The sequence below is a fragment of the Curtobacterium sp. C1 genome (assembly GCF_021049325.1).
GTDB classification, from domain to species: domain Bacteria; phylum Actinomycetota; class Actinomycetes; order Actinomycetales; family Microbacteriaceae; genus Curtobacterium; species Curtobacterium citreum.
Genome location: NZ_CP088076.1, coordinates 2,208,127 through 2,323,469, shown reverse-complemented (window position 1 = coordinate 2,323,469; position 115,343 = coordinate 2,208,127). Strand labels below are relative to the sequence as shown.

Annotated in this window: 102 protein-coding genes, 1 tRNA gene and 2 pseudogenes (2 of these 105 only partly in view); 66 read left to right on the top strand and 39 right to left on the bottom strand. The window is 72.3% G+C overall.

The window, feature by feature from the left end:
* The 13 genes from LQK89_RS11105 to LQK89_RS11045 all read left to right on the top strand — a co-directional run.
* A protein-coding gene (locus tag LQK89_RS11105) for a TadA family conjugal transfer-associated ATPase (protein ID WP_175325895.1) crosses the window boundary here: on the top strand, positions 1 to 961 show its 3' portion. It extends 53 nt beyond the left edge of the window; the window shows 961 of its 1,014 coding nt (coding positions 54–1,014); its start codon lies beyond the left edge, outside the window; the stop codon is at positions 959 to 961.
* On the top strand, positions 958 to 1,899 hold the full coding sequence (locus LQK89_RS11100; RefSeq protein WP_231049132.1) for a type II secretion system F family protein: 942 nt from the start codon (positions 958 to 960) through the stop codon (positions 1,897 to 1,899). Before LQK89_RS11105 ends, LQK89_RS11100 begins: the two co-directional genes overlap by 4 nt.
* Before the next feature lie 99 nt (positions 1,900 to 1,998).
* Positions 1,999 to 2,205: a DUF4244 domain-containing protein gene (locus tag LQK89_RS11095; RefSeq protein WP_058741674.1), complete on the top strand. Its 207-nt coding sequence runs from the start codon at positions 1,999 to 2,001 to the stop codon at positions 2,203 to 2,205.
* Between the two features lie 10 nt (positions 2,206 to 2,215).
* The gene (locus LQK89_RS11090; RefSeq protein ID WP_144804296.1) at positions 2,216 to 2,521 is read left to right on the top strand and encodes a hypothetical protein; all 306 of its coding nucleotides are present in this window, start codon (positions 2,216 to 2,218) and stop codon (positions 2,519 to 2,521) included.
* Complete coding sequence (gene topA / locus LQK89_RS11085) at positions 2,518 to 5,781, top strand: type I DNA topoisomerase (RefSeq protein ID WP_231049131.1); 3,264 nt, start codon at positions 2,518 to 2,520, stop codon at positions 5,779 to 5,781. The genes LQK89_RS11090 and topA overlap by 4 nt, the downstream gene beginning before the upstream one ends.
* Positions 5,778 to 6,452: a dTMP kinase gene (gene tmk / locus LQK89_RS11080; RefSeq protein ID WP_231049130.1), complete on the top strand. Its 675-nt coding sequence runs from the start codon at positions 5,778 to 5,780 to the stop codon at positions 6,450 to 6,452. The genes topA and tmk overlap by 4 nt, the downstream gene beginning before the upstream one ends.
* Before the next feature lie 25 nt (positions 6,453 to 6,477).
* Positions 6,478 to 7,620 carry a DNA polymerase III subunit delta' gene (locus LQK89_RS11075; protein ID WP_175325890.1) on the top strand — a complete coding sequence of 381 codons (1,143 nt, stop codon included), beginning with the start codon at positions 6,478 to 6,480 and terminating at the stop codon, positions 7,618 to 7,620.
* Positions 7,621 to 7,763: 143 nt separating this feature from the next.
* The gene (locus LQK89_RS11070; protein ID WP_058742714.1) at positions 7,764 to 8,405 is read left to right on the top strand and encodes a TetR family transcriptional regulator; all 642 of its coding nucleotides are present in this window, start codon (positions 7,764 to 7,766) and stop codon (positions 8,403 to 8,405) included.
* 44 nt (positions 8,406 to 8,449) lie between these two features.
* Positions 8,450 to 8,525 (top strand) — tRNA-Thr (locus LQK89_RS11065).
* A 213-nt stretch (positions 8,526 to 8,738) separates the two neighbouring features.
* Positions 8,739 to 9,809, top strand: a complete 1,071-nt coding sequence (locus tag LQK89_RS11060; RefSeq protein WP_231049129.1) for a Gfo/Idh/MocA family protein — start codon at positions 8,739 to 8,741, stop codon at positions 9,807 to 9,809.
* Positions 9,810 to 9,820: 11 nt separating this feature from the next.
* Positions 9,821 to 11,308 carry a D-alanyl-D-alanine carboxypeptidase/D-alanyl-D-alanine endopeptidase gene (gene dacB, locus LQK89_RS11055; RefSeq protein ID WP_231049128.1) on the top strand — a complete coding sequence of 496 codons (1,488 nt, stop codon included), beginning with the start codon at positions 9,821 to 9,823 and terminating at the stop codon, positions 11,306 to 11,308.
* Positions 11,309 to 11,408: 100 nt separating this feature from the next.
* The gene (locus LQK89_RS11050) at positions 11,409 to 12,029 is read left to right on the top strand and encodes an isochorismatase family protein (RefSeq protein ID WP_231049127.1); all 621 of its coding nucleotides are present in this window, start codon (positions 11,409 to 11,411) and stop codon (positions 12,027 to 12,029) included.
* Between the two features lie 68 nt (positions 12,030 to 12,097).
* On the top strand, positions 12,098 to 13,567 hold the full coding sequence (locus LQK89_RS11045) for an NAD-dependent succinate-semialdehyde dehydrogenase (protein WP_231050788.1): 1,470 nt from the start codon (positions 12,098 to 12,100) through the stop codon (positions 13,565 to 13,567).
* A gap of 4 nt (positions 13,568 to 13,571) precedes the next feature.
* On the opposite strand, the gene LQK89_RS11040 is transcribed toward LQK89_RS11045, so the two are convergent.
* The 7 genes and pseudogenes from LQK89_RS11040 to LQK89_RS11010 all read right to left on the bottom strand — a co-directional run bounded on the left by LQK89_RS11040 (position 13,572) and on the right by LQK89_RS11010 (position 21,503).
* Positions 13,572 to 15,416, bottom strand: a complete 1,845-nt coding sequence (locus tag LQK89_RS11040) for an ABC transporter ATP-binding protein (RefSeq protein ID WP_058742712.1) — start codon at positions 15,414 to 15,416, stop codon at positions 13,572 to 13,574.
* 143 nt (positions 15,417 to 15,559) lie between these two features.
* Positions 15,560 to 16,957 carry an MFS transporter gene (locus LQK89_RS11035; RefSeq protein WP_175325885.1) on the bottom strand — a complete coding sequence of 466 codons (1,398 nt, stop codon included), beginning with the start codon at positions 16,955 to 16,957 and terminating at the stop codon, positions 15,560 to 15,562.
* Positions 16,958 to 17,209: 252 nt separating this feature from the next.
* A pseudogene (gene ribA, locus LQK89_RS11030) lies at positions 17,210 to 17,833 on the bottom strand (GTP cyclohydrolase II); the annotation flags it as partial.
* A 29-nt stretch (positions 17,834 to 17,862) separates the two neighbouring features.
* Positions 17,863 to 18,930, bottom strand: a complete 1,068-nt coding sequence (ribD, locus tag LQK89_RS11025; RefSeq protein ID WP_141863351.1) for a bifunctional diaminohydroxyphosphoribosylaminopyrimidine deaminase/5-amino-6-(5-phosphoribosylamino)uracil reductase RibD — start codon at positions 18,928 to 18,930, stop codon at positions 17,863 to 17,865.
* Between the two features lie 100 nt (positions 18,931 to 19,030).
* Positions 19,031 to 19,612 carry a GNAT family N-acetyltransferase gene (locus LQK89_RS11020; protein ID WP_231049126.1) on the bottom strand — a complete coding sequence of 194 codons (582 nt, stop codon included), beginning with the start codon at positions 19,610 to 19,612 and terminating at the stop codon, positions 19,031 to 19,033.
* Positions 19,613 to 19,614: 2 nt separating this feature from the next.
* Complete coding sequence (gene trpS / locus LQK89_RS11015; protein WP_058742715.1) at positions 19,615 to 20,625, bottom strand: tryptophan--tRNA ligase; 1,011 nt, start codon at positions 20,623 to 20,625, stop codon at positions 19,615 to 19,617.
* Positions 20,626 to 20,660: 35 nt separating this feature from the next.
* Positions 20,661 to 21,503: an exodeoxyribonuclease III gene (locus LQK89_RS11010; protein ID WP_231049125.1), complete on the bottom strand. Its 843-nt coding sequence runs from the start codon at positions 21,501 to 21,503 to the stop codon at positions 20,661 to 20,663.
* 81 nt (positions 21,504 to 21,584) lie between these two features.
* Between LQK89_RS11010 and LQK89_RS11005 the strand changes: the two genes are divergently transcribed.
* Positions 21,585 to 22,682: a tetratricopeptide repeat protein gene (locus LQK89_RS11005; RefSeq protein ID WP_231049124.1), complete on the top strand. Its 1,098-nt coding sequence runs from the start codon at positions 21,585 to 21,587 to the stop codon at positions 22,680 to 22,682.
* A gap of 179 nt (positions 22,683 to 22,861) precedes the next feature.
* On the opposite strand, the gene LQK89_RS11000 is transcribed toward LQK89_RS11005, so the two are convergent.
* Both LQK89_RS11000 and LQK89_RS10995 read right to left on the bottom strand, forming a co-directional pair.
* Entirely contained in the window at positions 22,862 to 23,134 is a 273-nt protein-coding gene (locus tag LQK89_RS11000; protein WP_058742743.1) for an HPr family phosphocarrier protein, read from the bottom strand.
* A 75-nt stretch (positions 23,135 to 23,209) separates the two neighbouring features.
* Positions 23,210 to 23,980 carry a DeoR/GlpR family DNA-binding transcription regulator gene (locus LQK89_RS10995; protein ID WP_231049123.1) on the bottom strand — a complete coding sequence of 257 codons (771 nt, stop codon included), beginning with the start codon at positions 23,978 to 23,980 and terminating at the stop codon, positions 23,210 to 23,212.
* 249 nt (positions 23,981 to 24,229) lie between these two features.
* Between LQK89_RS10995 and ptsP the strand changes: the two genes are divergently transcribed.
* The 9 genes from ptsP (at position 24,230) to LQK89_RS10950 (ending at position 32,872) form a co-directional block, all read left to right on the top strand.
* Positions 24,230 to 25,885, top strand: coding sequence for a phosphoenolpyruvate--protein phosphotransferase (gene ptsP, locus LQK89_RS10990; RefSeq protein WP_231049122.1), 1,656 nt, complete (start codon positions 24,230 to 24,232; stop codon positions 25,883 to 25,885).
* A gap of 74 nt (positions 25,886 to 25,959) precedes the next feature.
* Positions 25,960 to 27,513, top strand: coding sequence for a PTS mannitol transporter subunit IICB (locus LQK89_RS10985; protein WP_175325883.1), 1,554 nt, complete (start codon positions 25,960 to 25,962; stop codon positions 27,511 to 27,513).
* Positions 27,514 to 27,587: 74 nt separating this feature from the next.
* Complete coding sequence (locus tag LQK89_RS10980; RefSeq protein ID WP_022907882.1) at positions 27,588 to 28,025, top strand: PTS sugar transporter subunit IIA; 438 nt, start codon at positions 27,588 to 27,590, stop codon at positions 28,023 to 28,025.
* Positions 28,022 to 29,185, top strand: a complete 1,164-nt coding sequence (locus LQK89_RS10975; RefSeq protein ID WP_231049121.1) for a mannitol-1-phosphate 5-dehydrogenase — start codon at positions 28,022 to 28,024, stop codon at positions 29,183 to 29,185. Before LQK89_RS10980 ends, LQK89_RS10975 begins: the two co-directional genes overlap by 4 nt.
* Before the next feature lie 287 nt (positions 29,186 to 29,472).
* Positions 29,473 to 30,405, top strand: a complete 933-nt coding sequence (locus LQK89_RS10970) for an NADP-dependent oxidoreductase (protein WP_231049120.1) — start codon at positions 29,473 to 29,475, stop codon at positions 30,403 to 30,405.
* Between the two features lie 94 nt (positions 30,406 to 30,499).
* Positions 30,500 to 31,171, top strand: coding sequence for a DUF805 domain-containing protein (locus LQK89_RS10965; protein ID WP_231049119.1), 672 nt, complete (start codon positions 30,500 to 30,502; stop codon positions 31,169 to 31,171).
* A 63-nt stretch (positions 31,172 to 31,234) separates the two neighbouring features.
* Positions 31,235 to 31,765: a DUF805 domain-containing protein gene (locus LQK89_RS10960; RefSeq protein ID WP_231049118.1), complete on the top strand. Its 531-nt coding sequence runs from the start codon at positions 31,235 to 31,237 to the stop codon at positions 31,763 to 31,765.
* Complete coding sequence (locus tag LQK89_RS10955) at positions 31,762 to 32,499, top strand: DUF805 domain-containing protein (protein WP_175325878.1); 738 nt, start codon at positions 31,762 to 31,764, stop codon at positions 32,497 to 32,499. Before LQK89_RS10960 ends, LQK89_RS10955 begins: the two co-directional genes overlap by 4 nt.
* Before the next feature lie 94 nt (positions 32,500 to 32,593).
* Complete coding sequence (locus LQK89_RS10950; protein WP_058742736.1) at positions 32,594 to 32,872, top strand: DUF4190 domain-containing protein; 279 nt, start codon at positions 32,594 to 32,596, stop codon at positions 32,870 to 32,872.
* Between the two features lie 140 nt (positions 32,873 to 33,012).
* Here the strand turns inward: LQK89_RS10950 and LQK89_RS10945 are convergent, their stop codons facing one another.
* From LQK89_RS10945 to LQK89_RS10920, 6 genes are all read right to left on the bottom strand, one after another.
* Entirely contained in the window at positions 33,013 to 33,657 is a 645-nt protein-coding gene (locus LQK89_RS10945; protein WP_231049117.1) for a TNT domain-containing protein, read from the bottom strand.
* A 70-nt stretch (positions 33,658 to 33,727) separates the two neighbouring features.
* Entirely contained in the window at positions 33,728 to 34,501 is a 774-nt protein-coding gene (locus tag LQK89_RS10940; protein ID WP_058742734.1) for a succinate dehydrogenase iron-sulfur subunit, read from the bottom strand.
* The gene (sdhA, locus tag LQK89_RS10935) at positions 34,501 to 36,309 is read right to left on the bottom strand and encodes a succinate dehydrogenase flavoprotein subunit (protein WP_058742733.1); all 1,809 of its coding nucleotides are present in this window, start codon (positions 36,307 to 36,309) and stop codon (positions 34,501 to 34,503) included. The genes LQK89_RS10940 and sdhA overlap by 1 nt, the downstream gene beginning before the upstream one ends.
* Positions 36,310 to 36,350: 41 nt before the next feature.
* Positions 36,351 to 36,797, bottom strand: a complete 447-nt coding sequence (gene sdhD, locus LQK89_RS10930; RefSeq protein ID WP_058742732.1) for a succinate dehydrogenase, hydrophobic membrane anchor protein — start codon at positions 36,795 to 36,797, stop codon at positions 36,351 to 36,353.
* A 21-nt stretch (positions 36,798 to 36,818) separates the two neighbouring features.
* Entirely contained in the window at positions 36,819 to 37,268 is a 450-nt protein-coding gene (gene sdhC / locus LQK89_RS10925) for a succinate dehydrogenase, cytochrome b556 subunit (RefSeq protein WP_083520082.1), read from the bottom strand.
* Between the two features lie 77 nt (positions 37,269 to 37,345).
* Entirely contained in the window at positions 37,346 to 38,584 is a 1,239-nt protein-coding gene (locus LQK89_RS10920; protein ID WP_231049116.1) for a glycosyltransferase family 4 protein, read from the bottom strand.
* A 180-nt stretch (positions 38,585 to 38,764) separates the two neighbouring features.
* Here LQK89_RS10920 and LQK89_RS10915 point away from each other — a divergent pair, with 180 nt between their 5' ends.
* From LQK89_RS10915 to LQK89_RS10825, 19 genes are all read left to right on the top strand, one after another.
* Positions 38,765 to 39,880: a mannose-1-phosphate guanylyltransferase gene (locus LQK89_RS10915; protein ID WP_058742730.1), complete on the top strand. Its 1,116-nt coding sequence runs from the start codon at positions 38,765 to 38,767 to the stop codon at positions 39,878 to 39,880.
* A gap of 67 nt (positions 39,881 to 39,947) precedes the next feature.
* Positions 39,948 to 41,894 carry an alpha/beta hydrolase gene (locus tag LQK89_RS10910; RefSeq protein ID WP_231049115.1) on the top strand — a complete coding sequence of 649 codons (1,947 nt, stop codon included), beginning with the start codon at positions 39,948 to 39,950 and terminating at the stop codon, positions 41,892 to 41,894.
* 181 nt (positions 41,895 to 42,075) lie between these two features.
* A complete protein-coding gene (locus LQK89_RS10905) occupies positions 42,076 to 42,447 on the top strand; it encodes a hypothetical protein (protein WP_231049114.1) in 372 nt (123 codons plus the stop codon).
* A 208-nt stretch (positions 42,448 to 42,655) separates the two neighbouring features.
* The gene (locus LQK89_RS10900) at positions 42,656 to 42,985 is read left to right on the top strand and encodes a hypothetical protein (RefSeq protein ID WP_231049113.1); all 330 of its coding nucleotides are present in this window, start codon (positions 42,656 to 42,658) and stop codon (positions 42,983 to 42,985) included.
* A gap of 28 nt (positions 42,986 to 43,013) precedes the next feature.
* Positions 43,014 to 43,553, top strand: a complete 540-nt coding sequence (locus LQK89_RS10895) for a hypothetical protein (protein WP_175325872.1) — start codon at positions 43,014 to 43,016, stop codon at positions 43,551 to 43,553.
* 96 nt (positions 43,554 to 43,649) lie between these two features.
* Complete coding sequence (locus tag LQK89_RS10890) at positions 43,650 to 44,186, top strand: hypothetical protein (protein WP_231049112.1); 537 nt, start codon at positions 43,650 to 43,652, stop codon at positions 44,184 to 44,186.
* Entirely contained in the window at positions 44,176 to 44,700 is a 525-nt protein-coding gene (locus LQK89_RS10885; RefSeq protein WP_231049111.1) for a hypothetical protein, read from the top strand. Before LQK89_RS10890 ends, LQK89_RS10885 begins: the two co-directional genes overlap by 11 nt.
* A gap of 265 nt (positions 44,701 to 44,965) precedes the next feature.
* Positions 44,966 to 46,039 carry a BMP family lipoprotein gene (locus LQK89_RS10880; RefSeq protein ID WP_058742724.1) on the top strand — a complete coding sequence of 358 codons (1,074 nt, stop codon included), beginning with the start codon at positions 44,966 to 44,968 and terminating at the stop codon, positions 46,037 to 46,039.
* 82 nt (positions 46,040 to 46,121) lie between these two features.
* On the top strand, positions 46,122 to 47,642 hold the full coding sequence (locus LQK89_RS10875; protein WP_144804266.1) for an ABC transporter ATP-binding protein: 1,521 nt from the start codon (positions 46,122 to 46,124) through the stop codon (positions 47,640 to 47,642).
* 49 nt (positions 47,643 to 47,691) lie between these two features.
* Positions 47,692 to 49,071 (top strand): ABC transporter permease, encoded by a 1,380-nt coding sequence (locus tag LQK89_RS10870; protein WP_208738912.1) that lies wholly within the window; start codon positions 47,692 to 47,694, stop codon positions 49,069 to 49,071.
* Positions 49,068 to 50,354, top strand: coding sequence for an ABC transporter permease (locus LQK89_RS10865; protein ID WP_180224982.1), 1,287 nt, complete (start codon positions 49,068 to 49,070; stop codon positions 50,352 to 50,354). Before LQK89_RS10870 ends, LQK89_RS10865 begins: the two co-directional genes overlap by 4 nt.
* A gap of 19 nt (positions 50,355 to 50,373) precedes the next feature.
* On the top strand, positions 50,374 to 50,886 hold the full coding sequence (locus tag LQK89_RS10860; RefSeq protein ID WP_269145894.1) for a cytidine deaminase: 513 nt from the start codon (positions 50,374 to 50,376) through the stop codon (positions 50,884 to 50,886).
* 1 nt (position 50,887) lies between these two features.
* Entirely contained in the window at positions 50,888 to 52,177 is a 1,290-nt protein-coding gene (locus LQK89_RS10855) for a thymidine phosphorylase (protein ID WP_231049110.1), read from the top strand.
* A gap of 38 nt (positions 52,178 to 52,215) precedes the next feature.
* Complete coding sequence (locus tag LQK89_RS10850; RefSeq protein ID WP_174777992.1) at positions 52,216 to 53,328, top strand: adenosine deaminase; 1,113 nt, start codon at positions 52,216 to 52,218, stop codon at positions 53,326 to 53,328.
* A 3-nt stretch (positions 53,329 to 53,331) separates the two neighbouring features.
* Positions 53,332 to 53,778 carry a PTS sugar transporter subunit IIA gene (locus tag LQK89_RS10845; RefSeq protein ID WP_231049109.1) on the top strand — a complete coding sequence of 149 codons (447 nt, stop codon included), beginning with the start codon at positions 53,332 to 53,334 and terminating at the stop codon, positions 53,776 to 53,778.
* The gene (locus tag LQK89_RS10840; protein WP_058742375.1) at positions 53,775 to 54,053 is read left to right on the top strand and encodes a PTS sugar transporter subunit IIB; all 279 of its coding nucleotides are present in this window, start codon (positions 53,775 to 53,777) and stop codon (positions 54,051 to 54,053) included. The genes LQK89_RS10845 and LQK89_RS10840 overlap by 4 nt, the downstream gene beginning before the upstream one ends.
* A 32-nt stretch (positions 54,054 to 54,085) precedes the next feature.
* Positions 54,086 to 54,913: a purine-nucleoside phosphorylase gene (locus LQK89_RS10835; protein ID WP_058742374.1), complete on the top strand. Its 828-nt coding sequence runs from the start codon at positions 54,086 to 54,088 to the stop codon at positions 54,911 to 54,913.
* The gene (locus LQK89_RS10830; protein ID WP_231049108.1) at positions 54,910 to 56,541 is read left to right on the top strand and encodes a phospho-sugar mutase; all 1,632 of its coding nucleotides are present in this window, start codon (positions 54,910 to 54,912) and stop codon (positions 56,539 to 56,541) included. The genes LQK89_RS10835 and LQK89_RS10830 overlap by 4 nt, the downstream gene beginning before the upstream one ends.
* 262 nt (positions 56,542 to 56,803) lie before the next feature.
* Positions 56,804 to 57,757 carry a hypothetical protein gene (locus LQK89_RS10825; RefSeq protein ID WP_231049107.1) on the top strand — a complete coding sequence of 318 codons (954 nt, stop codon included), beginning with the start codon at positions 56,804 to 56,806 and terminating at the stop codon, positions 57,755 to 57,757.
* A 101-nt stretch (positions 57,758 to 57,858) separates the two neighbouring features.
* Here the strand turns inward: LQK89_RS10825 and LQK89_RS10820 are convergent, their stop codons facing one another.
* Positions 57,859 to 59,637, bottom strand: coding sequence for an acetyl/propionyl/methylcrotonyl-CoA carboxylase subunit alpha (locus tag LQK89_RS10820; protein WP_231049106.1), 1,779 nt, complete (start codon positions 59,635 to 59,637; stop codon positions 57,859 to 57,861).
* A 79-nt stretch (positions 59,638 to 59,716) separates the two neighbouring features.
* Positions 59,717 to 60,514: a Maf family protein gene (locus tag LQK89_RS10815; protein ID WP_231049105.1), complete on the bottom strand. Its 798-nt coding sequence runs from the start codon at positions 60,512 to 60,514 to the stop codon at positions 59,717 to 59,719.
* 14 nt (positions 60,515 to 60,528) lie between these two features.
* On the opposite strand from LQK89_RS10815, the pseudogene LQK89_RS10810 reads away from it, so the two are divergent.
* From LQK89_RS10810 to LQK89_RS10795, 4 genes and pseudogenes are all read left to right on the top strand, one after another.
* Positions 60,529 to 61,787: pseudogene (locus tag LQK89_RS10810) on the top strand (class I SAM-dependent RNA methyltransferase).
* A gap of 128 nt (positions 61,788 to 61,915) precedes the next feature.
* Positions 61,916 to 62,632, top strand: coding sequence for a response regulator transcription factor (locus LQK89_RS10805; RefSeq protein WP_058742367.1), 717 nt, complete (start codon positions 61,916 to 61,918; stop codon positions 62,630 to 62,632).
* Positions 62,633 to 62,635: 3 nt separating this feature from the next.
* The gene (locus tag LQK89_RS10800) at positions 62,636 to 63,880 is read left to right on the top strand and encodes a sensor histidine kinase (RefSeq protein ID WP_231049104.1); all 1,245 of its coding nucleotides are present in this window, start codon (positions 62,636 to 62,638) and stop codon (positions 63,878 to 63,880) included.
* A complete protein-coding gene (locus LQK89_RS10795) occupies positions 63,877 to 64,950 on the top strand; it encodes a hypothetical protein (protein ID WP_231049103.1) in 1,074 nt (357 codons plus the stop codon). The genes LQK89_RS10800 and LQK89_RS10795 overlap by 4 nt, the downstream gene beginning before the upstream one ends.
* 455 nt (positions 64,951 to 65,405) lie before the next feature.
* Here the strand turns inward: LQK89_RS10795 and LQK89_RS10790 are convergent, their stop codons facing one another.
* Both LQK89_RS10790 and LQK89_RS10785 read right to left on the bottom strand, forming a co-directional pair.
* A complete protein-coding gene (locus tag LQK89_RS10790) occupies positions 65,406 to 65,663 on the bottom strand; it encodes an acyl-CoA carboxylase subunit epsilon (protein ID WP_174777999.1) in 258 nt (85 codons plus the stop codon).
* Positions 65,660 to 67,255 (bottom strand): acyl-CoA carboxylase subunit beta, encoded by a 1,596-nt coding sequence (locus LQK89_RS10785; RefSeq protein ID WP_058742365.1) that lies wholly within the window; start codon positions 67,253 to 67,255, stop codon positions 65,660 to 65,662. Before LQK89_RS10785 ends, LQK89_RS10790 begins: the two co-directional genes overlap by 4 nt.
* A 74-nt stretch (positions 67,256 to 67,329) precedes the next feature.
* On the opposite strand from LQK89_RS10785, the gene LQK89_RS10780 reads away from it, so the two are divergent.
* The 3 genes from LQK89_RS10780 to LQK89_RS10770 are packed head-to-tail and all read left to right on the top strand — an operon-like array spanning position 67,330 to position 70,067.
* Positions 67,330 to 68,184: a biotin--[acetyl-CoA-carboxylase] ligase gene (locus LQK89_RS10780; protein ID WP_231049102.1), complete on the top strand. Its 855-nt coding sequence runs from the start codon at positions 67,330 to 67,332 to the stop codon at positions 68,182 to 68,184.
* 4 nt (positions 68,185 to 68,188) lie between these two features.
* Positions 68,189 to 68,707 carry a PH domain-containing protein gene (locus LQK89_RS10775; protein WP_058742363.1) on the top strand — a complete coding sequence of 173 codons (519 nt, stop codon included), beginning with the start codon at positions 68,189 to 68,191 and terminating at the stop codon, positions 68,705 to 68,707.
* A 52-nt stretch (positions 68,708 to 68,759) separates the two neighbouring features.
* Positions 68,760 to 70,067, top strand: coding sequence for a UDP-glucose dehydrogenase family protein (locus LQK89_RS10770; protein WP_231049101.1), 1,308 nt, complete (start codon positions 68,760 to 68,762; stop codon positions 70,065 to 70,067).
* Positions 70,068 to 70,115: 48 nt separating this feature from the next.
* Here LQK89_RS10770 and LQK89_RS10765 read toward each other — a convergent pair whose 3' ends face one another.
* The 3 genes from LQK89_RS10765 to LQK89_RS10755 are packed head-to-tail and all read right to left on the bottom strand — an operon-like array spanning position 70,116 to position 72,999.
* Positions 70,116 to 70,805 carry a hypothetical protein gene (locus LQK89_RS10765; protein WP_231049100.1) on the bottom strand — a complete coding sequence of 230 codons (690 nt, stop codon included), beginning with the start codon at positions 70,803 to 70,805 and terminating at the stop codon, positions 70,116 to 70,118.
* A 37-nt stretch (positions 70,806 to 70,842) separates the two neighbouring features.
* Complete coding sequence (locus tag LQK89_RS10760) at positions 70,843 to 72,471, bottom strand: glycosyltransferase family 39 protein (RefSeq protein WP_231049099.1); 1,629 nt, start codon at positions 72,469 to 72,471, stop codon at positions 70,843 to 70,845.
* Between the two features lie 36 nt (positions 72,472 to 72,507).
* Positions 72,508 to 72,999, bottom strand: coding sequence for a GtrA family protein (locus tag LQK89_RS10755; protein WP_231049098.1), 492 nt, complete (start codon positions 72,997 to 72,999; stop codon positions 72,508 to 72,510).
* A 140-nt stretch (positions 73,000 to 73,139) separates the two neighbouring features.
* Here LQK89_RS10755 and LQK89_RS10750 point away from each other — a divergent pair, with 140 nt between their 5' ends.
* Together LQK89_RS10750 and purE are read left to right on the top strand one after the other, a co-directional pair.
* On the top strand, positions 73,140 to 74,276 hold the full coding sequence (locus tag LQK89_RS10750; RefSeq protein ID WP_231049097.1) for a 5-(carboxyamino)imidazole ribonucleotide synthase: 1,137 nt from the start codon (positions 73,140 to 73,142) through the stop codon (positions 74,274 to 74,276).
* Positions 74,277 to 74,393: 117 nt separating this feature from the next.
* Positions 74,394 to 74,861: a 5-(carboxyamino)imidazole ribonucleotide mutase gene (gene purE / locus LQK89_RS10745; protein ID WP_231050786.1), complete on the top strand. Its 468-nt coding sequence runs from the start codon at positions 74,394 to 74,396 to the stop codon at positions 74,859 to 74,861.
* Positions 74,862 to 74,902: 41 nt separating this feature from the next.
* Here purE and LQK89_RS10740 read toward each other — a convergent pair whose 3' ends face one another.
* The gene (locus LQK89_RS10740; protein WP_231049096.1) at positions 74,903 to 76,045 is read right to left on the bottom strand and encodes a glycosyltransferase family 4 protein; all 1,143 of its coding nucleotides are present in this window, start codon (positions 76,043 to 76,045) and stop codon (positions 74,903 to 74,905) included.
* 133 nt (positions 76,046 to 76,178) lie between these two features.
* Here LQK89_RS10740 and LQK89_RS10735 point away from each other — a divergent pair, with 133 nt between their 5' ends.
* Positions 76,179 to 77,312 carry a glycosyltransferase family 4 protein gene (locus LQK89_RS10735; RefSeq protein WP_231049095.1) on the top strand — a complete coding sequence of 378 codons (1,134 nt, stop codon included), beginning with the start codon at positions 76,179 to 76,181 and terminating at the stop codon, positions 77,310 to 77,312.
* Positions 77,313 to 77,408: 96 nt separating this feature from the next.
* Here LQK89_RS10735 and LQK89_RS10730 read toward each other — a convergent pair whose 3' ends face one another.
* From LQK89_RS10730 to LQK89_RS10710, 5 genes are all read right to left on the bottom strand, one after another.
* On the bottom strand, positions 77,409 to 78,356 hold the full coding sequence (locus LQK89_RS10730) for a lysylphosphatidylglycerol synthase domain-containing protein (protein ID WP_231049094.1): 948 nt from the start codon (positions 78,354 to 78,356) through the stop codon (positions 77,409 to 77,411).
* An 11-nt stretch (positions 78,357 to 78,367) separates the two neighbouring features.
* On the bottom strand, positions 78,368 to 79,849 hold the full coding sequence (locus LQK89_RS10725; RefSeq protein ID WP_231049093.1) for a hypothetical protein: 1,482 nt from the start codon (positions 79,847 to 79,849) through the stop codon (positions 78,368 to 78,370).
* Positions 79,846 to 80,697: a dTDP-4-dehydrorhamnose reductase gene (gene rfbD, locus LQK89_RS10720; protein ID WP_231049092.1), complete on the bottom strand. Its 852-nt coding sequence runs from the start codon at positions 80,695 to 80,697 to the stop codon at positions 79,846 to 79,848. The genes LQK89_RS10725 and rfbD overlap by 4 nt, the downstream gene beginning before the upstream one ends.
* Before the next feature lie 14 nt (positions 80,698 to 80,711).
* The gene (gene rfbB, locus LQK89_RS10715) at positions 80,712 to 81,698 is read right to left on the bottom strand and encodes a dTDP-glucose 4,6-dehydratase (RefSeq protein WP_231049091.1); all 987 of its coding nucleotides are present in this window, start codon (positions 81,696 to 81,698) and stop codon (positions 80,712 to 80,714) included.
* Between the two features lie 82 nt (positions 81,699 to 81,780).
* A complete protein-coding gene (locus tag LQK89_RS10710; RefSeq protein ID WP_231049090.1) occupies positions 81,781 to 82,722 on the bottom strand; it encodes a glycosyltransferase family 2 protein in 942 nt (313 codons plus the stop codon).
* A 169-nt stretch (positions 82,723 to 82,891) separates the two neighbouring features.
* Between LQK89_RS10710 and LQK89_RS10705 the strand changes: the two genes are divergently transcribed.
* From LQK89_RS10705 to LQK89_RS10685, 5 genes are read left to right on the top strand one after another with little or no spacing between them, the layout of a single operon-like run.
* Positions 82,892 to 84,034, top strand: a complete 1,143-nt coding sequence (locus LQK89_RS10705; protein ID WP_231049089.1) for a hypothetical protein — start codon at positions 82,892 to 82,894, stop codon at positions 84,032 to 84,034.
* On the top strand, positions 84,015 to 85,670 hold the full coding sequence (locus tag LQK89_RS10700; RefSeq protein ID WP_231049088.1) for a DUF2142 domain-containing protein: 1,656 nt from the start codon (positions 84,015 to 84,017) through the stop codon (positions 85,668 to 85,670). The genes LQK89_RS10705 and LQK89_RS10700 overlap by 20 nt, the downstream gene beginning before the upstream one ends.
* Positions 85,671 to 85,679: 9 nt before the next feature.
* On the top strand, positions 85,680 to 86,288 hold the full coding sequence (locus LQK89_RS10695; RefSeq protein WP_174778018.1) for a dTDP-4-dehydrorhamnose 3,5-epimerase family protein: 609 nt from the start codon (positions 85,680 to 85,682) through the stop codon (positions 86,286 to 86,288).
* Between the two features lie 10 nt (positions 86,289 to 86,298).
* The gene (rfbA, locus tag LQK89_RS10690) at positions 86,299 to 87,162 is read left to right on the top strand and encodes a glucose-1-phosphate thymidylyltransferase RfbA (protein ID WP_058741225.1); all 864 of its coding nucleotides are present in this window, start codon (positions 86,299 to 86,301) and stop codon (positions 87,160 to 87,162) included.
* Positions 87,162 to 89,156: a CgeB family protein gene (locus tag LQK89_RS10685; protein ID WP_231049087.1), complete on the top strand. Its 1,995-nt coding sequence runs from the start codon at positions 87,162 to 87,164 to the stop codon at positions 89,154 to 89,156. The genes rfbA and LQK89_RS10685 overlap by 1 nt, the downstream gene beginning before the upstream one ends.
* A gap of 37 nt (positions 89,157 to 89,193) precedes the next feature.
* On the opposite strand, the gene LQK89_RS10680 is transcribed toward LQK89_RS10685, so the two are convergent.
* The 6 genes from LQK89_RS10680 to LQK89_RS10655 form a co-directional block, all read right to left on the bottom strand.
* On the bottom strand, positions 89,194 to 90,339 hold the full coding sequence (locus LQK89_RS10680) for a glycosyltransferase family 2 protein (protein WP_231049086.1): 1,146 nt from the start codon (positions 90,337 to 90,339) through the stop codon (positions 89,194 to 89,196).
* 53 nt (positions 90,340 to 90,392) lie between these two features.
* The gene (locus tag LQK89_RS10675) at positions 90,393 to 91,268 is read right to left on the bottom strand and encodes a glycosyltransferase family 2 protein (RefSeq protein WP_231049085.1); all 876 of its coding nucleotides are present in this window, start codon (positions 91,266 to 91,268) and stop codon (positions 90,393 to 90,395) included.
* Positions 91,265 to 92,392: a glycosyltransferase family 4 protein gene (locus tag LQK89_RS10670; protein WP_231049084.1), complete on the bottom strand. Its 1,128-nt coding sequence runs from the start codon at positions 92,390 to 92,392 to the stop codon at positions 91,265 to 91,267. Before LQK89_RS10670 ends, LQK89_RS10675 begins: the two co-directional genes overlap by 4 nt.
* 17 nt (positions 92,393 to 92,409) lie before the next feature.
* Complete coding sequence (locus tag LQK89_RS10665) at positions 92,410 to 93,651, bottom strand: ABC transporter ATP-binding protein (protein WP_231049083.1); 1,242 nt, start codon at positions 93,649 to 93,651, stop codon at positions 92,410 to 92,412.
* Between the two features lie 4 nt (positions 93,652 to 93,655).
* Positions 93,656 to 94,552, bottom strand: a complete 897-nt coding sequence (locus LQK89_RS10660; RefSeq protein WP_231049082.1) for an ABC transporter permease — start codon at positions 94,550 to 94,552, stop codon at positions 93,656 to 93,658.
* Positions 94,553 to 94,621: 69 nt separating this feature from the next.
* On the bottom strand, positions 94,622 to 97,168 hold the full coding sequence (locus LQK89_RS10655; RefSeq protein ID WP_229666631.1) for a glycosyltransferase: 2,547 nt from the start codon (positions 97,166 to 97,168) through the stop codon (positions 94,622 to 94,624).
* Between the two features lie 142 nt (positions 97,169 to 97,310).
* Between LQK89_RS10655 and LQK89_RS10650 the strand changes: the two genes are divergently transcribed.
* The 3 genes from LQK89_RS10650 (at position 97,311) to LQK89_RS10640 (ending at position 103,225) form a co-directional block, all read left to right on the top strand.
* Complete coding sequence (locus LQK89_RS10650; RefSeq protein WP_231049081.1) at positions 97,311 to 98,342, top strand: glycosyltransferase family 2 protein; 1,032 nt, start codon at positions 97,311 to 97,313, stop codon at positions 98,340 to 98,342.
* Positions 98,343 to 98,567: 225 nt separating this feature from the next.
* Positions 98,568 to 100,634, top strand: coding sequence for a hypothetical protein (locus LQK89_RS10645; protein ID WP_231049080.1), 2,067 nt, complete (start codon positions 98,568 to 98,570; stop codon positions 100,632 to 100,634).
* A 122-nt stretch (positions 100,635 to 100,756) separates the two neighbouring features.
* The gene (locus LQK89_RS10640; protein WP_231049079.1) at positions 100,757 to 103,225 is read left to right on the top strand and encodes a hypothetical protein; all 2,469 of its coding nucleotides are present in this window, start codon (positions 100,757 to 100,759) and stop codon (positions 103,223 to 103,225) included.
* A gap of 6 nt (positions 103,226 to 103,231) precedes the next feature.
* On the opposite strand, the gene LQK89_RS10635 is transcribed toward LQK89_RS10640, so the two are convergent.
* On the bottom strand, positions 103,232 to 103,708 hold the full coding sequence (locus LQK89_RS10635; protein WP_231049078.1) for a GtrA family protein: 477 nt from the start codon (positions 103,706 to 103,708) through the stop codon (positions 103,232 to 103,234).
* 123 nt (positions 103,709 to 103,831) lie between these two features.
* Here LQK89_RS10635 and LQK89_RS10630 point away from each other — a divergent pair, with 123 nt between their 5' ends.
* Positions 103,832 to 104,845 carry a glycosyltransferase gene (locus tag LQK89_RS10630; protein WP_231049077.1) on the top strand — a complete coding sequence of 338 codons (1,014 nt, stop codon included), beginning with the start codon at positions 103,832 to 103,834 and terminating at the stop codon, positions 104,843 to 104,845.
* 22 nt (positions 104,846 to 104,867) lie between these two features.
* Here LQK89_RS10630 and LQK89_RS10625 read toward each other — a convergent pair whose 3' ends face one another.
* The 3 genes from LQK89_RS10625 to LQK89_RS10615 form a co-directional block, all read right to left on the bottom strand.
* Entirely contained in the window at positions 104,868 to 105,359 is a 492-nt protein-coding gene (locus LQK89_RS10625; protein ID WP_231049076.1) for a hypothetical protein, read from the bottom strand.
* 62 nt (positions 105,360 to 105,421) lie between these two features.
* Entirely contained in the window at positions 105,422 to 106,219 is a 798-nt protein-coding gene (locus LQK89_RS10620) for a hypothetical protein (RefSeq protein WP_231049075.1), read from the bottom strand.
* Between the two features lie 26 nt (positions 106,220 to 106,245).
* On the bottom strand, positions 106,246 to 107,553 hold the full coding sequence (locus tag LQK89_RS10615; protein ID WP_231049074.1) for an exopolysaccharide production protein: 1,308 nt from the start codon (positions 107,551 to 107,553) through the stop codon (positions 106,246 to 106,248).
* Positions 107,554 to 107,649: 96 nt separating this feature from the next.
* Here LQK89_RS10615 and LQK89_RS10610 point away from each other — a divergent pair, with 96 nt between their 5' ends.
* Positions 107,650 to 109,140, top strand: a complete 1,491-nt coding sequence (locus LQK89_RS10610) for a hypothetical protein (RefSeq protein ID WP_231049073.1) — start codon at positions 107,650 to 107,652, stop codon at positions 109,138 to 109,140.
* Here LQK89_RS10610 and LQK89_RS10605 read toward each other — a convergent pair.
* Positions 109,137 to 110,531 carry an O-antigen ligase family protein gene (locus tag LQK89_RS10605; protein ID WP_231049072.1) on the bottom strand — a complete coding sequence of 465 codons (1,395 nt, stop codon included), beginning with the start codon at positions 110,529 to 110,531 and terminating at the stop codon, positions 109,137 to 109,139. The two genes, LQK89_RS10610 and LQK89_RS10605, sit on opposite strands and share 4 nt — an antisense overlap.
* A 34-nt stretch (positions 110,532 to 110,565) precedes the next feature.
* On the opposite strand from LQK89_RS10605, the gene manA reads away from it, so the two are divergent.
* From manA to LQK89_RS10585, 4 genes are all read left to right on the top strand, one after another.
* A complete protein-coding gene (gene manA, locus LQK89_RS10600) occupies positions 110,566 to 111,774 on the top strand; it encodes a mannose-6-phosphate isomerase, class I (protein WP_231049071.1) in 1,209 nt (402 codons plus the stop codon).
* A 114-nt stretch (positions 111,775 to 111,888) separates the two neighbouring features.
* Positions 111,889 to 112,851, top strand: coding sequence for a UDP-glucose 4-epimerase GalE (galE, locus tag LQK89_RS10595; RefSeq protein WP_141862094.1), 963 nt, complete (start codon positions 111,889 to 111,891; stop codon positions 112,849 to 112,851).
* A 188-nt stretch (positions 112,852 to 113,039) separates the two neighbouring features.
* Entirely contained in the window at positions 113,040 to 113,369 is a 330-nt protein-coding gene (locus tag LQK89_RS10590; protein ID WP_083519982.1) for a WhiB family transcriptional regulator, read from the top strand.
* Between the two features lie 142 nt (positions 113,370 to 113,511).
* Positions 113,512 to 115,343: the 5' portion of a glycosyltransferase family 2 protein gene (locus LQK89_RS10585; RefSeq protein WP_231049070.1), read on the top strand. Its footprint extends 1,120 nt past the window's final position; 1,832 of the gene's 2,952 nt are visible here — the first part of the coding sequence; it begins with the start codon at positions 113,512 to 113,514; the stop codon falls past the right edge of the window.

The window sequence follows — 115,343 nt, the reverse complement described above, 5'->3', positions numbered from 1 at the left end:
GGCGCACCGGCGTCGGGTGGACGCCGGTGTCTTCGAGGAGCTCGCCGCCCTCGTGGTCGACGCGGACACGACCGACGTCCTGGTCGTCGGCGGACGTGGCACGTGGGTCGACCGGGGGCGCGGACTCGAACGAGTCCCGCCTGCCCTGCCCGAGCGGCGCGTGCGGGCGCTGGCGACCGAGCTCGTCGCACTCGGCGACCGGCACGTCGACGAGAGCACACCGTGTGCGGACGTCCGGATCGGGGACGGCATCCGGGTGCACGTCGTGCTCGCGCCGGTCGCGGTCGACGGGACCGCGCTGTCCGTCCGCCTGCCGCGACCCGGTCGTCCGACCCTCGCCGACCTCGAGGGGCTCGGCGCGTTCCGGACGGTGCCACGTTCGGTGCTCGAGGACGCCGTCGCCGCTCGGCGGAACGTCCTGGTGACCGGCGCGACCGGCAGCGGCAAGACGACGATGCTCTCCGCGATGCTCGCCGCCGTCCCGCACACCGAGCGGATCGTGACCGTCGAGGACGTCGCCGAGCTCCGCGTGGACCATCCCCACGTCGTCGCGCTCGAGGCACGTCAGGCGAACGCCGAGGGGGCCGGAGCACTCGGTCTCGAGCGGCTCGTCCGCGAGGCCCTGCGGATGCGGCCGGACCGACTGGTGGTGGGGGAGTGCCGCGGAGCCGAGGTGCGCGAGCTCCTCGCCGCGCTGAACACGGGGCACGACGGCGGCGCCGGGACCCTGCACGCGAACGGTCTGGCGGACGTCGCGGCCCGGCTCGAGGCCCTCGGAGCGCTCGCCGGACTCGGGGTCACCGCCGTCGCCCGGCAGGTCGTGAGCGCGCTGGACCTCGTCGTGCACCTCGAGCGGCGGGCCGGGGAACGCATCGTCGCAGCGGTCGGGACGCCCGTCGTGGACGAGGGCGGTCGGCTCGCGACGCGACCGCTCCAGGGCACGGCACGCCGGCGCCGGTGACCGGTGGGGGCGCTGCCGGGCGCCGAGGCGCCGGTGCCTCGGCTCCGCGGTGGGTCGGCGGCGCAGCCGGGCGTCCGGCCGACGGTGCTGCGATCGCGCGTCTGATCGACCAGGTCGCGGTCCTGGTGGCTGCAGGCGTCCCACCGCCGCGCGCATGGACGCTGGTCGGCGGACTCCCCGACGGGGACGACCCGGCCTGGCACGACGTGCGGACCGTCATCGCGGTCGCCGAGCGCACCGGGGCGCCCGTGGCCGACGCGCTCCGGGCGCTCGCCGCGGCGATGCGTCGGACGGCGGCCTCGGACCGAGCGGTCCGGGTCGCGCTCGCGGGACCGCGGACGAGTGCCCGGGTGGTGTTGACACTGCCGGTGTTCGGCCTCGCGCTCGCGTCGGCGTGGGGAGCCGGAGCAGTCGAGGTGCTCGTGACCGGCCCGGTCGGCTGGTGCTGCACGGTGTCGGCCGCGATCCTCGTCCTGGCCGGTCGACGGTGGAGCGCCGGCCTCGTCCGCCGAGCGACGCCGGACGGCCGGGTCGCGGGGGTCCTGCTCGACGCCTGGGCGGTCGCGCTGTCCGGCGGAGGGTCGTGGGCCGCGGCCGCCACGACGGTGCGGGAGGTCCTCGCCGAGCAGGGCGGTGGTGCTCCGGCTCCGGCTCCGGCGCCGGGGCCGGCTCCGGCTCCGGCGGCGGCGGCCGAGCGCCGGCTCCGGGAGGTCCTGTCCCTCAGCCGTCGTGCCGGTGTGCCCGCGGCGGGGCTCCTCCGTGCCGCGGCCGAGGACGTGCGGGACGACGCCGCTGCCGCCGCGCTCGCCGAGGCCGAACGGCTCGGCGTGCGACTCGTCCTGCCCCTGGGGGTGTGCGTGCTCCCGGCGTTCGTGCTGGTCGCCGTCGTGCCGGTCGTCGTCGGTGTCCTCTCCTCCACCGTCGGGGGTCCGGGCTGACGTATCCACAGACCGCACGGTTCGCCCGTCCTGCGGCCGCCGCGGTCGCGAGGCTGGTCCCACGACGAGCGAGATGCCTCACAGAGAAAGGGGAACGACATGACCGACACCACGAGGGGCCACCGCGGCCACCGCCGCACGAGGCGCCGGCTGCGGCTCCGCGCTGACGACGGGTCCGCCACGGCCGAGTACGCGGTCGTCATCCTGGCCGCGGTGGCCTTCGCCGGCGTGCTCGTGGCCGTGATGCGGTCGGGCGAGGTCCAGCAGATCCTGACCGACCTCGTCCGCGGTGCGCTCACCTCGTGACGGCGGGAGCGTGACCGTGGAGTTCGCCGTGGCGCTGCCCGCCGTGGTCCTAGTGCTCGTGACGCTGGTGGCCGGGGTCGTCCTGGTCGACCGCGTCGGGAGCATGCAGGCCGCGGCGGGCGCCGCCGCACGGGCGCTCGGGCGGGGTGACCAGGCCGCGGCTGACCGGCTGGTGCGCGAGGGGGCGCCGGGCACGGTCGCGACCGTCCGGCACGCCGACGGCACGGTGTGCGTCGACCTGGCGGGGCGGACGGGCGGCCCGCTGTCCGCCGTCCCGCTGACCGCGACGGGGTGCGCGGCGGAGGCTGGTCGGTGAGCGGGCGCCGGGGGAGTCCGGTGCTCGGGTCGGACCGCGGTTCGGCGACGATCGTGCTGGTCGGGGTCGTCGCCCTCGTCCTGCTCGTCGGCTCGGTGGCGCTCGGCGCCGCGCGCGACCGGGTCCTGTCGACCCGTGCGGCGGCCACGGCGGACTCGGCGGCGATCGCCGCTGCCGGGGCCGCCGTCGGGCTCGTGGCCGGTGCGCCGTGCGCCGCTGCCGGTCGGGTCGCCAACGCGAACGACGCGCGGCTCACCGACTGTCGGACGGCGGGCTCCGTCGCCCGGGTCGGCGTCACGGTCGGTTCCGGAGCGTTCGCCGTGGGCGCGCTCGCGGTGGCCGGTCCGCCCACCGGGTCGTGCCGACAGTGTGTGTATGGTGTGCACGTCGGCCCCCGGTCACCGTCGTCCCGGTCGTCCATGGTCCCTGTGCGGGACGGAGCCGGCGTGCACCATCGATCAAGGAGTCACGTGCCAGGCACGAAGAAGCTCGTGATCGTCGAGAGCCCCGCGAAGGCGAAGACGATCGCGCAATACCTCGGTGACGGATACGAAGTCCAGGCGTCAGTCGGACACATCCGCGACCTCGTCGAGCCCAAGAACCTGCCGGCCGAGCTGAAGAAGGGGTCGCTCGGCAAGTTCTCCGTCGACGTCGACAACGGCTTCGAGCCCTACTACGTGGTCTCCGACGCGAAGAAGAAGACGGTGACCGAGCTCAAGCGGGCGCTCAAGGACGCCGACGAGCTCTACCTCGCAACTGATGAAGACCGCGAGGGCGAGGCCATCGCGTGGCACCTCCTGCAGGTGCTCAAGCCCAAGGTGCCCGTGAAGCGCATGGTGTTCCACGAGATCACGAAGGAGGCCATCCAGCGCGCGCAGGAGGCCACCCGCGAACTCGACACCGCGCTCGTCGACGCCCAGGAGACCCGTCGCATCCTCGACCGGCTCTACGGGTACGAGGTCTCGCCGGTGCTCTGGCGCAAGGTCGGCCCCGGGCTGTCCGCCGGGCGCGTGCAGTCCGCCGCCACCCGTCTCGTCGTGGACCGGGAGCGCGAGCGCCTGGCGTTCGTCTCGGCGAACTACTGGGACCTGACGGCGCGCTTCGAGAAGGTCGGCGACACCGCCTTCACCGCCCGGCTCGCTCGTCTCCAGGGCACCCGCGTGGCCTCGGGTCGCGACTTCGACGACCGCGGTGCGCTCAAGGGCGAGGCCGTCCGGCTGGACGAGGCGTCCGCCGCTGCCCTGACCCGCGTGCTCGAGCAGGCCGGCGACGCCGTCGTCCGCAGCGTCGACTCGAAGCCGTACACGCGCCGTCCGGCCGCGCCGTTCACCACCTCGACGCTCCAGCAGGAGGCCGCGCGGAAGCTCCGTTTCTCGGCACGGCAGACGATGAGCGTCGCGCAGGGGCTGTACGAGAACGGCCACATCACCTACATGCGAACGGACTCGTCGTCCCTGTCGCAGCAGGCGATCACCGCCGCCCGGAAGCAGGCGTCGTCGCTGTACGGTCCGGAGACCGTCCCCGACAAGCCGCGCAGCTACGCCGGCAAGAGCAAGAACGCGCAGGAGGCGCACGAGGCCATCCGGCCCGCGGGCGACACCTTCAAGACCCCGTCCGAGATGGAGGGGGTGCTGCGCGGCAACGACTGGAAGCTCTACGACCTCATCTGGAAGCGCACGGTCGCGTCGCAGATGGCGGACGCCAAGGGCTCGACCGCGTCGGTCGTCCTCGGGATCACGTCGACCGAGCCCGTCACGGGCCTGGCGTCGACGGCGAACGGCACGGACGCGGAGTTCACCGCGTCCGGCACCGTGATCACCTTCCGCGGCTTCCTCAACGCGTACGAGGAAGGTCGCGACGAGGAGCGCCACAGCGGTGCCGACGGCGCGGACGCGAAGCTCCCGCAGATGGCCGAGGGGGACCACCTCGGCGTCAGCGAGGTCGACGCCAAGGGGCACGACACCTCGGCCCCGCCGCGGTACACCGAGGCGAGCCTGGTGAAGACGCTCGAGGAGCTCGGCATCGGCCGACCCTCGACGTACGCCGCGATCATCTCGACGATCATGGACCGCGGCTACGTGACCCAGCGCGGCAGCGCACTCGTGCCGAACTGGATCGCGTTCAGCGTGGTCCGGCTGCTCGAGGACCACTTCGCCGACCTGGTGCAGTACGACTTCACCGCCGGGATGGAAGAGGACCTCGACCGCATCGCCAGCGGCGACGAGGACCGGGTCGACTGGCTCAAGGAGTTCTACTTCGGCGGCGGCGACCAGCGCGGTCTGCGCACGGTCATCGACAACCTCGGCGAGATCGACGCGCGGGACATCAACTCGGTCGAGCTCGCGCCGGGGCTCACGCTCCGCATCGGTCGGTACGGCCCCTACATCGAGGTGCCGGGCGAGGACCCCGAGAAGCCCCGACGCGTGAACGTCCCCGAGGACCTGGCGCCGGACGAGCTCACCGCCGAGAAGGCACAGGAGCTCGTCGACGCCCCGGTCGTCGGCGACCGCGTCGTGGGCATCAACCCGGAGTCCGGGAAGGAGGTCCTGGCGAAGGACGGTCGGTTCGGCCCGTACGTCACCGAGCGGAGCCCCGAGCCCGAGCCCACCGTGGACCCCGCGACCGGCGAGGTGACGGAGCCCGCCCCGGCCGAGGCCGCAGCAGCGACGACGACCGCAGCGGCGACGACCGCGACGAAGGCGCCGGCGAAGAAGACCGCGAAGAAGGCCGCCGCGCCGAAGGAGCGCACCGCGTCGCTCTTCAAGTCGATGGACCCGCAGACCGTCGACCTGGAGACCGCGCTGAAGCTCCTCGACCTGCCCCGTGTCGTCGGGAAGGACCCGGAGTCCGGCGAGGACATCACGGCGCAGAACGGCCGCTACGGTCCGTACATCAAGAAGGGCACGGACACCCGGACCCTGCCGAGCGAGGACGCGATCTTCGAGGTCGACCTGCCCGGCGCGCTCGAGCTGTTCGCCCAGCCGAAGTACGGCGGCCGTCGGACCGCGAGCGCCGCGCTCAAGGAGTTCGAGGCGGACCCGGTGTCCGGCAAGCCGATCAAGGTGAAGGACGGCCGCTTCGGTCCGTACGTCACCGACGGGGAGACGAACGCCACGATCCCGCGCGGTGAGGACGTCGAGTCCGTCGACCACGCCCGTGCCGTGCAGCTCCTGGCGGACAAGCGTGCCAAGGGTCCGGTCAAGAAGAAGGCCCCGGCGCGGAAGGCCGCTCCGAAGAAGGCCGCCCCGAAGAAGCAGTGACCGACGGGACAGCGCCGCGCACAGCGGCGGACGGATCGCCGGCGCACGGGTGGTTCATCACGCTCGAGGGCGGGGACGGTGTCGGCAAGACGACACAGGCCGCCCTGCTGACGGCGTGGCTCGAGGCGCGCGGCCGCACGGTCGTCCGGACCCGTGAGCCCGGGGGCACCGACCTCGGGCAGCGGATCCGCGAGATCGTCCTGCACGAACGCGGCCACGTCGCCCCGCGCGCCGAGGCCCTGTTGTACGCGGCCGACCGGGCGCACCACGTCGAGACCGTGGTGCGGCCCGCCGTCGCGCGCGGTGACGTCGTGCTGCAGGACCGCTACATCGACTCGTCGGTGGCGTACCAGGGCGTCGCGCGCGGCCTCGGCGTGGACCACATCCGGTCGGTGTCCGACTGGGCCGCCGACGGGCTCGTCCCGGACCTGACCGTCCTGCTCGACCTCGACGTCACGGTCGGCCGTGCGCGGGTGGCAGCGGCCCGGGGCGACACGTTCGACCGGCTCGAGTCCGAGGCCGAGGCGTTCCACGAGTCGGTCCGGCAGGCGTTCCTCGCCATGGCGACGGCCGAGCCGGACCGGTTCCTGGTCGTCGACGCCGCCGAGGACCCCGACGCCGTGCAGCAGCGCATCCGTGCGGCCGTCGCTGCCCTGGTGCCCGCGGCGTGACGGTGGCTGCTGACAGGATGACCTCGTGAGCGTGTGGGACGGCCTGACGGGTCAGGACGAGGCGGTGGCTGCGCTGCGGTCCGCTGCCGAGGGGCCGGAGGGCACCGGTGGCATGACGCACTCGTGGCTCATCACCGGCCCGCCCGGGTCCGGTCGGTCGAACGTCGCCGCGGCCTTCGCCGCCGCACTGGTCGGTGCCGGCTCCGACGACGACCACGCGCTCCGGCAGATCGCCGCGCGCACCCACCCGGACGTGTCCGTGCTGACCACCCAGCGGGTGATCATCACGATCGACGAGATCCGGCAGCTCGTGACGTCGTCGTACTACTCGCCGTCGGTGGGCCGGTACCGCGTCGTCATCATCGAGGACGCCGACCGCATGACCGAGCGGACCTCGAACCTGCTGCTCAAGGCGCTCGAGGAGCCCCCGGAGCGGACGGTGTGGATCCTCTGCGCCCCGAGCGAGGCCGACCTGCTGCCGACCATCCGGTCGCGCGTCCGGTCGGTGCGCCTCCGGGTGCCCGACGTCGCCTCGGTCGCCGAGCTCATCGTCGCGCGCACCGGCGTCGACCGTGCCCTCGCGACGGATGCCGCGCGCCAGGCGCAGAGCCACATCGGGATGGCCCAGCGGCTCGCCACGAGCGAGGACGCCCGGAACCGCCGGCGGCGGACCCTGACCACCGTGCTCGGTGTGCGCTCCGTGGGCGACGCCGTCATGGCGGCGGCGGACCTGCTCGCGGTCGCGGACGAGGACGCGAAGGCGATCACCCAGCAGCGCGACGCCGAGGAACGGGACGCCGCCCTGCGGTCCCTCGGCATCGAGCCCGGCGGGACGGTCCCGCCCGCGCTCCGCTCGCAGCTGCGTGCCCTCGAGGAGGACCAGAAGCGCCGGGCGACGCGGAGCCTGCGGGACGGTCTCGACCGCATCCTGGTCGACGTCTCCTCGCTGTACCGCGACCTGCTCCTGCTCGGGCTCGGTGCTCCGGCGGAACCGGTGAACGAGACGATGCGGGACGAACTCGACCGAGCCCTCGGAGCGGTGCCACCCGCCGCCGCGCTCGAGGTCCTCGACGCGATCGCCCTCGCTCGGCAGCGGATCGCCGCCAACGTCGCCGCGCTCCTGGCGCTCGAAGCCCTCCTGGTCACGATCGCCCGCGCGACCCGCTGACCAGCATCGCCCGCACGGCGGACCCCGCAACGATCGCCCGCGCGACCCGCTGACCGCCGCCGCCCGCACGGCGGACCCGCCCCGATCCTCCCGTCCGTCCCCGCCCCCACCTGCGCGACCGGCGCCCGTGAGAAGATCACCGCATGCCCGACGCCGCTCCCGGCCTGCGCGAGCGCAAGCGCCGCGCCACCCGCTTCGCCATCCAGCAGGCCGCCCTCCGGATCGCGATCGAGTCCGGCCTCGCCGCCGTGACGGTCGACGAGGTCTCGCGGCGCGCCGACGTGTCGCCGCGCACGTTCTTCAACTACTTCCCGAGCAAGGAACAGGCGCTCCTCGGCGACGACCCGACGCTGCCGGACGACGACGCCCTGGCGACGTTCCGCGCCGGCGGGCCGAGCGGGGACCTGCTCGGCGACCTGGGGACCCTGCTGGTGCACGCGACCGAGGAGCTCATCGAGGAGCGCGGCCTGCTCGAGGAGCGGCAGCAGGTGCTGCGCGCCGCGCCCGAACTGTTCAGTCGGCGGATGGCGTCGATGAAGGAGTTCCAGGCGCAGATCGAGGACGCCGTCGCCGCCCGACTCCGGACGACGGACCCCGCGTTGGCGGACGCCGCGGACCCGGATGCGCTGCGGCGCCGGGCGAGACTGGCCTCGATCGTGGCGCTCGCGGCCCTGCGGCACGCCTGGTGGGAGTGGTCGGACAGCGCGACCGAGACGCACCTGGTGGACGAGCTGGAGCGGTCCTTCGCCGAGCTCGGGGCGCTCGTTTCGCGTTCACTCGTCTGAACCTGTATAGTCCTTACCCGTGCCACTCCGGCAACGGAGTGTCCGCCGCCTTAGCTCAGTCGGCAGAGCGATTCACTCGTAATGAATAGGTCGTCGGTTCGATTCCGACAGGCGGCTCCACCGAGAACCCCCGTCCTCCAGCAGGAGGCGGGGGTTCTCGCCGTTCCGGGCCGCAACGCCGGGCACGCCCGGGACCCGCCCGCCGGACGCGCCGGCCACACGCGGGCGCGTCCGCCGGACGCGCCGAGCCCGTGCGCGACACGACCCGTCCGCCGGACGCACCCACCCCGTCACACGACCGGCCGTCCCGGCGCCGACTGGTAGACAGGTCGCATGACGGTTCGCTGGGGAGTCATCGGCACGGGCGGCATCGCCCACTCGTTCGTGCGGGACTGCACCGCCGCCGGGGTCGCGTTCGTCGCGGTCGGCAGCCGCACGCCGGAGCGCGCCGAGGCGTTCGCCGCCGAGCACGGCATCCCGCGGGCGTACGGCTCGTACGAGGACCTCGTCGCCGCGGACGACGTCGACGCGGTGTACGTCGCGACCCCGCACTCCCGGCACGCCGAGGACGCCCTCCTCGCCGTCGCCGCCGGCAAGCACGTCCTCGTCGAGAAAGCCTTCACGATCACCGCCGACGAGGCCCGCCGTGTCGTCGACGCCGCCCGCCGCGCCGACGTCGCCGTGATGGAGGCGATGTGGACGCGCTTCCTGCCGCAGTCCGCGATGCTCCGCCAGGTCATCGCCGAGGGGCGCATCGGTCGCCCCCGAGTGGTCGAGGCCACGCACCACCAGGCACTGCCGTCCGACCCGACGCACCGTCTCAACGACCCCGCGCTCGGCGGGGGCGCGATCCTGGACCTCGGCGTCTACCCGATCTCGTTCGCGGTCGACGTGCTCGGCGTCCCGACGGCGGTCACCGCGGCGGGCACGCTGAGCGACCAGGGCGTCGACACGCAGATGGGCGTCGTGCTCACGCACGAGGGCGGCGCGCAGTCGATGCTCCACTTCGGCCTGGACCTGCGGAGCCCGAACACCGCGTCGATCATCGGCGAGGACGGCCGCATCGACCTCGACGCGACCTGGTACACCCCGACGACCTGGCGGATCCGGGACCGGGACGGCGTCGTGGTGGAGGAGTTCGACGGGCGCGAGGAACTCGCCGGCTACGGGCACGAGGCCCGCGCCTTCGAGGCGATGGTCACCTCCGGCATGCACGAGGGCGGTCCGATGGACCCCGAGGAGAGCGTCGCGATCATGGCCGTGATGGACGAGGCCCGTCGCCAGGTCGGCGTCCGCTACGCGGCCGACGGCGACGGCGACACCGCTGCTCCCTCGGGTGCGCCGGCCGACGGTGCACGGTCCGTTCCGGGATCCGGCCTGGAGGCTCCTCCCGCAGTTCCGTAGGATCGGTCGGGATGTTCGACCAGCAGCCCTCGTCGCAGTCCGTCGCCGACCGCCTCCGTCACGCGGTCGCCGCCGTCCGCGGGTCCGTCACCCGCCGGCCGGTGCCGTGGATCGCGGGCGCCCTGGCCGGCGTCCTCGTGCTCGGGTCCGGGGGAGCCGTCGCGATCGCCGCTGCGACCGCACCGACCACGCGGTCGACGAGCGCCGCCGCGGCGCCGTCGGCGACGACGTCCCGGACGCCGAGCCCGACCCCCACCCCGACGCCCACGCCGGCCGGCCGCTCGGTGCCGCAGGACGTCGCCGGCCCGTCCGCCCTGCGGACGTGCACGATCGACGCCGCGGCCTCGGCGCCCGGCCTCGGCGACTTCGAGGGGTACGTGATGAACGCGGCGACCGGCGAGGTCCTGTTCTCCCGCAAGGGCGACCAGGCCGCGCAGACCGGCAGCGTGATGAAGACCCTCACGACGGCGACGGCCCTCGCGGTCCTCGGCGGCGACCACCGGATCCCGACGACGGTGACGAAGGAGTCGGACGGCACGATCGCGATCGTCGGTCACGGCGACCCGACGCTCTCGGTCGGCGGCGGCACGGTCTACCCCGGGGCGCCGACCCTGGCGCAGCTCGCCCAGCAGGTGAAGGCATCGCTCGGTGACGCCCCCGTCACGACGATCGTCACCGACGACACCTACTGGAACGACGCCGACGCGTGGGATCCCACGTGGCCGGTGAGCGAGCGGACGATCGGGTACCAGCCCGAGGTCACGGCGCTCATGGTGGACGGCGACCGGGCGAACCCGGCGGCCGCGACCTCGCCGCGCTCCACCGACCCGGTCGGCCGCGCGGGTGCGGCGTTCCGGACGTCGCTGGCGAACGCGGGCGTGGTCGGCGCGGGGAACGCGCAGATCGTCAAGCGGGCCACGACGAGCACGGACACGATCGCGACGGTCTCCTCGCAGCCGGTCTCGACGCTGATCGGGCAGATGATCCCGAACTCGGACAACACCCTGGCCGAGATGCTCGCGCGGATCTCGTCGAAGGAGTCCGGCGCCGACGGCTCCGCGGCCTCGCTCACCGGGGTCTACCAGAAGGCACTGTCGTCGTACGGGGTCGACCCGGCGGGCATCGTGATCAAGGACGGCTCGGGGGAGAGCGCGTCGAACGCGGTGTCGCCCGACTTCGTCGCCCACCTCATGGTCCAGGTCGCGGCCGGCGCGAAGGGCCTCGGGACCCTCGCGGAGTCGCTGCCGGTCGCCGGGCAGTCGGGGACGCTCGCGAGCCGGTTCACCGGGGCGAACGCCGTGGCGCGCGGCAAGGTGCACGCGAAGACCGGGTGGATCGACAGCGCGAACACCCTCGGCGGCTACATCGACGCGGCGGACGGCACCCGGTTGACGTTCGCGTTCTACGCGATCGGCTCGTCGCGGGCGGCGGCGCTCCCCGCGCTCGACGCCGTGACCGCGGCCACCTACTCGTGCGGTGGGCAGCTCACCGGGTCCTGATCCCGCGACGGACGCCGCCCTGTTCGCGCTCCGCTGAGTCCTGCGCGCGTCGCCCTCGCGGCCGACCGGGCTCGGAGGCGCCGGGTGCAGGATGGACGGCATGGCCAGGGCACTGCTCGTCGTCGACGTCCAGAACGACTTCACGGAGGGCGGTGCGCTCGGCGTCGCCGGCGGGGCCGCCCTCGCGGAGCGCATCACGGCGTTCCTCGGTCGGCACGCCGACGAGTACGACCTGATCGTCGGGTCCCGCGACTGGCACCACGGCGACGACGACAACGGCGGCCACTTCGCCGGCGCGGCGGGCCCGGACTTCGTCGACACCTGGCCCGTGCACTGCGTCGGCGGGACCGCGGGCGCCGAGTACCACCCGGCCCTCGACACCTCGGTCGTGGACGTCCACGTGTTCAAGGGGCAGGGCCGTCCCGACTACTCGGCGTTCCAGGCCGTGACCGAGGACGGCACCGCCCTGCCGGACCTGCTGGCGGAGCGCCGCGTGACCACGGTCGACATCGTCGGCATCGCGACGGACCACTGCGTCCGGGCCTCGGCGCTCGACGGCCGCGAAGCCGGCCTGGACGTCGCCGTGTACGAGGACCTGGTGGCGGGCGTCGACCCGGACCGGAGCGCTGCGGCGCTCGACGACATCCGAGCGGTCGGCGGACACGTCGACCGCAGCGACATGGACGAGGGGCTCGCGAACCCCGGAGGAGCAGTACTGTGACCGACACCACCAGCACCACCGACACCACCAGCGCCGGCACCGAGCACGACGGCGGTCCGACCACGACCGTGGCGGACGAGCACGTCCGCGTGACGGGGGTACCGACGGGCCTGTTCATCGGCGGGCAGTGGCGGGCCGCGAGCGGTGGCGCGACGTTCGCCGTCCGGGACCCCTCGACGGGGGAGGTCCTCGCCGAGGTCGCCGACGCCACACCGGAGGACGGCATGGCCGCCCTCGACGCCGCTGCCGCCGCGCAGGAGTCGTGGGCCGCGACGCCGCCCCGCACGCGGTCGGACATCCTGCGCCGGGCCTTCGACCTGGCGCTCGAGCACGAGGACGACCTCGCCGCGCTCATGACCCTCGAGATGGGCAAGCCCCTCGCCGAGTCGCGGGGCGAGGTGACCTACGGTGCCGAGTTCCTCCGCTGGTTCTCGGAGGAGGCCGTCCGGATCCACGGCGACTACCGCACGAACCCGGAGGGTACCGGCCGCGGGATCGTCCTGCGTCGGCCGGTCGGCCCGGTGTACGCGATCACCCCGTGGAACTTCCCGCTCGCGATGGCGACCCGGAAGATCGGGCCCGCCCTGGCCGCCGGCTGCACCGTGGTGCTCAAGCCCGCCGAGCTCACCCCGCTCACGACGCTGTTCCTCGTCGAGCTGTTCCGCCGTGCGGGGCTCCCGGACGGCGTGCTCAACGTCGTGCCGGCCCTCGACGCGAAGGGCCTGTCCGCGCCGATCCTCGCCGACCGTCGCCTCCGCAAGCTCACCTTCACGGGGTCGACCCCGGTCGGCTCGGCGCTCCTCAAGCAGGCCGCGGACACCGTCCTCAAGACGAGCATGGAGCTCGGCGGCAACGCCCCGCTCCTGGTCTTCGACGACGCCGACCTGGACCAGGCCGTCGAGGCCGCGATGCAGGCGAAGTTCCGGAACGTCGGCGAGGCCTGCACCGCCGCGAACCGCTTCTTCGTGCAGGAGGGCATCGCGGACGCCTTCACCGCGGCGCTCACCGCGAAGGTGGACGCGTTCCGCATCGGCCGCGGGACCGAGGACGGCACGACGATGGGGCCGCTCATCGACGACCGGGCGGTGGACAAGGCCGCGGCCCTGGTCGACGACGCCGTGCAGCGCGGGGCGCGGCTCGTCACCGGCGGGGAGCGGGTCGACCGGCCGGGGACCTTCTACGCGCCCACCGTCCTGGACGACGTGCAGCCGGGGTCCGACATCCTGACGACCGAGATCTTCGGCCCGGTCGTCTCGATCACCCGGTTCGCCACCGAGGAGGAGGGCATCCGGCTCGCGAACGACACCGAGTACGGCCTGGTCGCCTACGCGTTCACCGGTGACTTCCGGCGGGGGCAGCGGCTGGCGGAGCGCCTGGAGACGGGGATGCTCGGGTTGAACACGGGCGTCGTCTCGAACGCCGCGTTCCCGTTCGGCGGGGTGAAGTCCTCCGGACTCGGGCGCGAGGGGTCGCACGAGGGCATCGAGGAGTACCTGGAGTCGGTGTACGTCCTGACGCCGGACCCCTTCGCCGCCTGACGGTTCAGACCAGGAGCTGGTGCTTCGCCAGGTCCCGGTACAGCGGGGTGGACTGCACGAGCTCGGAGTGCGTGCCCGTGCCCACCACCCGGCCGTGCTCGAGCACCACGATGACGTCGGAGTCCACCACGGTCGACAGCCGGTGGGCGATGACGAGCAGGGTGCGGTCCTCGGCCACGGCGTCGATCGCGAGCCGCATCTTCTGCTCGTTCACTCCGTCGAGCGACGAGGTCGACTCGTCGAGCAGCAGGATCGGCGGCGCCGCCAGGAGCGCCCGGGCGATCGCGAGCCGCTGCCGCTCACCGCCGGAGAGCATCACGCCGTCCTCACCGACCTGCGCGTCGAGGCCACGCGGGTCGCGGTGCAGCACGTCGCCGAGGTTCACGGCCTCGAGCACGCGGACGCACTCGGCCTCGGACGCGTCGGGGGATCCGAGCAGCAGGTTCGCCCGGATCGTGCCGGCGAGCACGGGGGCGTCCTGCTCGACGTAGCCGATCTGCGCGCGGAGCTCCGCGCGGTCGAGCCCGCGCACGTCGACGCCGCCGAGCCGGATGACACCGGCGGTCGGGTCGTAGAACCGCTCGATGAGCGCGAGCGTCGTCGACTTGCCGGCGCCCGAGGGCCCGACGAGCGCGACCCGGGCACCGCGCGGCACCCGGAAGGACACGTCGTCCAGCACGACGTCGTCCGCACCAGGAGCGCCATCACCAGCACCAGCACCGCCACCAACGGCACCCGCACCCGCAGCCCCGTCCGCGCCGGACGCATCGGCGCCCCGCGCGTACCGGAACGTGACGTGCTCGAACGCGATCGCGTCGTCCGTCTCCGTCGCGGCGGCCACCCGCACGGCGCCGTCGTCCTGGTCCTCGGTCGGCAGGTGCAGGATCTCCTCGATGCGGCCGAGCGCGCCGAGCGCCTGCGCGACGGCCACCGCCGCGCCCAGGGCCTGCCCGAGCGGCATCACCATCATGAAGAGCAGCAGGATGAACGTGATGAGCGTCGCGATGGTGATCTGCCCGGCGGCGACCTGTGCCCCGCCGACACCGAGGACGGCGATGAACGCGACCTGCATGACGATGCTCGCGACCGGCACGACGAACGCCGACATCTTCGCGATGTCGAGGCCGCGACGGTAGGCCTCGGTCGCGTGGTCGTCGACCTCGCGGACCTCGCGGTCGGTGGCGCCGGCGGCGCGGATGGTCCGCACGGCCCCGATGCCGCGCTCGATCGCGGCCGTGAGGTCGCCGACCTTCTCCTGCGCCCGCTTCGACGCGATGCGGATGCGCCGGCTGAGCCCGCCGACGACGACGATCGCGACGAGGACGATGACGACCGTGATCCCGAGGAGGAGCGGGTCGATCACGGCCATCGCGATGATCGCGCCGATGAACGTGAGCGCGCCGCCGATCGACTCGATGAGCCCCTGCGTGAGCACCGCGCGCAGGAGCGTCGTGTCGCTCCCCACGCGGGAGACGAGGTCACCCGTGCGCCGCGTGTCGAACTCCGAGATCGGCAGGTTGAGGATCCGCGCGATGAGCTTGCGGCGCGTCGAGAGCACCACGCCCTCGCCCGCGCGTTGGAGCAGGAAGTGCTGGACGCCGTTCAGGAGTCCGGACACGAGCACGAGCGCCACGAGCACCCAGACGAGGACCGACAGGGTGTCGCCCTGCTGCACGGCCGTCACGACCTGGTTCACCAGCAGCGGCTGCGCGAGCGATGCGGCGGCTCCGAGGACGCTCAGCACGATGATCACGGCCATCGCGGGCTTGTTCTCGAACAGGTAGGTCAGCAGCCGTCCGAAGCTGGCGCGGGGCCCGTCGGACTTCTTGGCACGTGCGAAGAGACTCATCGTTCCTGGTTCCTGCCGCCCGTGCGGGAGGTGCTGGCGGCCGTCGTCCAGTCTCGCACCGACCGGTGGGTGCGCGCTGCGCGAGGACGGACGGGAGGCACGGTGCCAGCTGGCACCGTGCCTCCAGTCCGATCGGGGTCGCGTCAGCGACGCGTCGTCGTCGCGTCCCCGTCCGCGAGGCCGGCCTGCTTGGTCTCGCGAGCGAGCAGGAGGGCGACGAGCGTCACGACGGCGGCCCCGGTCAGGTACAGCCCGACGAAGAAGATGTTCCCGTCCGGCTGCCACAGCTTCAGCGCGATCGTCGGCGCGAGCGAGGCCCCGATGATCGACGCGATGTTGTACGCCAGCGCGGAGCCCGTGTACCGGACGTTCGTCGGGAAGAGCTCCGGCAGGAGCGCCCCCATCGGCCCGAACGTCAGGCCCATGAGCGACAGCCCGACGATCAGGAACGTCACGACGGTGATCGGCCCGGTGGCGGCGGCGAACCAGAGCTGGAACGTCAGGCCGAACAGGGCGATGCCGAGCGTGGTCGGGATCAGGGTGCGGCGGCGACCGTACTTGTCCGCGAGCCAGCCGGCGATCGGGGTGAAGATGCCGAAGAACACCACGCCGATCATGAGCAGGGTGAGGAACTCCCCACGGCTGTAGCCGAGCCCGAGCTTCTGCAGCGGTGCCGGCTCGGACGGGTTCGTGCCGTAGTTCAGCGTGAACGTCGTCATGAAGTAGAAGAGGACGTACGTGGCGACCATGCCGAACGTGCCGACGACGACGGCCTTCCACGACGTGCGGAACACCCGGCCGAGCGGGAGCTTCGCGACCGAGCCGCTCTCCTGGACACCGCGGAACACGGTCGACTCGACCAGCTTGAAGCGGACGTAGAGACCCACCATGACGAGCACCGCGGACAGCAGGAACGGGATGCGCCAGCCCCACGCCTGGAAGTCGGCGTTCGGGGTGCCGTCGGCGGCGGCGGGCATGGCGGCGTTGATCGCGATGAACAGGCCGTTCGCGAGCAGGAAGCCGATCGGGGCGCCGAGCTGCGGCATCGAGCCGAAGACACCACGCTTGCCCTTCGGGGCGTTCTCGGTCGCGAGCAGGGCCGCGCCGGACCACTCGCCGCCGAGGCCGACGCCCTGGGCGAAGCGCAGGACGGCGAGGAGCACCGGCGCCCAGATGCCGACGCTCGCGAAGGTCGGCAGGCAGCCGATCAGGAACGTCGCGGCGCCCATCACGAGCAGGGACGCGACGAGCGTCGCCTTGCGGCCGATGCGGTCACCGAAGTGGCCGAACAGGATCGACCCGACGGGCCGGGCGAAGAAGGCGAGGGCGAACGTGACGAACGACGACAGCTGCGAGGCCGTCGGGTCCTCGTTCGGGAAGAAGAGCGTCGGGAAGACCAGGACGGCGGCGGTCGCGTAGACGTAGAAGTCGTAGAACTCGATCGACGTGCCGACGAGGCTCGCGATGACGACGCGGGAGCGCGGGTTCTCGGCGGCCGGGGCCGGTGTGGTCGTGGACGTGGGTGCCGGTGCGGCGGACATGGTGCGGGGGACTCCGAGGGGAGCGCTCGGACGAGCGCGGCGGTGTTCCGAAGCTGCGGACACCGGCTGGTCCGCGCGGGGTGGCGCGGGCGTTGCCGGGTGCGTTCGGTTGTTGGGACCGCTCGTGACGGAGCACCCAGCGTACGACAGATGTCGCCCAGCTGCGAATCCACCGAGGATCGGCTGGCGCGGCGCTGGGGGTCGCCCGCGCCGCGCATCGCCGCGCGGTCGTCCGCGCAGCCCTGCTCGTGGTCAGCTCGCGGCGCCGGCCTGCAGGTGCGCGGGGAGCTGGTGCCCCATCCGGTCGCGCTTCGTGTCGAGGTACCCGGCGTTCTGCGCGGAGACCCCGACGACGAGCGGGACGAGGGACTCGACGGTGATGCCGTGCTCCTCGAGCTGTCGGCGCTTCTCCGGGTTGTTCGAGAGCAGGCGGACGCTCGTGATCCCGAGGTCGGCGAGGATGCCGGCCGCGCCGCCGTACTCCCGCGAGTCGGCGGGGAGCCCGAGCGCCAGGTTCGCGTCGAGCGTGTCGAGGCCGTCCTCCTGCAGGCGGTAGGCCTTGAGCTTGTTGATGAGGCCGATGCCCCGGCCCTCCTGCCCGCGCAGGTAGACGACCACACCGCCCTCGGCGGCGATCGTGTCCAGCGCGGCGTCGAGCTGCGGTCCGCACTCGCACTTCAGCGAGCCGAACGCCTCGCCGGTCAGGCACTCGGAGTGCACCCGCACGAGCGCACCGGGGCCGGGCAGTGAACCGTCGTCGTCCGTCGCGATGATCGCGACGTGCTCCGCGCCCGTGACGAGGTCGCGGTAGGCGCGCATCTGGAAGGTGCCGTGGGTGGTCGGTACGTTCGTCGCGACCTCGAACTGGACCGGGCTGCCCGGGGTGGGGGAGGTGAGTGCGTCGGTCATGGGGTGCTCCGGTCGTCGTGAGCCCCGTCGTCTCCGCGCTCGTCGACCGCCGTCGTCGGTCCGGTACCGGGCCGGGAACGGTGGGGTCGTGCGCGGACCAGCAGGTCGGGGCCGAGGCTGGTGGTCGATGTTACGTCCAACTGGTGACGCTCGCCGATGCTTCCCACCCCGACGTCGCCGAGGGCGGTCCGGGGACCTCCGAGCAGCACCGGGGCGAGGTAGACGAGCACCTCGTCGACGAGACCCGCGGCGATCAGCGCGGACGCGATCGTCGGACCCCCCTCGACGAAGACGGAGTGGACACCGTGGTCGCGCAGGCTGCGCAGGGCGGTGTCGAGGTCGTGCCCGGGGAGGGTCACGAGGCCGCGGGGGTGCCGACGGACGGCGGCGTCCTCGGGCACGGGGCGGTCGCCCAGGACGACCGGGAGCGGCTGGTCGGCGAGGAGCTCGCCGCCGTCGCCGCGGGCGGTCAGGCTCGGGTCGTCGGCGAGCACGGTGCCCGTGCCGACGAGGATGGCGTCGTGCGCGGCCCGCTGCTCGTGCACGTGCTGGCGGGCGGCCGCGCCGGTGATCCACTTGCTCGTGCCGTCGGCAGCCGCGGCACGACCGTCCAGGCTCGACGCCCACTTCACGGTGACCCACGGCCGCCCGGCGCGGACCGACAGCAGCCAGCGCTCGAGGAACGCCTCGGCCTCGTCCGCGAGGACGCCGGAGACCACCTCGACCCCGGCGGCGCGCAGGCGGTCGGCGCCCCCGCGCGCCTGGACGCCCGGGTCGTCGACGGCGTAGACGACCCGTGCGACGCCGGCCTCGATGAGCGCGACGGCGCAGGGCCCGGTGCGTCCGGTGTGGTTGCACGGCTCGAGGGTGACGACGGCCGTGGCGCCGCGGAGCTGCTCCGGCGACAGCTTGGCCATCGCGTCGACCTCGGCGTGCGGGGTCCCCGCGCCCTTGTGCCAGCCCTCGGCGAGGACGTCACCGGCGGGGGAGAGCACCACGGCGCCGACGCGGGCGTGGTCGCCGACGACGGGTCCGCGGGCCGCGAGGTCGAGCGCTCGCTGCATCGCACGGACCTCGGCCGGACGAGCCGGCGGGAGGGGGGACGTGGTCACGCTCCGACACTACCGACGGGAGCGTGGTGACGCGTCACCGACTTGTCCCCTGTCAGCGAACGACGCCGCCGTCACGGAAGGACGCGTCCGGCCAGGGGAGCGCCGACGCCGGGACGCCGTCCGCGCGACGGAGCCCGGTCCAGGCCGTCGTCGGCGCACCGTCCCGTGCGGGGATGCGGGCCGGACCGGTGCCGGTGAACGAGAACCCGGCCGAGCGGGCGACGGACGCCGACGCGGTGTTGCCCTCGTAGCACTCCCAGTACACGTCCGCGGCGCCCTGGGAGAACGCCCACCGGACGACCAGGTCGACGGCCTCGTGCATGAGCCCGGCGCCCCGGGCGGACGGCGCCAGCCAGAAGCCGAGGTCACGGTGCTCGGTGCGGAAGGACACGACGCCCTCGAGCCAGGTCGACCCGGTGCGGCGGATCGCCCAGGTGTACTCGCGGTCGGACGCCCACCCGGGGCCGACGAGGGCGTCCAGGAAGGTCCGCGCGTGCTGCTCGGTGTAGGGCGTCGGCACGGTCGTCCACCGCACGACGTCGGGGTCCTGGCACGCCGCGGTGATCGCCGCCGTGTCGGACCGGGTCGGCAGGTCGAGCCGGACCCGGTCCGACGACAGCGTGACGGGCAGCATCGTCAGCCGCGGGTGCGGGGCACGAAGCCGATGCGGTCGTACACCCGGGCGAGCGTCGCCTGCGCGATGGACTCGGCGCGGTCGGCGCCGACCGCGAGCAGGCGGTCGAGCTCGGCGGGGTCGTCGAGCAGCTCGAGCGTGCGCGCCCGCACCGGCTCGAGCTCGGCGACGACGGCGTCGGCCACCGCGCCCTTGAGGTCGCCGTAGCCCTTGCCGACGAACTGCTCCTCGAGCGTCGCGACGGGCGTGCGCGTGAACGCGGACAGGATAGCGAGCAGGTTCGTGACGCCGGGCTTCGCCTGCCGGTCCGCCCGGATCTCGCGCTCGGTGTCGGTGACCGCCGACCGGATCTTCTTCGCGGTGCGCTTCGGGTCGTCGAGCAGGCGGATGAGGCCGTTGTCGGACGCGGCCGACTTGCTCATCTTGCTCGTCGGGTCCTGCAGGTCGTAGATCCGCGCGGTCTCGGTGCCGATCTTGGCCTCCGGCACGACGAACGTGTCCCCGAACCGGGAGTTGAAGCGGTTCGCCAGGTCCCGGGTCAGCTCGACGTGCTGGCGCTGGTCGTCGCCGACCGGGACGACGGCGGTGTCGTAGAGCAGGATGTCCGCGGCCATCAGGATCGGGTAGGTGAACAGGCCGACGGACGCCGCCTCGGCGCCCTGACGTGCCGACTTGTCCTTGAACTGGGTCATCCGGCTGGCCTCGCCGAAGCCGGTGAGGGTGTTGAGGACCCAGGCGAGCTCGGCGTGCGCGGGGACGTGCGACTGCACGAACAGCGTCGACTTCGTCGGGTCGATGCCCGAGGCGATGTACTGCGCCGCGGTCGCCCGGGTGCTCGCGCGGAGCTCGGACGGGTCCTGCGGCGAGGTGATCGCGTGCATGTCGACCACGCAGTAGATCGCGTCGTGGTCGTCCTGCAGGTCGCGCCACTGCATGAGCGCCCCGACGTAGTTGCCGAGGTGGAGGGACCCGGCGGAGGGCTGGATCCCGGAGAAGATGCGCGTCGTGGTCATGGAGGTGTCCTGGTGGTGCGGGGGTGGGAGGAGGATCAGAGCTCGTAGTCGACGACCACGGGGGCGTGGTCGGACCATCGCTGGTCGTACGCCGCGGCGCGGTCCACCGTGTACTGCGCGACCTTCGCCGCGAGTTCGGGGGTCGCCACCTGGTAGTCGATGCGCCAGCCACTGTCGTTGTCGAACGCCTGGCCGCGCCAGGACCACCACGTGTACGGGCCGTCGACGTCGCCGGCCTGCTCGCGACCGACGTCGACCCAGCCGAGCCCCGGTCCGGTCGAGCCGTCCGCGCCCTCCACCTGCTCGCCGTCGGCGCCGAAGAACCGCGAGAAGTAGGCACGCTCGCGCGGGAGGAACCCGGCACGCTTGACGTTGCCCTTCCAGTTCTTGATGTCGCGCTGGTCGTGGCCGACGTTGAGGTCACCGACGACGACCGCGAGCGGGTTGTGCGCGCGGAGCGCCGGGAGCCGCTCGGTCATCGCGTCGAGGAACTTCCACTTCTCGTCCTGCTTCGGGGTGTCGACCTCGCCCGAGTGCACGTACGCCGACACGACCGTGACCGTGGTGTCGCCGACCTCGTAGTCGGCCTCGATCCAGCGGCCGGCCGAGTCGAAGTCGGCGGCGCCGAGCTCGACGCGGTGCAGGTGCGCGCGCTTCCGTGACGCGATGGCGACGCCCGCGCGGCCCTTCGCCGTCGCCGGGTCGTGCACGACGTCCCACTCGTCGCCGAGCAGCCCGGTCAGGTCGTCGGTGGACGCACGGACCTCCTGCAGGGCGAGGACGTCGACGTCGCGGGTGGCGAGCCAGTCGCCCATGCCCTTCCGGAACGCGGCGCGGACGCCGTTCACGTTGACGGATGCGAGGCGCAGGCGTGTCATGCCGACCACCTTATCGGCGCGTCCGGACACCCCTCGTGCGCGGGGTCGACAGCGAGGCTCGGCCCGGCCACGATGAGCGTCGTGACCGGAGCAGTCGACCCACCCGCCGAGCGTCACGAGCACGTCGACCGCGCGCTCGTCGCCGCGGCCGAGCTCCTCCGGTACGGATGGCCGGAGGACGCCGTCGAACCGCTCACGGCGGCCCTCGCCCTGCACGGAGACGACGCCGAGGTCCTGCGCGTCCTCGCCGTCGTCTTCTGGTGGACAGGAGACCTCGACGCAGCCCGGACCGCGGTCCGCCGCGCGGTCGCGACCGATCCCGAGGACGTCGAGGCGTTCCGGCTCGCCGCGCACCTCGCCGAGGCGGCTGGGGACCTGCGCGAGGCTCGCGCTGCCTGGTCGGCCGCCGTGGCGCTCAGTCCGGAGGACGGCGACCTCGCCGCGGCGCAGCTCGTCCTCGACCTCCGGTCCGGTGCCGTCGACGGCGCGACCTACGCGGCGGCGGTCCGGGCGGCGGCGAGGCACCCGCAGCACACCGAGGTCCACCTCGCCCTCGCGTGGCTCGCCGACCGCGAGGGCTACCCGGGCACGGCGGAGCGTGCGCTCGCCGCCGCCGTGGCCGCATCGCCCGCCGACCCCTGGGCGCGCTGGCAGCTCCTCCGCGCCCGGGAGCGACGGGGCGGCACGATCGCGGTGCTCGCGGACGCGGCGGTCGTGCTGGCGGAACACCCGGGGGCGACCGGTCCACTCAGCGCGTTCCGTCGAGCGGCCGTCCGGCTGGCGTCCTTCGGGACGGCCCTGATCGTGGTCGGTCTCGTGCTCGCGGGGACCATCGGGGTGCTCATCGGCGTGACGGTGGGCACGCCCCTCGCCGTGGGCACGTGGTGCGTCGCCGTGCTGGTCGGCATCGTGCTGGCCGAGGTGGCGGTGCTCCGTCGGCTCGGTCGGTCACTCCGGACGGGGTGGTCGCCCTTCGTGCTGCTCGTCCGGCGGCACGTCCGAGGCGTCGTCGTCCTGCCGGTGCTGCAGACGGTCACGATCGTGGCCGCCGGGTTCCTGCTCGTGCTCGCCGGATGTGGCGCGCCGCCCGCGGCGGACGGCTGGACCGCTGCCGTGGGCGGCACCGCCCTGGTCGGCGCCCTCGGCGTCGGCGGATTCCTGGCCAGCTGGTACGCGTAGCCGACGTCGGTCCGCCGACGGGGTGACCGCGACCCCGGGACGGACGGGAGGCCCGTGGCTGCGCAGCCACCCCTCCCTCGCAGGCTCGGTCGGCGCGGCCCGCGTGACGCTGGCGCGTCACCGCTGGGCGGGCCGCGCCCGTCCGTCCGTCGGTCGCGTCGCGACCGCGACCTGCGCGCTCAGGCCGCGTCGTGGTCCGTCTGCAGGAACTCGACCAGGCTGTCGGCGGTCGCCTCGGCGTCGTCGCCGGACACCGTCAGGGTGACCTCGTCGCCGTTCTCGATGCCCAGGCCGAGCAGGGCCAGGATGCTGCCGGCGTTGCCGGACTTGTCGCCCTTGGCGATCGTCACCTGGTGGCCGGACGCAGTGACGGTCTGGACGAACAGCGAGGCGGGGCGGGCGTGCAGGCCGGACGCGCTGGCGACGGTGACGGTGCGGGTGGCTTCGGACATCGATGAACTCCTGTCGACGGGGTGGTGGCGCTCATGGTAGCGAGCGCCGGGTGGGACGGTCCTGGCGGCCGGACGTCAGTCGCGGCCGGGCCAGAAGACCTCGGTGCCGGCCGCCTCGACCTCGCGGACGAGGTCGGCGTTGACGGCGGGATCGGTGATGATCGTGTCGATCGCGGCGAGCGGGGCGACGCGGCCGAACTCCTCGCGTCCGAACTTCGTGTGGTCGGCGAGCAGGATGCTCCGGCGCGCGGACTTGATCATCGCGCTCTTCACGGCGGCCTCGGCCATGTTGTGCGTGGTCAGGCCGCGCTCGGGCGTGATGCCGTTGATGCTGACGAAGGCGACGTCGACGCTCACCATGCCGATGAGCTGGTGCGTCCACGTCCCGACGCCGGCGAGCGAGTCGCTGCGGATGTTGCCGCCGAGCAGGTGCAGGTCGATGCCGGGGCGGTTCGCGACGGCCATCGCGACGGGGAGCGAGTGCGTGACGACGGTCAGCCCGCGGTCGGTCGGGAGCATCTCGGCGAGGCAGATCGTCGAGGTCCCGGCGTCGATCATCACCGAGCCGTTCTCGGGCAGTTCGCCGAGGGCCGCCTCGGCGATGACCATCTTCTCGGCCTGGTTGATGCCGCCGCGGTCACCGACCCCCGGGTGCAGGGTGATCCGCTCGACCGGGATGGCGCCACCGTGCGCACGGCGGACGAGGCCACGCCGCTCGAGGCTCGTGAGGTCGCGCCGGATGGTCTCGGGCGTGACCGCGAGGAGCTCGGCGAGGTCCTTCACGTCGACCCGGCCGTGCGCCCGCGCCTGCTCGACGATGCGCTGGTGGCGCTCTGGTGCGTACATGGACCTCGTCGTCTCGGTCGATCGGCGTGCTCGGAACGGAACGGACACGACCGGGCACGATCTCGACGGATCAGCGCGGATCGGTTCGTCCGTCAGACGCAAACGGGCATCTGTTTCTGCATTTTTATCCCCGGATGTGTTTGTTTGTCAACGTGGATCGGGGTAGTGTGACGTCACGCCGCCGCGGTCGAGCCATCGTTCGTCGCGCGGCAGCCCCAAGCACCTCCGCGTGAGATGAAGGAGTCTCGAATGACCGAACTGCTCGGCACCGGCGTCGGCCGTGGCGTCGCCCACGGCCCCGTGCTCCGCATGGCGGACCCGCTCGGCGAACCGTCGACCGCCCCGCTCGAGGGTTCCGCGGACGACGCGAAGCAGGCCGTGCACGACGCGCTCGCCGTGGTCGCGGAGGACCTCAACAAGCGCGGGCAGCTCGCCGGCGGCGACGCCCAGGCCGTGCTCGAGGCGCAGGCGCTCATGGCGCAGGACCCCACGCTCCTCGACGACGTGCACGCCCGCATCGACGGCGGCACGAACGCCGAGCGTGCGGTGTTCGAGGCGTTCGGCCAGTTCCGTGACCTGCTCGTCGGCATGGGCGGCTACATGGGGGAGCGTGCCGCCGACCTCGACGACGTGGCGCAGCGCATCGTCGCGAAGCTCCGCGGCGTCCCCGCCCCCGGTGTCCCCGAGTCGGACACCCCCTTCGTGCTCGTCGCCCGCGACCTCGCGCCGGCGGACACCGCACTCCTCGACCTCGACAAGGTGCAGGCGCTCGTCACCCGTGACGGCGGCCCGACCTCGCACACCGCGATCCTCGCCCGCGCCAAGGGCATCACGGCCATCGTCGGCGTCACCGGGGCCGACGCCCTGGCCGACGGCACCGAGGTCGTCGTCGACGCCGCCGCCGGCACCGTCGTCACCGAGCCGTCGGACGAGCTCGTCGCCGACGTCGAGCGCCGCATCGCCGAGCGCGCCGCCGCGGCGTCCGCGCCGCTCACCGCCGGTGCGCTCGCCGACGGGCACACCGTCCCGCTCCTGGCGAACCTCGGCAGCCCCGCCGACGCCGCCGGTGCCGTTGCTCTCGGTGCGGAGGGCGTGGGGCTCTTCCGCACCGAGTTCCTCTTCCTCGACGCGCCGACGGCCCCGACCGTCGAGCAGCAGACGGCGTCCTACCGCCAGCTGCTCGAGGCGTTCCCGGGCAAGAAGGTCGTCGTCCGCGCGCTCGACGCCGGCGCCGACAAGCCCCTGCCGTTCCTCACCGACAAGGACGAGGAGAACCCGGCGCTCGGCCGTCGCGGCCTCCGCGCCCTCCGGAACCACGAGGAGGTGCTGCGCGACCAGCTCACCGCCCTCGCGCAGGCCGACGCGGCGACCGAGGCCGACCTCTGGGTGATGGCCCCGATGGTCGCCGACGCCGAGGAGACCGAGTACTTCGTCGACCTCGCCCGCGACCTCGGGATCCGCACCGCCGGAGTGATGGCCGAGGTGCCGTCGCTCGCCCTGATGGCGGAGCAGGTCCTGACGCACGCCGACTTCGTGTCCATCGGCACGAACGACCTGACCCAGTACACGATGGCCGCCGACCGCATGCTCGGCACCGTCGCGTCCTACCAGGACCCGTGGCACCCCGCCGTCCTGCGCCTCGTCGCGCAGCTCGGGCAGGCCGGGCAGACCGCCGGCAAGGCGGTCGGCATCTGCGGCGAGGCGGCGGCCGACCCGCTCCTCGCCGTCGTGCTCGTCGGCCTCGGCGCCACCACCCTCTCGATGACCCCCGCGGCCCTGGCCGACGTGCGCGCCGAACTCGGCAAGCACACGCTCGACCAGGCCCGCGAGATGGCGAAGGCGGCACTCGCCGCGAGCACCGCGGCGGCTGCCAAGTCCGCCGCGGCCGCAGCGCACGCCGCCTAGCCGCAGCACCACCGCAGCACAGCAGCACCCCACACCCTCCACCACTGCAGCACCCATCACAGAAAGCCAGGCACATGACAACGTCGTCCGTTGCAGCGCCCGACGCTCCCGCGAAGTCGCGGGGCGGCGCACGCGTCGCCGTGCAGAAGTTCGGCACCTTCCTCTCCGGCATGGTCATGCCCAACATCGCGATCTTCATCGCGTGGGGCCTCATCACCGCGTTCTTCATCGAGACTGGCTGGACGCCCGTCGGCGTCCTCGGCGGCTTCGGTGAGACGAACGGGGTCGCGAACATCGGTCTCGTCGGCCCGATCCTGACCTACCTGATCCCGCTCGCGATCGCCTTCCAGGGCGGCCGGATGATCTACGAGACCCGCGGCGCGGTCGTCGGCTCGATCATGGCGATGGGCGTCATCATCGGCGCCAACGGCACGATCATGATCCTCGGCGCGATGATCTGCGGCCCGCTCGGCGCGTACCTCATCAAGCAGATCGACAAGATCTGGGACGGCAAGATCAAGCCGGGCTTCGAGATGCTCGTGAACAACTACGCGGCCGGCATCCTCGGCTTCGCGCTCGCGCTCATCGGCTTCTTCTGGCTCGCGCCGCTGTTCAAGCTCATCGCAGAGGGCCTCGGCGCCGCGGTGAAGTTCCTCGTCGACAGCTCGCTCCTGCCGCTCGCCAGCGTCATCATCGAGCCCGCCAAGGTCTTCTTCCTCAACAACGCCATCAACCACGGCGTCCTCGACCAGCTCGGCGCGCAGCAGGTCCAGCAGTCCGGCAAGAGCATCCTGTTCCTGCTCGAGGCCAACCCCGGCCCCGGTCTCGGCATCCTGCTCGCCTTCACCTTCTTCGGCGTCGGCATCGCCCGCTCGACCGCTCCCGGTGCCATCCTGATCCAGTTCTTCGGTGGCATCCACGAGATCTACTTCCCGTACGTGCTGCAGAAGCCGGTCCTGTTCCTCGCGGTCATCCTCGGCGGTGCCACCGGTGTCGCGACGAACGTCGCCTTCCAGTCCGGCCTCGTCGCCCCGGCGTCGCCCGGTTCGATCATCGCGGTGCTCACGGCGACGGCGAAGGACAGCTACGTCGGCGTCATCCTGTCGGTCGTCCTCTCCGCGGCGGTGTCGTTCGCGGTGGCTTCGTTCTTCCTGCTCGCGAGCCGGAAGCGTGACCTCGCCAACGGCGGCGGCGACATGACCGCCGCGATGGCGAAGCTCCAGGCCAACAAGGGCCGCGACGTCAACGCCGCGACCTCGGGCCTGCTCGGCAACAACGCGCCGCGCACGGAGGAGGAGACCGAGGCCGCCTTCGGTGGCGTCGGCTCCGGCACCGCGACGGCGACCCGCGTCGAGAACGTCGTGTTCGCCTGCGACGCCGGCATGGGCTCGAGCGCGATGGGCGCCAGCGTCCTGCGGAACAAGGTGAAGAAGGCGGGCATCGAGGGCGTCACGGTCGTCAACAAGGCGATCGCGAACCTCGACGGCACCGAGGACCTCATCATCACGCAGGAGGAGCTGACGGACCGCGCCCGGCAGAAGAACCCGAACGCACAGCACGTGTCGGTCGGCAACTTCATGAACGCGCCGCAGTACGACCAGGTCGTCGACCAGCTCAAGAACCAGTAACAGCGTGCAGTATCGGAGGGGGCGGGCTCAGGTCCGCCCCCTCCACCACGTCCTCGAACAGCAAGGAGAACCCCATGCCCGTCCTGCAGGAGAGCCAGATCCGCATCCACACGGAGGACACCGCTCCGACCAAGTCGGAGGCGATGAAGGAGGCCGCCGAGATCCTGGAGGCTGCAGGCGCGGTCACGGCGGACTACTACCCGGCGATGCTCGAGCGTGAGAAGAGCGTCTCGACGTACATGGGCAACTTCCTCGCGATCCCGCACGGCACCAACGACGCGAAGGACGCGATCAAGTCGTCCGCGCTGTCGTTCATCCGCTACGCCACCCCGATCGACTGGGACGGCAACCCCGTGCGCTTCGTCGTCGGCATCGCCGGCGTGAACAACGAGCACCTCGACATCCTGTCCAAGATCGCGATCGTGTTCTCCGACGAGGACGAGGTCCAGAAGCTCACCGACGCCCCGGACACCGCGGCGATCCTGTCGATCCTCGGCGAGGTCAACGAGTGACCTCCGGCACGCGCACCGCGGTCCACTTCGGCGCCGGCAACATCGGGCGTGGTTTCGTCGGGCTCCTGCTCCACGAGGCCGGTTACGAGGTCGTGTTCGCCGACGTCGCCGCCCCGCTGATCGACGCCCTCGCCGCCGCGGACTCCTACACCGTGCACGAGGTCGGCCAGGGCGCCCAGGACCACGAGGTCACCGGGTTCCGGGCCGTCAACAGCGCCCAGGACGAGGCCGGCGTCATCGCCGAGGTCGCCGCGGCCGACGTGGTCACCTGCGCCGTGGGCCCGACGGTCCTGAAGTTCATCGCCCCCGTGATCGCCGCCGCGCTCCGGCAGCGCGACGCCGACGCGGCGCCGCTGGCCGTGATGGCGTGCGAGAACGCGATCAACGCCACCGACCGGCTGCGCGAGTTCATCGTCGACGCGCTGCCTGCCGAGTCGCGCGACGAGGCGCTGGCGAAGGCCGTCTTCGCGAACACCGCCGTCGACCGCATCGTCCCCGCCCAGCCCGAGGGCGCCGGCCTCGACGTCACGGTGGAGACCTACCACGAATGGGCCATCGACCGCACCCCGTTCGGCGGCTCCGAGCCCGAGATCCCGGGCGCCCACTACGTCGACGGCCTCGCGGCGTCGATCGAGCGCAAGCTCTTCACGGTCAACACGGGGCACGCCACCGTCGCCTACCACGGCTTCCTCGCCGGGGCGGACAAGATCTCCGACGCGATCGCGATCCCCGCGGTGCGTTCCGAGCTCGAGTCGGTCCTCGCCGAGACGAGCGACCTGCTCGTGCGCCGCCACGAACTCGACCCCGAGGTGCACCGCTCCTACGTCGAGGCGATCATCGGCCGGTTCGAGAACCCGCACCTGCCCGACACGGTCACCCGGGTCGGCCGGCAGCCGCTCCGCAAGCTGTCCCGCGACGAGCGATTCGTCTCACCGGCCGCAGCCCTGGCCGAGGACGGCACCGAGCCGACCGCGCTGCTCGACGCGATGGGTGCGGCACTGCGCTTCGACGTCGCGGACGACGAGCAGAGCGTCGAGCTGCAGGAGCTGCTCCAGTCCGACCGCGCGGACGCGGACGTCGCGACCGAGATCACCGGGCTCGACGCGCAGCACCCGCTGCACGCCGCGTTCACCGAGCGGGTGCGCGCAGCGCGCGCCTGAGACGCGACCCCGGGACGGACGGGACGCACGGTGCCGGCTGGCACCGTCCTCCCTCGCAGGCTCGGTCGGCGCGCCCCGCGCAACGCTTCACGTTGCCCGTGAGCGGGGCGCGCCCGTCCGTGGTGGGTCCGGCCCGCCACCCGGGGCGAGCCGCTGCGCTCTCCGCGAGACGCCCCTTCGCCCGCGCGACGCCGCGTCGCCCGCGAGACGCCGCCGGATCCGGCGGTGTCTCGGCGACGGGGCGGTGTCTCGGTGGCGTCCGGGCGTCCCGGCGTAGCGTCAACGCCATGACGAAGCACTGGGTGGCGCCGCGGTTCGGCGGCAGCGAGGTCCTGGAGTACGCCGACACCGAGGTCCGCGGCCCCGGCCCGGGCGAGGTCACGATCGACGTCCGCGCGGCCGGCATGAACCCCGCCGACACGAAGCACACCCGGCAGGGCGACCCGTCCGACCTGCCGATCCCGATCGGGTACGAGGTCGCCGGGATCATCAGCGCCCTCGGCCCGGACACCACGATCGCCTCGGGTGGGGGAGCCGTCGGCGACGCGGTCCTGGCCTTCCGCATCTCGGGTGGCTGGGCGGAACGGATCACGGTGCCCGCCGCCGACGTCTTCGCCAAGCCCACGTCCCTCGGGTTCCCCGAGGCGGCGAACCTGCTCCTGGCCGGCACGACCGCGGCCGACATGCTCCGCGTCACGCGCGCCGAGGGGTCGGACACCGTGGTCGTCCACGGCGCCTCCGGTGCCGTCGGCGTGAGCCTGCTCCAGCAGCTGCGGCTGCTCGGGGCACGGGTCATCGGCACGGCCTCCGAGCGCAACGCCGACACCGTCCGCCGCTTCGGTGGCGAGTGGGTCGCGTACGGCGACGGCCTGGAGGCACGCATCCGTGCCCTCGCTCCGTCCGGTGTCGACGTGGCACTGGACTGCGTCGGGAGCGACGAGGCCGTGGACGTCTCGCTCGCGGTGGTCGCGGACCGGAGCCGGATCGTCACGATCGCCGCCTTCGGCCGCGCGGAGGCGGACGGCATCCAGGCCGTCGGGGGCGCGCAGCCCGAGAGCAAGGCGTTCCGGGACTCCGTGCGGCAGCGGCTCGTCGACCTGGCCGCGGACGGACGGTTGGTCGTGCCCGTGGCGCGGACGTTCCCGCTCACCGACGCGCAGGAGGCCGCCCAGGTGCTCGAGTCGCAGCACCCCGGCGGCAAGCTGGCGCTGGTGCCCTGACGCTGGTCGGTCGGCGCGGATCCGCCTGCAGGGGGACGTGGGGTGGTCCGGTGGGCTGCCAGACTCGGAGGGCACCGCGATCCGGGAGGACCCCATGAGCAACCAGGACCCCTACGGTCAGCAGCCGTCGTACGGGCAGCAGCCTTCGTACGGTCAGCAGCCGTCGTACGGTCAGCAGCCGTCGTACGGGCAGCAGCCGTCGTACGGTCAGCAGCCGTCGTACGGGCAGCAGCCGTCGTACGGGCAGCAGCCGTCGTACGGGCAGCAGCCCCCGTACGGGCAGCAGCCGCCGTACTCGCAGCAGCCGCCGTACTCGCAGCCGCAGTACGGCCAGCGGCCGCCCGCGCCCGGTCGGGGGCAGGTCCCGCCGCTGTGGGCGCCGTGGTACGGCATCCCGTTCCACGAGGCGTTCACCCGCTTCTGGAAGAAGTACGTCCGGTTCGACGGCCGTGCAAGCCGCAGCGAGTTCTGGTTCTGGGCGCTCTGGTACGCGATCGGTTCGGTGGTGGCGGGCATCCTCGGCGGTCTGCTCGACGGGCTGCCGTTCGTCTCGAACGCGGACGACGGCGTCACCACCCTGTGGTCGCTGGCGTGCGCGATCGGCTTCGTCGCGCTGACCATGCGGCGCCTGCACGACGTGAACCTGTCCGGGTACTTCGCCCTCTTCTTCATTATCCCGCCGATCGGCGTGCTCTTCGCCCTGATCGTCGGACTGATCGGCACCGATCCCCAGGGGCAGCGGTTCGACCGACCCGATCAGGTGTGACATGCAGGCCGGTCGTTCTGGTTTGATCGTGGGGAACGCAGGACCGACCACGAGGGGGACACCGTGACACAGCCGCAACCAGGAGCGCCGTACCGTTCCGCGACCGAGCCGGCGTACGGCGGCCCAGCGGGTGAGCCGCCCATCTGGGCGCCCCGGTACGGAGCGTCGTTCGGGCAGGCGGTCGGACGCTTCTTCCGCAAGTACGCGACCTTCAGCGGTCGTGCGAGCCGCAGCGAGTTCTGGTGGGCGTACCTGGTGGTCGCCGGGGTGTCGTTCATCCTGGTGGCGGTCGCGATCGCCTACCGGGTCGCGACGGTCGAGTACCGGACCTACGACCTCGGCGGCGGCCAGGTCTACCAGGCGACGACCCCGCCGGGGCCGGTGTTCTGGCTCCTCCTGGCCCTGCCCGCGCTGTGGTGGCTCGCGACCATCGTGCCGACCCTCGCCCTCGGGTGGCGGCGTCTGCACGACGCGAACCTGCCCGGCGCGCTGTACCTGATCGCGGTGTTCGTGGGGATCGTGGGGATCGTCTTCGGTCTCCTGCCGTCGAACCCCGAGGGCGCCCGACACGACCGACCGGAGGCAGGACGATGACGAACGACCAGACCCCGCAGTGGGGCAAGCCGGACCAGCCCGGCGACCAGCAGCCGCAGTACGGGCAGCCGCAGCCGTACGGGCAGCAGCCCCAGTACGCGCAGCCGCAGCAGCCGTACGGGCAGCCCCAGCAGTACGGGCAGCAGCCCCAGCAGTACGGGCAGCCGCAGCAGCCGTACGGGCAGCAGCCCCAGTACGGGCAGCCCCAGGCCGGCCAGCCCTACCCGCAGTACGTCCCCGCCGGCCCGATCCCGCGGGACGCGAGCGGCGCCCCGCCCCTCTGGGCGCCTTGGTACGGCATCGGGTTCCTCGACGCCTTCACCCGGTTCTGGAAGAAGTACGCGCGGTTCGACGGTCGCGCCAGCCGCAGCGAGTTCTGGTACTGGTTCCTCGCGAACGCGATCATCTCGACGATCCTGTTCGGCGGCTACATCGCCGGCATGATCGCCTGGGCGGCGTCGTCCACGACGGTCGACGAGTACGGGCAGTCCTCGTCGAACGGCTCGATCCCGGTCGTCGGCATCCTGTTCCTGGTGCTGTACTTCGTGTGGTGGGCGGCGACCATCGTGCCGACCTTCGCGCTCGGGTGGCGCCGGGTGCACGACGCGAACCTCGCCGGACCCTTCTGGCTCATCTCGCTCGTGACCGGCATCGCGGCGATCGTGTTCGGTGCGCTCGAGTCGAACCCCGCGGGCGCGCAGTACGACCGCCCGGACGGCCAGCCGACCGCCTGACGTCGCACCGCGGACGGGACGCCCCGCCACCGGTACATTGGGGCCGACCAGCCGCCCGGTCTGGTCCTGCAGCACTCTTCCCGAGGGGGACCCCATGACCACCGCCCAGCCGTACAAGCCCGCAGCGCCGGCGTCCGACCGCTTCAGCGTCCTCGCGATCGTCGGGTTCGTCCTGGCCTTCGTCGTGAACATCGCCGGGCTCGTCGTGAGCATCATCGCGCTCGTCCAGCTCAAGCGTACCGGCGAGCGTGGCCGCGGACTCGCGCTGGCCGGCGTGATCATCAGCGCCCTGTCGATCGTGCTCAGCATCGTGTCGATGATCGTCGTGTTCTCCGCAGCGGCGAACATGCAGGGCACCACCGGCGGGTACTGAGCCGACACCCGCACCCCGGGCGGCTCCTGAGCCGTCACCCGCGCGACGGGCGGCTCCTGCGCCGACATCCGCACCACGACGAAGCGGCCCACCCCGTCAGGGGTGGGCCGCTTGGTCGTGCTCGAGCCGGGCGCCGCTGGTCAGACCACGCGGAGCCGGACGAGCGAGCCGTCGACGACGAGGTCGCGGATCGTGACCGACGGGTCCGCGGTCCGGAAGCGCAGCGCACCGCCGGGTTGGTCGAACCAGGGCTGCACGAACGAGACCTCGACCAGGAACGGCCGGTCGACGACGTACCGGTGCACCTCGGGCGCCGCCGCGACGTGGGGCGGCAGGGAGCGCTGGGGGAGCGGGGTGTCGAGCGGGTGCAGCAGGTACCCGTCCGGACCGCCGGCGCGGTCGACGGGCACGCCCGCGGGGATCTGGATGCGTAGGCCCTGCTCGCCGGCCTGGGCGACCTGCTGCGCGAGCTGCGGGTACGTCGAGGCGGCACGGTCGCGGAGCCCGTCGAGCTCGTGGCGGGGGATGTCCCGCGGCGCCGGGAACGCGCGGTTCAGGAAACGCCGCAGCATCTCGACCGCATCGGCCTCGCCACGGGCGGTCGCGAGCCGACGCGCGGTGCCGTAGTCGACGACCTCGAGTGCGAAGTCGTCCGGCTGGTCTGCCGGCACGATGCGGAGCGCGCCCTCCACCGGCGGCTCGTGCAGTTGCTCCCCGGGGAGCTGCACGTACCGAACGGTGTAGCCGAGCTGGTCGAGGATGGGGCGGGTCTCCGCGAACGTCATGGCCGCGAGCCTACCGGGCGCCGACATGCCGTTCGCCGAGATCCCGCTGGGTGCTCGGCGCACACCGGCTTCACGCGCCGCCGCGCATGATCGCCTGCTTGACCTCGGAGATGGCCTTCGTCACCTGGATCCCGCGCGGGCAGGCCTCGGAGCAGTTGAAGGTCGTGCGGCAGCGCCAGACGCCCTCCTTGTCGTTGAGGATGTCGAGCCGCACGTTCGCGGCGTCGTCGCGGGAGTCGAAGATGAAGCGGTGGGCGTTGACGATGGCCGCCGGACCGAAGTACTGGCCGTCGGTCCAGAACACCGGGCAGGACGACGTGCACGCGGCGCAGAGGATGCACTTCGTGGTGTCGTCGAAGCGGGCGCGGTCCGCGACGGACTGCACGCGCTCCTTGCCCTTCTCCGGCTTGCTCGACGCCTGCAGGAACGGCTGGACCTCGCGGAAGGACTGGAAGAAGGGCTCCATGTCGACGACGAGGTCCTTCTCGAGCGGCAGGCCCTTGATCGCCTCGACGTAGATCGGCTTCGACACGTCGAGGTCCTTGATGAGCGTCTTGCACGCCAGACGGTTGCGCCCGTTGATCCGCATCGCGTCGGACCCGCACACGCCGTGCGCGCAGGAACGGCGGAACGTCAGCGACCCGTCCTGCTCCCACTTGATCTTGTGCAGGGCGTCGAGGATGCGGTCGGTCGGCAGCATCATGACGTCGAAGTCCTGCCAGCGCGGCTCGTCGTCGACCTCGGGGTCGAAGCGCCGGACGATCACCGTCACGGGGAACGATCCGGGAGGGGCGTCCTGCACGGTGTCGGTGCGGGGGGCGTCGGAGACCAGGGTGTCGGTCATCAGTACTTCCTCTCCATCGGCTCGTAGCGCGTCACCACGACGGGCTTCCAGTCGAGCGTGATGTGGTCGTCGGCGAGTGACGAGTGCGGGTCGCCCGTCAGGTACGCCATGGTGTGCTGCATGTAGTTCTCGTCGTCGCGCTTCGGGTAGTCGTCGCGCATGTGTCCGCCGCGGCTCTCCTTGCGGTTGCGCGCGGAGTAGACGACGACCTCGGCCAGGTCGAGCAGGAAGCCGAGCTCGACCGCCTCGAGCAGGTCGGTGTTGAACCGCTTGCCCTTGTCCTGCACGGCGACGTTGCGGAACCGGTCGCGCAGCTCGTGGATGGTCTCGGTCATCTTGCCGAGCGACTCGTCGGTGCGGAACACCTGTGCGTTCTTGTCCATCTCGTCCTGCAGCTCTTTGCGCAGCACGGCGATGCGTTCGGTGCCGGTCGAGGAGCGCAGCTGCGCGAGCATGTCGCGGATCCCGGCGGCCGGGTCCTCCGGCAGGGGGAGGAACTCCGCGGTCTGGACGTACTCGGCCGCGTTGTTGCCGGAGCGCTTGCCGAACACGTTGATGTCGAGCAGCGAGTTCGTGCCGAGGCGGTTCGAGCCGTGCACGGACACGCACGCGCACTCGCCGGCGGCGTACAGACCGGGGACGACGGTGGTGTTGTCGTACAGGACCTCGGCCTTGACGTTCGTCGGGATGCCGCCCATCGCGTAGTGCGCGGTCGGCATGACCGGCACCGGCTCGACGACCGGGTCGACCCCGAGGTAGGTGCGCGCGAACTCGGTGATGTCCGGCAGCTTCGTCTCGAGGACCTCGGCACCGAGGTGCGTGCAGTCGAGCAGGACGTAGTCCTTGTTCGGGCCGGCACCGCGGCCCTCGGCGACCTCCTGCACCATGCACCGGGCGACGATGTCGCGGGGGGCGAGGTCCTTGATCGTCGGGGCGTAGCGCTCCATGAAGCGTTCACCGGAGGCGTTGCGGAGGATCGCCCCTTCGCCGCGGGCGCCCTCGGTGAGCAGGATGCCGAGGCCGGCGAGGCCGGTCGGGTGGAACTGGAAGAACTCCATGTCCTCGAGCGGCAGGCCGGTGCGCCAGACGATGCCGACGCCGTCGCCGGTCAGGGTGTGGGCGTTCGAGGTGGTCTTGAACATCTTGCCGAAGCCACCGGTCGCGAAGATCACGGCCTTGGCGTGGAAGACGTGCAGGTCACCCGTGGCGAGCTCGTACGCGACGACGCCCGCCGGCTGCTTGCGCGTGACGCCGTCGTCGCCCGTGACGTCCACCATGACGAGGTCGAGCGCGTAGAACTCGTTGTGGAACTCGACGCCGAGCTTCACGCAGTTCTGGAACAGCGTCTGCAGGATCATGTGGCCCGTGCGGTCCGCGGCGTAGCAGGCCCGGCGGACCGGGGCCTTGCCGTGGTCGCGGGTGTGGCCGCCGAAGCGACGCTGGTCGATCTTGCCCTCCGGGGTGCGGTTGAAGGGCAGGCCCATGTTCTCGAGGTCGATGACCGCGTCGATGGCCTCCTTCGCCAGGATCTCGGCGGCGTCCTGGTCGACCAGGTAGTCGCCGCCCTTGATCGTGTCGAAGGTGTGCCACTCCCACGAGTCCTCTTCGACGTTCGCGAGTGCGGCGGCCATGCCGCCCTGCGCCGCGCCCGTGTGGGAGCGGGTCGGGTAGAGCTTCGAGATGACGGCGGTCTTGGCCTTCGGGCCGGCCTCGATCGCGGCGCGCATCCCGGCGCCGCCCGCGCCGATGATGACGATGTCGTGCTGGTGGTGGTGGACCGTGGTCTCGGTCGGGGTGTTCGCAGGCACAGGGGTCTTTCGTTCGGAGGAGGAGCGGTCGTCGGGGATCGTCAGCGCGCCGGGCAGAACGACGGCAGGTCCGCAGCGGCGGCGCCGGCGGGGCACGGGTCGAACGTCCAGCAGACGAGCAGCCCGAGCACGACGAGTGCGACGCAGGCGATGAGCACGGCGAGCAGCAGGGTCTTCCGGATCCCGGGCTTCGCGACGTAGTCGTTGATGATCGTGCGCATGCCGTTGGAGCCGTGCACCAGGGCGAGGACCAGCATGAGCGAGTCCCACACCTGCCAGAACGGGTTGGCCCACTTGCCGGCGACGAAGGCGAAGTCGATCTGCTTGACGCCTTCACCCGCGACCATGTTGACGAAGAGGTGGCCGAAGATGAGCACGACGAGCAGGACGCCCGAGGCGCGCATGTAGATCCACCCCCACTTCTCCCAGTTGGTGGTGCGGCGTGCGGCGCTGGCCGAGCGAGGCGGCTCGACGGTCTGTGTGGTCATGGTCGTCTCCGGTCCCTTCGCCTACTGGAAGTCCGCGACGAGGTTCATGAGCTGGCGCGGGAGGAAGCCCGCGATGAGGACTGCCCACACGACGATCACGATCCAGAACATGGCGCGCTGGTACTTCGGGCCCTTCGACCAGAAGTCCACCAGGATGATGCGCAGGCCGTTCAGGGCGTGGAAGACGATCGCCATCACGAGAGCGATCTCACCGAGGTTCATGATCGGCGTCTTGTAGGTCCCGATGACGGCGTTGTAGGCCTCGGGCGAGAGCCGCACGAGGGCCGTGTCGAGGATGTGCACCAGCAGGAAGAAGTAGATCGCGACGCCGGTGATCCGGTGCAGCACCCACGACCACATCCCCGTGGACCCGCGGTACAGCGTCCCCTCGAGCTTCCGGGACGCGCGCGGCGCATCGATCGTCACGCGCGGTTCGACCACCGTCGTCCCGCCTGCGGTCTGCTCGGCCATGAGCAAGTCCTCCCATAGGACGGGCTCGCCGATCGGCGAGCCCTTGCCGTTCGTGTTCGTGTGGAACACGACCCATCCTATGCGCCTGCGCTGACCTTCTCGTCCCGACCGGCCCGCGCGGTGCGCGTCAGGGCAGGCGGCGCGCCGATCGTCCGCGCCGTGTCGTGGTGCGCGAGGAGCTGGTCGCCGATGGCCTCCCACGTGGTGCCTTCGACGCGGAGCCGCCCGGCCGAGCCCATCCGCGCCGCGGCGTCCGGGTCGCCGACGAGCCCGAGCACCGCCCGGCGCAGTGCCTGCGGGACGTCCGGGTCGTACAGCTCGCCGTCGAGGCCCGGCGCGACGAGGTCGAGCGGACCGCCGGCGGCCGGTGCGACCACGGGCAGCCCGGTCGCGTGCGCCTCCTGCAGGGTCTGGCCGAAGGTCTCCGCGGGTCCCGTGTGCACGAAGACGTCGAGCATCGCGTACGCGTCGGCCAGCGCGTCGCCCCGCAGCGGACCGGTGAACGTGACGTCGAGGTGCCGGAGCCGACGCTCCAGGTACGCGCGGGACGGGCCGCCCCCGGCGACGACGACCCGGATCCCGGGGAGGCCGCCGAGCTCGGCGAGTCGCTCGACCTCCTTCTCGGGCGCGAGCCGCCCGACGTAGCCGACGATCGTCTCGCCGTCCGGCGCGATCCGCCGACGCGCGGCACGCACCGACGCGCTGTGCCGACGGTCCGGGTGGAAGAGCGTCGTGTCGACGCCCCGGCCCCACCGCGTCACCCGCGGGACGCCGTCCTCGGCGAGCATCGCGGCGGTCGCGCTCGACGGCGCGAGCGTCAGCGACGCGCCGGCGTGGATGCGCCCGAGGATCCTGCGCACCAACGGGACGGTCGCCGTCAGGCCGTTGCGGCGTGCGAACCCGGCCACGTCGGTCTGGAAGACGGCGACGGAGGGGATGCCGAGCCTCCCGGCCGCCGTGATGGCGCGTCCACCCAGCAGGAACGGACTGGCGGCGTGGAGCACGTCGGCGCCGGAGGCGGCGAGGATCGTGTCGAGGACGGGGTGGGGGAGGGCCACGGGGAACTGGCGGTACGCCACCGCCGGGATGCGGTGGACGTCGAAGGAGCGGTAGCGCTCCACCTGCGTCTTCGAGCGGAACTGCGCGAGTCCGGGGGTGTCCGGGGCGATCACGACCGCGCGGTGCCCGCGGCGCTCCAGGTGGTCGAGGACCGCCAGGACGCTGGTGGTGACGCCGTTGAGGGTGGGCAGGAAGCTCTCGGTCACGACGGCCACGGTCCGTTGGGACGTGCCGCGCTCCACGCTGCGTGCGCTCATGGTGCGGCCCATGCTCCGCGGCCGGCGTGACCGGGTGGTGCGGTCCGCGTGAACGCCCGGCAGGCAGGTGGTGAACACCCGGACGGGAGGATCGGGGCCCGGTCCGGCGCGCGCTGGTGCGTCCGGGCACCGTGCGGGCGGCTTCCAGGTCGCGTCCGGCGGGACCGGTACGGTGAGCGCGTGGCAGACGCACTCGAGGACTTCTACGCGATCATCCCGGCCGGCGGCATCGGCTCCCGGCTGTGGCCGCTGTCGCGCGCCGACGCACCCAAGTTCCTGCACGACCTGACCGGCTCCGGCACCTCGCTGCTCCGGCAGACCTGGGACCGGCTCGCGCCGCTCGCCGGCGACCAGCGGATCATGGTCGTCACCGGCCGGGCGCACCGTGCCGCGGTCGAAGCGCAGCTGCCCGGGGTCGCCGACCACAACGTCGTGCTCGAGAGCGAGCCGAAGGACAGCACCGCGGCGATCGGTCTCGCCGCGGCGATCCTGCACCGCCGCGAACCGGACGTCGTCGTCGGGTCCTTCGCAGCCGACCACGTCATCGGCGACGCCCGCGGCTTCCGTCGGTCGGTGCGCGAGGCGGTCGCTGCGGCGCGAGCCGGGTACGTGACCACGATCGGCATCACCCCGACCGAGCCCGCCATCGGGTTCGGCTACATCCACGCGCACGGCGAGCCGATCGGCATCGAGGGTGCGCCGACCGTGCACGCGGTCCGGTCGTTCGTCGAGAAGCCCGACCTCGACACCGCCCGCTCGTACGTCGAGCAGGGCACCTACCTCTGGAACGCGGGCATGTTCATCGCCCGCGCCGACGTCCTGCTCGCCGAGATCGGTCGGACCAAGCCCGAGCTGCTCGCCGGGATCGAGGAGCTCGCCGCCGCCTGGGACACCTCGTCGCGCGGTGCGGTCGTCGACGCGATCTGGCCCGGGCTCGAGAAGATCGCGATCGACTACACCGTCGCCGAGCCCGCGGCGGCAGCCGGCCGGATGGCGGTTGTGCCCGGGGACTTCGACTGGGACGACGTCGGCGACTTCGCGTCGCTCGCGAAGCTGCAGTCCGGCGGTCGGGCGAACAACCTCGCGGTGCTCGGGGACGGCGCGCGCATCCTCGCGGACTCCTCGAGCGGCATCGTCGTCTCGCACAGCCAGCGGCTCATCTCGCTGATCGGCGTCGAGGACATCGTGGTCGTCGACACCCCGGACGCGCTGCTCGTCACGACGAGCGCGAACGCGCAGCGGGTCAAGGGCGTCGTCGACGCGCTGAAGATCAGCGGCCGGGGCGACGTGCTCTGAGGCGTCGCTGACCTGGTGTACGGTGATGTTCCGGTCGCGGGGGCCGGGACGACTCGGGGGAGTGCTGATGGGGGACATCCGGTTCGACGCTGCGGATGCGCGTGCGCTCGCACGCGTTGCGCGACGAGCAGCCGACGCGTTGCGGGGGCAGGGGGGTCCGCGGTCGGACGCCGTCGCGTCCGCACTCGACGACTTCGAAGGGTCGTACGCCGAGCGGTTCCGGAGCGCCGCGGTGGTCGAGGCTGAGGACCGGGCGCGGTTGGCGGGGGTGCTGGTCGACCTCGCCGACCAGGTCGACGCCGCGGTCGCCGCTGCTGAGCGTGAACGGGAGCGGCAGCGTGACCACGCTGCGTGGAAGGCACGTGCCGCTGACCGGGAACGGGCGGCGTCCGTGGCCGAGGCCTTCGCCGGCGCTGCAGGGCGATCGCTTGTCGACGCGTGGGAGAACGTCACCGACCGCGAGCCGTCGACCGAACCCGGACCGAGGCCGGAAGTCGACGCCGAGTTCCGGGGACGCGAGCGTGCGCGCTACGGCGGCGGGGTGAGTCGTGGCAGGAGTTCTGCCGACCCGAGCGCGCTCCGGGCCTTCGTCACGACCGTTTCCGGACTGGACACCGGCGCGTCGGCCGACTCCGAGCGGGTGCGATCGGCATGGTCGTCGTTCCGGTCTTCCTGCGCCTGGGTCGCGGTCGACCGCGCGAGCATGCCGGCGGGCTTCGAGCGGTACGTGCGGGAGAACGACGAAGACCGGAGCTGGATCGGCAGGATCGCCGACGCCTTCGAGGTCGCCGGCGGCCGTGGATCGCTGTCGAACGTCGCCCTCGACATCGCCGCGACCGGACAGGCGGCGCCTGCCCTCCGGCAGCTGTTCGCCGACGGCCTGACGCCGGCAGAGGTCGCAGAGCGGTGGGGCGCGCTCGGGCTGACGACGGCCGACACCGGCGTGTTCGACGCGCTGCCGACGGACGTGCTCGCGCGACTCGGCAACCTCGAAGGTGCCCCGTACTGGGCGCGGAGCACTGCGAACACGCTCGTGCTGAACCAGCGGCTCGTCGACGTGGAGCGCCAGATCGAGCAGCTGGAGGGGACAGGGGCAGCGGCTGGGGACGGCTCACGGGCATTGGCCCGGGAACTCACGGCGCTGTACGCGGACCGCAAGGCCCTGCGCAACATCAACGCGGCGTTGACGAAGAAGGGTTCGGACGGCAAGCGCTTCCTCATCGCGCTCACCGATGATCGACCGCCGCTGGCTGCCGTCTCGATCGGTGATCTCGACCGCGCGGAGTCGGTGACCTGGGCCGTCCCGGGCATGGACACGACGACAGCGGACATGACGACGTGGGCGAGGGCGGCTCAGAACATCGCAGACGAGCAAACCGACGTTGCTGACAACACAGACATCGCAAGCACTCCGGACCGAGCAGTGGTCGCCTGGGTCGGGTACGCCACACCGGGGCCCGAGGACGTGCTCCTCATGGACAAGGCGAAGAAGGGTGGCCAGCGACTCGCGGATTCGATCCGCGGATTCTCGGCCGTCCGTGGAACCGATCCCGTGAAGACGAACATCGTGGCGCATTCCTACGGCACAACCACCGGTGCTGTGGCCCTGGCCGAGCGAGGCGTCCACGTCGATCGCTTCGTCGCGCTCGGATCCGCCGGACTACCCGACGGTCTCGACGATGCGGACCAGCTGCACGCGGACCAGGTCTTCGCGGCTCAGGCGAAGGACGGCCCGACCGGCAAGTCCGGGAAGGGTGACGAATGGGCAGCGTTCGGTCGCGAGAAGAGCTTCGCCCATCGCGTGGACCCGACCGAGCCGACCTTCGGAGCGACCGTGTTCGGTGCCGATGGTGGAACAGGAAGCGACGGCCAGCCCCTCTCGTCAGTCCTACACCACGCGCCGGTGTTCCAGGATCAACGGGGTTACCTGGACCGTGGCACCGAGTCGCTCCACAACGTCGCACTCGCCACCACAGGTCAGGACGAGTTGCTCACCGGGACGCGGTCTCAATGACCCCGTCCGACGAACGAGGAAGCCCATGAACTCACGAAACCTTGCCTGTCGCACCTTCGCGGCGACGGCGGCGCTCCTGACACTCGTCGTCGGGGTCGCCGGATGTGCCGTGCAGCAGCGTGACACGACCAGACCGAGCGAGAGGACCCAGTCCGTGGACGCCGACACTGCAAAGCGAACCATGATCGACATCGTCGACCAGACGACCGCTGCGCTCGGTGGGGAGTGGGAGACGCGTACGTCTCCTGACTACGTCGAAAGCTGCCAGCTGTCGGGTGACGAAGAGGGAGCTCGGTGGGTGTACCGCGTTGCTCGATCAGGGTCCGGCGACAATGATGCGGATGCTGCTGCTGCCTCCGACATCTGGACATCCGCCGGTATGACCGTTGACCGGCTTGCTGACACCAAGGGGCCAGCGCTGGTTGCTCGCGGCGGCGATCGCGTCGAGACGATCCGCCTCTTCGCCTTCCCCGACAACTACAGCATCCAGGCGCTCTCGATGTGTTTCGCTGGCGACGCCGACGAGATCGAGGAGCGGCAGGCCGAAGAATGACGCGCCCTGCAGCGTCACCGCTGTCTCGACCACGATGGAACGGCGCGCGGAACGTCGCGAGCTTCGTCGCCGTGTCCGCGGTCGTTGGACTGCTGACCGGATGCGTGCTGCGCGTCCCCTCGGACACGGGGACGGCATCTGATTGCCCGGCGTCCGACGCCGACAGCGCCGAGCAGCGGCGGAGACGACATCGCCGGCATCGGGGCGGATGCCGAAGACGAACATCGTGGCGCACTCACACGGCGCGATGACTGCTCCCGTCGCGCTCGCCGAGCAGGGAGTCCCCGTCGACCGTTTCGTCGCATCGGGCTCGGCCAACTTCCCGAAGACCTGCGGTCGACGTCCGACGTCCCCGCGGACCACATCTACGCAGCACGCGCCGACCGGCAAACAGGGCATGGGTGACGAGCGGGCCGAGTTCGGCCGCGAACAAGGTCACGCACCCCGCTCCGTCGATCGAGGAACCGAGAGCCTGCGCAACGTGGGACTCGCGACCACGGGCCGCGATGCCGAGCTCACACCGGCGACACCAGGATGAGAAGCCGGAGAGCACCGAGCGGAGACGAATGTCTGACGAGCTGACCGTGCGGCGCCGGACGAGCGTTGTTCTGACCCCCCTTGCCCTGATGATCCTCATCGGCGGTTGCACGCAGCACCCTTCGACGACTGCGACACCGACCGAGGAAGGAAGGGCGACCAAGGTGGACCCCGAGACTGCCCAGCGCAAGATGACCGAGATCGTCGACCGGACCGCTGCGGCGCTCGGGGGCGAGTGGGTCACCACACAGGGGCCGGACTACGTCGACAGCTGCACGCTCCCGGACGGAGGAGAAGGAGCCAACTGGGTCTCCCTGGTGACCCGGACGGACGAAGGCGGCGATCTGGACCACGACGCTGCGACGGTCACGGGCGCGTGGCAGTCCGCGGGCATGACGGTCGAACGAGTCGCAGATGCTGACGGCCCGGTGGTCGTCGGACGAGGTGGAGCTTCCACAGCCTTGATCGATCTGTACGCGTTCCCGGGCAAGTACACCTTGGAAGCCGAATCGCTCTGCTTCCCAGGGAGCGCCGACGAGATCGAAGAGCAGCAGAGCACCGGGTCCTGAGGTCAGGCAGGTGACTGCCCGGTCCGCGCCCGATGGGCGCGCCGAACCGTCTGCTGCCGTGACCATGGACCGACTCACCGACCTGATCGGAGACAGATGACGAACGAAGATCGCCATGTGAAGCGCCGTGGCGTCGTGAGCGTCCTGATGGCGGCAGTCGTGATCGGACTGCTCGCGGGATGTGTCCGCTCGACACCAGACATCGGAACGACTCGAGGAACGGACCACACCGTGGACGCGCAGACAGCGAAGCAGCAGATGATCGACGCCGTCGACGACACGGTCCAGCGTCTCGGCGGAGAGTGGAAGCCGCGCACCGGCCCTGACGCGCCCGAGAACTGCAGGCTGCCCGACGGATCGAGCGGAGCACACTGGCGGTACCTGACGGGGAGCACGATCGAAGGGACGCCGGACAAGGACGGACCGGCAGTCGCCCAGCACTGGCGCGATCAGGGCATGCAGGTCACCGAGCGTGACACGAGCACCGGGCCCGTGGCCTTCGGAGGTGGCGGACGGGAGATCGCCTCGATCAGCTTCTCCGCAGCCTCCGGCAACTACACCGTCCAGGCCGTGTCGTTGTGCTTCCCGGGAGACGCCGACCGGATGGCTGAAGAAGACGCTGATGCTCCGTAGCGGACGACCGAGGCGCTCCGTCCTCGTCGCCACCGTCGTCGTGCTCAGCGGGCTGCTCGCTGGGTGCACCCTCGGAGCGCCGGACACGAGCACGACACGACGAACGGAGCCCACCGTGGACGTCGACAGCGCCAAGCAGCGCATGATCGAGGCGGTGGACGACGCCACAGCCCGTCTCGGCGGAGATTGGAAGCCGCGCACCGGCCCCGACTACGCCGAGGACTGTGTGTTGCCCGACGGCGAGCAGGGCGCGCGTTGGCGGTACCTGACGGGCAGCGAGCTCGCGGGGGACCCGACGGCCGACGGGGCCCGGATGGCGGACCACTGGCGGGCTCAGGGGATGGAGGTCGTCGTCCGCGACTCGGAGGACGGCCCCGCGGTGTTCGGGAGTGGCGGCGACGACATCGCCGGCATCAGCGTGTACGCGTACTCGGGGAACTACACAGTTCAGGCCCTCTCGCGGTGCTTCCCGGGCGACGCCGACCGGATCATGGAGCAGCTGTCCGACGAGTGATCGCTCCGCGGATGAAGATTCCGTGCACGGCCCCCGATCCTCAGCGTCGGCTGTAGCGCTCCACCACGAAATCTCGCCGCGACCCCCGAAGTGGGGTCGACAGCGTGGCCTCCGGTTACGGGCCTGTTTCCACGGGGTCGCGATCCCGTAACTGATCCCAGCGGCCCCTCAGGGGCGTTCTGTACCGGCCCGACGGTCGTGTACTGTCGCCACGATCGCCCGGAACGCACGTGGTCCGGGCACCGCTCCCCGGAGGAACCAACCCGTGACATCTCGTACCCGCCAGGTCCTGCTCAGCGGCCTCGCCCTCGCCGGCACCGTGGCAGTCCTCGCCGGCTGCTCGGCCGCCCCGTCCGAAACCGCGACGTCGAAGAAGAGCGACTTCCGCCCCTGCATGGTCTCCGACGCCGGTGGCTTCGACGACAAGTCGTTCAACCAGCTCGGCTTCGAGGGCATGAAGGACGCCGCGGCCGACCTCGGTGCGACGTACAAGTCGGCCGAGTCGAAGGACGCCACGGTCTACGACTCGAACATCCAGCAGCTCGTCGGCCAGAACTGCAACCTCATCGTCACGGTCGGCTTCAACCTCGCCGACGCCACGAAGAAGCAGGCCGCGGCGAACCCCGACACCGACTTCGCGATCATCGACGACAACTCGATCGACGCCAAGAACGTCAAGCCGATCACGTTCGACACCTCGCAGGCGGCGTTCCTCGCCGGCTACGCGGCCGCGTCGTACTCGAAGTCCGGCGTCGTCGGCACCTTCGGCGGCATGCAGATCCCGACCGTCACCATCTTCATGGACGGCTTCGCGGACGGCGTGAAGTACTACAACGAGCAGAAGAAGAAGGACGTCAAGGTCGTCGGCTGGGACGTCGACAGCCAGAAGGGCTCCTTCACCGGTGGCTTCGACGCCGGCACGCAGGCGAAGGCCGTGGCGCAGACGCTCCTCGACCAGAACGCCGACGTGATCCTGCCCGTCGGTGGCCCGATCTACCAGTCAGCTGCCGAGGCGATCAAGGACGCGAACAACGGTTCGGTCCTGATCGGTGCGGACAGCGACCTGTACGAGGCCGACCCGCGCTACAAGGACATCGCGTTCACGTCCGTCGAGAAGGGCATGCGCCCGGCCGTCAAGGACGTCGTCGAGCAGGCCGCGGACGGCAAGTACTCGAACACCCCGTACGTCGGCACCCTGAAGAACGACGGTGTCGGCATCGCGCCGTTCCACGACTACTCGTCGAAGGTCGACTCCGGCCTGCAGGGCGAGCTGGACAAGATCAAGTCGGGCATCATCGACGGCTCGATCACGGTCGAGACCAAGGCGACCGTCAAGTAGCACGACCGATGCGGGCGGGGGACGAGTCCTCCGCCCGCATCGACGTGTCCACAGCACCACCGACAGGAACAGACCCCGGAACATGAAGCTCGAACTCCGTGGCATCACGAAGCGGTTCGGACCACTCGTCGCCAACGACCACATCTCGCTCACCGTCGAGCCGGGTGAGGTCCACTGCCTCCTCGGCGAGAACGGCGCGGGCAAGTCCACGCTCATGAACGTCCTCTACGGCCTCTACCAGGCCGACGAGGGCGAGATCCTCCTGGACGACGTCGTCCAGGACTTCGACGGACCCGGCGACGCGATGCGCGCCGGCATCGGCATGGTGCACCAGCACTTCATGCTCGTGCCCGTCTTCACCGTCGCCGAGAACGTCATGCTCGGCCAGGAGCAGACCTCCTTCGGCGGCCGACTCGACCTCGCCGGGGCCCGCGCCCGCGTTCGGGAGATCAGCGACCGCTTCGGCTTCGACGTCGACCCCGACGCCCGGGTCGAGGACCTGCCCGTCGGCGTGCAGCAGCGCGTCGAGATCATCAAGGCGCTGTCCCGCGACGCCAAGGTCCTGGTGTTCGACGAGCCGACGGCCGTCCTCACGCCGCAGGAGACCGACGAGCTGATGGGCATCATGCGCCAGCTCCGCGAGGCCGGCACCGCGATCGTCTTCATCACGCACAAGCTCCGCGAGGTCCGCGAGGTCGCCGACCGCATCACGGTCATCCGCCTCGGCGCCGTCGTGGGAGAGGCCTCGCCGACGGCGACGAACAACGAGCTGGCCGCCCTGATGGTCGGCCGTGCCGTGTCGCTCGTGGTCGACAAGGCACCGGCGACCGGCGGGGACGACGCGCTCGTCGTCGAGCACCTGACGGTCACCGACCCCTCGGGCGTGGTCCTCGTCGACGACGTCTCGTTCACGGTCCGCCGCGGCGAGGTGCTCGCGATCGCGGGCGTCCAGGGCAACGGGCAGACCGAGCTCACCGAGGCGATCATCGGCCTCGAGCCCGTGCACGCCGGTCGGGTCACCCTCGACGGCAAGGAGCTCACCGGGCGCACCGTCAAGCAGGTGCTCGACGCGGGTGTCGGCTTCGTGCCCGAGGACCGCAAGGAGGACGGCCTGGTCGGCGAGTTCACCATCGCGGAGAACCTCATGCTCGACCGCGCCGACCACGACGAGTTCGTCCGCGCCGGCACGATCCGCTCCGCCGAGCGCGACGCGTTCGCGGACGAGAAGATCGCCGAGTTCGACATCCGCACGCCGTCCCGCACGACGGCGGCCGGCCGGCTGTCCGGCGGCAACCAGCAGAAGATCGTCCTCGCCCGCGAGCTCAGCCGCGAGCTCCGGCTCTTCGTCGCCGCGCAGCCCACGCGCGGCATCGACGTCGGGTCCATCGAGTTCGTCCACAAGCGCATCGTCGCCACACGCGACACCGGCGTCCCGGTCATCGTCGTCTCCACGGAGCTCGACGAGGTCGTGGCGCTCGCCGACCGGATCGCGGTCATGTACCGCGGCGGCATCGTCGGCATCGTCCCCGCGGACACCCCGCGCGACGTCCTCGGCCTCATGATGGCCGGGGAACTCCCCGAAGGAACGGAACAGGTCGCATGATGGCCGCCGAACTCGCAGCAACCACAGCAGAAGGAACGGAGCTGGCAGCGTGAGCACCCCCACGCCGGACGACACGACGCGACCGGCGACCCCGGCCCCCGCGTCGGACGACACGACGCGACCGGCGACCCCGGCCCCCGCGCCCACCGACGACCGTCTGCAGGACACCGAGGCCACCCCGCACCTGATGACCGACTCCGCCGCCGACTCCGAGCGGCGCGCGGGCGGCGACCGGTGGCGGGCCGCGGCGCAGCAGATCGTGAACGGCTCCGTGCTCGTGACGGTCCTGGCCGTCGTCCTCGCCCTGGTGGCCTGCGGCATCCTGATCGCGGTCACCGACGAGAACGTCCGCACCGCCGCCGGGTACTTCTTCGCCCGGCCGACGGACACCCTGCAGGCGATCGGCACCTCGGTCGGCGGCGCCTACGCGTCACTCTTCCAGGGCTCGGTGATCAACTTCGGGGCACCGTCCTTCGCGCAGGCCATCGTGCCGATCACGCGCTCGGTCGACTACGCCGTGCCGCTGATCGCCGCCGGTCTCGGCATCGCGCTGTCGTTCCGCGCCGGCCTGTTCAACATCGGCGGCCAGGGGCAGATCCTGATGGGCGCCGCGGCGGCCGGCTGGGTCGGCTTCTCGTTCGACGGCCCCGCCGCGCTGCACATCCCGCTCACCGTCCTCGCCGGCATCGTCGGCGGTGCGGTCTGGGGCGGCATCGTCGGCGTGCTCAAGGCCCGGACGGGTGCGAACGAGGTGGTCGTCACGATCATGCTCAACTACGTCGCGCTCTACCTGGTCAGCTTCCTGCTCCGCACCCCGGGTCTCCTGCAGGCCCCGGGGAGCGCGAACCCGATCTCGCCCGCGACGAAGGACAGCGCGGTCTTCCCGGCGCTCTTCGGTCCGCGGTACGGGATCAACCTCGGGTTCGTCGTGGCGATCATCGCGGTCGTCGTCGTCTGGTGGCTCGTGAACAAGTCGTCGCTCGGCTTCCGCTTCCGCACGATCGGCGAGAACCCCCGCGCGGCCCGTGTGGCCGGCATGAGCGTCCCCGCGCTCACGATCTGGGTGCTCGTGATCTCCGGCGCGCTCGTCGGCATCGCCGGCGCGTACCAGGTGCAGGGTGCGGTGACCTCGGGCTTCACGTCCGGGATCGACGCCGGCATCGGCTTCGACGCGATCACGGTCGCACTGCTCGGCCGCTCGAAGCCGTGGGGCGTGTTCTGGGCGGCGATCCTGTTCGGTGTCCTGAAGAACGGCGGCTACGCCATGCAGGCCGCGAACGGCATCCCGATCGACATCGTCGGCGTGATCCAGGCGCTCATCGTCCTCTTCATCGCCGCGCCGCCGCTCGTCCGCGCGATCTTCCGGATCCCGCAGCCGGGAGCCCGCCGCCGTGTCCGCAAGAACAGCAAGAAGGCGGTCGCCGCATGAGCACCATGACCCCCACCGCGGTCCCGGCCCTGCCCGCCGACCGTCCCGTCGAGACGACGCGCAGCTGGAAGACCCCGATCGCGTTCGGCGTCTTCACGCTCCTCGCCCTCGTCCTCTTCGGCTTCGCCCGACGCCCCGGCACCGCGACGTTCCGCCTGGCCTCGGCCGGCGACTTCTTCGCGCTGCCGAACGTCCCGCTGCCGGCCGCCGCCACCGGCGTGGTCGTCATCGTCCTGCTCGCCCTCGCCACCGTGTACGCGGTCATCGAGACGCGCGGTGCCCGCCGGGTGCCCCTCTGGGTGACCGCGCTCTTCGCGCTGGTCTTCGTCGTCGGCTTCCTCAGCTGGGCCGTCGCCGGTGACTCGATCACCATCCCGGGCATGCTCGTCGGCGCCCTGAGCCTCAGCGTCCCGCTGGTGTTCGGTGCCCTCGGCGGTGTCATCTCGGAGCGCGTCGGCGTCGTGAACATCGCCATCGAGGGCCAGTTCCTCGCCGGCGCGTTCACCTCGGCGATGATCGCCTCGCTGACCGGCTCGGCGTGGGTCGGTCTCGTCGGCGCGCTCGTCGCCGGTGTCCTGGTGTCCTTCGTCCTCGCGGCGTTCAGCATCAAGTACCTCGTCGACCAGGTCATCGTCGGTGTCGTCATCAACGCGTTCATCTCGGGTCTGACCGGCTTCCTGTACTCGCAGGTCCTGTCGCCGAACCAGGGCACGCTGAACGTCGGCATCCGCTTCCCCAAGATCGAGATCCCGCTGCTCCACCAGATCCCGATCATCGGCCCGATCTTCTTCGAGCAGACCGTCGTGGTCTACCTGGCGTACGTCGCCGTCGCGGTGGTCACCTTCGGCCTGTTCAAGACCCGCTGGGGCCTGCGCCTCCGTGCGGTCGGCGAGCACCCGCAGGCAGCCGACACGGTCGGCATCAACGTCGCCAGGACGCGCTTCTGGAACGTCTCGATCGCGGGCGCCGTCGCCGGTCTCGGCGGTGCGTACTTCACGCTCGACGCCGCGGGCGGCTTCACGAAGGACATGACGGCCGGCGCGGGCTACATCGCGCTCGCGGCGGTCATCTTCGGTCGTTGGGACCCGATCCGTGCGACGTTCGCGGCGCTGCTGTTCGGCTTCGCCTCGAACCTGCAGAACACGCTCGCGGCGGTCGGTTCGCCGGTCCCGAGCGAGTTCCTGCTCATGCTGCCCTACGTGGTCACGATCTTCGCGGTCGCCGGCCTGGTCGGACAGTCGCGCGGGCCGGCGGCCGCCGGCAAGCCGTACATCAAGAGCTGACGGACGGGAGGCACGGGTCATGACCGACACGAACGCTGCGGGTGACCAGGCGGTCGCCGCGACCGACGGGGCGGACGCCGCCCCGATCCTCCCGGCCGGTGCCGCCGACCCCGGGAACGACACGGGCCGAGCGGTCGACTGGAGCGTGCTCCGGACCGCGGCCACGGCCGCGATGCGGCGCGCCTACGCGCCCTACTCGTCGTTCCCGGTGGGGGCCGCTGCCCTGACCGACGACGGGCGGGTCGTGTCCGGCTGCAACGTCGAGAACGCGTCGTACGGGGTCACCCTGTGCGCCGAGTGCTCGCTCGTGTCGCAGCTGCACATGACGGGCGGCGGCAAGCTCGTCGCGTTCACGTGCGTGGACGGCGACGGCGCCACCCTGATGCCGTGCGGTCGCTGCCGGCAGCTGCTCTTCGAGCACTCCGCCGAGGGCATGCTGCTCGAGACCGTCTCCGGCATCCGCACCATCGACGAGGTCCTGCCGGACGCCTTCGGGCCCCGGACCCTCGCCACCTACCAGGAAGAGCACTGACATGGCCGTCGAGCCGTTCGACACCGTCGACCTGATCCGCACCAAGCGTTCAGGTGACGCCCTCAGCACGCCCGAGATCGACTGGCTGGTCGACGCGTACACGCGTGGGTACGTCGAGGACCCGCAGATGGCGGCGCTCGCGATGGCGATCTTCCTGAACGGGATGGAGCGTCGGGAGATCAAGGACCTGACGCTCGCGATGATCGCGTCGGGGGAGCGGATGTCGTTCGGCTCGCTCGGCAAGACCACGGTCGACAAGCACTCCACCGGTGGCGTCGGGGACAAGATCACGCTGCCGCTCGCACCACTCGTGGCGTCGTTCGGCGTCGCGGTGCCGCAGCTGTCCGGCCGGGGGCTCGGCCACACCGGCGGGACGCTCGACAAGCTCGAGTCGATCCCCGGGTGGCAGGCGTCGATCTCGAACGAGCGGATGATGCAGGTGCTGTCGGACGTCGGTGCGGTCATCTGCGCCGCCGGTTCCGGGCTCGCCCCGGCGGACAAGAAGCTCTACGCGCTGCGGGACATCACCGGCACCGTCGAGTGCATCCCGCTCATCGCGTCGAGCATCATGTCGAAGAAGATCGCCGAGGGCACCGGTGCGCTGGTGCTCGACGTGAAGTTCGGCTCCGGGGCGTTCATGCCGACGTACGAGGCGTCGAAGGAGCTCGCGCAGACGATGGTCGACCTCGGGAACGACGCCGGGGTCGCGACCTCGGCGCTCCTGACCGACATGGAGGTGCCGCTCGGCCTGACGATCGGCAACGCGCTCGAGGTCCGCGAGTCCGTCGAGGTCCTGGCCGGTGGTGGCCCGGCCGACGTGGTGTCGCTGACGGTCGAACTGGCGTCGGAGATGCTGCGGCTCGCCGGCCTGCCGGACGCCGACCCGGCGGCCGCGCTGGCCGACGGCCGGGCGATGGACACCTGGCGCCGGATGATCGAGGCCCAGGGCGGCGACGCGTCCGCGACGCTGCCCGTGGCCCGCGAGCAGCACGTCGTCACAGCGTCCTCGTCCGGGGTCCTGACCGAGCAGCAGGCGCTGCCGTTCGGGGTCGCCGCGTGGCGCCTCGGCGCGGGTCGTGCCCGGGCGCAGGACCCCGTGCAGGCCGGTGCGGGCATCGAGCTGCACGTCAAGCCGGGCGACACGGTCACGGCCGGGCAGCCGCTGTGGACGCTGCACACCGACGAGCCGGCGCGGTTCGAGCGGGCGCTGGAGTCGCTGGAGGGCGCGTGGTCGATCGGGGAGACCGCTCCCGAGCGGGGCCCGATCGTGCGGGAGCGCATCACCGGTTGAGCGCGCGGAAGGTCGGGGCGCACCGATAGCCTGAGGGCATGAGCGCCGACGCCCCGACCTACCGCCTGCCCGACGCCGGGGCGGTCATCGACGACCTGCCCAAGGTCTCGCTGCACGACCACCTCGACGGTGGGCTGCGGCCCGCCACGATCGTCGAGCTCGCGGAGTCGGCGGGCGTCACGCTCCCGACCACCGACCCCGCGGCGCTCGGGGCCTGGTTCGCCGAGCAGTCGAACTCCGGCTCGCTCGTCGAGTACCTGAAGACCTTCGACGTGACCACCTCGGTCATGCAGACCGCGCCGCAGCTGCACCGCGTCGCGAAGGAGTTCGTCGAGGACCTCGTCGCCGACGGCGTGGTCTACGGCGAGGTCCGGTGGGCCCCGGAGCAGCACCTGCGCGGCGGCCTGACGCTCGACGAGACCGTCGAGGCGGTCCAGGCCGGCATCGCCGAGGCGGTCGACGCCGCCGGCGGGTCGATCCGCGTCGGACAGCTCGTCACCGCGATGCGGCACGCCGACCGGTCCCTCGAGATCGCGGAGCTCGCCGTGCGGCACCGCGACCGCGGCGTCGTGGGCTTCGACATCGCGGGGGCCGAGGCCGGGTTCCCGGCGTCGAACCACCGTCCCGCGTTCGAGTACCTGGCATCCGAGCTCTTCCCCGTGACGGTGCACGCCGGCGAGGCCGACGGGCTCGCCTCGATCCGCTCGGCGCTCGTCGACGGCCGGGCGCTCCGCCTGGGCCACGGCGTCCGGATCTTCGAGGACGTCACGCTCTCCGACGCCGGGGACGGCTCGACCCTCGCCGCGCTCGGCGAGGTCGCGTCGTGGGTGCGTGACCGGGAGATCCCGCTCGAGGTCTCGCCGTCGTCGAACCTGCAGACCGGTGCGATCGCGGCGTGGGGCGACGACCTCGCCGACCACCCCTTCGACGTGCTTTACCAGCTCGGCTTCCGGGTCACGGTGAACACCGACAACCGCCTGATGAGCGGCACCACGCTCACGCGCGAGCTGGCCCTGCTGGCGGCGACCTTCGGGTACGACCTCGACGACCTCGCCGCGTTCCAGATCAACGCCGCGCTCGGCTCGTTCCTGCCGCTGGAGGACCGCGAGGAGATCATCGCGACCATCACGGCCGGTCACCAGGAGGCCTAGGACATGCCGTTGCCGCCGCTGCCGGACCCCGCCGTCGTGCTCGGGGCGTCCGCGTCGTCGTGGCGCGCGGCGCTCCGGCTCGCCGGCGACGCCCTCGTCGCCTCCGGTGCCGCCATCGACGCCTACACCGAGGCGATGACCGACCTGGTGGACGAGCACGGTCCGTACATCGTGATCTCGCCCGGACTCGCCTTCGCGCACGCCCGGCCGGGGCCGACGGTGCTCCGTGACGGGCTCGCCGTCGTGACCCTGCGGGAGCCGGTGGCGTTCGGCCACCCGCACAACGACCCCGTCTCGGTCGTGCTCGGGCTCGCGGTGGCCGAGGTCGGCACGCACCTCGAGTCGATCGGCGAGATCGCGAACCTGTTCAACGACCCGACCGTCACCGGGCGCATCGCGGCGGCGACGTCCGCGGCCGAGGTCCGGGCGATCATGGGAGCACCCGCGTGAAGATCGTGACCATCTGCGGCGCCGGGATCGGCTCGAGCGGCATCCTCAAGGTGAACGCCGAGAAGGCCCTCGACGCCCTCGGACTCGCCGCCACGGTCGAGGCGGCCGACGTCGCCTCGGTGCGGGACGTCGCCGAGGACGCGAACGTGATCCTGACGAGCGCGGAGTTCGTCGAGGCGATCGGCGACACCTACGCCGAGGTCATCGTCATCCGCAACCACTTCGACCAGGGCGAGATCACCGCCGCCGTGGACCGGGCGCTCGGGGAGCACTGAGCCGGTCCGTGCCCGCCCTCTAGAGTTGGGGCATGAGCACGGAGAACCCGCTGAACGACCCCGCCGCCGACCCGTTCGAGGTCGCCCGCGACGCCGCCGCCGTCATCGCCGACCGGTCCGGCATCGAGCGGCACGACATCGCCCTGACCCTCGGCTCCGGCTGGGGCAAGGCCGCCGACGTCCTCGGCGAGACGGTGTCCACGATCGACGCGGCCGACGTGCCCGGCTTCAGCGCCTCGGCGGTGCCCGGTCACTCCGGCACGGTCCGCTCGATCCGTCTGCAGGACGGCCGGCACGCGCTGGTCATCGGCGCTCGGACGCACTACTACGAGAACCACGGCGTCCGCCGGGTCGTTCACAGCGTCCGGACGGCCGCGGCCACGGGTGCGTCGATCATGGTCCTGACGAACGGGGCCGGCGGCATCAAGGAGCACTGGACGCCCGGCACCCCGGTCCTCATCAGCGACCACATCAACCTGACCGCCGACAGCCCGCTCGAGGGCGCCACGTTCGTCGACCTGACCGACCTGTACTCGGCACGGCTCCGCGCCGTCGCGAAGACGATCGACCCCTCGCTCGACGAGGGCGTCTACACGCAGTTCCGCGGTCCGCACTACGAGACCCCGGCCGAGGTGCAGATGGCGAAGACGATCGGCGGGCACATCGTCGGCATGTCGACCGCGCTCGAGGCCATCGCCGCGCGCCAGGCGGGCATGGAGGTGCTCGGCTTCTCGCTCATCACGAACCTCGCCGCCGGCATCCAGAAGACCCCGCTGTCGCACGCCGAGGTCCTCGAGGCCGGCAAGCAGGCCGAGCCGGTCATCGCCGACCTGCTCGCGCGCGTGGTGGCGGCCCTGTGAGCGTCGTCGACACCGCCCGCGCCTGGATCGAGCAGGACCCGGACGACGAGACGCGCGCCGAGCTCCAGCGGCTCGTGGACGCCGGGGACACCGACGAGCTGACCGCGCGCTTCGCCGGACGGCTGGCGTTCGGCACGGCCGGGCTCCGCGCCGAGCTCGGTGCCGGTCCGCTCCGGATGAACCGCGTGGTCGTCACCCAGGCCGCGGCCGGTCTGGCACGGTTCCTCGTCGACACCGGCCGGGACCGCAGCGTCGTGATCGGCTACGACGGCCGGGTGAACTCGGACGTCTTCGCGCGGGACTCCGCCGAGGTGATGCGCGGCCTCGGGCTCGAGGTCACGCTGCTGCCCTCCGCGCTGCCCACCCCGGTGCTCGCGTTCGCGGTCCGGCACCTCGGTGTCGGCGCCGGCGTGATGGTCACCGCGAGCCACAACCCTCCGCGGGACAACGGCTACAAGGTGTACCTCGGCGGGGACGACGACGGCTCGCAGATCGTGCCGCCGGTCGACGGGGAGATCGCCGCGGCGATCGACGCCGTCGCGGCGGGCGACGTCCGCGACCTCGTCCGCGCGACCGACTACACCGTCGCGGGTCCGGAGCTGGCCGCGGCGTACGTGACCGCGACGGCCGCGACGGTGCCGGCCACGATCCTCCCGTCCGATGCCCAGCCGACGGTGGTCTACACGGCCATGCACGGGGTCGGGTGGGAGACCGCGCGGGCGGTCTTCGCCGCGGCGGGCTTCGCGGAGCCGGTCGTCGTGCCGGAGCAGATCGAGCCGGACGGGGCGTTCCCGACGGTCGCGTTCCCGAACCCGGAGGAGCCGGGCGCGATGGACCTGGCGATCGCGCAGGGCGTCGCCGTCGGCGCGGACCTGGTGATCGCGAACGACCCGGACGCCGACCGGCTCGCGCTCGCGATCCCGGACGGTGCCGGGTCGTTCCGACGCCTGTCCGGCAACGAGGTCGGGTGGCTCCTCGGGTGGCGTGCGGCCTCCCGCGCGGCAGCCGAAGGGCGGACGGGCACGCTCGCCGCGTCGATCGTGTCGTCGCCGGCGCTCGCCCGCGTGGCCGAACGGTACGGGCTCGGCTACCGGGACACCCTGACGGGCTTCAAGTGGGTCTCGCGGGTGCCTTCGCTGGTGTTCGGCTACGAAGAAGCCTTGGGCTACCTCGTCGACCCCGACGTCGTGCGGGACAAGGACGGGATCTCGGCGGCGCTGTCGCTGCTCGACCTCGCCGTGTCGCTCGCTGCGGACGGGCAGACGGTGGTCGACCAGCTCGACGCCTTCGCGGCCGAGTTCGGGGCGTTCGCGTCCGGGCAGGTCGCCACGCGCGTCGACGACCTGTCGCGCATCGGGACGATCATGGCCGCGCTCCGGTCCACCCCGCCGACGACGCTCGGCGGACGGGCCGTCGAGACCGTGACCGACTACGACGCGGGGGTCGAGGGCTTCCCGCCGTCGGACATCCTGCGCTACGACCTGGACGGGGGCGCGCGGGTGATCGTTCGCCCGAGCGGCACCGAACCCAAGGTCAAGGTCTACATCGACACGGTCGCGGACTCGCCCGCCGAGGCCCGTGCGCTCGTCGAGGCCCTCGCCGACGACGTGCGCCCGCTGGTGTCGTAGGGGGCGGGGCGGGGGGCGGGCGGTCGGTCGGTAGGTCGCCGGCCGGGGTCGTCCGCACAACGCAAAGCACGCCGCGCCACGCGATCGCATGGCGTGGCGTGCTTCCCCTTGTGCAGGAGCAATCCGCACCATTGCCCGCGCGCACCGCGGCGGCACGAAGGCTCCCTCGCGACTCCTCCACAGCCCAGGTCTGCGGTTCCGGAGTCCACAAGGGAGTGCCGTGCGTCGCCGCGGACATCGGCGCGGTGCCACCGTCGTCTGCATGGCCAGACTCGAGATCGTCGTCGGTGGGGAAGCGGACCCGAGCGGGCGTCGCGGTCGTGGACACCGCGAGCGAGCTCTGCGCGGGGAGCTCGTCCGCGTCGGCCCGGGTCGGTTCGTCCTCGGCGACGAGTGGCGGCGAGCGACACCAGGTGAGCGCCACATCGCCCGGGTCAAGGCCGTGCACGACCGGCTCGCCCCTCGGCTGATCGTGTCACACGCCTCGGCCGCCGCGCTGCACGGGCTGCCGTGGCCTGGAGAGTTCCCCGACTTGGTCGAGGTGATCGATCCGTTGCGGTCGACGGGACAGACGCTGCGTTCCGTCTACAAGCGGCCCGGAGCCGGGCGACAGTTCCGCCTGGCCGAGATGACGGCCACGGGGCGTCGCCTGACGGACCTGGCGACCACCGCGGTCGACCTGGCCATCGCGTACCCGCTCCGGACGAGCGTGCCTGCCCTGGACGCGGTGCTCGCGAGGGGGACGGATCGCGAGCGACTCATCGCGGCACTCGTCGCCGCGCGGCCGGTGCGCCACCGTGCGCGGGCGGAGCGGGCAGTCGCGATCGCAGACGGACGATCCGGGTCTCCGGGCGAGTCGGTGGCTCGGGTCGCGCTCGACGAGGTCGGTGCCCCGCAACCCGAGCTCCAGCACCGGTTCGACGACGACGCGGGGCTGGTCGGCTTCGTCGACTTCTGGTTCCCTGAGCAGGGCGTGGTGCTCGAGTACGACGGACGGGTCAAGTACACCGACCCGGCCCTCCGGCGGCCGGGTCAGACGGCGGCGGACGTCGTCGTGGCCGAGAAACGCCGCGAGGACCGGATCCGGCGGTGCTCGGGTGTCAACGGTTTCGGTCGGGTCGGGCACGCGGAGACCAAGGACACCGAACTGCTGCGCGAGGTGCTCCGCTCATTGGGCGTCCCGACGACGCGCCCCCGGTTCACGACGGTCCGATGACGACCGTGGTGTCGCGTGCTGGTGCACAACGGAAAGCACACCGCACCGGGCCTTTCGGCGGTGCGGAGTGCTTTCGGTTGTGCGGAGCGAGCGCCCGCGGGCTACGCCAGCTCGAGCAGCACGTGGCCGGACGAGACCGTCTGGCCGACCGGGGCGTTGAGCCCCTTGACGACGCCGTCGCGCGGCGCCTGCACGGGCTGCTCCATCTTCATGGCCTCGAGGACGACGAGCAGGTCGCCCTTCACCACGGTGTCACCCTCGGAGACCGCGAGCTTCACGACGGTGGCCTGCATCGGCGACGTGACGGAGCCCGAGGACGCCAGGCCCCCACGGACCCCGGAGGACCGGCGCTTCGGCGGGGCGGACGGACCGGCGGGGCGACGTCCGGCGGCACCTGCGGCGCCACCGCCGACGATCGACGGCATGGTGACCTCGATGCGCTTGCCCTGGACCTCGACGACGACCGTGTCGCGCTCGGCGGGGGCGGGGAGCTCCTCGGTCGCGCCGGTCCAGGCCGGGATGTCGTTCTGGAAGTCGGTCTCGATCCACTGCGTGTAGACGCTGAACGGCGTCGCGTCGTCGGTGGCGAACGCCGGGTCGGACACGACCGCACGGTGGAAGGGCAGCACGGTCGGCAGGCCGGTGACCTCGAACTCGGCGAGGGCACGACGGGAGCGCTCGAGCGCCTCCTCGCGGGTGGCACCCGTGACGATGAGCTTCGCGAGCATCGAGTCGAACGAGCCGGACACGACGTCGCCGGACACGACACCGGAGTCGACGCGGACGCCGGGGCCCGAGGGGGCGGTGAAGGCGTGCACTGGGCCGGGCGCCGGGAAGAAGTTGCGCCCGGGGTCCTCGCCGTTGATGCGGAACTCGAACGAGTGCCCGCGGGGCGCCGGGTCGGCGTAGTCGAGCGTGCCGCCCTCGGCGATGCGGAACTGCTCGCGCACGAGGTCGATGCCCGTCACCTCTTCCGAGACGCAGTGTTCGACCTGCAGGCGGGTGTTCACCTCGAGGAAGGACACCGTGCCGTCGGCGCCGATGAGGAACTCGCACGTGCCGGCACCGACGTAGCCGACCTCGCGCAGGATCGCCTTCGACGACTCGTACAGCCGCGTCTCCTGGTCGGGCGTCAGGTAGGGCGCCGGGGCCTCTTCGACGAGCTTCTGGTGGCGACGCTGCAGCGAGCAGTCGCGCGTGGAGACGATCACGACGTTGCCGTGCTCGTCGGCCAGGCACTGGGTCTCGACGTGGCGCGGCTTGTCGAGGTACTTCTCGACGAAGCACTCGCCACGGCCGAACGCCGCGATGGCCTCGCGCGTGGCGGACTCGAACAGTTCCTCCACCGACTCGCGGGAGCGGACGACCTTCAGGCCTCGGCCGCCGCCGCCGAACGCCGCCTTGATCGCGACGGGCAGCCCGACCTGGTCGACGAAGTCGAACACCTCGGACACGTCCTGCACGGGCTCGATCGTCCCGGGGGCGAGCGGCGCACCGACCTTCTCGGCCACGTGGCGCGCGGAGACCTTGTCACCGAGGCGCTCGATGGACTCGGGCGACGGGCCGATCCAGGTCAGCCCGGCGTCGATCACGGCGCGCGCGAAGTCGGCGTTCTCGGCGAGGAACCCGTAGCCCGGGTGCACGGCGTCGGCGCCGGACCGTCGGGCGACCGAGATGATCTTGTCGATGACGAGGTAGGTGTCGGCACTCGTGGTGCCGTTCAGCGCGTACGCCTCGTCGGCGAGGCGGGCGTGGAGGGCGTCACGGTCCTGGTCGGCGTAGACCGCGACCGATGCCTTGCCTGCGTCGCGGGCCGCGCGGATGATGCGGACGGCGATCTCGCCGCGGTTCGCGATGAGGACCTTGCTGATACGGGGCATGGTAAGTCAGCGTATTCGTGCGACGGCGGCCCGAATTGACCGGCATCCACAAAGAACCGCGGCGAACAAGTGTGGATGTCTACATCGACCACAGGTCGTGCCACGCGATGCCGAACCCGCGGAGCAGCATCGACCGGAGCACCGGCAGCGACAGGCCCACGACGGCCGACGGCGCACCGTCGATCCGGGTGATGTACGCCGCGGCCCGCCCGTCGATCGTGAAGGCCCCCGCCACCTCGAGCGGCTCGCCCGTCGCGACGTACGCGTCGATCTCGTCCACCGACACGTCGTCGGCGAACGTGAGCACCGCGCTGTCGACCGCGACCACGCGGTCACCGGCGGCGACCAGCGCCGACCCGCCGGGCGCGACCGCACCCAGGTGGCCGGCCGGTCCGAGCGGCCCGCCGTCCGACGGGTCCACCTGCCGGACGGGAGGCACGGTGCCGGCCCGCCCCGTGCCTCCCGTCCGGTCGGCGGCCGGGTCCGCAGGCCGGTCGGCGCGACGGTCCACGACGCAGTGGCCGCTCCACAGGGTGCCGCCGCCGGCGGCGAGCATCTGCCGCCAGCGTTCGCGGGCGACGGCCGGCTCGTGCGGCTTGCCGTGCAGGACGCCGTCGACCTCGAAGGCGGAGTCGCCGCCGAACACGAACCCGTCGACGGGGGAGCCGGCGACCCGCGCGTCGGCGACCGCGCCGGCCTTGGCGACGGCGAGCATCGCGACGAGCTCGGGACCGGTGAGGTTCCGGCCCAGCGCAGCCGCAGCGGCGGCGACCGCGGCGTCCTCGTCGACGCCCGGGGCGACGAGGACCGGCTCGATGCCGGTCTGCGCCAGGAGTGCGCGGCGGGCGGGGGACGTACTCGCGAGGTACAGACGCATGGGAACATCGAACCATGGGTGAATCCGTCGGCAGGCTGCTCGAACTCGACGTCACCGGGATCGCCCACGGCGGGATCTCGGTGGCACGGCACGAGGGGCGCGTGGTGTTCGTCTCGGACGCCGTCCCGGGCGAGCGCGTCGTCGCCCGCGTGACCGAGGACCGCAAGAAGTCGTTCTGGCGCGCTGACACGGTGTCGGTCGTCACGCCGAGCGAGCACCGCGTGGAGCACGTCTGGCCCGAGGCCGCGCTGGACCGCGACCCGGCCGTGCGTGCGGGCGGTGCCGAGTTCGGACACATCGCACTCGCCCACCAGCGCACGCTGAAGCACGACGTGCTCGTCGACGCCTTCGCGCGCTTCGCCCGGACGGACCTCGTCGAGGCGCTCGGGCACGACGTCGTGGTCGAGGCGGCCCCCGGCGACGACGCGGCGGACGGTCTCGGCTGGCGCACACGTGTCCGGCTGCACGTCGACGAGGACGGCACCGCCGGCCCGTACGCGTCCCGCTCGCACACGGTCGTGCCGGTGGCCTCGCTGCCGCTCGTCACCGACGTCGTGCAGGGGAGTGCGCCGCTCGGCCGCGGGGCGCTGCCCGGCGCGTCGGTCGTGGACGTCCTCGCCCCGAGCGGTGCCGAGGGTGCCCGCCTCGTGATCGACGCGCAGACGCCGACCGTGGTGCGCGAGCTCGTCGGGGAGCGTGCGTTCGCCGTCGACGACACGGGCTTCTGGCAGGTCCACCGTCAGGCCCCGGCGGTGCTGACCGCGGCTGTTCAGGACCTGGTCGACCGCGACCGCGTCGACCCGGAGGGGCAGCACCTGGACCTGTACGGCGGTGTCGGCCTGCTCGCCGCCGCGCTCGGCGACGTCGTCGGGCCCAAGGCGCGCATCACGAGCGTCGAGAGCGCGCCCCGCGCGACGGAGCACGCGCAGGAGAACCTCGCCGAGTGGATCGGCGCCCGTGCCGAGACCGGCCGGGTCGACCGGTGGCTCGCGCGGACCGCCGCCGGTGCGTCCCGGCCCGAGCTGGAGCGCTTCCGCGCCGGCACGGTCGTGCTCGACCCGCCGCGCTCGGGCGCCGGGCGCGAGGTCGTCGTGCAGATCGCCGCGCTCCAGCCGGCGCAGGTCGTCTACGTCGCGTGCGACCCGGTCGCGTTGGCGCGCGACGTCGCGACGTTCGCGGACCTGGGGTACCGGCTCGGGCGCTGCGGGCGTTCGACCTGTTCCCGCACACGCACCACCTGGAGGCCGTGGCGCGCCTGGTGCCGCTCGCCTGAGGTCGGGTGACGCCGGGTTGCGTGACGCGGTGCACAGGAACCCGGTGGCTGGGTGCATCCTGGGTATCCTTGGTCGGTGATCGCTCCCAGTATCAGGGGCTGGGCGCGCATCGGAACGAGAGGCCACCGTGGCAGCAGACACGAACACCAGCACCGGAGCGACCGGACTCGCGACCAGACCGGTCCGCGTCGCGATCGTCGACGACCACGAATCCGTGCGACTCGGGATCCAGGCGGCGTGCCAGAACGAGGGCTTCGAGGTGGTGCTCACCGCCGCGAGCGTCCGCGAGTACATCGACCACCTCGACGGGCGTGAGGTCGACGTCGTCGTCCTCGACCTGTCGCTCGGCGACGGCTCGACCGTCACGGCGAACGTGAAGGGTGTGCAGGGCACCGGTTCCGCGGTCCTCGTGCACTCCATCGCCGACCGCGTGGCGAGCGTCCGCGAGGCACTGGCGGCAGGGGCCGCCGGCGTCATCCCGAAGTCCTCGGCGACGAAGACCGTGATGGCCGCCGTCGCGACCGTGGCACGCGGCGACGTCCTCAACAACCTCGAGTGGGCGAGCGCCATCGACGCCGACCGTGACTTCGCGAAGGCCCAGCTCGGCCGCCGGGAGCGGGAGATCCTGCACCTGTACGCGTCCGGCCTGCCGCTCAAGCTCGCCGCCCAGCAGCTCGGCATCGGGTACTCGACCGCGCGGGAGTACCTCGACCGCATCCGCGTGAAGTACGTCGAGGTCGGCCGGCCCGCGCCGACCAAGGTCGACCTGCTCCGTCGCGCGGTCGAGGACGGCATCCTGCCGGGCCTCGACTCGGGCATCGACCCCGACGCGGACGGTCGCTGACCCGTGGCCACCGCGGCCGAGCCCGCGCCGGCGCTCGCCGAACCCGCGCCGTTCGGGGTCGACCCGGCGCGTGGCGTCCGGCCGTCGATCACGCAGGCATCGGTCGAGCGGGCGTTCGCGATCCTCATCGCGGTCGCCGCGATCGGCTTCGGGGCGATCAACGTCCCGAACGTGCTGCAGCAGCTCCCGTCGCTCGACCCGTTCTGGGGTCCGCTCGCGGCGGGGCTGCTCGGCGCGTCCTTCCTGTTCGTCGGGGTGTCGGCGTTCGCGCAGCGGCTGGCGCAGATCGCCCAGATCGTGTGTGCCCTGCTCTTCCTCGTCGTGCTGGTGACCTGGCCGCTCACGGTCGTGCACCCGCTCGAGGGGGCCGAGAAGCCGTGGCCGTGGTGGTTCTGCACCGTCGGCTCGACCGCGGCCGCGATGGGCTTCGCGCCGTGGCGGGCGATCGTCTACACCGCGCTCGTCCCCGCCGTGTACGCCTGGGTCGCCTTCTCGCCCCTCGGCGGGTCGGGTGGCCCGCAAGCGCTGCTCGACGGGGCCTTCACCATGATCCTCAGTGGCGCGGTGCTCGTGATCGCCGTCCTGCTGCGGCGCGCGGCGGCGGCGGTGGACGTCGCCCAGGCCACCGCGGTGCGGCGGTACTCGTCCGCGATCCGGGAGCACGCGACCGAGGTCGAGCGCGTGCAGGTCGACGCGATCGTGCACGACAGCGTGCTCACGACCCTGCTGTCCGCGGCGCGTGCCGAGACGCCCGAGGCCAAGGCCCTGGCGGCACGGATGGCCCGGAACGCGATCGACCACCTCGGCGCCGCGGCCGCGGACCTGCCCGGCGAGGCACCGCCTGTGTCCGTCCTCGAGCTCCGGGACCGCATCGTCGACGCCCTCGGCACCCTCAGCGCGCCGGTCACCGTGCGGGACGCCCCCGTCGGCGGGCTCCGGATGCCCGCCGTCGCCGCGGACGCGATCGCCTCGGCTGCACTGCAGGCCGCGGTGAACAGCGTGCAGCACGCCGGCGGACCGGACGTCCGGCGCTGGATCTGCATCGAGCAGCGGGGCGCGTCGGTGCACGTCGAGGTCGGTGACGACGGCGCCGGGTTCGACCTCGCCGCCGTCCCGGCCGCTCGGCTCGGGGTCCGCCGCTCGATCATCGAGCGCGTGCAGGCCGTCGACGGCACGGCACTCGTGCTGAGCAACCCCGGCGCCGGCACCCGCATCCGCCTCGCGTGGAGCTCCGGAGGCCGCTCGTGAGGGTCTCGCTGCCCGCCGGGATCGCGATCGGTCTCGCCGCGCTCTTCTCGCTGTTCCACCTCGTCCTCGCACTGGCGTCGCTGCCACGGGTGAGCGACATCGGCCCGGTGCTCGCGTGCATGGCGCTCTACGCCGCCGCGAGTGCCGTCGCGATCTTCCTGCCCGGGCGGACGCTCCCGGTCTGGGCAGCGTGCTTCTCGCTCGCGACGGCGCTCGTCATGCCCGTGATCGAGGCGCCCGTCATCGACCTCGGGTCCGCGTCGACCTCCACCACGTGGTGGGTCGCGGCGGTCGGCACGCTCATGACGGTCCTGTCCGTCCGTGGGCGCCGCGCCTTCGCGTGGGTCGGCGTCGGGTTCCTGGCCGTGTTCGTCGTCGCGTGGGCGGGTCCCGGACCGGCGCTCAGCAGCCTCGGGGTCGTCGGGAGCCTGTCGTGGGTGGCGATCGCCACGGGCTTCGCGGTCGCCATGGACCGGGCGACGCGCGTGACGCGCGACTTCGTCCGGGCGGAGCAGGAGACCGCCGACTGGCAGGCGGCGCAGGACGCCCACGTGTTCGAGCGGCAGTTCCGGCTCAGCCAGACGACGCGGATGGCCCTGCCGATGCTCGAGCGGGTCATCGAGTCCGGTGGCGACCTCACCCCGGACGAACGCGACGAGTGCCTGCACCTCGAGCAGGCGATCCGGGACGAGATCCGCGGCCGGTCGCTCCTCTCCGACGACGTCCGCGACGAGGTGATGCGCCTCCGTCGCCGCGGCGCCACGGTGCAGCTGCACGACGACGGCGGTCTGGACGACCTGGAGATCGACGACCTGCGACGCGTGCACGCCCGGATCGCCGAGGCCCTGCGGCAGGCACGTGAGGCCGACAACGTGATCGTGCGCACGGTCGCCGAGGGATCGGACGCCGCGGTCTCGGTGGTGGGCCTCCGGCTCGACACCGCCGCGAGCGAGTCCGCCGCGCTCGGTGCCGGGCTCGACGACGAGGACGACGAGGACGAGGAGGACGACGACGACTCGGTCGTGGTCTGGCTCGAGATCCCGCGGCACGAGACCCTTGACCAGCGCTGAAGCCGGAGGCCGGCACCGCCGGTGAGGACCGCATCACGGAAACGGGGAACGGGCCGGTCCGAGGACCGGCCCGTTCGCGACCCGAGCCTGAGCGACAACCCGAATATCGCCCTGGCTCGTAGCTGGTCGGCGGCGTCGTACCCTAGTCGGCCACCGACCTGCGATGTTCTTCGTAGAAGGACACCGAACACGCACTAGTGTGCCCGTCGCCGAGCGTCGTGTCAGTCGTCATTATGGGGGACAAATTCGCCCACGACGGGCCCGGGCGGGGCTGCGTGCCCCCCGTCTGCGGGCAGACCGGCCGCGACACCGTCCCGACCTGCCCAGCGCACCGCGGGGTGCGTGTCCGCGTGTCCGGGGACGGACAGGGGTACATCGTCGCCCGGATACCCCCGTCGGCACAAGACCCCCGCCGGTGAACGGCGGGGGTCTGTGGGTGGTCCGGACGGTGATGCTCAGCGCAGGGACCGCGTCCACGCCCCGTGGCCGTGCGGCAGCGGCTGCCGCAGACCGGCGGCCGAGGCGTCCCACCCGGCGCGCGGGGAGACGGTGACCTCGGCGCGACCGAGCGCCGCGGCCTCGTCGGCCTGACGCTGCAGCACCGCGACGACCGCGGCGAGTTCCTCGGCCGAGGGGTCGCCGGACACGACACGGACGTCCGCGACGGTCGCCGGGGCGTCCGTCGGGACCGCCGCCGCGTGCTTGCCGCTCACAGCGGGATGTTCCCGTGCTTCTTCGGCGGCAGCGACGCGCGCTTGCCCCGGAGCGCCCGCAGCGCCTTGACGACGGACACGCGGGTGGCGTGCGGCTGGATGATGCCGTCGAGCTCACCGCGCTCCGCCGCCAGGTACGGCGACGCGACGTTGTAGGTGTACTCGTTCGCGAGCTTCGCGCGCACCGCGGCGACGTCCTCGCCGGACTCCTCGGCGCGCTTGATCTCCGCGCGGTAGAGGATGTTCACGGCGCCCTGACCGCCCATCACGGCGATCTCGGCGGTCGGCCAAGCGAGGTTGATGTCGGCGCCGAGCTGCTTCGAGCCCATCACGATGTACGCGCCGCCGTAGGCCTTGCGGGTGATGACGGTGACGAGCGGGACGGTGGCCTCGGCGTAGGCGTAGAGCAGCTTCGCGCCGCGGCGGATCACCCCGGTCCACTCCTGGTCGGTGCCGGGCAGGTACCCGGGGACGTCGACGAGGGTCAGGATCGGGATGCCGAACGCGTCGCAGAACCGCACGAAACGGGCGGCCTTCTCGCCGGCGTCGATGTTCAGCGTGCCGGCCATGGCCTGCGGCTGGTTCGCGATGATGCCGACCGTGCGGCCCTCGACCCGACCGAAGCCGACGAGGATGTTCGGCGCGAAGAGCGGCTGCACCTCGAGGAACTCGCCGTCGTCGACGACGTGCTCGATGATCGTCGTGACGTCGTACGGCTGGTTCGTGGAGTCCGGGATGACGGTGTCGAGCTCGTGGTCCGCGTCGGTGGTCTCGAGCTCGGGCAGGACGTCGTACGCGGGGGCGTCGGAGAGGTTGTTGTCCGGCAGGAACCCGATGAGCGAGCGGGCGTAGTCGAGCGCGTCGGTCTCGTCCTCGGCCAGGTAGTGCGCGACGCCGGACACCGCGTTGTGGGTCTGCGCGCCGCCGAGCTCCTCGAAGCCGACGTCCTCGCCCGTGACGGTCTTGATGACGTCCGGGCCGGTGACGAACATGTGGCTCGTCTTGTCGACCATGATCACGAAGTCCGTGAGGGCGGGGGAGTACACCGCACCGCCGGCCGCCGGGCCCATGACGATCGAGATCTGCGGGATGACCCCGGACGCCTGGGTGTTCAGGCGGAAGATCTCGCCGTACTTGCCGAGCGCGACGACGCCCTCCTGGATGCGCGCGCCGCCCGAGTCGAGGATGCCGATGATCGGCACGCCGGTCTTCAGCGCGTGCTGCATCACCTTGATGATCTTCTCGCCGGCGACCTCGCCGAGGGAGCCGCCGAAGACCGTGAAGTCCTGCGCGTACACCGCGACGTTCCGGCCGTGGATCGTGCCGACACCGGTGACGACGGCGTCACCGTAGGGGCGCTTGGCGTCCATGCCGAACGCGGTGGTGCGGTGGCGGACGAACTCGTCGAACTCGACGAACGAGTTGTCGTCGAGGAGCTGCTCGATGCGCTCGCGGGCGGTGCCCTTGCCCTTCGCGTGCTGCTTCGCGATGGCGGCCTCGCCCGCGGCGGTCACGGCCTCGTGGTAGCGGTCGCGCAGGTCCGCGAGGCGACCGGCCGTCGTCGAGAGGTCGGGGGTGTCTCCTGTGGTCACCCGCTCACCCTACCGGCGGGCCGAGCGGCCCCGGTTGGAGGACCCCCACGGTTCCTGCCCGTACATTTGCGTGCATGTCCACACCCGCGACGTCCGCCTTCCCGCGCTCCCGCGCCGCCGTCGAGGGCTCGGGTGGCACGTTCGCGGCGCCGGAGCGGACCGGCTCCACCAACACGGACCTGCTCGCCGTCGCCGCCGACCGGCCGCACGGCAGCGTCGTCGCGACGCTCGACCAGACCGCCGGCCGGGGGCGGCTCGACCGCAGCTGGTCCGCGCCGGCCGGGCAGACGCTCGCCGCGAGCCTGCTCGTCCGCGCCGACCTGTCGGACCGTGACCGCCGCTGGTTGCCGCTCGTCGCCGGGGCCGCGATGCGGACCGCCGTGTCCGCGGTGCTGCCGGGCGCGGACGACGCGGGGCGCGCCTCCCGTCCGACCGACCGGGTCCCCACGTCCGGTGCCCCGACGGTCGCGGTGAAGTGGCCGAACGACGTGCTCGTCGACGACCGCAAGGTCTGCGGCATCCTCTGCCAGGTCGCGTCCGACGGCAGCGTCGTCGTCGGCGCGGGCGTCAACCTGACGATCCCCGCCGACGCGATGCCGACGCCGACCGCGACGTCGCTCGCCGTGGCGGGCGCGACCGACGGGGCGGCCGCGCTGGCCGACGCCGTCCTGTCCGTCTTCCACACGACCGTCCTGGAGGCGGTGGACGCCCTGGTCGCCGGCGCTGCGGACGCGCAGGCGGTCCGGTCCGGCGTCCGGGCCGCGTGCGGCACGATCGGTCGCCACGTCCGGTTGGAACTGCCCGACGGCACCGTCGTCGAGGCGGAGGCGACCGGCATCGACGACGACGGCCGGATCACGATCCGGGATCGGGACGGCCGCTCCAGGGGCGTCGCGGTGGGGGACCTCACCCACCTGCGGTATGCATGACGGCATGACCGCCGAGCCGCCGCCCGAACGCGTCGTCGCGCGGCTCCGGCCGCACGCACGGCGGCTCGTGCGCCCGGCGGTCTTCGTGCTCCTGGTCGCCGCGGCCGGTGGGTTCGGGTTCGGGGTGTTCCGCGCGCAGCTCGCCTGGGTCAACGTCGTGGTCGCCGCCGTCACCGTCCTGCTCGTCGTCCTCGGCGGGCTCGTCCCGCTGTTCCGGTGGATGTCCGAGCGGTACGTCGTCACGACCCGGCGGCTCGTCGTCGTGCACGGACTCGGCACGCGCACCCGCCGGGAGCTCCTGCACTCGCGTGGGTACGACGTCACGGTGCGCCGGCGCGGACTGCAGGGCGTCTGGCGGTCCGGCGACGTCCTGGTGTTCCCCGGCGACGACACGCCCGTCGTGCTCGGGGACGTCCCGCACGCGGACCTGGTCGTCGCCGTGCTGCACGACCTGGTCGAGGCGCACGAGGCACGGCGCCGACACCGCGAGCCCGACTGGGACGACATCGTCGGCGGGTACTGACCGCCCGTTCGTCGAGGGCCACTCGTGTCTCGGCGTCCGGTACCGTCGACCCGTGCGTATCTCCGTCATCGGCTGCGGGTACCTCGGTGCCGTGCACGCCGCTTCCATGGCCAAGCTCGGACACGAGGTCGTCGCGATCGACGTCGACCCCGGCAAGATCGAACGGCTCGCCGCCGGCGACGCCCCGTTCTTCGAGCCGGGACTCCCCGAGGTCCTGGGCGAGGCACTGGCCTCCGGCCGCATCGAGTTCACGACCGACACCGCGGCGGTCGCGGGGTCCCAGGTGCACTTCCTCGCCGTGGGCACGCCGCAGGGCCCGACCGGTGCGGCGGACCTGACCTACGTCGACGCCGCGGTCGAGGCGCTGCTGCCGTACCTGTCCGCGGGCGACCTGGTCGTCGGGAAGTCGACCGTGCCGGTGGGGACCGCCGCGCGGCTCGCCGCGCAGGTGTCCGACGCCGTCCCGGGCGCCACGCTGGTGTGGAACCCCGAGTTCCTGCGCGAGGGCTTCGCCGTGCAGGACACCATCTCGCCCGACCGCTTCGTGTACGGCGTCCCGGACGGTGCCGAGGGCGAGCGCGCCGTCGCCGTCCTCGACGAGGTCTACGCCCAGGCGCTGGCCGCAGGGACCCCGCGACTCGTGGTCGACATGCCGACGAGCGAGCTCGTGAAGATCAGCGCGAACGCGTTCCTCGCGACGAAGATCTCGTTCATCAACGCGATGGCCGAGATCGCCGAGGTCGCCGGTGCCGACGTCACCGCGCTCGCCGACGCGATCGGCCACGACGACCGGATCGGTCGCAAGTTCCTGAACGCCGGGCTCGGCTTCGGCGGCGGCTGCCTGCCGAAGGACATCCGTGCGTTCCAGGCCCGCGCCGACGAGCTCGGCGTGGGGGAGTCGCTGGCCTTCCTCGCCGACGTCGACGCGATCAACCTCCGTCGTCGGGCGCACGTCGTCACGCTCGCGGGCGAGCTCCTCGGCGGGTCCGTCGCGGGGCGGCGCGTCGCGGTCCTCGGGCTCGCGTTCAAGCCGAACTCGGACGACGTCCGCGACTCGCCGGCGCTCGACATCGCGGCCCGGCTCACCGAACTCGGCGCGACCGTGGCCGCGTACGACCCGGCGGCGAACCACACGGCCGCGCGGGTGCACCCGGAGCTGACCTACGTCGACTCCGCGGTCGAGGCGCTGCGGGACGCCGAGCTCGTGCTCGTCCTGACCGAGTGGTCGGAGTTCCGCGAGCTCGACCCGACGGCGGTCGCCGAGCTCGTGGCCGCCCCGGTCGTGCTCGACGGTCGGAACTGCCTGGAGCGCGACGCGTGGACGGCCGCGGGCTTCACCGTGCGGGGCATGGGGCGCTGACTCGACCGCGCGGGCCCGTCGATCGGGCCTGCGCGACCGCGCGGGTGCTCAGCTCGCGGTCGCGGCGCCCGTCCGGCCGTCGACGGTGACGGTGCGGCTGGAGCCGACGCTGTCGACCGTCGCGGTCCAGACCGGAGCCGAGCCCGTCCCACCGAGCACGAGGCTGCGCAGGGTGCCGCCGGAGGCTGCGCGCTCGGCGTCGGCAGCCGCGGTGGGCGCGTCGACCCGGAGCGCCGACGTCAGGGCACTCGTCGTCGTCTGCGTCGCGGCGTCGACCTGCTTGGGGAAGGGTCCGGAGGTCACCCGGTCGAGGGTGGCGGACACGACGGACTGGGTCTGGGAACCGTCCGACCCGGCGACGACGACCGTCCACGAGTCCCCGGACCCCGCGAGCGACAGCACGGTGCCGCCCCCGGCCGCGGCGACGCCCTGCGCTGCGATCTTGCCGAAGTCGACGCTCGACGGCTGCTCGACCCCGCTGCCGTTGCCGGTCCCCGGCCCGGTGCCGTCGTCCGCCGATCCCGTGGGCTCGGCCGTCGGTCGGCTCGCGCTCGAGGGCAGCGGGGTGGTCTCCGACTCGCCGCTCGCCGAGGGGCTGGCGGTGGCCGTGGCGCTCCCGCCGGCGCTCCGACTCGGCGCCGGGTCCCCGCCGCCGGAGCACGCGGTCAAGCCGACGGCCAGGCCGACGGCCACGATGATCGAGGTGGTCAGGACCGGGACGCTGCGCAGACGGCTCATGCGCCGATCCTCGCAGTGCGGGAGCGGTCCGGACGGGTCAGGCTGCGGTGCGTCGGCGCATCGGTGCCGGGTCGTGACCCGGGGTGGGGTCGCTCGGTGTCGGGTCGTGACCCGGGGCCGGGCCGCTCGCTGCACGGATGACCTGCACGAGGGTCCACACGCAGCCGAGCGCGACGACGCCCAGCAACACGGCGACGACGGACGCCGGCACGGGTCCCCATGCGGCGTACCGTTCGAGACCGGCCGGCGTCACCGGGCCGCGTGCAGCGTTCCAGAAGAAGGCGGCGACGACACCGAGGCCGTACCAAGCGAGCACGAAGGACCCGGTGGCCAGGGTGACGGCGAGGGCACGCCGAGCCCGACCGGTCCGCGGGACCCGCCGCCAGGCGACCGCACTGAGCGCGACCAGGCACACGATGGCGGGGAAGTAGTAGCGCCCCTGGGTCGCGGCGACGAACGTGGTCTCCAGGTACGCGTGTGCGCTCGTCCACGTCTGGCCGGCGATGAGCAGCGCCGGAAAGACGGCGAGGGCCGCCACGGCTGCGCGTCCAGGACCTCGCCGGAACGCCCAGCCGAGCACGACCCCGAGTGCGAGGACCGTCAGTGCGGCGGTCAGCACCGCGCCGATGCTCACCTGGGCGCCGCCGCCCGGGCTGCCCCAGAACGTCCGGGTGATCGTGCCCCAGCTGACGTCGAGGAAGGTCCGCAGGCTCGGGCCCTCGCCCGGGGGGAACGGCTTCGGCGGCCGGTACTGCTCGTAACCGTTGGGCTGCAGGTGGCCTGTGGACAGGAGGTTGTGCAGCCACCACCACGCGCCCAGGGCACCTGACACCGCCATCGCGACGACGGTCCGCAGGACACGTCGCGCGAGGGGCAGGGTCCCGGCGCCGGCGACGAGCACGACCACGGCGACGAAGGGGACCGCCGGCAGCCCGGTGCCCTTGCACCAGACGATGGCGGCCAGTGCGAGCGAGAGTCCGACGAGCGTCCGCCGACGGAGGTCGCCGGTGAGCATGCGTGCGGCCAACCAGGTCACGACCGCGCCGAACAGCATCACGGGCGCGTCGTTCGACACCGACGAGGCGATCGACGCGAGCTGGGGGGTCGCGAAGAGCGCGACGCCGCCCACGAGCGCGGCGCGCGGGGACCGCGTCACGCGCCGGACGGTCGCCCACGCCAGGAGCGGGAGCAGGAACGTCCATCCGACGTCGACCAGCCGGAGCACCTCGATCGCACGGTCCCACCGCAGGTCACCGTAGTGCGCGACACGCAGGGCGGCGGCACCGACCAGGTACGCCGTCGGCGGGTGCTGGGTCATCTGGTCGACCGTGTCCGACGTTCCCGGGGCGCCCTGCAGCAGCTCCGAGACGGTCGACCACGTCGCGGCGGGCCGTTCGGCCTGTTGCGCCTGCGCAGCCATCACCGCGTTCAGGATGCGGAGGTCACCGGGAGGTGCCCACGCGTTGCCCAGGGCGACCTGCACCGTCGCGTCGACGTGCGCGCGTTCGTCCGGTGCCTGGCAGACCGGTACGACGAGCGCCCAGACGACCAACCAGAGCGCGAAGGTGGCGGTCAGCACGGCGACCGCGACTCCCTCCCGCCGCGTGACCGGCGGGTGCGGTCCCGTCGCGGGCGTCGGGGCTGGGCTGACTCGCGTCGACGTCACGTCCGTACGGTAGCTCAGGACGACCGACCCCGGACGTCAGGCCCCGGTCGAGACCGGGTCCGTCTCCGCACCGGTCTCGGCGGCTCCGGTCGCGGCGCGCTCGCTGCGTTCCGGATGGTACACCCAGACCTTGTAGAGCCAGAACCGGAACGCGGTGCCGAGCGCCAGGCCGATGACGTTGCTCGAGATGTTGTCGGCCAGTGCCGAGGTGAGGCCGAGGACGTAGTGCGAGATGCCGAGGCACCCGAGCGAGATCACCATGCCGCCGAGCGAGACGACCAGGAACTCGACGCCTTCGCGGGTGGCCACCGAGCGCCGCTGGTCGCGGAAGGTCCAGTACCGGTTGCCCATCCAGTTCACGAAGATCGCGACGACCGTCGAGACGACCTTGGCCCAGAACGGGCCGGAGTGGACCTCGTCGGGGTTCAGCACCGTTGCGCGCAGCACGTTGAAGATGCCGAAATCGACCACGAAGCCGATCGCACCGACGACGCCGAAGCGCGCCAGCTGGGCAATGAGTCGCCGCACGGGGTCTCCAGGATCCGTAGAGTTGTCGCTGACCGTGTCGAGCACGGTCCCGTCCGCACCCGAGGGTTTCGAACGGCGGACACTGATTCTAGACAGGGCGTGCTCGCGGCACGGTGGGAACGACGGAGGGAACACACAGCATGACGTTGCGGGTCGGGGTCATCGGTGGAGGACAGCTGGCGCGGATGATGGTGCCGGCGGCGATCGAGCTCGGGATCGACATCCGGGTCCTCGCGGAGGGGCCGGGCATGTCGGCGGCGATCGCGGCGACGGCAGAGGGTGACTACCACGACGCCGCCACCGTGTTCGCGTTCGCGGAGGACGTCGACGTCGTGACCTTCGACCACGAGCACGTCCCGCAGGAGGTCCTGCGCGTGCTCGAGGACGCCGGCGTCGCAGTGCGCCCCGGATCGGCGGCACTCGCCGTCGCGCAGGACAAGATCGTGATGCGCGAGCGGCTGACCGCGCTCGGCGTGGCCGTGCCGGACTGGGCCGCGGTGCACCACGCGGCGGAGCTCGACCGCTTCGTGGCCGAGCACGGCGGTCGCGCGGTCGTGAAGACCCCGCGCGGTGGCTACGACGGCAAGGGCGTCCGGGTCGTCTCCGGGTCCGCGGACGTCGAGGACTGGCTGCTCGCGGCCGCCGAGGCTGCCGGTGACCAGGCCCTGCTCGTCGAGGAGCTCGTGCCGTTCACCCGCGAACTCGCGCAGTCGGTGGCCCGGCGGCCGTCCGGCGAGGTCGTCGCCTGGCCGCTCGTCGAGACCGTGCAGCGCGACGGTGTCTGCGCCGAGGTGATCGCCCCGGCACCCGAGAGCGCCGGGCGGCTCGCGGACGTCGCCGAGGAGACCGCGGTCCGGATCGCGACCGAGCTCGGCGTGACCGGCGTCCTCGCCGTCGAGCTCTTCCAGACCGCCGACGAGCGGATCCTCGTGAACGAGCTCGCCATGCGTCCGCACAACACCGGCCACTGGACGATCGACGGCGCGACGACCAGTCAGTTCGAGCAGCATCTCCGCGCCGTCCTGGACCTGCCCCTCGGTGCGACGGGCTCGCTCGCGCCGGCAGCGGTCATGATCAACGTGCTCGGCGGCCCGGCTGACGGGGACCTCGCTGCCCGGTACCCCGCGGCACTCCGGGCCTTCCCCGAGGCGAAGTACCACTTCTACGGCAAGGCTCCGCGCCCGGGGCGCAAGATCGGGCACGTGACGGTCATGGGCGAGGACATCGACGACGTCGCCTACCGCGCCCGCGCGGCGTCCGCCCACTTCGACGGCTGATCCACGGAGGGCGGCCGCGGCGCCGGGGACCGTCCGACGATCCGGAAGACGACTCGGACGCTCGGCTAGGCTCGTCGCGTGACCGACGCCACCGTTGCCCCCCTCGTCTCGATCATCATGGGCTCCGACTCGGACTGGCCCACGATGCGTGCCGCCGCCGACGCGCTCGACGAACTGCAGGTCCCCTTCGAGGTGGACGTCGTGTCGGCGCACCGGACGCCCGACAAGATGGTCCGCTTCGCTCGCGGCGTCGCCGACCGCGGGGTCCGCGTCGTGATCGCGGGCGCCGGTGGTGCGGCGCACCTGCCCGGGATGGTCGCGTCGATGACGACCCTGCCGGTCATCGGCGTGCCGGTCCAGCTCGCCAGGTTGGACGGGCTGGACTCGCTGCTCTCGATCGTGCAGATGCCGGCGGGCATCCCGGTCGCCACCGTCGCGATCAACGGTGCCGCGAACGCCGGGCTGCTCGCAGCGCGGATCATCGGGTCGGCGGACCCGGTGCTGGCCGAGCGCCTCGCGGCCCACGCCGCACGGCTCGAGGAACTCGTCGAGGAGAAGGCAGCGCGTCTGCGCGAGGCGCGCTGAGGTCGGTCTTCCTCAGGACGCGAGCGCTGGCACGGACCGTCCTACAGGTCGGCGTGCAGCTGCCACGTCTCGACCGCGGCGTCCTGCCAGTCGTACATCCGCGCTCGGTCGGGCCCCGCGACGGACATCCGGTCGGCGAGCACGCGGTCGTTGACCACCTGGTAGATCGCCCGCGCGAGACGCTCCGGGTAGGAGTCCCGCGGATCCCGGGCGACCGTGACGCCGGCGTCCGCCGCCACCTCGCGCACCGCGGGGTCGTCCGAGTGCACCACGGGGGTGCCGAAGTGCATCGCCTCCACCACCGGGAGCCCGAACCCCTCGGCGAGGCTCGGGAAGACGAAGACCGTCGCGCGGTCGTACGCCACCGCGAGGTCGACGTCGTCGAGCCGCCCCAGCACGAGCAGCCGTTCGCGGGGGAGTCCGGCCGCCTCGGCCAGGCCGTACACGTCGACGTCGCCCCATCCGTCGGGTCCCGCCACGACGAGTGGCACGTCCACCGGCGCGTCCGGGTGTGCCATGGCCTCGATGAGGTGCCGGAGGCCCTTCCGCGGTTCGAGCGTCCCCACCGCGAGCACGTACCGCTCGGGGAGCCCGAGCCGTTCCGCCCGGAGGTCTGCGTCCACCGGGACCCGGAGTCGAGGACTGGGCGCGCCACCGATCACCCGGAGCCGGTCGTCGAACCGGCGGATCTCGTTGAGGGCGGCCGCGACGGCGTGGGTGGGGACGACGACCGCGTCGGCGTGGCGCCAGGCACGGGTGACCATCGCCTTGTGGAAGTGCACGCCTCGCGGTGTCAGCGTCTCGGGGTGGGTCCACGGGACGGTGTCGTGCACGGTGACGACCACCTGTCGGCCGGGCTCGGTGGTCCGGTCGTGCCGCACCAGCGGTGCGAGGACACTCGGCGCGTGCACCAGGCCCTGCGACGCTGAGCCGACGATCCCCGCCTGCCACGCGAGCGCCAGCTCCCTGCGGCCGAGCGGCAGACGGTGCAGGGTCGACAGACCGGGCAGGAGTGTCTCGATCCGACGCAGGTCGGCGGCGGGCGCCGCCGCGACGATCCCCTCGACGTCGCAGCCGGACGGGGCCGTCGCGATGAGCTGCCGGGTCAGTTCCTCCGCGTAGCGGCCGATGCCCCCGGGGACCGGGGCGATCACCTGGTCCACGATCACGCGGAGGGTCGTCATTCGGGTGGTTCCTTCCGTCGCGGACCGGGCGCGGACTGGGTCCGTGGCGCCCCGACACTACCAGGACGGGTCGGGGAACACCGGGTCGCGAGGGGGCCGGAGCCGTGCGCAGCGCAGTCGCTAGGATCGACTGGTGCCACGCTCCCTCCGCATCGCGATCATCGGGCCGACGCACCCGTACTCCGGCGGCATCGCGACCCACACGACCTCGCTCGCGCACCGTCTGCGGGCGGCAGGTCACCGGGTCCGGCTGCTCTCGTGGCGTGCCCAGTACCCGCGCTTCCTCCGCAGCGGGACGACACGGGTACCGGAGTCCGAACCCGAGGTCCGTCCCGACGAGCACGCGACGGCGCACCTCGCCTGGTACGACCCGACGAGCTGGTGGCGCGCCGGCTGGTCCGTCCGGCGTGCCGACGTCGTGCTCGTCACCGCGGTCACGCCGTACCACGCGGTCCCGTACGCGGTCCTCCGTCTGGCGCTCGGTCGACGCCCGCGGACCGTGGTGCTCGCACACAACGTGCTCCCGCACGAACACGGCCGGTTCGACGAGGCACTGGTCCGGCTGCTCCAACGCCAGTACGGCGCCGTGCTCGTGCACAGCGAGGAGCAGGCCGAGCTGGCGCGCGGCATCCTCGGGGCGGGCTCCGACGTCGACGTCCGCGTCGCGAGGCTGCCCCTCGCCGACCTGCTGCTCGGCGAGCCCGCCGAGCAGGAACGGCCACTGCCCGCGGGCACCGATGCGGACCCGGTGGTCGTCGGCACCTTCGGCATGATCCGTGCCTACAAGGGTGTCGACGTCCTCATCGCCGCCGCCGCGCTCGTGCCCGGCGTCCGGATCGTCGTCCGCGGCGAGTTCTGGCAGCCGGTCGAGGAGTACCGCGAGCAAGCGCGCGCCCTGGGTGTCGCGGACCGTGTCCACCTCGTCGACGGCTACGTGCCGCTGGCCGGTCTCGCCTCGCTGATCAGCGGCTTCGACGTCGTCGCGCTGCCCTACCGGACCGCGTCGTCGAGCATCAACGTCGCGCTCGCGCACCGCTTCGGCCGCCCCGTCGTCGTCAGCGACGCGGGGACGCTGCCGCTCGACGTCCGCGACGGCGTCGACGGCCTCGTGGTCCCGGCCGGCGACGTCGACGCGCTCGCCGCCGCGCTGCGTCGATTGGTGGAGCCGGGCGTGCTCGGCCGTCTCCAGCGCGGTGTGGACACCGCGGATGCAGATCGCCGGTGGTCGGACTACACGGACACGGTCGCGTCCTTCGCGCGCGACTGACGTCCGCAGCGCTCGAGCACGACCGACGCGACGGAGTCGCCCACGGCCGCGCCCATCGACGACGCCGGGACCGGCCGTCGTCGTGGGCCGAGTTGGTCAGCGGGAGGACCGACCCCGCCGGTCCACCGCGAGCGCGACCCCGGCGAGACCGAAGTCGGCGATCGCGTACAGCAACCGCGACAGGATCGCCGCGGTCGCGGCCACCGCGGGCGTCGTGACGGATGCGAGGACCAGCGCGATGACGACCTCGCGGACGCCGAGACCGGCGGGGAAGGGGATGAGCAGGACCCCGAGCGCGAAGGCCAGGGCGAAGCCGGCGATCGCGGGGAGGAGACTGCGCGCCGGGTCCACTCCCAGGCCCACGAGCACGAGCCACAGCTGCATGCCGCCGAAGAACCAGTTGGCGACCTGCAGCCCCGAGCTGGTGGCAGCGACCCGCCAGCCGTAGCCGAACGGCGCGTCCGCACGGCGGAGCAGCCGGAGCGCGAGACGCACACCGAAGCGCATCACCGGTGGGGCGAGGCACGCGAGGAACCCGACACCGACGACCGGGAGCCACCAGTACTGCCCCAGGAGCTGGGCGTCGACGAACGGCAGCAGGATCGCACCGACGCCGAGACCGGTGGCGATGGAGACGAGCATCGCGATGAGGCTCAGCACGACGGAGGCTGCCGGCGCGAGGCCCACCTCGCCGGCCATCTGCGCCTGTGCTGCGATCGGCCACACCGACCCGGGCAGGTACTTGCCCAGTTGGCTCACGAAGAACACCCGCGCACCGCCGCGCGCCGGGAGCCGGACCCCGAAGGCCGGCCAGACGACGAGCCACGACCCCATCGACATGAGGAGCGCGGCCACGACGGACACCAGCGCGAGCACGAGGAGCCACGGCGCGATGGCGGCGACGGCCTCGGAGACCTCGTCCCACTGCCCGGAGACGAAGACCACGCCCGCGAGCACGACCGCAGCCATGAACGCGATCTTGATCCCGGTGACGAGGTGCCGCCGCCACCGGGGCCGGGCAGCGCCGCCCGTCGTCGGTGTCACGTCGCCGCCCGTCACCCGGTCACGCCCAGGTCACGGGGTGCGCCGGCCCGGAGTGGCCGGCGCGCGTCGAGGAACCCGCCGACGACGATGCCGAGCGTGGCCACGACGCAGACGACCAGCATCGTCCGGGAGACGAGCGCGGCGTGCGGGACGCGCAGGTCGACGTCGGCGCTCAGCTCGACCTGCGAGAAGAAGGCCACGAAGGCCGCGACGGTCCACACCGTCAGGAGCGGTCCCGAGGACCGACGGAAGGCCGTCAGCCCCGCCGCCATCATGATCGTGACGACGGGGAGCATCGTCAGTGCGTAGCGCGTGATGGGCGCTCCGCCGCCGTGGACGTAGTCGATCTCCACCACGATGAGCAGGACGGACACCGTCGCGAACATCGCGACCACGAGCGCGGGAGCGATCCGGTCCCCACGGCGCGGACGACGGCCGGCGACGGCGGTCGCCCGACCAGCGTTCACGCGGCGGACGAGCAGGAGCATGAGCCCGAGCACGATGCCGAGGACGATCGGTCCGAGCAGCAGGACCCACTGCAGCGGATCGTTGCCGTTGAGGTGCGAACGGTAGAGCGCGAACAGGCTCGACCAGAAGCCGGAGGACGTGGCGACCTCGACGTGCGGGCGCTCGGTGCGGTTGAGGTTGTCGAGGCCCCACTGGACGTGGCGACCGCTGATGTTCCCGCTCAGCGCCTTGTTCCGCAGGTAGAACCACCCCGAGGCGAGCCCGGCGCCCGCGAGCGGCAGCACGGTTGCGACGATGCGCGCCCAGATGCCTCCGAGGCGCCAGAGCTGCACCCGCCGGGCGAGGGCGATCGACACGACGAGCGCGACCAACCAGAGCCCGAAGGAGAGCCTGGTCGTCATGCCGGCGGCGCCGACGAGCGTGGCCGCGGTGAGGAGCCCCGGTCCGACACCGGACCGGATGGCCGCGCCGGCGATCCCGCATGCGAGGACGAGCAGGAACACGAAGAGGACGTCGTTGTAGATCTGGCCGCCCTGCTGGATCAGCTGCCCGCAGAGCGACGTGACGACCGCCACCCCGCCCGGGAGCCGCCGGGCGGCAGGGAAACAGCGCGCCGCGGTCCAGGCAGAACCGAGCACCACCCCGCCGGTGATCAGCGCGCCGACCAGCCGCCCGGCGATCACCGCGACGAGCGCGTGGTCGGCGTCGAAGAGCGGACCGACCACCGGGGCGAGCAGCAGGTAGTAGAGCGGTGGGTGCTGCGCCGTCCACTGCACCGGCATGTCCCATCCGAACGGCGCCTGGTGGGTGAGGCCGTCCTCGAACACCGGGAGGTGGCCGTTCCAGACGCTGAGGACGTAGTCGAGGTGACCGGGTTCGTCGTAGCGGAGCAGTGGCTCGACGAAGCTCCGCGCCACCGAGGCAGCGACGACGAAGACCACGGCACTCCAGACGACCAGTCCGGACCACGGGGCGCGGTACAGCAGGTAGGTCAGACGGGATGGCGGTGTACTGACGGCCCTCACTGCGTCAACGCACCGACACGGACGGCGGCCGCGAGGGCCTCCCGCCAGTTGCGCATCGGGTCCAGCCCTGCGCGTGACCAGGCATCGTGTCCGAGCACGCTGTACGCCGGCCGCGGAGCAGGTCGCACGAAGGCCGAGCTGTCGGTCGGGAGGACTCGGTCCGGGTCGAGACCGACCTCGGCGAAGATGGCCTTGGTGAAGTCGAACCACGAAGCCGATCCGGCGTTGGTGCCGTGGTAGGTCCCCGCCGGGGCGTCCGCGTCGAGCATCGCCACGATCTGCCGGGCGAGGTCAGCGGTCCACGTCGGCTGGCCGACCTGGTCGGTGACGACGCTGACGGTCTCGTGCGACCCGGCGAGGCGGAGCATCGTCTTCGCGAAGTTCGGTCCGTGCTCCCCGTAGAGCCAGGCACCGCGGACGATGTAGGACGAGTCCGGTGCGATGCGACGGATCGCTTCCTCGCCTGCGGCCTTCGTGCGACCGTAGGCCCCAATCGGGGCCAGGGGCGCGTCCTCGGCGTACGGCGCCGTCCCGGTCCCGTCGAAGACGTAGTCCGTCGAGACGTGCACGATGCGGGCGCCGACCTCGACCGCAGCGGCGGCGAGCACCGCCGGTCCGCGGGCGTTCACGGCGTACGCGTCGTCCTCGTGGGACTCCGCGTCGTCGACCTTGGTGTAGGCGGCGCTGTTGATCACGACGTCGTGACCGGCGACGGCCGCCGAGACGGCCGAGGCATCGGTCACGTCCAGGTCGGCTCGCGAGAGCGCGGTCACGTCGCGCCCGGCCAGGGCCTGCTGCATGTCCTGGCCGAGCATGCCGGCAGCGCCGGTGATGAGGTATCGGGTCATGGTGTCGACGGAGCTCAGGCGAGCGCCGCCCGCTCCTTCAGTGGCTCCCACCAGGAGCGGTTGTCCCGGTACCACTGCACGACGTCGGCCAGGCCCTGCTCGAACGGCACCTGCGGTTCGTAGCCGAGCTCCGACCGGATCTTCGAGATGTCGACGGAGTAGCGCAGGTCGTGGCCGAGACGGTCCTGCACGCGGTCGACGGACGACCAGTCGTTGCCGGTGGCGTCGAGCAGCAGCTGCGTGAGCTCCTTGTTCGTGAGCTCGGTCCCGCCGCCGATGTTGTACGTCTCGCCGGCGCGACCCTTGACCAGCACGAGCGCGATGCCGCGCGTGTGGTCGTCGACGTGCAGCCAGTCGCGGACGTTGTTGCCCTCGCCGTACAGCGGGACGTGCTTACCGTCGATCAGGTTCGTGACGAACAGCGGGATGACCTTCTCGGGGAAGTGGTACGGCCCGTAGTTGTTCGAGCACCGCGTGATCGAGAGGTTCAGGCCGTGCGTGCGGTGGTAGCTGCGCGCGAGCAGGTCGCTGCCGGCCTTCGACGCCGAGTACGGCGAGTTCGGCTCGAGCGGTCGCTCCTCGTCCCAGGATCCCTCGCTGATCGAGCCGTAGACCTCGTCCGTCGAGACGTGCACGAAGCGCTCGGTGCCGTGGCGGAGCGCGGCGTCGAGCAGGCGCTGGGTGCCCACGACGTTCGTCTCGACGAAGATGCCGGAGTCGCGGACCGAGCGGTCGACGTGGGACTCAGCGGCGAAGTGGACGATCGCGTCGACGCCGGGGACGACCTCGTCGAGTTTCGCGGCGTCCCTGATGTCGCCCTGCACGAAGGAGTACCGCGGGGAGTCCGCGACCGGGGCGAGGTTCTCGAGGTTCCCCGAGTAGGTCAGGGCGTCGTACACGACGACGTCGGCTCCTTCGAGGCCGGGGTAGGCGTCCTCGAGGGTTCTGCGGACGAAGTTCGAGCCGATGAAGCCGGCTCCTCCGGTGACGAGGATCTTCACGCTGGTTTCCTTTTCGTGGCCGATGGACGTCGGCCGGGCCGACGACGGTCGCCCAGGAGTCTACCGGCGACCGTGGAGGGGGTCAGTCGCCGTACCTGGCGAGCTTCTGGAGGTCGAGCTGCTCCTCGGCCAGGGTGCGGTTGAGTCGCGTCAGGTCGGCGACGACCCCGATCGTGATCGACAGGAGCGCGGCGATCACCAGCGTGACGCCGAGGATCAGGGACTGCAGGTGGTTGCCGCCGCGGTCCGTCCACAGGAGGACGAGGTACCGGACGAAGGGGATGAGCCCCGCCGCGCCGAGCAGCGCGCTGACCCAGGCGAAGAGGGCCAGGGGCCGGTACATGAGGTACACCCGGGCGATCGCGGACCCGGACTGGAACATGTGCTGCCAGATGTTCTTGAAGAGCCTCGACTCGCGCGTCTTCGGGTTGGTGGTGATGGGGACGCTCGTGATCGCGATCCGCTTGTAGCCCGCCTGCACGATCGTCTCCATGCAGTAGCTGAACCGCGTCACGATGTTGAGGCGGATGAGGGCGTACTTCGAGTACGCGCGGAAGCCGCTCGCGGCGTCTGGCAGGTCCAGCCCTGCGGCGCGGCCGGCCACCCACGACCCGAACCGCTGCATGAGCTTCTTGAACCCGGAGAAGTGCTCGATCGTCCGGGTCTGCCGGTCACCGATGACGATCTCCGCCTCCTTCCGGACGATCGGCGCGACGAGCTCGGCGATCTGCGCCTGCGGGTACTGGTTGTCGCCGTCGGTGTTGACGACGACGTCGGCGCCGTGGAGCAGGGCGTAGTCGACCCCGTCGCGGAAGGAGCGGGCGAGGCCCATGTTCCGCGTGTGCCGGACGACGTGCCGCACCCCGTGCGCCCGCGCCACCTCCACGGTGCGGTCGGTCGAACCGTCGTCGATGACGAGGACCTCGATCTCGTCCACGCCGTCGATGCTCGTCGGGATCGTCTCGAGGACGGCCGGCAGGGTCTGTTCCTCGTTCAGGCACGGGATCTGGATGAAGAGCTTCACGGCGTGGCTGTCACGTTCCTCTGGAAGGTCGTCGGGTCTGCCGCCCACTCGGGACGACGGCGGATGCTCCGCGTCGATCTCCCCGGGACTGATCAACCCCACAGGGACGCGGCTGTCGAACACCCTATGCGAGCCGAGCGCACCCCGTGCGCAGTGGCAGCATGGAGCGGTGACCTCCCTGCGCTCCCGAGTCGCCCGGCTGTTCCCCCGACGGACCGGCCCGGTGCCGCCCGTCGCCGCCTCGGACCGGCCGGAGCCGCCCATGGTCGGGTTCGTGGTGCACGGCGCGGGCGGCGTGCACCCTGCGTCGGCGCACATCCGTGTGACGGGGCGCATGTCGGAGCTCGCGCGCTCGGGCGCGGCCCGCGTCGCGCAGGTGGACCCGGTCCGCTGGGCGGACGGATCGGACACGGCCCACCTCGACGTGCTGCTCGTCCAGCGCGACGCGTTCCCCCTCGAGGCGCTCGACGCGGCCTCCGCCCGTGCCGCCAGGGCGGGCACGCGGATCGTGGCGGAGGTCGACGACGACTTCTTCAGTCAGGAGGCGCGTGCCCGGTTGGCGCGCGCCGAGTACGACCCGGCGCGGCTCGCCGCCGTCGACCGCCTCGTGCGCGGCGCGGACGCGGTGGTCACCTCCACGGAGCCGCTCCGGGCGGTGCTCGCCGCGCAGGGTGTCGACGCCGTGGTGGTGCCGAACGCGGTCCAGCTCGGGATGTGGGGGGACGGTCCGGTGGTACCTGACCCGACCGGTCCGCGGCGCGTGCTGTACATGGGTTCCGTCACCCATGCCGACGACCTCGACCTGCTGCAGCCGGTGTTCGACGGCCTGACCGACGAGACCGGTCGACCCGTCCGCCTCGAGGTCGTCGGTGTCACCGCATCCGGAGCGGACTGGTACGACCGGCTCGAACTCCCCGACGGCGCCTCGCACTACCCGGACTTCGTCGCGTTCCTCCGGTCGCACGCGACACGATGGTCGGCCGGGGTCGGACCGCTCACCGCTGACCGGTTCAACGACGCCAAGAGCGACCTGAAGTTCCTCGAGTACTCGATGCTCGGGCTGCCCTTCGTCGGGTCCGACCGACCGTCGTACGCCGGGGTCGACGCGCACGGCGGCATCCTCGCCGGCGACGACCCCGAACGCTGGCGCGCGGCCCTGGCTGAGGCCGCCCGCGACGGCGACGCCCGGGTCCGCGCAGCGCAGCGCCACGTCCGGCGTGAGCGGTCGCTCGGGGCCGACCCGGTGTGGCTGCGCGCACTGGGACTGACACCCGGTGCGCTATCCTCGCCGGGTGCCGACGACCTCCGCTGAACGCAGGACCACCGCCGACCGCAAGAGGTCCTCGACCTGGCTGACGCCGCTCCGCGCGTTGCTCGCAGGGTGGCTGTGCGCGTTCCTGATCGCCGCGGCCTGGGCGGTCGCCAGTCCCATGTCCTCGTCGCCCGACGAGCCGAGCCACATCCTCAAGGCCGAGGCCACAGTCCGCGGCCAGTTCACCGGGGAACCGAGCAAGCTCGCCGGCCGCACGACCGTCACGGTGCCGGAGGACCTCGCCGATCCCGGTGGCCAGTTCACGTGCTACGTCTTCCACGGGGACGTGCCCGCCGCGTGCGTGCCCGCCCAGCAGACCGGCAACGACGACGACCCGGTCGAGCGGATCACCGGCGTCGGTGACTACAACCCCTTGTACTACGCGATCGTCGGGATCCCGTCGCTGGTCACCGAGGGCAACACCGCCTGGTTCGGCATGCGCTTGATGAGCGCCCTGGTCAACAGCTTCTTCATCGGCATCCTCTTCTTCGTCGCAGCACAGCTCCGCCGGTCGCCGGCGTTCCTCGGGTGGGTCGCCGTCGCGCTGACACCGATGACGCTCTACCTGACCGGCATGGTGAACCCCAACTCCGTCGAAATCACGGGCGCGGCCGCGCTCGCGGCGCTCGCATGGTCGATCGTCTGGGACACGACACGCTCGAACCTGCCGCTCAAGATGACCTTGCTCGCCGTCGTCGGCATCGTCGTCGGCAACACCCGCGCGCTCTCCCCGCTCTACGTCGTGCTCATCCTGCTCGCCGTGCTCATCACGTTCCCGTTGCGTCGCTCAGCGGACCTCCTCCGGCGACCCTCGGTCTACGTCGGGCTCGGAGCCGGGGTGGTCGGCCTCGCCGTCGCTGCGGCGTGGACGCTCTTCATCAGCGGGCCGGCCGGCTTCATCCCGACGAACACCCCGCGCGACGGCTTCGTGCGTGCGTTCATCCAGACACTGCGGAACACGAGCGACTTCGGGCGGATGATGGTCGGTCGCCTCGGCTGGCTCGACACCCCGCTGCCCGGCGTCGTCTACGTCGGCTGGACCGCCGTCATCGGCTTCCTGGTGGTCGCGGTGGTGATCATCGGTCTCCGACGGGCGACGCTCGGCGCGCTGCTGCTCATGATCGCGGTGCTCTTCGTACCGGCCGTCGTGCAGGCTCCCTCCGTCGCGACCTTTGGGTACATCTGGCAGGGGCGGTACACGCTGCCGGTCTACGTGGCGATGGTCCTCGTCGCCGGACTCGTGGCCGAGCGGTACACGCTGTCGCGGATCGACCCGCGCACCATCGTCACCGTCCTCACCAGCGCTGCCGTGCTCGCACAGTTCAGCGCCTGGCTGACGACCTACAAGCGGTACGCCGTGGGTCTGCCCGGCTCCTGGCGAGACCTGCTCGAACCGACGCAGTGGCAGCCGCCGGGCGGACTCGTCGGGACCACGGCGGTCTTCGCGCTCGGGACCGTCGGCATGTGCGTGCTGTCCGTCGTGATCAGCCGGACGATCGTCCGCGACACCGGTCTGATCGTGCCGGTCGTCCGCGGTGGGAGTCCGTCGGTCGTCGCGACGACGCCTGGACGATCCGCGGACGAGGATCGCGTGGTGCCGGCCGACGTCCCCGTCGCCGACGGGCCGATCCGCTAGGGTACCGAGGTGCAGATCCGCGAACTGAAGATCCCCGGCGCGTGGGAGTTCACGCCCGTCCAGCACGGCGACGCACGAGGAGCGTTCCTCGAGTCGTACCGTGCCGACGTCCTCGAGGAGACCGTCGGTCACCCGCTGGACCTCCGCCAGGTGAACATGTCCATCTCGTCCGCGGGTGTCGCGCGGGGCATCCACTACGCCCTCGTCGCCCCGAGCCAGGCGAAGTACGTCACGGCCGTCCGCGGCGCGTTCATCGACTACATCGTCGACATCCGCGTCGGTTCCCCGACGTTCGGGCAGTGGGACGCCGTCCGGATCGACGACGTCGACCGCAAGGCCGTCTACCTGTCCGAGGGCCTCGGCCACGCGATCGTCGCGCTCGAGGACCGCTCGACCGTCAACTACCTGGTCAGCGCGCACTACGACCCGCAGCGCGAGAAGGGGATCACCATCCTCGACCCGACGGTCGGCCTCGAGCTGCCCGACGGCATCGGCGAGCCGGTCCTGTCCGAGAAGGACACCACCGCGCCGACGCTCGAGCAGGCCGCCGAGCAGGGACTGCTGCCGACCTACGAGGAAGCGGTGGCCTACACCGAGTCCCTCCGGACGAAGAAGTAAGGGGAGCTCGATGAAGGGCATCATCCTGGCCGGCGGTTCCGGCACGCGCCTCTGGCCGATCACCAAGGGCATCAGCAAGCAGCTCATGCCGATCTACGACAAGCCGATGGTCTACTACCCGTTGTCGACCCTGATGATGGCGGGCATCCGCGAGGTCCTCGTCATCACGACCCCGGAGTACAACGACCAGTTCCGCGCCCTGCTCGGCGACGGGTCGTCCCTCGGCATGGACATCCAGTACGCCGTGCAGCCGAGCCCGGACGGCCTGGCGCAGGCGTTCGTCATCGGCGAGGAGTTCATCGGCGACGACAGCGTCGCGCTCGTCCTCGGCGACAACATCTTCCACGGCACGGGTCTCGGTACGAACCTCCGGAAGAACACCGAGGTCGACGGCGCGACGATCTTCGCGTACCACGTCGCCGACCCGAAGGCGTACGGCGTGGTCGAGTTCGACGACTCCTTCACGGCGGTCTCCATCGAGGAGAAGCCCGAGCACCCGAAGTCGAACTACGCCGTCCCCGGCCTGTACTTCTACGACAACTCGGTCATCGAGATCGCGAAGACCATCGAGCCGAGCGCCCGTGGCGAGCTCGAGATCTCGACGGTCAACGAGCGCTACCTCGACGCCGGCAAGCTCGGTGTGCAGGTCCTCGACCGCGGCACCGCCTGGCTCGACACCGGCACGTTCGAGTCGATGATGCAGGCCTCCGAGTACGTCAAGGTGATCGAGGACCGTCAGGGCTTCAAGATCGGCTGCATCGAGGAGATCGCCTGGCGCAACGGCTGGATCGACGACGCGCAGCTCGCCGACCTCGCCGCGCCGCTCGTCAAGGGCGGCTACGGGGTGTACCTGCAGAACCTCCTGCAGGACTGATGCCGCGCACCGGGCTCGGCCGGCTGTTCGGCCGGCCCGGAGCGTCGCAGCGACCCGGCGGCGGCAGCTCGGCGCCGGACGGCACCACGGCTCCCGACGCGACCACGAGCGGGCCGCACCCGGACGCCGGAGCCGCCCCGCGCCTCCCGGTCGACACGACGTTCCCGGACCCGACCGCCGCGCCGGCACCGACCGCGGACGGCTTCGACGTCGTCGTCACCGTCGCCGAGTCCGCGTTCCGCTCCGGCGCGCACCGGCCGGCCGTCGACGGCGCGGCCGCAGCCGGCGCGCGCACGGTCGTCGTCAGCGTCCACGACGTGCACGCCGGCCCGACGAGCACCTACCCGCCGGTCGAGGCCGGTCCGGACCACCTGGTAGCCCGCGCGACGGTCGCGGCGACGTGGGGCGGGGCGGTCGCGGCCGCCCGGCCGCTCCTGACGAGCGCCGTCACGGTGGTGCAGGACGCGTCGATCGCGCTGCCGGCGGACGGCTGGCAGCGGTTGGTGGCGGCCGTCGGGACCCCCACCGACGACGGCCGGGAGGCACGGGTCGCCGTGGCCGTCGTCCGGACCGCCGACGACGTGGTCGCGAGCGCGAGCGCGGGCGCGGTGCTCGTCCGAGGGACGGCTCCCGTCGCGGCGCTGCTGCGCGGTCACCCGGCGGAGGACGCCGAGGCCCTCGCCGGAGTCACGGTGTTCGCGGCCGACGAGCCGTGCTTCGCGGTCCGCACCGCGGACCTGGCTGTGCCCGTGCCGACCGTCGACACACGGACCGCCGTCGCGCGGCTGACGCGCGACACCGCGGACGGCGCCGGTGGCGACTGCGTCGTGGTGCCGCTGGGTCGGGTGTACCGCACTGGTGCGCTCCGGGAGCGGCGCTACGACGGCGACGCGGCGGACGCCCTGGCGGTGTGGCGCGGCCGGCGGGACGACTCCGCGACGACCGCCCTGTCCCGGCTCGGCCTCGTCCCGTGCACGGGGGCGGCCGACGTCGCCGGCGCGCCGGTGGCCCTGCGCGAGCCCGTCGTGCGGGCGGAGCGCGGACCGGAGCGGATCGCGCTCGTCGACCGGGGCGAACGACTGCGCTGGTCCGTCCGCATCGCCGCGCACCCCGGACCCCGGGGCGACGACTGGGGCGACACGTTCTTCGCACGCGACCTCGCGGCGGCGCTCCGCGGGCTCGGTCAGGAGGTCGTCGTCGACCACCGCGAGTCCCACGTCCGCCCCGCGTCCGAGCACCTCGACGACGTCGCCCTGACCCTGCGCGGGCTCGACGACACCCCCGCACACCCGACGGCGACCAACGTCCTGTGGATCATCTCGCACCCGGACCTCGTCACGCCGGCCGAGCTCGCCCGCTACGACCTCCGCTTCGCCGCCGGTCCGGTCTGGGCCGAGCGCACGGCCGCGACCACGGGCCTCGCCGTCGCGCCGCTGCTGCAGGCGACCGACCCGGCACGCTTCCACCCGGGGCCGGTCGACCCCGAGCACGCCGGACTCGACGTCGCGTTCGTGGGCAAGACCCGCGCGGTGTTCCGACCCGTGGTGCGGGACGCGGTGGACGCCGGTCTCGACCTGGCGGTGTGGGGCGAGGGCTGGGAGGGGCTGCTGCCGGACGGCGTGCACCGCGGGGTGTTCGTACCGAACGACGCGCTGCCCGCGCTCTACCGCAGCGCCCGGGTGGTGCTCAACGACCACTGGGACGACATGGCCCGGGACGGGTTCGTCTCGAACCGGCTGTTCGACGCGGCGGCCTCGGGTGCGCTCGTCGTCACCGACGCGGTGCCGGGCGTCGAGGAGCTCTTCCACGGCGCGGTGCGGACGTACCGCTCGGTGGACGAGCTCCGTCGGACGGCGCAGCAGGGGGAGTCGACCTCGGCGGCCGAGCGTGCGGAACGCGGCGCGCGGATCGGCGCCGAGCACTCGTTCGCGGCGCGGGCTGCCGTCCTGCTCGACGCCGTGCGCCGGCAGCGGGGCGTGGCCGGCAGGCCGTAGCGCCCCGCTCCCGCCGGTGGTGCCGGTGCCGGTGGCGCTACCGCCGCCGCAGGCGACGGGCGACCTCGCCGGCGCGGTCCGCGAGCCGGACGACCCGACGAGCGTGCATCGCGGCGAGCTCGGTGTCGCGCGCCGTCACCTCGCGCACCGCGTGGTCGGCGCGGTCTCGCTCGAACTGCACGGCCGAGCGGAGCGCGTTCGCCGTGTCCTCGCCCGCCCGGACGGTGTCCTCGAGTGACTCGATGCGCTGATCGCGGCGGACGATCGCGCCGCCGATGGTCTGCAGGCTGCGCAACGCCTCCGCGGGCACGAGCGGGTCCGCGGGAGCGTCGAGCACGGGGGAGCCGGCACGGCGCAGGACGTCGGCGATGCCGTCGTCCCGGGTGAAGGGGCCCGAGCGGGCGTCGTCGTCGGAGACGAACCGGAGCGCGAACGTGGCCTCGAGGACACCCTCCTGCAGTCGCCGGTAGTCGCGCATCCCGTGGTGGCGCGGACTCGGGGTGAGGTCGGGGTTCGCCTCGTAGGCACGTCCGGACACGTCGACGCGGTGTTCGTACTGCGCCCAGGAGCGCCACGGCAGGTGCAGGACCTCGAGGCGCAGGGCGGGGGGCACCGGTGCACCGTTCGCGACGCTGACCTGGTGGTTGCCCTGCACGACGACCACGTCCGGGTCCCCGACGTGCACGGCGTTGGTCGACGGCGGCGCGATGAGCCCGACGGCGTGCAGCTGCTCGAGCGACCGCTCGTCCCGCCAGTGCAGCCGGCGGACGCCGGCACCTGAGGTGGCCATCGGACCCGTCATGTTGACGACCGGTACGGTGAAGGCACCGATCGCGGGGTCGAGCTGCTCGAACACCTGCCGGACGGTCAGCGACCGGTCCACGGGGAGCACGAACTCGTCGGCGTCGGCGTTGACGACCCAGTCCGCGTGGTGGACCGCCGACGCGTCCCGCGCCATGCCGGTGACGACGGTGCCCTGCTGCTTCCGGTGCACGGGGTCGTGGCGCAGGTCGACGGTGACGTCGTCCCGCTCCGCGAAGGCGGCGAGGAGCTCCGCGGTGCCGTCGACGGACCCGTTGTCGGTGATGACGAAGACGTCGAAGCCCTGGGCGACGTGGTGGTCGAGCCATGCGGGGAGGACGTCCGCTTCGTCGCGGACCATCAGGGTGACGGCGAGGATCATGCGAGGACTCCGGTTCGGGGGAGGAGTGCGGGAGGACGGCCGACTGTACCGCGTCAGCGGGTGTGCGTGAGGTGGGCGCGCAGGGCCAGCGCGACCCGGAGCGCCAGGCGCAGCGGCCACAGCCACCAGGCCCGGTACTTCCGCGCGAGGAAGCGGTAGGCGCTCTCGTGGTGGGCCCGACGCATGCGCTCCGAGGACCCCTGCGTGGCGGTCCCGCCGACGTGGGTGGCCGTGGCGGCGGGCTCGTACACGTTGCGGAGCCCGAGGTGGCCGACGCGCCAGCCGAGGTCGACGTCCTCGAAGTACATGAAGTAGCCCTCGTCGAAGCCGCCGAGTCGCTCGAAGACGTCTCGGCGCACGAGCACGCACGCCCCGGAGAGCCACCCGGCGTCACGGCGCAGGTCCTGCTCGCCCTCCTGTCGGTAGCGCTTGGTCCAGGGGTTGCCCGGCCAGAGGTCCGCGAAGAGCGCGTGGCCGAGGCCGGTCCGGAGCGACGGCACGAGCCGGGCCGAGGGGTAGACCTCGCCCGTCGGCTCGAGCACCTTGGGCCCCACCGCGCCGATCGTCGGGTCCGCGGCGGCGGTCGCGATCAACCGGTCCAGCGCGCCGGCGCCGAGGACGACGTCCGGGTTCGACACGAGCAACCAGCGGACGTCCGGCTCGAGGGTCGCGACCGCGCGGTTCACGGCGGCGCCGTACCCGCGGTTCTCGCCGAGCTCCAGGAAGCGCGCGCCGGCGGCCTCGGTCACGGCGCGCAGGCCGTCCGCGTCGGTGGAGTCGTTGTCCGCGACGACGACCTCGACGGGAGCGCTGCTCGCGGCCGGGGTCGACGCCAGGAAGGGCGGCAGGACGTCGTGCGAGTTGTACGAGACGGTGACGATCGCGGCCCGCCCAAGCCCGGCACTGCCGGCTGTGGCGTCGGCGTTCATGCGGCCACCCCGGTCGTGTAGACGCCGAGGTGCACGCGGGCGCAAGCCGCCCACGTGAAGCCCGCGGCGCGGGCGGCGGCACGGTCACGACGGGCCGTGCGGGCGGGGCCGTCCGGGTCGTCGGCGAGCAGGGCGGCGAGGTCCGCACGGATCGGGCCGGCGTCGGGCTCGGTGTACGTCACCGCGTCCCCGCCGACCTCCGGGATCGCCAGCCGACGGGTGGTGAGGACGTCTGCCCGGCACGCCATCGCCTCGAGCACCGGGAGCCCGAAGCCCTCGGCCGTGCTCGGGTACACGACGACGCGGGCGCCGCCGAGGAACGCGCGGAGCTCCTCGAGCGGAAGGTAGCCCAGGTACCGCAGCGCCGCGCCTGGGCGGTCGCCCGCGGTGCGGAGTTCCCGCACGGCGGTGTCGTCCCAGCCGAGGCCGCCCGCGATGAGGAGCGGCGGCACGTCGGCGTCGCCGAGCGCGCGGTGGGCCGCGATGAGCTCGGGGACCCGCTTGCGCGGCTCGACCGTGCCCAGGAACGCGATCCAGTCGTCGCCGTCACCGAGTCCGTGCGCGTCGCGGAATGCGGTCACCTCGGCGGGTGAGGGCGCGTGGAACACCGTGGCGTCGACCCCGAGATGTGCGACGACCGTGGACCGTCGGACGGTCCCCGCGAACCGGTCGAGTTCGGCGACGGTCGCGGCGCTCGGCGCGACCGTCGCACGGGCGAACCGGCGGGCGAGTCGGGTCCAGGTCCGGAAGAACGCGACCTTGGTCCGCGAGTGTGCGGCCGGGTCGCTGAAGAACGTCGCGTCGTGCAGGGTGACGACCGTCCGGGAGGCACGGATCACCGGGAACGTGTAGTGCGGGCTGTGCAGCGTGGTCGCCCCGACCCGGGGGAGTAGCGCCGGCAGGCCGGTCTGCTCCCAGACCAGCCGCGCCGGACGGCGCGCCGTCCAGCTCGGCGCCGCGTGGTAGCGGTGCTCGGGCGCGAGGGCGCGGAGCCACGCGAGGTCGGTGCCCTTGACGACGACGTCGACCGTGCTGCCGGCCTCCTGCAGTCCGGTGAGGAGTCCGGAGATGTACCGCGCCACCCCGCCGCGGTTCGGCGGGATCGACGTCGCGTCGATCAGCACCGGCAGGTGCTGCAACGTCAGGCCCCGATCTGGCGTTCGGTGGTCTTCGTCCAGGCGATGCCGGACTGGGTGTCCTCGTCCTGGACCACGAAGCGGGCGGCCTCGCGCTCGATGACGATGTGCTCGCCGTTCGGCTTCGCCAGGAACACGTGCACGAAGTACTGGCCACCGCCGATCCGCAGGTCGGAGAGGCGCCACTCGACCGTGGCCGTGCCGCGGAGCGGGTCGTGCCGGACCTGGGTCTGGCGGCTGTCGATGCCGAACGCCGGGTGACCGAGGTGGTTCTCGATCTTGATCCCGGCGCGCCACTCGGGCAGGACGTCCTTGTGCGAGAACGTCGCACGCACGACGAGGTCGTCGCCGTGGTGGTGCTCGGCGCCGGGCGCGCGGCCGGGGATCTCGAGCTCGACGCGCTCGACCTTGGCGGGGTTCGCGTCCTCCTCCGGGTGCGCGGCCTCGGCCTCGGCGACGCGGCGGCCCTCGAGGATCTCGCGGAAGTTCTTCACCGCGAGACGCGCGGAGCCCTGGAACTTCACCTCGCCGTGGTGCAGCACGACGGCCGAGTCGCAGAGTTCCTGGACCTGGCCGAGCGAGTGCGACACGAGGATGATCGTGCGGCCCTGCTCCTGGAACTCGCGGATCTTGTCGAGGCACTTCTTCTGGAACTGCTCGTCACCGACCGCCAGGACCTCGTCGACGAGGAGCACGTCGGGGTCGGTGTTGATCGCGACCGCGAACGCGAGTCGGACGTACATGCCCGACGAGTAGAACTTCACCTGGGTGTCGATGAAGTCGCCGATCCCGGAGAACTGCAGGATGTCGGCGAACCGGGCCTCGGTCTCCTCCTGCGTCTGGCCGAGGATCGCAGCGTTCAGGTAGACGTTCTCGCGCCCGGTCAGGTCCGGGTGGAAGCCCGCGCCGAGCTCGATGAGGGCGGCGAGGCGACCGCGGCGCTCCACCGAGCCGCTGGTGGGCTCGAGGATGCCGCCGATCGTCTTGAGCAGCGTCGACTTCCCGGAGCCGTTCGGGCCGAGCAGGCCGATCGTGGTGCCGGCGGGGATGTCGAGGCTGATGTCCTTGAGTGCCCAGAAGTCCTCGCTGTGGCGACGTCCGGCACGTCCCAGCGTGACGACGCGCTCCTTGAGCGAGTTGTCCTTGCGGATCGTGAACCGCTTCGACACGTTCCGCACGGTCACGACGTCGGGGGCGTCGGCGAAGGGGGAGCGGGTCTCCCGGTCGATCTCGTTGTCGATGCTCATCGGATCAGATCTCCTGGGCGAAGTTGCCCTGCAGCTTGGCGAACACACGCTGGCACACGAGGAGCGCGACCAGGCCGACGGCGGCGGCGACCGCCATCCGGACCAGCAGGTGCGACGGGTACTCGGAGTCGGCACCGGCGGTCCAGAACGCACGGTGGATGCCGAGGACGGCCAGGGTGATCGGGTTGGACGTGTAGATCGAGAGCAGCCACTCCGGCGCGCGGGTGGCCACCATCTGCCAGCTGTAGACGATCGGGGACGCCCACATGAGCAGGAGCACGAGGACCTCGACGAGGTACTGCATGTCACGCAGGTAGACGTTCAGCGCCGCGAGCAGCAGGGCGAGGGCGGTCGCCCAGATCAGGATGACCGCGACCGACGGCAGGAAGTAGAGCAGGTCGAGGCGGACCCAGGCGAAGCCGCTCTGCAGGATCGCGGCGGCGATCAGGACGACGAGCTGCACGCCGAAGTTGAACAGCGCGGCACCGACGCTCGCGAGCGGGTAGATCTCGCGCGGCAGGTAGATCTTCTTGATCAGGCCCGCGTTGCCGACGATCGACGCCGTCCCCGCGGCGACGATCTCGCTGAACAGGCCGTAGAGCGTCAAGCCGGAGAACACGTAGATCGCGAACTCCGGGATGTTCCGGGACGCGCCGAGGATCTCACCGAGGACGAAGAAGTAGATCGCCAGCTGCACGAGCGGGCGGATCAGGGTCCAGGCGAAGCCGAGCGCGCTGTCCTTGTACCGCGACTTGAGGTCGCGACGGATCAGCAGGTCGAGGAGCTGCCGGTGCGCGAAGATCTCACGCAGCGACCCGATGACGGCGGTGGCCGGGCGACCGGCCGGGACCATCTGCTCCTGCCGGAGGCGCTCGAACCGCTCGGTGACGATGTTGCTCAAAGGGGGTCCTTACGTTCGACGCGGGCGACGGACAACTGTACATCGGCGACCAGGGGCGGCCGCCGGGCGTCAGCGCCCGTTCTTGCTCTCGCGCATCAGCCGGGCGCGGTTCTGCACCTTGTCGCGCAGCCCGGAGACGCCGTTCTCGCGCAGGTACCAGGCCGCGAGCCGGGCGTCGCGGACGAGACCGTGCCGGCTGTTCGCGATCTGGTGGAACTGCAGCTCACGGGCCCGCGCGGGGCTGAGCTGCACGCGCGGGCGGCCCGCTGCCGCGACGGAACCGGCCGGGACGGCGGCCTCGTGCGCGCGGTCCGCGGCGACGTGCGGGTCCTTGCAGAACTCGACCAGGGGAGCGAGAGCACGCTCCCACGTGAAGTCCTCGCGGACCCGGCTCACCGCGGCGCGGGCGGCAGCGGCGGCTTCGGGGTCGTACAGCATCGACTCGAGCGCGGCGGCGAGTCCGTCGACGTCGCGCTCCTTCACGGCGACGCCCATGCCCTCGGCCGCGACCAGGTCGCCGAAGCTGTCACCGTCGGTCGTGACGATCGGCAGGTTCGCCCACATGTAGTCGAGGATGCGGGTGCGGAACGAGAACGTCGTCTCGATGTGCGCGAAGTGCGTGCTGACGCCGGCGTCGGCCTCGAGCAGGTAGTTCTGCCGGTCGTCCAGCGCCACCCACTGCTCGTTGAAGAAGACGTGCTTGTTCGTCAGGCCCAGGTGGTCGCTGATGCGGCGGGTCTCGGCGACGATCGCCATCTCCGGCACGTCGGGGTTCGGGTGCGCGACGCCGAGGAAGAACAGACGGATGTCGTCGTGCGTCTCGGCGACCTTGGCCACCGCGCGGACGAGCGAGGGGGTGTCGAACCAGTTGTAGATGCCACCGCCCCAGATGACGACCTTGTCGTCCTCGCCGATGCCGGGGGTCACGCCGCGGATCGCCTTGCGCTCGTGCTTCGGCGGCGTCGAGTCCATGCCGAACGGCGCGATCGCGATGAGCTTCTCGAGGTTGTCGTCGGCCAGGTAGTTGTCCGGGTTGACACGACCGACGGCAGCCAGCTGTCCGAGCCAGAACAGGCGCTGACGCTCCGAGGCGCAGAGGAAGAAGTCGCCGCGCTCGAGCTGGCGGTTGATGACCTCGGTGGTCGAGGTGACCTGGTTGCGCCAGCCGACGTCGCCGTTGTCGCGCGCCTGCTCGAGCTGCTCGAGGTGCATCGGGTCGTACAGGTCGACGACCATGGTCTTGTTCGAGTTCTGCAGCGTCTGGAAGTGGTGCAGCGCGTAGCCCTGGAAGAAGATGACGTCGGCCCACTCCTCGTGCTCGCGCATCGTGCGCTCGTGCTGGAGCGGCACGCGGGAGACCTCGAAGGCGTCGGACTTGCGGTTCGCGACGTTCCAGGTCACCAGGCGGACGTCGTTGTGCGGGGCGAGTGCCTCGGCGATCTTCCACGCGCGCATGCCCGGACCGGCCATCTTCTCGCCGAGCGCGTCGCCGGTGATGATGAGGACCTTCGTGCGGTGCATCGGCTGCTCGACGTCGAACGCCTCGATGATGGCCTGGTAGCCCTCGAGGAAGTAGCCGTCCTCGAACAGCGGCTTGAAGGCGTCGCCGAACAGGCGGAAGACCTCCTTGTCGGAGCGCACGCGCTGCGACTGGATCCGGCGGCGCTCCTCGCCGAGGCGGGGGAGGTCCGCGACGAACTGGTCGAGGGCGTAGAGACCGGCGACGGCCTCCTTCGACATCGGCGTCGTCGGGTCGAACTCGTCCGGCGCACCGGTGAAGCGACGGATGTCGAACTCCTCCGAGTCGCGGCCGCTCTTCGCGACGGCACGACGGGCGAGCAGCGCGAGGGCCGCGGGCAGGAAGGTCCCGAGGTTCTCGTCCGACAGGTTCTTGTAGAGCAGGTGCAGGGCGTTCCGCTCGAGCAGGTACATCTCGCGGTGGTCGCCGAACGACTTCATCGAGCCGTGGTGCTTGTGGAAGACGACCGAGCGCGGGGCGAACCGCACGCGGTAGCCGAGCAGGTTGAGGCGCCAGCCCAGGTCCACGTCGTCGTAGAACATGAACAGGCCCTCGTCGAAGCCGCCGACCTCGAGGAAGACCTCACGGCGGACGAACAGCGCGGAGCCGGTGCCGAACAGCAGGTCCTGCGGGGTGTCGAAGCGGCCGTCGTCGATCTCGGTGACGTGCGCCTTGTAGCCCATGCCGAACCAGCTCAGGCCGGACTCGACGAAGTCGATCGCCTTGCCGTCCCAGTCGAGCACCTTGCTCGCGACCGCGGCGACCCGGGGGCTCGGGGCGAAGCCCGCCATGCCCTCCTTGATCCAGTTGACGTCGGGCTTCGCGTCGTTGTTGAGGAACGCCACGACGTCGCCGGACGCCTCGCGCGCGCCGAGGTTGCTGCCGCCGGTGAAACCGAGGTTCTCCGCGGAGACCACGATCTTCACGTTCTTCCGGCTGCCGAGCTCGGCGCGCAGGCGCTGCTCGCTGTCGTCCCCGGAGCCGTTCTCGACGACGACGATCTCGAGCCGGTCCGCCGGCCAGTCGACCTCGGTCAGGCGCGCGATGCACTCGAGGGTGTCGTCGGTCCCGCGGAAGTTGATGACGACGACGGACACGCGAGGCGCTGATGTGGACACGGACGGATCTCCATACGTCGGCTGGTGGGGTCGGCCCGGGAGCTCGTGGGACTGCCCCGGAAGGCGGCACCACTGTACCGGACGTGGTCCGGGTCCTCCGGCGACCTGGGACACTGGCCCCGTGGACGTCTCCGTGGTCATCGTCGACTGGCACCAGCCCGAACTCACCCGCCGTGCCGTCCGGTCCGTGCTCTCGCAGCGCGTCGAGGCGTCGGTCGAGGTGGTCCTCGTCGTGAACGAGGCCGACGACGACACCGTCGCGGCGTACCGCGCCGACCTGCCGGGTGTGACGGTCGTCGCCGAACGGACCAACGCCGGGTTCGCCGGCGGGGTCGCCCGCGGCATCGCGGCGGCGTCGGGGGAGACCGTCGTGCTCCTCAACAACGACGCGGTCGCCGACCACGGGTTCCTCGACCGCGGGCTCGCGGTGCTCGCCGCCGGTGGTCCGACCGTCGCGGCGGTCGCCGCGACCGCCGTGCTCGAGGGCCGCTTCGTCCGGACGCCGGCCGACGCGCCGCGCTCGGCCACGGACCTCGTCGCCCGGGACGGCGCCCGCTGGCACCGAGCCGAGGTGGGCGAGACCCTGGTGAACGGCACGGGGGTCGTGCTCGACCGGTCCGGCAACGGGCGGGACCGCGACTGGTTGCGGCCCGTGGACGACGCGCCCGAGCACGCACCGCTCTTCGGCTTCTCCGGCGGGGCCGTGTTCCTGCGCCGCGGACCCCTCGACGAGGTCGGCGGCTTCGACGAGTCCCTGTTCATGTACTACGAGGACCTCGACGTCGCGTGGCGACTCCGCCTCGCCGGGTACGACGTCCGCTCCGCACCCGACGCCGTCGTCGTGCACCGGCACGCGGCGAGCTCGGCCAGCGACGGTCCGCTCGTGCGGACCCAGAGCATGCGGAACCGTCTGCTCGTCGTCGTCCGCAACGGCTCCCGCCGGCTCGTCACCCGCGTCGTGCTGCGCACGCTGGTGCGGCTGGTCCTGGACCTGGTCCGACCGTCCGGCGCGCAGCTCACGCCTGCCGCGTGGCGGGGGATCGTCCTGGAGGCCCCTGCCGCCCTCCGGCGCGCGCGTCGCCTCCGCCGTGGCGACGCGGTGGGCGAGGCGGCGCGACGCGCCGTGGAGCGGCTGCTCGACCCGACAGGATGAGCCGTCGCCTGCACGGATGCACAGGCGACCGGGTCGGCCACGGATGCCGACCTGACGGGCGTGCACCGTGCCTCCCGTTCGGGGCGCGAATCCGGGGCTGTGTGATCGCTGTGGTGCAGGTAGCCTGATGTGACAGACGTGACTCGCCGGATCAGGGCCCGGCCACGCGCGGTCGGGACGACCGCGTGGCAGACACCGAGTCGCCGCCACAGGGAGGCCCCCGTCGTGAAGAAGGTCATCGCCATGCTCGCGAGCGTGCTCGCGGTCGCGAGCGTGCTCGTCGGCGTCCAGCTGTCCGGTGCGGGGGCGCCGGAGGACGACCGGGCGTCCGCGTTGAGCGGCTCGCAGTTCGACCCGGGCAACATCATCCCGGACTCCGAGTTCTACAACGGCGGGGGGATGAACGAGACGCAGGTCCAGACCTTCCTCAACGCGCAGATCGGCACGTGCTCGAGCAGCTCCTGCCTGAACGTCGGGCGCTACTCGCTCAACAGCCACGGTGCCGACGCCATGTGCAACGCCGTGACCGGCGGGTCCTCGCTGACGGCCGCGCAGATCATCACCCGCGTCGGTGCCGCGTGCGGCATCAACCCCAAGGTCATCATCGTCACGCTGCAGAAGGAGCAGGCGCTCGTCAACGGCGGCACCGCGCGGAACCCGTCCGCCGGCATCCTCGCCCGCGCGATGGGCTACGCCTGCCCGGACAGCGCCAACGGTGGTTGCGATCCCGCCTACTCCGGCGTCGGCAACCAGGTCTACTGGGCGTCGTGGCAGTGGAAGCGGTACGGCAACCCGGCCGGCACGAGCAACTACTTCACGTGGTTCGCGCCCGGCGGCAACCGGAACGTGCAGTACAACCCGAACGCGGCCTGCGGTACGAAGAGCGTGTACATCCAGAACAAGGCCACCGCCGCGCTGTACTACTACACGCCGTACACGCCGAACCAGGCGGCGCTGAACAACCTCTACGGCACGGGTGACTCCTGCTCGGCGTACGGCAACCGCAACTTCTGGCGGCTGTACAACGACTGGTTCGGGTCGTCCGCCGTGGACAACCGTCCGGTCGGCAACCTGGAGCGGCTCACCGGCGGGGTCGGGGTCGTGAACGTCGGTGGCTGGGCGTTCAGCACGACGACGACGGCCTCCATCCAGGTCCACGTCTACGTCGACGACAAGGGCACGGCCGTGCAGGCGAACCTCGACCGTCCCGACGTCGCCAAGGCGTACCCGGGTCGGGGTGCCGCGCACGGGTTCTCGGCGTCCGTCAACGCGCCCGACGGTGTGCACCAGGTGTGCGTCTACGCCGTCGACAACGTCAACCCGTCCCGCGAGCTCCAGTGCCAGACGGTCACGGTCGCGTCCGCGTCCCCGTTCGGCTCGCTCGACGCGGTCCGGCAGGCGCCCGGCGGCTACCAGGTGTCCGGTTGGGCGATCGATCCGCAGACGGCCGACCCGATCTCGGTCGCCGTCGCCGTCGACGGCGTCGTGACGACGGTCCGGGCCGACGTCTCGCGTCCGGACGTCGCCAGGGGATGGCCGGCTTCCGGTCCACTGCACGGCTTCGACGCGCTCATCCCCGCCACGGCCGGCAGCCACGCGGTGTGCGTCACCGCGAAGAACGTGCAGACCGGCGTCGACACCGCCCTCGGGTGCTCCACGGTGACCTCGGCGGGCAAGGCGGCCATCGGGTCCCTCGACTCGGTGTCGTCGTTCGGGAACACCATCTCCGTCTCCGGGTGGGCGATCGACGGCAGCAAGGTCGGGCCGGCCGACGTGCACGTCTACATCAACGGTTCCGGGCGCCGCATCGTCGCCGACCAGCAGCGGTCGGACATCGCGCGCGTCTACCCGGGCTACGGTGGCGGGCACGGGTTCTCCGCGACGACGAAGGTGGCGAACGGCACGTACGACGTGTGCGTGTACGGCATCAGCCCGAACGGGAACGCGACCCTCGGGTGCAAGCGGGTCACGGTGTCGGATCCGTTGCCGGTCGGCAGCTTCGACGGTGCGAACGCCGTGAGCGGCGGTGTCCGGGTGAACGGGTGGGCGCTCGACCCCGACACGAAGGACCCGATCGTCGTCGCCGTCTACGTCGACGGCGCCGGCGTCCCGATCATCGCGAACACGAACCGGAGCGACATCGCCCGCGCCTACCCGGCGTGGGGCGCTGCGCACGGGTTCGACCGGACGATCTCCGCCGGGCCCGGCCGACACTCGGTGTGCGCGTACGCGATCAACGCCTCGGGCGGCGACAACGCGGTGCTCGGGTGCAAGACGGTGACGGTGGGCTGACGCGGTCCCGGAGCCGCACCGGGGCTTCCATGCGGACGGGCCACAGCGAGGGACAGAGCGCGCCGGGAACGACGCGGATCACGACAGCCGCGGTGTCGCGGCCAGCGAGGGGCAGGGGCAGCATGCAGTCGACCAGACGGTTCACCAGGCACGTCGTCGCGCTGACCGCGGCGGCTTCGCTCGCCTTCGGGGCAGCAGCGGCCGCGGTCGTGGCCGCGCCGCCGGCAGCGCACGCCGCGACCGCGGAGCCGGAGGCCCCGGACTTCGCGTCCGACACCTACGGCGACGCGTGGGACTACTCCGACGCCGCCGACCAGAACACCGACGAGACCGGGAGCCCGACCTCCGTCACCGGCGGGCACCTGCGGGTCTCGCTGGTGCCGGGAGACCAGGTCACCCTGGTCCAGAGCGTCGCCGGGAGCCTCCCGGCAGGCCGCGACGGGTCCCTGCACCCCGTGGACACGTCGAGGTACCGCAGTCTCTCGTTCAGCATGGACCAGCCGTTCTCGAACCGGATCGGCGCGGTCTACTGGTGGACCTGCCGCGCGCAGACCGCGGCGTGCGGCGGCGGGATCACGTTCCCCGTGACGAGCGGGTCCACGGTGTACGACCTTCCGCTCGACCGCGCCTCCACGCTCCAGGGCAAGGTGCCGTGGACCGATGCGAAGGTCGTCGCGCTGCGGCTCGACCCGGTGGTCGTGCCCGCCGGCGGGTCCGGGACGGCGACGATCGACTGGACGCGACTGCACGGCGCCGGTGGGCCGCACGCCGCCTACCCGCCGGGAGACCACGGTTCGTTCTCCGTGGCGGCTCGACCGCAGCCGGTCGTCGACTCGCCGAACCCGTCGGAGGGCGAGGACCTCGCCACCGCGCAGGGCAGACGCCCCTGGGAGTTCGCGAACGACCCGGCGGCGGCCTCCGGCTTCGCGATCGCGAGTGCCTCGGTGCTCCGCTACGACGACACCGGCATGGTCGCTCGGAACACCGGTCCGGACCTCGGCGACCCGCAGATCCAGATGCCGGTCTCCCCGTTCAGCGGCTCGGAGTACCACAACCTCTCCATCGACTACTCGTACGACGGCTCGTACTCCCTCGCCGCGGCTCCCGGCGGCGGCAAGGTCGTGCGGGTGATCTGGGCGGCGCAGGGCTCGTCCGTCCCGCAGATCGGGAACGACATCCTCACCTACTCCGGGCAGAACGCAGGGACGATCGACATCGACCTGACGGCCCGGGACTCACTCGACGAGGACGCGCTGGCACCACGCCGCGGATGGTCGGGTCGGACCGTCTCCCAGTTCCGGTTCGACCCGAACGAGGACCCGAGCGCCCTCGTCTGGCACCTGCGTGCGATCCACCTCCGCGCGGACCCGCGTGCAGTCGGCGCGACGACCGTGCGCTTCCACGATGCTGCGTGGGTGTCGGGCGCCACCGCCGAGGTGGCGGTCCAGGCGGGCGGTTCGACGAGCTGGACGCCGATCGCCTCCGACGTCCCGGTGGCCCAGGGGACGAACACCGTGCCGTTCGCGCTCGGCTCGATGGCCGCCGGGAAGTACGAGGTCCGGGTCACGATCGAGCACCCGGGCGTCGGCTCGCAGTCCGCCCTGTCCTCGTCCGTGGTCGACGTGCAGCGTGATCCGTCCCACGACCCGAAGGGCTCGTACGAGAGCCTCGTCGGCGGTGCGGGCAACGTCACGGTCGGCGGCTGGTCGTTAGACCAGGACGCGGCGTCGACGGTCGTCCGGTTCTACGAGGGCGCCACGTACCTCGGGCAGACGACCACGACGCTGGCCCGGAGCGACGTGCAGCGCGGGTACCCTGCCGCACCCCTGACGAGCGGCTTCCGGGCCACCCTCACCATGCCGGCCGGCCAGCACACCGTTTGCGCCTACGCGATCAACGCCGGGGCCGGTCAGAACACGGTCCTCGGGTGCCGGACCACGACGGTCGCGGCGCCTGCGGGGCACGACCCGCTCGGGAGCTTCGACTCCGTCACGGCGACGGGCACCGGCGCGTCCGTCGACGGTTGGGCGTACGACCCGGACGCTCCGTCGACGACCGTCCGGTTCTACGAGGGTGCGACCTACCTCGGCTCGGCGGTCACCGCCGTGCCGAGAACGGACGTGCAGCGCGGTCACCCGGACGCTCCGCTGCAGAGCGGGTTCCGGGCACCGCTGTCGCTCGGGGTCGGCACACACTCGGTGTGCGCGTACGCGATCAACACGGGTGCCGGGGCGAACACCGTGCTCGGGTGCCGATCGGTGACGGTGCGGACCGACACCTCGCACGACGCGCGGGGGAGCTTCGACTCGGTCGTCGCAGGGGACGGGACGGCGACCGTGAGCGGCTGGGCGTACGACCCGGACGGAACGCCGGTCACGGTGCGCGTGTACGAGGGCGCGGCCTACCTCGGCGCGGTGACCACCTCGCTCCCGCGTGCCGACGTGCAGCGGTCCGTCCCGGGGGCACCGCTGCAGACGGGGTGGTCCAGGGCCATCGCCCTCGGGGCTGGACAGCACCAGCTGTGCGCCTACGCGATCACGGTCGGACCGGGCGAGAACGCGGTCCTCGGCTGCAGGACCGTGCGGGTCTGAGTCGGCTCAGGCGACGTCCGCGACGGCTTCCTCGGCGCTGTCCCGCCGGGCCGTGAAGACCCACCTGCCGTAGGCGAAGTAGCGGAACACCGTCGCGACCGCCTGGCCGATCAGGGTCCCGGAGACGTTGTCGGCGATCGGTGAGTCGAGGTGCAGGACGTAGCGGGAGAAGCCGAGGCACCCGAGCTGCAGGAGGATCGCGACGACGTTGAGCAGCGCGAAGACGGCGAAGCTCCTGAAGGTCTGCGCGTCCGCGCGGTCGCGGTAGGTCCAGAGGCGGCTGCCGAAGTAGGTCACGACGCTCGCCACGGCGATCGCGATGATCTTCCCGACCAGGGGGAGCGAGAACAGCGGACCGTGCCCTCCCCAGAACACGAGCGCGTTGTAGACGGCCGCGTCGACGACGAACCCGACACCCCCGACGACGAGGAACGACCCCCCGCGGCGCAGGTGTCCGAGGAACCATCCAGTTGCGTTCGACACGTCGTCCTCTCCTCGGGCGCGACGGCTCCAGCCGGATTCGCGCACCTGTTAGCCTCTCGCACGGGGAATCGTGCTCGCATCCCCGCCGCTCGACGGATCCACGACCACTGAAGGACCCTACCCGTGACTCACGACGACCTCGTCATCGCCGCCATCGTGCCCTGCCACAACGAGGCACCGGCCATCCACAAGGTCGTCACCGACCTCAAGGCAGCGGTGCCCGGGATCCACGTCTACGTCTACGACAACAACAGCACGGACGGCACGGACGAGGTCGCCCGCCGCGCCGGCGCCGAGGTCCGGTACGAGCACACGAAGGGCAAGGGCAACGTCATCCGTCGTGCCTTCGGGGACATCGACGCCGACGTCTACCTGATGATCGACGGCGACGACACGTACGACACCGCGGCCGCGCCGGAGATGATCCGCACGCTGCTCGACGGCCCGTACGACCACGTCCTCGGCGTGCGCCAGGACGACCCGGACGCCACCGCGTACCGCCCGGGCCACGAGGCCGGGAACCGGATGTTCAACCGTGTCGTGGGCAAGCTGTTCGGCACGCCGGTGTCCGACATGCTCAGCGGGTACCGGGTGATGTCCCGCCGCTTCGTGAAGTCGTTCCCCGCCCTGTCCCGCGAGTTCGAGACCGAGACCGAGCTCACCGTGCACGTGATGAACCTCCGCGTCCCGCACACCGAGGTCCCGGTCGGCTTCAAGGACCGCGCCGAGGGCACCGAGTCGAAGCTGAACACCTACAGTGACGGCTTCAAGATCCTGTCGCTCATCGCGCACCTCATCCGCTTCGAGCGGCCCGTGCTGTTCCACGGCATCATGGGCGCTCTCTTCGCGATCGTCGCCGTCGTCCTGGCCATCCCGCTCTTCATCGAGTTCGGACGGACCGGGCTCGTGCCGCGCTTCCCGACGGCGTTCCTGGCCGCGTCGCTCATGGTGATCGCGTTCCTGACCTGGATCCTCGGCTTCATCCTCGAGGGCGTCACGCGCCTGCGCCGGGAGACGAGCCGGTTGAACTACCTGACGTACTCCGCGCCGGGCACCTCGACGCGTCGGCTGCCCGTCGACCACCCCGAGCAGCAGCCCGCCCCGCAGGAGCAGCACGGCGACGCCGGCACGCGCTGACGCAGCGTCGGTCCTTCCTCCGCTACGACGACGCGGTCCCCACCGGGGAGCCGCGTCGTCGCGTTCCCTGGGCAGGCTCCGGGGCGGTGCGGTCGTCCTGTGGCCCTCCGGCGGCACGCCGCACCGCCTCGGCGCGCAGGAACCGCACGACGAACACGACGAGGAGCACGGCGCGGATCCAGATCGCGGCCGTCAGCATCTGCCCGGCCCAGGTCTCCCCGGTCTGCCCCACCGCGTCGTAGTACCCGTTCCGGAAGAAGCCGACCGTCAGGCACACGTCGGTGACGAGGTACGCGGTGACCCACCAGCCGCCGATGCGCAGCACCACGAAGAACGGCAGCAGCCAGAGCACGTACTGGGGCGAGTCCACCTTGTTCGCCACCATGTAGACGCACAGCATGGCCGCCGACGACTGGATCCACGGCGTCCGACCCGTCCGGAGTGCGCGGAGCACCGTGACGGCCAGGACCGCGAGGACCCCGACCGCCGTCGTCACGGTGGCGAGGGTCGCCATCGTCCCCTGCATCGGCCCGTCGAGGTCCGCGGACCAGGGGAGCAGGCCGTAGTACCAGATCGTCAGCGTGGACGGACCGATCGGACGCTCCGCCTGGAAGCGGAAGACCGACGACCCCCCTTGTAGTTGACGAGGGCGAACGGCACGTTGGCGACGAGCACGACCCCGACGCCCGAGCCGACGGTGACCGCGGTGCGCCGCACCCGCTCGGACCACGGGGCATCGCGGTCGAGGAGCGCGGCGACCGCCAGGGCACCGAGGAACATCAGCGGGTAGAGCTTGAAGGCGCCACCGAGCCCGAGCAGCGCCCCGGCGAGGGCCCACCGGAGCAGCGGCGACCACGAGCGTGGTGGTGCGGTCGCGACGAGCAGGGCGGCGACGGTGCTGGCGACCGGCAGGACGTCCCAGTTGTAGACCGCGTACAGCGCGAGCGGCGGGGTGGCCGCGAAGACCCAGGCGCGACGTCCGGCGATGCGCTGCAGGGCGAGCGTCACGAGCACCGCGAGCACGGCGGCGACCACGGCCGTGACGACCAGGAAGCCGCGCGCCGAGTCGACCGGCAGGGAGGTCAGCCAGACCCAGACGCCGGTCGCGGTCGGGTACTCGACCGTCCCGCCGCCGAGGACGGGCGGGTCACCACGCCAGGTGCCGTGCACGTACGGGAAGACGTGCTGCGCGAGGCCGCGGTTGTTCCAGAGCGCAGCGACGTCGGACCAGCAGCCGAAGCGGTTGACGTACTCGGCGCGGGAGACGTCGGCCGGCTGGGGCACCGTGCACAGCAGCTTCTGACCGAGGTTCAGGACGCAGGACAGTGCGACGACGAGGCACACCGCGATGCGTTCGAGCAGGGGGAGGCGCACCCCGCGACCCTAGCAAGCCGCGGGGGTCAGCCCTGGTCGCGGGGCAGGTGCCGACGCCACGACCGCCGCCGCGCCGCCACGACGATCACGGCCGTGAACAGCATCAGCCCGGCCCCGTGCAGCAGGTAGCTCTCGGCCGTGCTCGTGACGCCGAGCAGGACCAGGACGGCCGCGGGCCAGACGTACGCGACACCGGGGAAGGTCGTCGCCGTCACCCAGGCGCGGGCGAACGCGAGCCCCGCGGCGACCGCGAGCAGGAGTGTTCCGGCGAGCCCGATCTGCAGGTAGGCGTCGACGAACGCGTTGAGGCCGGACGTGAACCGCGCGCCGGCGGGGTCGACCAGGGTCGTGAACGGGAACACGGCCTCGCTCGGCCACGTACCGACCCAGCCCCAGCCCTGCATCGGGAACTGCGCACCGAGCACCCGGATCTGCTCCCACAGCTCCAGGCGCGTCGCCGTGCCGCCCGCCGCACCGATCTCCGCGAGCACCCGGTGCCGGAGCGCCAGCCCGAGGGTCACCATGCCGAGCACCACCGCGCCGAGCACCGCGTTGACCACCGGTCTGGTGGCCGGTCTGGCGTGCCGCAGCGACCACAGCGCGAGCGCGGTCACGGCGAGCGCGATCATCGCGATGCCCGTGATCGGTGACTGCACGAGCATCAGGGCGATCACGGCGAGGGTGGTCGACGCGACGGCCCGCCAGGTGGTGACCGACCGGGTGAGGAACTCGACGACGAACGTGACGAGGGCGACCGCGGCGACGAAGCCCATGAAGTTGCGGGTGCCGCCGATGCCCTGGATCGGGCCGCCGTAGGCGATGTCCCCACGGATGCCGAACGCGGGGAACGGCACGTCGAGCACGAGTCCGGACAGCACCTCGAGCCCGAGGGCGACGACGAGCAGGATGCGGAACGCGTCGCCGGCCGCGCGGATGACCTGCACGAGGTCCCGGCCGAGCGCCAGGTAGAGCCCGAGCCCGACGAAGCAGACGGTGGACGCGAACCCGCGCAGGGCGACCCACGAGTACTGGCTCCACAGCACGCTGAGGGCGCAGAACCCGACGAAGGCCAACAGCGACAGCGGCAGCACGCCGTGCCACTCGATGCGGTAGCGCTGTCCGAGCAGGCTCAGGCCGGCGAGGACCACGAGGGTCGCGAGGGCCGCCCACGAGCCGGCGGTACCGACCATCGCGTGCACGGCCGGCTGCCCGAACGCGAAGAGCAGGACCGCGGTCGCCAGGGCCTGGCTGAAGCGCCCGCCCGCCGAGAACCCGATCCAGGCGGACAGGTACCGGCGCGCGAGCGCACGCCTGCTCACCGTCCGGTCCGTCACCCGACCATCCTCTCGCACCTCGTGGAGAGTCCGCCGCGGGCATCGCGGAGCGTCGATATGGCTGGTCGTCGATATCTCGGATAGGTTCTCGCCCCGATGGACGAGCACGCCGCCCCGGTGCACGCGGACCCGGAGCACGCCGGAGACGCGCACGCCGCCCCCGAGCGCACCGCGCCCGGCCGTCCCGGTCGCCGCGCGGTCGTCCGGGCGCTCGCAGCCGTCCTCGTCGCGCTGGCTGCGGCGGCGCTCGCCTGGTGGCGCCTCGGCCCGGTGACCCGCGCGACGACCTGGGCCGAGGACGGCGGGGTCTTCCTCCGCGAGCAGCTCGCGTACGGCGCCGGCGACACGCTGCTGCGGCCCTACGCCGGCTACGTCCACCTCGTCCCGCGCCTGCTCGTGGACCTCGCGGTGCACCGCCCGGTCGAGCAGTACGCCCTGACACTGTCCGCGTCGGCGTGCGCCGTCGTCGGCGTCGTCGCCGCGTCGATCTTCCTGCTGTCCCGCGACGTCGTGCGCCCCTGGCCGTTCCGACTCGTCCTGGCGGCGGTCCCGGTCGTCCTGCCGCTCGCGCCGGTCGAGATCAGCGGCAACGTCGCCAACCTGCACTCGTACGCGATGGCCCTCGTCCCGTGGCTGTTCTCGTACCGGGCGCGCACCTGGTGGGGGGCCGTCGTCGTCGCTCTGCTGACCCTCGCGGCGACCCTGACGGAGCTCCAGACGCTCCTGTTCCTGCCGCTCCTCGCGCTGGCGTGGTGGCCCGCCCGCGGCCTCACCGGCCGGCGGGCCACACCCGTTGCACGGGACCGTCTCCGTGCGCTGCCCGTGACCGTCGCGGCGCTGCTCGGGTGCACCCTGCAGGTGGTCGCCGCCCTGACGACGGAACGCCTCTCCCGCCCGGGGGACCCGTCCGTGGGCGACGTGGTGCGCGGCTACCTGTTGGTCCCCTTCGGTGGGCTGTGGGACCGCGACGTCGCCGCCGTCGGGTCCGCCGTGGCCCGCCACGGCTGGTGGGTCGTGCTGCTGCCGGCGGTCGGGATCGCCGCCGCGGTCCTCGCCGCGTTCCTCGTGGCCGGCTGGCGCACCCGCTGGGTCCTCGTCGCGCTGGTGCTCGGTTCGGCTGGCGTCTGGACCGCGGCCCTCGTCGCGAACCGCTCGGCGAACGGCCGGTGGGGCTCGATCGCCGGCCCGGCCCTGGCCGCGATCGGACCGAACCGCTACGCCGCCGCCGCGGGCATGCTGCTGCTGTCCGCCGTGGTCGTCGCAGCGGCGGCCCTCGCGGGCGACCGGTGGGTCCGACAGGGTGAGGGCCACCCGACGGGCTCCCGCCGCCGACGGCCGACCCGGACAGGAGGCGCGGTGCGCGTCCTCCGCGTCGGCCTCGGATGGTGCCTGGTCGCGCTGGTCGTCACGACGGCCGTCGCGAACGCCGCCCCCGGTCGGACGAACCGCAGCGACGGACCGGAGTGGGCACCGCAGGTCGAGTCCTCGGTCGGCGTCTGCCGTGCCGACCCCGCCGCGGTGCTCGACGTGCGGACGGTCCCGTGGGCGGCGCAGGTGCCCTGCGCCCTGGTGCTGCGGGACCGCTAGCGCTGGTCGGCGGCCGTGGCGTTCGACCCGCGGAAGGCTCGGGCGGCGACCGGGATGCGGGGGCCGTCACCGACCGAGGGTGGCTCCTCGCCGACGAGCACGTTCCTGGTCTTGATCGCGATGAGCGCGAAGAGCACCCAGTTCCCCTGGTAGAGCAGGCGCGACTCGGCGACGGACTGCACGAGCAGGGCGACGACGACGAGCAGCGGGAAGAGCGTGACGGGGTCGAACGCCCGGGGCCGCAGGTCCGCGCCGTAGCCGGTCCGGGTCGCGCACCACCAGGACCGGACGAGGGTCGACAGCACGTACAGCCCGAAGAGCACCAGGCCGACGATCCCGGTCTGCATCCAGACGTCCAGGTACGCGTCGTGCGCCTGCAGGTACACCACGCCGTTCCGGTGCGCGATGTCGGCGAGCTCCGGGATGTTCGGCCACCAGTAGCCGATCCAGCCCGAACCGACGACCGGGTGTCGGTCGACCAGGCCGAGGACCGCCGTCCAGATCTCGCCGCGGCCGGTCAGGTCCGACGACTTGCCGAGGACCGCGGTGAGCGCGCCGCGTCCGACGAGCGCCAGCACGGCGAGGACCACCGCGCCGACCGCCACCACGGCGTACCGCGGCGCCCGACGGCCGCTCGGCACCCGCCGCACCCACACCGCGACGACGGCCGCGACCGCGACGACCGCGGCTGCGACGAGCACCGTCGACGAGCGTGTCAGGGCGAGCACGAGGACCCCGAGCACGAGCCACACGACGGCCCGGTCGCGGCGGATGCGCCCCTCGGCGAGCTGCACGGCGACGGCCACCAGGGCCAGGAGCGCGACCATCGCGAGCAGGTTGGCGTTGCCGGGGAGGCCCTGGATCCGCCCGCCCGTCAAGAGCTCCGCGCGTGAGAAGTAGAAGGCGTCCGGGATCTTCCGGTCGCCGTAGTCGGTCCAGATCGGTGCGATCGGGTGCCGGACGACCACGGCGACGACGGCCTCGAACAGCAGCGACAGGCCGAGCACCCACCGCATCGCGAGCGAGACGGCGTCGAGGACCCGCCGCCACGACAGCGTCGACGCGATCGCGAACGCCACCAGGACGCACAGGACCTGCGCGACCATGCTCGCGAGCGTCGCGGTGCGCCAGTGCGACCACGCGACGGTCAGCAGGCACCAGCCCAGGAACACCCAGAGCGCGCGCGGTGTCCGGGCGAGGGAGGGTCGGGCGCGCACGACGACCGAGACGCCCCACCCGCCGAGCGCGGCCCAGACGACCGCGGCGCCGTACCAGGTGAGCGTGTTCGGGACGGCGTCGCCCGCGAACAGGACGCCGACGACCGCGGCGCCGAGGGCGAAGGCCTCGCGCTCGGGCACGGTCCCACGGGCGATCGGCCAGGTGTTCGTCACGGGGGACAGGCTAACCGCCCGCTACGCTCGGCACATGTTCCTCGGCATCACGAACACCCCGCGCGACTACGCGTGGGGTTCCGTCACCGCGATCCCCGAACTCCTCGGCCGCACCGTCACCGGCGCCCCGCAGGCCGAGCTCTGGCTCGGTGCGCACCCCGGCAGCCCGAGCGTCGTGGTGAACCCCGCGACCGTCGGTGGCGCGGACACGCTCCTCGAGTGGATCGCCGCAGAGCCCGAGGCAGCACTCGGACCGGACCGCACCGGACTGCCGTTCCTGCTCAAGATCCTCGCCGCCGCCGCACCGCTGTCCCTGCAGGCGCACCCCACGCCAGAGCAGGCGCAGGAGGGCTTCGCGCGCGAGGAAGCAGCCGGCGTCCCGATCGACGACCCGGCCCGGAACTACAAGGACCCGTTCCCGAAGCCCGAGCTCGTCGTGGCGCTCAGCGAGCGCTTCGAGGCGCTCAGCGGGTTCCGCCCCGTCGAGGAGGCCCTGGCGGACGTCGACCTGCTCGATGCCGGTTCCGGTCGGCTCGGCGCGCTCCGCGTGCACCTGGCCCACGGGCTCGAGGACACCGTCAGCTGGCTCGAGACCGCCGATCCGTCGGCGCTCGCCGTGGTCCAGGCGGCGAGCGACCTCGCCGCCGCGCTGCCGGACGACGCCGCCACCCCGAACACCCGGACCGTGCGCGACCTCACCACCGCGTACCCGGGCGACCCGGGGATCGTCGTGTCGCTGCTCATGCACCGCGTGACGCTCACCGCTGGTCAGGCGATGTACCTGGCCGCCGGGAACATCCACGCGTACCTGGACGGGCTCGGGGTCGAGCTCATGGCCCCCTCGGACAACGTCCTGCGCGGCGGGCTGACGCCGAAGCACGTCGACGTCCCGGAACTCCTGCACGTCCTCGACTTCACGGCCCACCCCGCACCCGTGCTCGAACCGGAGCAGCTCGCACCGGGCGTGGACCGCTTCGCACCGGAGGGGGTCGGCTTCGCGCTCCTCCGCGTCACCGGCGAGGGGCGCCCGGTCGGCCTCGCGACGGGTGGGGTCGCACCGCTGACCGGACCGTCGATCGCGATCTGCACCGAGGGCGTGGTGACGCTCGTCGGCGCCACCTCGGCGACCCTGCTCCGCCAGGGCGAGTCCTGCTTCGTCACCCCGGACGAGGGCGACGTCACGGTCGAGGCGGACGTCGCCTCCGGCCTGACCTCCACGGTCTTCTTCGCGACGGGAGCCTGACCCCCGAGCCGGACCGACCGGCGCCCGGACCCGACCTGTCCCGGACCCAGCCGGACCCGGACACGCAGCCCGGGTCGGTCGGCCGGGGTCGCCCGGTCCGCTAGCGTGACGAGCATGAGTTGGCTGGTCACCGGCGGTGCCGGGTACATCGGGTCCCACGTCGTCCGCGCCCTGCGCGCCGCCGGCATCGAGACGGTCGCACTCGACGACCTGTCGAGCGGCTTCCGGGCGTTCGTCCCCGAGGACGTCCCGTTCGTCGAGGGCACCATCCTGGACGGCGAGCTCGTCGCCCGGACGCTCCGTGACCACGCGGTGACCGGTGTCGTGCACGTGGCCGGGTTCAAGTACGCCGGCGTCTCGGTCGAGCGCCCGCTGCACACCTACGAGCAGAACGTCACCGGCACCGCGACGCTCCTGCGCGCGATGGCCGAGAACGGCGTCACGAAGGCGGTCTTCTCGTCGAGCGCGGCCGTGTACGGCACGCCGGACGTCGAGACCGTGGTCGAGGACACCCCGAAGGCGCCGGAGTCCCCGTACGGCGAGTCGAAGCTCATCGGCGAGTGGCTGCTGCGGGACATGGAGGTCGCCGCCGGCTTCACGACGACGTCCCTCCGCTACTTCAACGTCGTCGGGTCGGGGGAGCCGGACCTGTACGACGCGAGCCCCCACAACCTGTTCCCGCTGGTCTTCGACGCCCTGCTCGCCGGTCGGACGCCCCGGATCAACGGCGACGACTACGCCACCCCGGACGGCACCTGCGTCCGCGACTACATCCACGTCGCCGACCTCGCGCACTCGCACGCGGTCGCGGCCCGGAAGCTCGAGGCGGGGGAGCCCCTGCAGCGCGCCTACAACCTCGGCAGCGGCGACGGCGTGAGCGTGCGACAGATCATGGACGCGATGGCCTCCGGCACCGGGATCGCGTTCGAGCCGGAGGTCGCACCCCGCCGGCCGGGCGACCCCGCGCGGATCGTCGCGACGGGCGAGGCCGCAGCGCGCGACCTCGAGTGGGCCATGCGGCACTCGCTCGACGAGATGGTGACGAGCGCCTGGGAAGCACGCCGCCGCATCGGCTGACCGCGCTCCGCGGGCGTTCTTGTCCCCCGACGGCCGGACAGAACGCTCGCGACACGCCCGTACGGGGGACATGACACGCCGCGGCGCTCAGTGCCTTCTATGATCCGCGACTTGACTCTCGGGAATCACACCGCTGTAATTACAGGCAAGCGACCTCGGTCGTGGTGACCGCAGTCGAGACGTCAGGGGTGATCAGGGTGAACGGTGCCGACTTCAACGCCGGAGTGCCGGAGGACTGGCACGTCGACCCCGTGTCCCTCGGGGTGCCCGGTGTCCGCCGTCCCGACGCCGACGAGGAGAACCCGCTCTCGTGGCAGGTCGACTCGCTGTGCGCGCAGACCGACCCCGAGGCCTTCTTCCCCGAGAAGGGCGGCTCGACGCGCGAGGCCAAGAAGATCTGCACCTCGTGCGAGGTCCGGTCGCAGTGCCTCGAGTACGCCCTCGAGAACGACGAGCGCTTCGGGATCTGGGGCGGCCTGTCCGAGCGCGAACGCCGCAAGCTGCGCCGTCGCGCCTAGCGGCTCGCGTCCGTCGCGGCGACCGGCCTGGAGGCACGGCGCGCGCCCGACGCACACGGCACCGTGACCGGACCCACAGGTTCACGGCACGCCGTCCCGGCGGACCGGCACCGCGCCTCCAGACCGTAGAGTGACGCGCGTCATGCAGACCAGTCCCGCGCAGTCCCTGCCCCGTCCCGAGTCCGACCGGTCCCGGTCCGACGACGGTCGGCCGCGGGTCGACGAGTCCCGGCCGGACCAGGCCCGGACCGGCCGACCCCGCGTCACGGCGGTGCTCGTCACCGCGAACGGCGGGGAGCACCTCGACCGGACCATCGACGGTCTCGTCGGGCAGACCCGGCACCCCGAGAACCTCGTCGTCGTCGACCTCGGGTCGACCGACGGCTCGACGGCCGACATCGCCCTCGGCGGATCCGCCGAGCTGGTCCGGCTCCCGGCCGGACGTCCCTTCGGGGAGGCGGTCGCACGCGGCGAACGCGAGGCGCCGGTCGCGCCCGACGACGAGCCCGCCGAGGAGTGGCTCTGGATCCTGGGCCACGACAACGCGCCGGCACCGACCGCCCTCGCGGAGATGCTGTCCGCCGTCGAGATCGCACCGTCCGTCGTCGTCGCCGGCCCCAAGCTCGTCGCGGTCGACGACCCGTCGCTGATCCGCGCGTTCGGCGAGAGCACGACGCGCGCCGGTCGCTCGCTCACGCTCGTGCAGGACGAACTCGACCAGGGGCAGCACGACCGGCACACCGACGTGCTCGGCGTCGCTGCGGCCGGCATGCTCGTGCGTCGCTCGGTCTGGCGCGACCTCGGCGGCTTCGACCCGGCGCTGCCCGACGTCGACGCCGCCCTCGACTTCTGCATCCGAGCGCGCCTCGCGGGGCACCGCGTGGCCGTGGTCCCGGAGGCCCGTGTCACGAGCGCCGGTCCGATCGAGGAGTTCGGCCGCAAGCGCGTCTCCGAGGCCCGCCGGGTGCGGGCGCACCGGCAGGCGCAGCTGCACCGTCGACTGACCTACGCTCCCGCCGGGCTGCTCTGGCTGCACTGGCTCACGCTCGTGCCGTTCGCGATCGGTCGTGCGATCGGGCACCTGGTGGCGAAGCACCCCGCCGCGGTGTCGGGCGAGCTCGCCGCGGCGTTCTCGGTCGCCTTCGGCAGCGGGGTCCGCCGTGCCCGTCGCAACGCGCAGCGCACGCGCCGCGTCGGCTGGGCGGCGGTCGAACCACTCCGGGTGAGCTGGCGACGCCTCCACGAGCACCGCACCACCACGCGCGACGTCGAGCTCGCCCGGGTCGAGGACGCCCCGATCGCGCGGGCGTCGTTCCTCGGTGACGGCGGTGTCTGGGTGGTGCTCGCCGCGGCCGTGCTCAGCGTCGTGACGCTCTGGCCGCTGCTCGGCACCCCGGCGCTGACCGGCGGGGGTCTCCTGCCGCTGAGCACCGACGTCGGACGGCTCTGGCAGAACGTCGGCTACGGCTGGCACTCCATCGGGACCGGATCCACCGGCCCGAGCGACCCGTTCGCGGCCGTCGTCGCGCTCCTCGGGAGCATCACCGCCTGGTCGCCCTCGACCTCGGTCGTGCTCGTGATGCTGCTCGCGATGCCGGTCTCCGCCCTCGGCGCGTGGTTCGCGGTGCGCAAGGTCACCACCCGATCCTGGGTGCCCGTGGTCGGCGCGGCGCTGTACGCCATCGCGCCGTCCTTGATCGGTGCCGTCACGACCGGGCACCTCGGTGCCGTGATCGCCCACCTGACCCTCCCGTGGCTCGTGCTCGCGGTCCTCGAGGCACACCGCTCGTGGGCCTGGGCGTCCGGGGCGTCGCTGCTGTTCGCGGTCGTCGCCGCGTCGGCCCCGTCGCTGCTGCCCGTGCCCCTGCTCGGCTGGCTCGTCTCGGTGGTCGTCGGCTGGCGCCGGGCGCACCGGCGCGTGTTCATCCCGGTGCCGACCGTGGTGCTCTTCCTGCCGCTCGTGCTCGAGCAGAT

What these genes read in the sequence shown, in the direction of transcription:
- LQK89_RS11095 (WP_058741674.1), top strand. Translation starts at nt 1,999, where the DNA reads ATGACCGACACCACGAGGGGCCACCGCGGCCACCGCCGCACGAGGCGC.
- LQK89_RS11070 (WP_058742714.1), top strand. Translation starts at nt 7,764, where the DNA reads ATGCCCGACGCCGCTCCCGGCCTGCGCGAGCGCAAGCGCCGCGCCACC.
- LQK89_RS11060 (WP_231049129.1), top strand. Translation starts at nt 8,739, where the DNA reads ATGACGGTTCGCTGGGGAGTCATCGGCACGGGCGGCATCGCCCACTCG.
- dacB (WP_231049128.1), top strand. Translation starts at nt 9,821, where the DNA reads ATGTTCGACCAGCAGCCCTCGTCGCAGTCCGTCGCCGACCGCCTCCGT.
- LQK89_RS11050 (WP_231049127.1), top strand. Translation starts at nt 11,409, where the DNA reads ATGGCCAGGGCACTGCTCGTCGTCGACGTCCAGAACGACTTCACGGAG.
- LQK89_RS11040 (WP_058742712.1), bottom strand. Translation starts at nt 15,416, where the DNA reads ATGAGTCTCTTCGCACGTGCCAAGAAGTCCGACGGGCCCCGCGCCAGC.
- LQK89_RS11035 (WP_175325885.1), bottom strand. Translation starts at nt 16,957, where the DNA reads ATGTCCGCCGCACCGGCACCCACGTCCACGACCACACCGGCCCCGGCC.
- ribD (WP_141863351.1), bottom strand. Translation starts at nt 18,930, where the DNA reads ATGCAGCGAGCGCTCGACCTCGCGGCCCGCGGACCCGTCGTCGGCGAC.
- LQK89_RS11020 (WP_231049126.1), bottom strand. Translation starts at nt 19,612, where the DNA reads ATGCTGCCCGTCACGCTGTCGTCGGACCGGGTCCGGCTCGACCTGCCG.
- trpS (WP_058742715.1), bottom strand. Translation starts at nt 20,625, where the DNA reads ATGACCACGACGCGCATCTTCTCCGGGATCCAGCCCTCCGCCGGGTCC.
- LQK89_RS11010 (WP_231049125.1), bottom strand. Translation starts at nt 21,503, where the DNA reads ATGACACGCCTGCGCCTCGCATCCGTCAACGTGAACGGCGTCCGCGCC.
- LQK89_RS11000 (WP_058742743.1), bottom strand. Translation starts at nt 23,134, where the DNA reads ATGTCCGAAGCCACCCGCACCGTCACCGTCGCCAGCGCGTCCGGCCTG.
- LQK89_RS10995 (WP_231049123.1), bottom strand. Translation starts at nt 23,980, where the DNA reads ATGTACGCACCAGAGCGCCACCAGCGCATCGTCGAGCAGGCGCGGGCG.
- ptsP (WP_231049122.1), top strand. Translation starts at nt 24,230, where the DNA reads ATGACCGAACTGCTCGGCACCGGCGTCGGCCGTGGCGTCGCCCACGGC.
- LQK89_RS10985 (WP_175325883.1), top strand. Translation starts at nt 25,960, where the DNA reads ATGACAACGTCGTCCGTTGCAGCGCCCGACGCTCCCGCGAAGTCGCGG.
- LQK89_RS10980 (WP_022907882.1), top strand. Translation starts at nt 27,588, where the DNA reads ATGCCCGTCCTGCAGGAGAGCCAGATCCGCATCCACACGGAGGACACC.
- LQK89_RS10970 (WP_231049120.1), top strand. Translation starts at nt 29,473, where the DNA reads ATGACGAAGCACTGGGTGGCGCCGCGGTTCGGCGGCAGCGAGGTCCTG.
- LQK89_RS10965 (WP_231049119.1), top strand. Translation starts at nt 30,500, where the DNA reads ATGAGCAACCAGGACCCCTACGGTCAGCAGCCGTCGTACGGGCAGCAG.
- LQK89_RS10955 (WP_175325878.1), top strand. Translation starts at nt 31,762, where the DNA reads ATGACGAACGACCAGACCCCGCAGTGGGGCAAGCCGGACCAGCCCGGC.
- LQK89_RS10950 (WP_058742736.1), top strand. Translation starts at nt 32,594, where the DNA reads ATGACCACCGCCCAGCCGTACAAGCCCGCAGCGCCGGCGTCCGACCGC.
- LQK89_RS10945 (WP_231049117.1), bottom strand. Translation starts at nt 33,657, where the DNA reads ATGACGTTCGCGGAGACCCGCCCCATCCTCGACCAGCTCGGCTACACC.
- LQK89_RS10940 (WP_058742734.1), bottom strand. Translation starts at nt 34,501, where the DNA reads ATGACCGACACCCTGGTCTCCGACGCCCCCCGCACCGACACCGTGCAG.
- sdhD (WP_058742732.1), bottom strand. Translation starts at nt 36,797, where the DNA reads ATGACCACACAGACCGTCGAGCCGCCTCGCTCGGCCAGCGCCGCACGC.
- sdhC (WP_083520082.1), bottom strand. Translation starts at nt 37,268, where the DNA reads ATGGCCGAGCAGACCGCAGGCGGGACGACGGTGGTCGAACCGCGCGTG.
- LQK89_RS10920 (WP_231049116.1), bottom strand. Translation starts at nt 38,584, where the DNA reads ATGAGCGCACGCAGCGTGGAGCGCGGCACGTCCCAACGGACCGTGGCC.
- LQK89_RS10910 (WP_231049115.1), top strand. Translation starts at nt 39,948, where the DNA reads ATGGGGGACATCCGGTTCGACGCTGCGGATGCGCGTGCGCTCGCACGC.
- LQK89_RS10905 (WP_231049114.1), top strand. Translation starts at nt 42,076, where the DNA reads ATGATCGACATCGTCGACCAGACGACCGCTGCGCTCGGTGGGGAGTGG.
- LQK89_RS10900 (WP_231049113.1), top strand. Translation starts at nt 42,656, where the DNA reads ATGCCGAAGACGAACATCGTGGCGCACTCACACGGCGCGATGACTGCT.
- LQK89_RS10895 (WP_175325872.1), top strand. Translation starts at nt 43,014, where the DNA reads ATGTCTGACGAGCTGACCGTGCGGCGCCGGACGAGCGTTGTTCTGACC.
- LQK89_RS10890 (WP_231049112.1), top strand. Translation starts at nt 43,650, where the DNA reads ATGACGAACGAAGATCGCCATGTGAAGCGCCGTGGCGTCGTGAGCGTC.
- LQK89_RS10885 (WP_231049111.1), top strand. Translation starts at nt 44,176, where the DNA reads ATGCTCCGTAGCGGACGACCGAGGCGCTCCGTCCTCGTCGCCACCGTC.
- LQK89_RS10875 (WP_144804266.1), top strand. Translation starts at nt 46,122, where the DNA reads ATGAAGCTCGAACTCCGTGGCATCACGAAGCGGTTCGGACCACTCGTC.
- LQK89_RS10865 (WP_180224982.1), top strand. Translation starts at nt 49,068, where the DNA reads ATGAGCACCATGACCCCCACCGCGGTCCCGGCCCTGCCCGCCGACCGT.
- LQK89_RS10860 (WP_269145894.1), top strand. Translation starts at nt 50,374, where the DNA reads ATGACCGACACGAACGCTGCGGGTGACCAGGCGGTCGCCGCGACCGAC.
- LQK89_RS10855 (WP_231049110.1), top strand. Translation starts at nt 50,888, where the DNA reads ATGGCCGTCGAGCCGTTCGACACCGTCGACCTGATCCGCACCAAGCGT.
- LQK89_RS10850 (WP_174777992.1), top strand. Translation starts at nt 52,216, where the DNA reads ATGAGCGCCGACGCCCCGACCTACCGCCTGCCCGACGCCGGGGCGGTC.
- LQK89_RS10845 (WP_231049109.1), top strand. Translation starts at nt 53,332, where the DNA reads ATGCCGTTGCCGCCGCTGCCGGACCCCGCCGTCGTGCTCGGGGCGTCC.
- LQK89_RS10835 (WP_058742374.1), top strand. Translation starts at nt 54,086, where the DNA reads ATGAGCACGGAGAACCCGCTGAACGACCCCGCCGCCGACCCGTTCGAG.
- LQK89_RS10825 (WP_231049107.1), top strand. Translation starts at nt 56,804, where the DNA reads ATGGCCAGACTCGAGATCGTCGTCGGTGGGGAAGCGGACCCGAGCGGG.
- LQK89_RS10820 (WP_231049106.1), bottom strand. Translation starts at nt 59,637, where the DNA reads ATGCCCCGTATCAGCAAGGTCCTCATCGCGAACCGCGGCGAGATCGCC.
- LQK89_RS10815 (WP_231049105.1), bottom strand. Translation starts at nt 60,514, where the DNA reads ATGCGTCTGTACCTCGCGAGTACGTCCCCCGCCCGCCGCGCACTCCTG.
- LQK89_RS10780 (WP_231049102.1), top strand. Translation starts at nt 67,330, where the DNA reads ATGTCCACACCCGCGACGTCCGCCTTCCCGCGCTCCCGCGCCGCCGTC.
- LQK89_RS10775 (WP_058742363.1), top strand. Translation starts at nt 68,189, where the DNA reads ATGACCGCCGAGCCGCCGCCCGAACGCGTCGTCGCGCGGCTCCGGCCG.
- LQK89_RS10765 (WP_231049100.1), bottom strand. Translation starts at nt 70,805, where the DNA reads ATGAGCCGTCTGCGCAGCGTCCCGGTCCTGACCACCTCGATCATCGTG.
- LQK89_RS10750 (WP_231049097.1), top strand. Translation starts at nt 73,140, where the DNA reads ATGACGTTGCGGGTCGGGGTCATCGGTGGAGGACAGCTGGCGCGGATG.
- purE (WP_231050786.1), top strand. Translation starts at nt 74,394, where the DNA reads ATGGGCTCCGACTCGGACTGGCCCACGATGCGTGCCGCCGCCGACGCG.
- LQK89_RS10740 (WP_231049096.1), bottom strand. Translation starts at nt 76,045, where the DNA reads ATGACGACCCTCCGCGTGATCGTGGACCAGGTGATCGCCCCGGTCCCC.
- rfbD (WP_231049092.1), bottom strand. Translation starts at nt 80,697, where the DNA reads ATGACCCGATACCTCATCACCGGCGCTGCCGGCATGCTCGGCCAGGAC.
- rfbA (WP_058741225.1), top strand. Translation starts at nt 86,299, where the DNA reads ATGAAGGGCATCATCCTGGCCGGCGGTTCCGGCACGCGCCTCTGGCCG.
- LQK89_RS10685 (WP_231049087.1), top strand. Translation starts at nt 87,162, where the DNA reads ATGCCGCGCACCGGGCTCGGCCGGCTGTTCGGCCGGCCCGGAGCGTCG.
- LQK89_RS10680 (WP_231049086.1), bottom strand. Translation starts at nt 90,339, where the DNA reads ATGATCCTCGCCGTCACCCTGATGGTCCGCGACGAAGCGGACGTCCTC.
- LQK89_RS10675 (WP_231049085.1), bottom strand. Translation starts at nt 91,268, where the DNA reads ATGAACGCCGACGCCACAGCCGGCAGTGCCGGGCTTGGGCGGGCCGCG.
- LQK89_RS10665 (WP_231049083.1), bottom strand. Translation starts at nt 93,651, where the DNA reads ATGAGCATCGACAACGAGATCGACCGGGAGACCCGCTCCCCCTTCGCC.
- LQK89_RS10640 (WP_231049079.1), top strand. Translation starts at nt 100,757, where the DNA reads ATGCAGTCGACCAGACGGTTCACCAGGCACGTCGTCGCGCTGACCGCG.
- LQK89_RS10625 (WP_231049076.1), bottom strand. Translation starts at nt 105,359, where the DNA reads ATGGCGACCCTCGCCACCGTGACGACGGCGGTCGGGGTCCTCGCGGTC.
- LQK89_RS10610 (WP_231049073.1), top strand. Translation starts at nt 107,650, where the DNA reads ATGGACGAGCACGCCGCCCCGGTGCACGCGGACCCGGAGCACGCCGGA.
- manA (WP_231049071.1), top strand. Translation starts at nt 110,566, where the DNA reads ATGTTCCTCGGCATCACGAACACCCCGCGCGACTACGCGTGGGGTTCC.
- galE (WP_141862094.1), top strand. Translation starts at nt 111,889, where the DNA reads ATGAGTTGGCTGGTCACCGGCGGTGCCGGGTACATCGGGTCCCACGTC.